Raw genomic sequence first — 115,343 nt, forward strand, 5'->3', positions numbered from 1 at the left:
GGCGGTCCACGCACTGGCAGCCGTGGTCGCCCCGGGGCTGGTACGCCGCTTCGGCCGCCGGGCGCTCTACGCCGTCGCGCTCGCCCCGGCCGCCACGCTGGTCTGGGCGCTGACCCGCACCGGTGGGGTCCGGGCCGGCGAGCCGGTGGTGGAGACCTGGCCGTGGGTGCCCCGGATCGGCCTGGAACTCGCCCTACGGATGGGCACCCTGTCCTGGCTGATGGTGGTGCTCGTCGGCGGGGTCGGCGCGCTGGTGCTGGCGTACAGCGCCAGGTACTTCCGCTCCGACGACCCCGGGCTGGGCCGATTCGCCTCGGTCTTCGTCGCCTTCGCCGGTTCCATGCTCGGCCTGGTGGTCTCCGACGACCTGCTGCTGCTCTACGTCTTCTGGGAACTCACCACCGTCTTCTCGTACCTGCTGATCGGCTACGACCCGGCCAAGCGGGCCAGCCGGCGGGCCGCCATGCAGGCGTTGCTGGTCACCACCCTGGGCGGGCTCGCGATGCTGGCCGGGTTCGTGATGCTCGGCCAGCACGCCGGCAGCTACCGCTGGTCGGTCGTCGCCACCGACCTGCCCGGCGGCGGCTACCTGGTCACCGCGCTGATGCTGATCCTGCTCGGTGCGCTCAGCAAGTCGGCGATCGTCCCGTTCAGCTTCTGGCTGCCGGGGGCGATGGCCGCCCCCACCCCGGTCAGCGCCTACCTGCACGCCGCCGCGATGGTCAAGGCCGGGGTGTTCCTGGTCGCGCTGCTCGGCCCGGCCGTCGCCGACGTCACCGCCTGGCGGGTGGTGCTGCTCGTCACCGGTCTGGCCACCCTCTTCCTCGGCGCCTGGGTGGCGCTGCGCCAGACCGACCTGAAGCTCCTCCTCGCCTACGGCACGGTCAGCCAGCTCGGGCTGCTGATGGTGGTCCTGGGTGCCGGCACCCGCGACGCCGCACTGGCCGGCGCGGCGATGGTGTTGGCCCACGCCCTGTTCAAGGCCACCCTGTTCCTCGTCGTCGGGATCGTCGACCACACCACCGGTACCCGTGACCTGCGCGAACTCAGTGGCCTCGGCCGGCGCGCGCCGGTGCTGGCCGGGGTCGCCGTGCTGGCCGCCGCCTCGATGGCCGGGCTGCCGCCGATGGCCGGCTTCGTCGCCAAGGAGGCCGCCTTCGAGGCGTTCCAGCACGGGGGTACGGCCGACCTGCTGGTGCTGGCCGGGGTGGTGGCCGGGTCGGCGCTGACCGTGGCGTACACGCTGCGGTTCCTGTGGGGCGCGTTCGCCGGCAAGCCCGGGGTCGCGCCGACCGAGCCGCACCCGGCGGGCCGGTCGTTCCTCGCCGCTCCGGCGCTGCTCGCCGTGGCCGGGCTGGCCGTCGGCGTCGCCGCCCCGGCCCTCGACGGGCTGCTCGCCCCGTACGCCGACGGGTTCGCCTCCGCCGAGCCGGGTTACCACCTGGCGCTGTGGCACGGCCTGACCCCGGCGCTCGGGCTGTCCGCCCTGGCGGTGGCGGTCGGCGGCGGTCTGTTCCTGCTGCTGCACCGGGGACGGCTGCGGGCGACCCGGTGGACCCCTGTCGACGGCGCGGCCGGCTACGAGCGGCTGGTCGCCGGGGTGGACCGGCTCGCGGTGGAGCTGACCGGCGCCACCCAGCGGGGCTCGCTGCCGTTCTACCTCGGGATCATCCTGGTGGTGCTGGTCGTGCTGCCCGGCGGCGCGCTGCTCACCGGCGGGCCCTGGCCCCGTGAGTTCCGCGCCTGGGACACCCCGTTGCAGGCCGTCGTCGCCGCCCTGGTGATCGTCGCCGCCGTGATGGCCGCCCGCGCGCTGCGCCGGCTCACCGCGATGATCCTGGTCGGCGTCGCCGGCTACGGCACCGCCCTGATGTTCGTCCTGCACGGCGCACCGGACCTGGCGCTGACCCAGTTCCTGGTGGAGACCGTCACCATCGTCATGTTCGTGCTGGTGCTGCGCCGGCTGCCGGTGAAGTTCTCGGCCCGGCCGATCCGGGCCAGCCGGCGCGGCCGGATCGCCCTCGGGGTCGCCGTCGGCGCGGTCGTGTCCGGGATGGCCTGGGTCGCGGGGAGCGGCCGGCTGGCCACCCCGATCTCCGACCGGTTCCCCGACGAGGCGGTCTCCTACGGCGGCGGCAAGAACGTGGTCAACGTGACCCTGGTCGACATCCGCGCCTGGGACACCATGGGCGAGATCGCGGTGCTGGTGGTGGCCGCCACCGGGGTGGCCAGCCTGATCTTCCGCCGTTCCCGGGACCTGGACCGGCGCAGCGCCGTCCCCGGCCCCCGACCGGCGACCACCGGCGGGCCGCGCTGGCTGACCGCCGGCTTCGAGGCGCACCGGCACTCGGTGATCCTCCAGGTGGTCACCCGGCTGCTGTTCCACGCCATCGTGCTGTTCTCGGTCTACCTGCTCTTCTCCGGCCACAACGCCCCCGGTGGCGGGTTCGCCGCCGGGCTGGTCGCCGGACTGGCCCTGGCCGTGCGTTACCTGGCCGGCGGCCGGCGGGAACTCAACGCCGCCGCCCCGGTCGACGCCGGCGCGGTACTCGGCGCGGGACTCTTCCTCGCCGTCGGGACCGGAGTGGTGGCGATGCCGCTGGGTGGGGAGTTCCTGCAGAGCGCGGTGCTCGACCTGCACCTGCCCCTGCTGGGCAAGGTCCATTTCGTCTCGTCGGTCTTCTTCGACGTCGGCGTCTACCTGATCGTGGTCGGCCTGGTGCTGGACATCCTGCGCAGCCTCGGCGCCGAGATGGACCGCCAGCAGGAGGACGCCCACGACGACGTACGGGACAAGGAGCTGGTGTGACCCCCAACCTCACCTACATAGTGGTGGTCGGCGTGCTCTTCGCCGCCGGGGTGACCCTGCTGCTGGAACGCAGCCTGACCCGGGTGCTGATGGGCATCATCCTGCTCGGCAACGGCGCCAACCTGCTGCTGCTCACCGGCGGCCGGGCCGGTGGCCCGCCGATCGTCGGCACCACCGACGGGGCGGAGATGAGCGACCCGCTGCCCCAGGCGATGGTGCTCACCGCCATCGTCATCACCCTCGGCATGACCGCGTTCCTGCTGGCGCTGTCATACCGCAGCTGGCACCTCAACGGCCACGACGAGGTGCAGGACGACGTGGAGGACCGCCGGATCATGGACCTGGCCGACCGGGACGAGGGGCCGGGCACCGACGACGCCGACCAGCCCGACTCCGACGACCAGCTCGACGGCGACGGGCGGCCCGATCCGGACAGCCGGCGGCCCTCGGCGGCGTCGGTGGCGGCCGGCGAGCGGGGGAGGAAAGCGTGAACTACCTCGTCCCACTGCCGGTGGTGATGCCGCTGCTCGGCGCGGCCCTGACCCTGCTGCTGGCCAGCCGCCCCCGTGCGCAGCGGTGGGTCAGCCTCACCGTGCTCACCGCGACCGTGGCGGTGGCCGCCACCCTGCTGGTCCGCTCCTCGATCGACGGTCCGCTCGTCGTCGAGGTCGGCGGCTGGGTCGCGCCGCTGGGCATCGTGCTCGTCGCCGACCAGCTCGCCGCGCTGATGCTGGTGGTGTCCGCCGCCGTGACCCTCTGCGTGCTGGTGTACTCCATCGGGCAGGGCATGGCCGACGGGCACGAGGACACCCCGCTGTCGGTCTACCACCCCACCTACCTGGTGCTGACCGCCGGAGTGTGCAACGCCTTCCTCTCCGGTGACCTGTTCAACCTCTACGTCGGTTTCGAGATCCTGCTGGTCGCCAGCTACGTGCTGCTCACCCTGGGCAGCACCGAGACCCGCATCCGGGCCGGCACCACGTACGTCGTGGTCAGCCTGCTGTCGTCGCTGATCTTCCTGGTGGCGATCGGGCTGGTCTACTCGGCCACCGGCACCCTCAACCTGGCCCAGCTCGTCGACCGGCTCGACGCGCTCCCCGACGACCTGCGGTTGGTGCTGCAGGGGATGCTGCTGCTCGCCTTCGGCATCAAGGCGGCGGTCTTCCCGCTGTCGGCGTGGCTGCCCGACAGTTATCCCACCGCGCCCGCACCGGTCACCGCCGTCTTCGCCGGCCTGCTCACCAAGGTCGGCGTGTACGCCATCATCCGCACCGAGACGCTGCTGTTCCCCGGTGGCCGGACGGCCGACCTGCTGCTGGTGGTGGCGGCGTTGACCATGCTGGTCGGCATCCTCGGCGCGGTCGCCCAGTCCGACATCAAACGACTGCTGTCGTTCACCCTGATCAGCCACATCGGGTACATGCTGTTCGGGGTGGGCCTCAGCTCGTCGCTCGGGTTGGCCGCCGCGATCTTCTACGTGGTGCACCACATCACCATCCAGACCACCCTCTTCCTCTCCGCCGGGCTGGTCGAACGCCGGGGCGGCAGCACCGCGCTGGACCGCCTCGGCGGGCTGGCCCGGTTGTCGCCGCTGCTCGCCGTGCTGTTCTTCGTGCCCGCGCTGAACCTGGCCGGGATTCCACCGTTCTCCGGTTTCCTCGGCAAGCTCGGCCTGGTCCAGGCCGGGGTGGACGACGGTGGCGTGCTGGCCTGGGTGCTGGTCGCCGGTGGGCTGCTGACCAGCCTGCTCACCCTCTACGCCATCGCCCGCGTGTGGAACCTGGCGTTCTGGCGTCGCCCGCACCCGGAGATGCCCGAACCGCAGGACAGCGTGCACACCGTGCGTACCGACGGGGTGGAGCAGCCCTACCGGGGGCCGGACCGCGACGCCCACCCGGGCGCGATGCTGCCCCGCCTGATGATCGCGCCGACGGTCGCCCTGGTGGTGCTGGGGCTGGGGCTGACCGTGGTGGCCGGGCCACTGTTCGACCTCAGCTCCGACGCCGCGGACGACCTGCTGCGGCGCACCCCGTACGTCGAGGCCGTCTACCCCGGGGGTACCCCGTGAGCCACGATCCACCGCCGCAGCGGTCCGAGGAACTCTCGCCACCACCGGAGGACCTGTCGCCGCAGCGTGCCGGTGAACCGTCGCCGCCGGTGCATCCCGAGGATCTGCCGTTGACCCCGGCGGCCCACCGCCGCAACCAGGCCGTCGCGATGATCGTCCTGGTCACCGTCTGGGTGTTGTTGTGGGGGACGCTGAGCTGGGCCAACGTGCTCGGTGGGCTGGTGGTGGGGCTGGTGGTGCTGACCGTCTTCCCGCTGCCCCCGGTGACCTTCGCCGGCCGGGTGCACCCGGTGCCGCTGCTGCGGTTCGCCCTGCGCTTCCTGCGGGACCTGGTGGTGGCCAGCGTCCAGATCGCGGTGCTGGCACTGCGGTTCGGGCACCCCCCGCTGGGCGCGATCATCGCGGTGCCGCTGCGGGTCCGCTCCGACCTCAACCTCACCCTGACCGCCGAGGCGCTGTCCCTGGTGCCCGGCAGCCTCATCGTCGAGGTGGACCGGGACGCCGGCATCCTCTATGTCCACGTCCTCGGGGTGCGCGACCGCGCCGAGGTCGAACGCTTCCGCGACGGCGTGCTGGAGTTGGAGGCCCGGTTGATCGCGGCGATCGGTTCGGCGCAGGAGCAGCGGCTGATCCGGGAGCACACACCGTCCACCCTGGAAGGAAGTTCGAGATGACCGCTGTCGCCGTGATCGTCACCGTGCTGCTGGCGGTGGCCGGTGCGCTCACCCTCACCCGGATCGTCCGGGGGCCGTCGGTGCTCGACCGGGCGGTCGCCACCGACGTGCTGCTGGCGATCGTGGTGGCCGCCGTGGCGACCGAGGCCGCCTACAGCCGGGACGCGACCGCGCTGCCGATCCTGGTGGTGCTGGCCATCCTCGGCTTCGTCGGGTCGGTAAGCGTCGCCCGCTTCGCCACCCGCCGGGACGACCGGTGAGCGTCGACGCGGTGCTGGACGTGGTGGCCGCGGTCTGCCTGCTGGGCGGTGCGCTGCTCAGTCTCGCCGCCGGGGTCGCCCTGGTCCGTTTCCCCGACCTGCTGTCGCGGATGCACGCCGCGGCCAAGCCACAGGTGCTCGGCCTGCTGCTGGTGCTGCTCGGCTGCGCGCTGCGGCTGCGGACCGGGGTGGACGTCACCACGCTGGTGCTGGTCGGCGCGTTCCAGTTGGCCACCGCGCCGGTCGCCGCCCACATGATCGGCCGGGCCGGCTACCCGCACGACCGGATCCGCACCGATCTCCTGATCACCGACGAACTCGCCGCCCACCTCGACCGCCTGCACGCCGACCGCCGGCCCTGACCGGGGTGTTCCCCGGCCTTCGGGCCCCGGCCGCCGGGTCGTCGCGGCCGGGTCGTCGCTGCCCTGACCGGGGTGTCCCCGGGCGGGTCAGGGGGCCTCGACGACCTCCCGGCCGAGCGGCCAGAACGCCGCCGGGACGAGCTTGAAGTTGGCGATGCCGAACGGGATGCCGATGATCGTGACGCAGAGCGCGATCCCGGCGAGCAGGTGGGACAGCGCCAGCCACCAGCCGGCGAGCAGCACCCACAGCACGTTCGCCAGCCCGGACGGGACGCCGGCCCCGGGCTTCGCGACCAGGGTCCGGCCGAACGGCCACAGCGAGTACGACGCCAACCGCAGCGAGGCGACCCCGAACGGGATCGTGATGATGAGCACGAAGCAGACCACCGCCGCGACGAAGTAGCCGAGCGCCAGCACGATTCCGCCACCGAGGATGAGCCACAACAGGTTCAGGATGAAGCGAATCATTACTCCATAGTGACGGGTGCGTGCCACCGCGTCACCGTTCCATGATCTTATGTTCCCATGATCACTCCCACTCCTCTCATGCATCTCGTCGCCGGTGTCTGGGGCTTCAAGACCCTCGCCGTCGGGGTCGAGTTCGGGCTGTTCACCAAGCTGGCCGGCGGCCGGACCGTCACCGTGGCCGAGGCCGCCGCCGAGTTCGGGCTCGACGAACGCCCCGCCGACCTGCTGCTGTCGGCCAGCGCGTCGCTGGGGCTGCTGGAGCGGGCCGGTGACGGCTATCGCAACTCCGAGCTGGCCGAGCAGTTCCTGGTCGAGGGGCGGCCCTACTACTTCGGTGCCCAGGTGCGCTACTCCGACCTGCGCACCTACCTGCCCTGGCACCGGGTGGGCGAGGCGCTGCGCGGTAACCGGCCGCTCACCTGGGACCCGCAGCAGCAGGACTCCCTGTTCGACACCACCGACCAGGAGCTGGTGGCCCAGTTCTGGGACGCCATGTTCGCCACCTCCCGGTTCACCGCCCGCGCCCTGGCCGACGCGTACGACTTCGGCGCGCACCGCCGGCTGCTCGACGTCGGCGGCGGCGCGGGGGCGTTCCCGATCGAGTTCTGTCTGCGTCTGCCGCACCTGCGGGCGACGATCCTGGACCTGCCGCACGTGTGCGTGCGGGCCGGGGAGCGGATCGCGGAGGCGGGCCTGACCGACCGGATCAGCGCCGTCCCCGGGGACTTCCTCGCCGACCCGGCCCTGCCGGACGGGCACGACGTGATCCTGCTCAGCATGATCCTGCACGACTGGGACGAGCCGACCAACCGGGCGCTGCTGGCCCGGTGTTTCGCCGCGCTGCCGCCCGGCGGGGTGGTCGTCATCTCTGAGCTGCTGCTCAACGACGAGCGCACCGGCCCGCCGGAGGCCGCCCTGATGGGCATGAACATGCTCGTCGAGACCGAGGGCGGCAAGAACTACTCCGGTGCGGAGTACCGGGCCTGGCTGACCGACGCCGGCTTCGTCGACGTGCGTACGGTGCCGTTCGAGGCCCCCGGCGCGAACGGCGCGGTGCTGGCCCGCCGCCCCTGACCGGCCCGGCCGGCGGGCCACCACGGTCCGCCGGCCCGCCCGCTCACCCCGGCTTGTACGCGGTGACCAGCTCCCACCCGCCGGGCAGCACCGCCACCCGGGTGAAGCCGACCTCGGCGAGCAGCCCGGTGTAGAACTCGACCTCCCGCAGCCGGCTGACGCAGCTGTCCACCCCGATCAGGAAGTAGCTCCAGAAGAACTGCAAGGCCAGCCGGTCCGGGGTGCGGAACTCCTCGGCGATCAGCAGCAGCCCACCCGGCTCCAGCGCCGCGTACGCCTGCTCCACCAGGCGGCGGGCGACGTCGTTGGGCCAGTCGTGCAGCACCCGGACGAACGCCATCGCGTCGTAGCCGGTCGGCAGCGGCCCGGCGAGGAAGTCGCCGCCGACGAAGCCCAGCCGGTCGGGGTGCCCCCGGGCGACCCGGGTGGCCGCCACCAGCGGTGCCACCGGCGGCAGGTTGAACACGTCGGCCCGCAGGGCGGTGGCGGTGTCGAGGATGTGCGCGGCGAGCGTGCCGTCGCCGCCGCCGACGTCCAGCAGGCGTCGCCGGTCCGGCCACAACCGGTCGGCGTGCCGGCGCAGCGTCTCGATCACCGGGCCGAGCCCGGCGGCCATGCTGCGTTCGAAGTCGGCGGTCTGCGCGTCGGTCCTGGGTGGCCAGGCGAAGTCGTCGTCGGTCATGCCGACCTCGCCGCGCAGGCTCTCGGCGAGCCGGCCGTGCAGCAGACGCCACGGGTAGCGGTCCCGGTCCCGTTCGATCGCGTCCGGGCCGACCACCGCCAGCACGGCGTCGCGCAACCCGGGCACCGCCCGGTAGCTGGCCGCGGCGATGTCGTCGCCGGGTTCGTGGCGGGTGACGCAGCCGAGGCTCTCCAGGCAGTCGAGGAACTTGTAGAGCCGCAGCGGGCGCACCCCGAACCGGTCGGCCAGCGCGTCGAGGCGTACCGGGCCGGGTTCCAGCGCGTCGAGCAGGCCGAGGGCCAGCGCGGTCTCCAGCACGTCGACGGCCTTGGGGCCGTTGACGAGCAGGCTCATCAGCGCCCGGGGGGACAGGGTGACGGTCACCGGTCCAGCTCCTCGGCCAGCGCGTCCATGAACGCGTCGACCTCGTCGAGGGTGTTGTAGACGTGCGGCCCGACCCGCAGCCAGCCCCGCCAGGTGCAGATCATGTTGCGTCCGGCCAGCCGCCGCTTGACCGCCTCGCCGTCGGGGACGTCCAGGCAGACCACCCCGCCCCGGCGCTGCGGGTCGGTGGGGCTGACCACCGCGATGCCGGCCGCCGCCGCCCGGTCCAGGACCCGCTGGGTCAGCGCCAGCGAGTGCGCCCGGATCGCCCCGATCCCGACGCCCGCGAGCAGGTCCAGGCCGACCTGGGAGATCAGCGAGGTCAACGGGTACGGCGTGCCGCCGGCGAAGCGTTGCGCCCCCGCCGCCCACCCGGTCGACACCCGGAAGGTCAACGCCCGGTCGCCGGCCTGCCACCCGGTCGCCGCCGGTTCCAGCCGCTCGGCCAGGTCGGGGCGGACGTAGAGGAAGGCGGTGCCGGCCCCGCACAGCCACTTGTGCGCACCGCCGAGGACGACGTCGACGCCGAGCGCGGTCACGTCCAGCGGGACCGCCCCGACGGTCTGGAAGGCGTCCACCACCACCAGGGCGCCGACGGCGTGGGCGCGGGCGACCAGCCGGGCCAGGTCGATGGTGGCCCCGGAGGAGAAACTCGCATGGGGTACGCAGACCAGCAGCGTCCGCTCGTCGATGCGGGCTTCGAGGGCGTCCTCGTCGAACCGGGGGCCGCCGGTGCCGACCACGTCGAGCCGCGCGCCGTAGCGGCCGAACGCGGTGCCGATGAACGGCACCGTCGGGTACTCCAGGTCGGTGGTGACGATCCGGTCGCGCGGCGGGCGGTAGTCGAAGCAGGACAGCACCCGGACCAGCAGCGTGCTCAGGTTGGCGTCGGTGACCACGCTGCCCGGCGGTGCGCCGAGCAGCGCGGCGACCGAGTCGGCGTACCGGTCGAGGCCGACGTGCCAGCCCTGCCACACGTCGTCGCGCCAGTCGCGCAGGGTGGCCCAGTAGTCGGCGAGCACCCGTTCGACGCCCCGGGGCGACGCGCCGGTGGAGTTGTTGCCCAGGTAGACGCAGGTTTCCAGCAGCGGGAACTCGGCGCGCAGGGTGGTGTGCGCGGCGGTGTCCAGGCAGCCTGCCGGGAGGGTGTCGGGTCCGCTCACTCGGAGCAGCCTCCAATCGGGTCGACCCGGGTGGTGCCCGGGTCTGCGGATACGGTGGTGAAGACCGGATCGGCGCGGACGGCCGCCAGGTAGGGGGTGCCCTCGGTGTAACCGGTGCCGGAACGGCTGCCGAGCATCCGGGTCGCCAGCCGGTGATGGGTGCGTCGCCAGGTCAGCACGGCCTCGGCGAAGGCCGCCATCCGCTGGCGTACCAGCGCCTGGTCGGGCCCCGCAGCAGCCCGTCGCGGACCGCCGCCCGGTAGGCCTGGTCGATCGACGGCTGGCCGGACCGCACCAGGTCACGCACCTCCGGCACCGACCGGTACGCGGTGGAGTCCAACCGGTCCGGCGTCGGCGGACGGCACAGCGACTCCATCAGTTTGTAGGAGCGGGACTGGATCGCGCTGGCCCCCTCGGTGTAATCGCGGAACGTCCGGAACGCCGCCGGTTGCATGGTGGCCAGCAGCGAGAAGAGCGGACCGGCGTCGCTGATCAGTTCCCGGGCGTACGCCAGCGAAGCGGCGGCCCGGTGGGGACGACCGGTGGCCAGCGCGGTGATCGTGTCCCGCAACTCCTCGGCGACCCCGGCGAACACACACTCGTACGCCTGTAGGACCCGGATGAACAGGTATTCGTCGTGGGAGACGTAGACCGGCAACATGCTCAGCCGCAGGACCCGCTCCCGGGCGGGATCACGGCCGGCGACGGCGAGCCGGTGCAGCGCCGTCGCCGCCGCCACCGGGTCCCGGGTCGCTGTCACCGGGTGCGGGTCGGTGACCGCCCCGACACGGCCGAGCCGGGTCAGCGCGGAGATCCCGGCCCGCACCCCGAGTCGGTACCGTTTGGCCACCACCGTCGGCTCCGGCCGCTGCTCGGGGAGCAGATCGGTGGCATCGGTCGCGACGGCCAACTCGAACGCGAGGGCGTCGGCGACGAGGTCGACCAGCAGCCGGTCGCGTTCCCGCCGCCCGCCGGCCCGCCCGGCCCGCACCGCCTGCTGGCTCTGCCCGGCCCGCGTCGCCGGCCCGGTCGGCCCGGTCTGGTCGGTCTGGCCGGTCGACGGGCCGGCCCGGCCGGGCGGGTGTCCATGGGCCCGGCGGCGGGCAGGGGGAGCAGGGGCAGGGCCAGGTAGCTGCGGTAGTCGTACCGGTCGTCCCACTTGTCGAGCGCCACGTCGAGGAAGGTGGACAGCTGGCGGGCGGGGGGCGTCCGGGTGCCCACCCGGGCGCGGACCTGATCCAGCAGGGCCAGCAGTTCCTTTTTGACGAAGTGTTTGCCGACGCGTTGAAATTCGGTGACAACCGCATCGTAGGGAAATCTCTCGGGATCGGCCGTACCGGACGACCAGCTGGTCAGCTCAAGCACGATCCGCACCTCGGGTGGGGGTATGTCAAGGGAGGCGCCGACGATTCTTCGAGTGGCGCTGGTCGTCATGCTTCTGCGGAGCGGGAATGGGCCGACACCGGCGTGTCGGTGTTCGGCCGGGCCGGTCGCAGCTCGGGGAAGAACCGGTGCTCGACGAGCTTGGCGAGCATCGTGGCCGGGCTGGACGGGCTGCCGTCGGCGGGGTGCCCACCGACGGCCAGGGCGACCTGGTAGTGACGTGCCCGCCACCGGGAGACCTGTTCGTCCCATCCGGCCATCGCCTCGGCGAGCCGACGTGTCGGGTCGGTCGGCGGCAGGGTGTGCAGCGTCGCGCCCCGGTCGGCGAGCTGCCCGGCGAAGGCCCGGCCGAGCTGCCGGCTCACCGACGCGACCTGACGCCAGCCGGGTGACTCGGCACCGGATCCGTTGCCCAGCGCCGGTTGCATCGTCTGAAAGTCGATCGGTGCCAGATGGTCGAACATCGCCAACTGGTCGGTGACCAGTCGCACCGCGAGCGTCGCACGGGCCAGCAGCTCCGCCGCCGCTGCCGGGTCGGCGGCCTCGGTCCGCGCCACGGCGGCGCTCAGCTCGGCCCCGGCCAGCTTCAGCCACAACTCGGTGGACTGGTGTACGACCTGGAAGAGCAACTCGTCGCGGTGCAGCACCTCCTCCGGGCGGCGTTGCAGATCGAGCAGTTCACCGGTGCGCATGTAGCGGGCGTAGTCCGTAGGACCGTCGCCGGGCAGCACGGGTGACTGGTCACGTTTCACGACTGTCCCTCCGGTAAATGCCGGCGCGGCACGGATGTCGGCGCTCAACGGTGCAATTATCCAACGAAGAACGGCAATGTGTCACCCCCCTCCCGAAGTGGAGGGTGGTCGGCTCCGGGGGAGGAAACGCACTTTTTCTCTCAGCATGTGAGCGCTAACATGAATAATTCCTTTCGTCAATGCCGAACGGTGCCTGACGTGTCACATCCGCCCGGCCCGGGCGAGGTCCGGGGTGGGTGACCCACTCCGCGCTCGCCCGACGGGGGCTGCGTGGGCAGGGCGGTCCGGCCGGGAATTCGGGCGTACTCGGAGTGTTCGATTGCTTACTGTGCGGATGCGTGGTTGGGTCGTCCTTACCCATCGGCTGCGGCGGTCGGCAGCGGCGGTGGCGGTTCGTGGGTCGACGGCTCGTGGGTCGACGGCTCGTGAGTCGACGGTTCGGTCCCGGAAGGAGTGCCATGGCGACGGTGTCGACCTCCGCCTCGCGTCTGATCGACGGATTCGGTGAGGTGACCATCCGGCCGGTGCGGCCCGACCGGGACGTCGAGGTGATCCACGACTGGGTCACCCGGGAGCGGTCCCGGTTCTGGGGCATGCGGGACGCCGACCGCGAGCGGGTGCACGAGATATACGCGTACCTCGACTCGTTGAGCACCCATCACGCGTACCTGGTCCACCGGGACGGCCGCCCGGTGGCCCTGTTCCAGACCTACGAGCCGGCCGCCGACCCGGTCGGGCGGTGCTACGAGGTGCGCCCCGGTGACTTCGGTGTCCACCTGCTCATCGGCCCCCCGGACGGCGGTACGGAGCCCGGCTTCACCGGTGTGCTCCTCGACGCGTTCCTCGCGTTCGTGCTGGCTGATCCGACCCGGCTGCGGATCGTGGCCGAGCCGGACGCCCGCAACACCCGTGCCGTCGACCGGCTGGCCCGCGCCGGCTTCGTACCCGGCCCGCAGATCGACCTGCCGGACAAGCGCGCCCAACTGATGTTCCTCGACCGGGTCGCGCCGGGTCGCTGACCGCCGCCCGCCGGTCGTGCCCGCCGCCGGTGCCCGCCGGTCGTACCCGCCGGTCGTGCCCGCCGACGGTGCCGCAGGGTCGGGTGCGCCCCGTGGTCCTGACCGGGTCGCCACGTCGAGACCCGCGTGGTCCTGGCCGCGACGTGGCGTGGCCGCGACGGCGGTTCACCCGAACGGGGACGGGGTAGGCCACCTCGCCATTCATCTTCTTGGTTAGGTTAGCCTCACCTACGTGCTTAGTGATCGAGTTCGCCCGGCGGGGGAGCCCCACCACGCCACCGGCACCACGACCCTGCCCGCGGCCCCCTGGCGGCTGTTCGACGTACAGGTACGCGCGGTGCGTCGACTCAGCCCGTCCTTCCTGCGGGTCACCTTCACCGGCCCGGACCTCGACCGGTTCGCCGACAACGGCTACGACCAGCGGATCAAGCTGGTGCTGCCGCTGCCCGGCCGGCCCGGCGTCCACCTGCCCGGCGGCGTCGACTGGTACTCCCACTGGCGGGCGCTGCCCGAGGACGAGCGCTGCCCGATCCGCACCTACACCGTCCGGGCGGTCCGGCCGTATCTGGCCGAGGTCGACATCGACCTCGTGCTGCACGGCGACAGCGGTCCGGCCGGTCGGTGGGCGTTGCGGGCCCGCCCTGGCGACGAGGCCGGCCTCCTCGGACCCGACGCCGGCTACCACGGTGACCACGGCGGCATCGAGTTCCGCCCCCCGGCCGCCGGTCAGCTGCTGCTGGCCGGTGACGAGACCGCCGTACCGGCGATCAGCGCCATCCTGGAGCGGCTGCCCCTCGACGCCCGGGGCCGGGTGCTGTTGGAGGTGCCGGACCGGGCCGACGTGCTGCCGCTCGTCGCGCCGCCCGGGGTCACGGTCGACTGGCTGCCCCGCGACGGCGGCGACCACGGCAGTCGGCTGCTACCCGCCGTCGCCGCCGCGGCACACCACCTGCTCTGCGACGTCGGCGTGCACCCCACCGGCCCGATCGTCGACGTCGACGTCGACCAGGCTCTGCTCTGGGAGGTGCCGACCCCGACCTCGCCGGTGCCGGTCTACGCCTGGCTGGCGGGGGAGGCCGGCGTCATCCGCGCATTGCGCCGGCACCTCGTCGCCGACCGGGGCATGGACCGGCGCGCGGTCGCCTTCATGGGGTACTGGCGGCACGGCCGGACGGACCCGGCCTGAGCGTGACCAGCGGTTGTGACCCGCGTTACCTCTCGGTGGAGCGGGAATCAGAACAGCGGATCCGGATTTGAAGCCAGGTGTGATCTTCGCACCCGTTACCGTCCGGCCGCGCCCCGACCGGGCGGAGCCTTCCCGATGACCGATGTCGTCCACGACCAGTCGCCGAAGGTCGCGTCGACGCCGGGCGACCTGATGACCCGCCGGCAGCGCGTGCGACTCGTTCTCGTCCTCGGCTCGCTGATCGCCATCGGCCCGCTGACCATCGACATGTACCTGCCGGCGCTGCCGGCCATCGCCACCTACTTCGCGACCACTTCGGCGGCCGTCCAGTTGACCCTCACCGGCACGCTCGCCGGGCTGGCCCTCGGTCAACTGCTGATCGGGCCGCTCTCCGACGCGGTCGGCCGCCGCCGCCCGCTGATCGTCGGGCTCGCGGTGCACGTCGTGGCCTCGGCGCTCTGCGTCGTCGCCCCCAACATCGCCGTCCTCGGCGCACTGCGGGTGGTGCAGGGCCTCGGCGTCGCCGCCGCCACGGTGGTCGCCATGGCGGTGCTGCGTGACCTGTTCGACGGCACCGCCTTCGCCACCCTGCTCTCCCGGCTGCTGCTGGTGATGGGCGCGGCGCCGATCCTCGCCCCCACCCTCGGCGGCGGAGTGCTGCGCTGGACCGACTGGCGGGGTGTCTTCGTGACGCTTGCCGTCTTCGGCGTGCTGCTCGCTGTGCTCGCCGTGATCGGCCTGCCCGAGACCCTGCCGGCCGCCCGTCGTCAACGGGGCGGCGTGTGGACGACCGTCGGCCTGTACGGCTCACTGCTGCGCGACCGCACCTTCGTGGGGCTCGTCCTGGTCGCCGGCCTGGCCATGGCGGCGCTGTTCGCGTACGTGGCCGGTTCGTCCTTCGTCCTCCAGGAGGGGTACGGGCTCGACGAGCAGCAGTTCGCGCTGGCGTTCGGGGCGGGCGCGGTGGGCCTGATCGGGGCGGCCCAGTACAACGTACGGCTGCTGCGTCGTTTCTCCCCGCAGCGCATCCTGGTCACCTCGTTGAGCGTCGGCACGCTGGCCGGGCTGGCGCTGCTGGCCTTCGCCGTGACCGGATTCGGCGGGCTGCCCGCCCTGCTGGTGACGTTATGGGTGGTGCTGGCGACGGCCGGCCTGGCGATGCCGAACGCCCCGGCGCTGGCGCTGTCCCGCCACGGCGAGGCGGCCGGCACCGCGTCGGCCCTGCTCGGTGCCGTGCAGTTCGGCGTCGGTGCGGTGGCCGCGCCGATGGTGGGGGTGCTGGGCAACGGTGCGGTGGCGATGGCGCTGGTGGTGGCGGGTGGGATGGTGGCGGCGCTGGCGGTGCTGTTCCTGGTGGTCCGCCCGTCCCGGCTCGCCGACCTGGAACCGCCCTCGGCAGTGGTCGTCGTGCACTGACGGGACCGGCCGGACACGTCGACTCGGGTTACTCCGGCCGCGAACGGTGTGAACAGCGGCGGAGAGGGTGAGGCCCGTGACCGGCGCGGTCGCCCGCACCGGCGGCCCCGGCGGCGCGGGCACCGGCGCGCACGAGGCGAACAGGGCGGGCCCGAGGGCCCGCCCTGCCGTTTGTTGGCGACTACCAGAGGATTTGAACCCCTAGACCACATCTGCAATCCGCAACCGTGCTAAGTGGCAGTCACCATGAGCGTAGTCCCGCCCGCCGGGCCGACGCAGTCGTGCTTGTGACAGCTCAACTGACGTTGCCCGAGCTGCGCGCACCCCCGGCCACCTGGATGGATCCGTTCGACGAGACGTTGTCGGTGACCGACCACAGCCGCTTCGCCGGCGCCCCCGACCAGGACGGGTTGCACAGGATCGCCGGCTCGCAGTTCTGCACCAGGTTGTCGCGGATCGCCATGATCGGACCCCCGGCGGCGAAGGCCCAGATGCCGACGCCCGCCCCGGCGGCCACCGAGATCCGGTTGTCGGAGACGAACACGTGCCGGATGCTGCCGATCTTGATGCCCCGGATGGTGCCCGAACCACGCCACCACGCCTGGTAGAGGTGGATGTCGTTGCCGGTCACCCGGATGGTGCGGCCCTGGATCGGCGGTCCCTTGTGGTAGGAGACCCCGATGTGGATCCCCTCGGCGACCTGATCGATGCGGCAGTCGGAGACCTCGACGTCGCCGACCGCCGTACCGCCGCCGATCACCACCGCGCAGGCCCCGACGGAGACCTCCGCCGCAGCGGTCAGGTCCCGCCGGTAACCACCGGCGTACTTCTCGCCGAAGGCCGGCTCCAGCAGGATCCGGTCGGCGACGCTGCGCAGGTGCTTCGCCGCCGCCGACGGGGTCTGCACCGGGCGCGACGGCGGCGACGCGGCCACCGCCGCCTCCCAGGCACCCTGGCTCAACGCCGAGTCGAAGCGCAGGCTCGCCCCCGGCGCCGGCAGTGCCACCTCCCGGCGGTCGCGGGCGATGTCGTCGGCCTCCCGCACGTCGATCCCCTCACCGACCAGGTAGTCGCGCAGCGTCTTGCGGCCCTCGTCGGTGTCGAAGATCCGCCCGGCGCTCTCCCCGAGCCGCCCCTTGAGCGAGGTGAGCTGCCGCTTGTACGAGGGCAGCTGGGCCGGGTCCTCGGTGGCCAGGTCCGCCAGCCGCAGCACGTACGCCTCGGCGGCCCCGGCGGTGCGCTGGTCCTCGGCGGTGGGCGGGCGCAGGGTGGTCAGGGTCTTCCACTCGCTCTGCGGGACCATCGAGTTCATCCGTACGCCCCACCGGCCGACCCGGACCACGGTGTTCCACTCGCCCGTCTCCAACCGGTCGTCGCGGTCCAGGGCGAGCCGCCCCACCAACTGGGTGGCGAGCTGGCTGCGGAACTTCTCGTCCTTGACCAGCTCGGCCAGGGTCAGCGAGGCCGGCCGGGGCGGGCAGGAGAACCGGCACCGGGTGATCACCGCGTGGTCCGGGTTCACCAGCAACACACCCTGCTGGCCGTGGCCGATGAGGAAGTCCGAGTCGAGCACCCGGACCTTCCCGGGGGCCGCGCCCTGGTCGTTGCGGACGGTCAGGCAGGTGCTCTGCGGGGACGCGCCGGCCACCCCGGTGAGCTGGCAGTGCTCGATCGTCACCTCGGCACAGTTGACCGCCGACACCGGGCCGAGCCGCCCCTCGGCGGCAGCCGGGCCGGGAGTCTCCACCGCCAGGTGCGACACCGACACGGTGCCGCAGTTGACGAACATCAGCGCGAACTCCTGACCCTGCACCCGGATCCGGCTGGCCGGCCCGCTGCCCAGCACCCGGATGTTGGCCCGGCCGGTGAAGGTGACCGGCACGGTGCTGGTGTAGAGGCCGGGGGCGAAGCAGATCAGCACGTCCCCGGCAGGCAGCGTGGTGAGCGCCTGCACCCAGTCGATGCCCGGCCGGATGGTGATGGTCGCCCACCCACCGGTGGCGGACGCGGCGAGCTGGTTGATGGCGGCCTGGACGGTGGTCGCCCCGGCCAGCGACGGCCGCCCGGTCGGGTCGTACGACACCCGGTCGGCGCGCGACAGCGCGGCGGTGAAGGTCACCGGCAGGTGGGACGGCTGCCCGGCCTCGTCGAGGAGTTGGGCGGTGACCTCCTGGGTGGCGGCGGCCGAGTCGAGTTGCCAGGCGCAGCGGGCCCGGCCGTCGGCACCGGTCTCCACGGTGACGGTGGTGGCGGTGACCGCCCCGGCGGTGAGCCGGCCAGCCCCGCCGGTGACGGTGAACCGGACCCGGGCCTTGGCGACCGGCTGACCGCCCATCGCCACCCCGGTGACCAGGTCGTGCCCCAGCGGCACCAGGGTCGCCGGGCTGCCCGGTACCGGCACCGCCTCCTGGCCGTCCCCGCCGAGCAGGCTCAGGGTGGCCTGCCCGGTCAACGGGGCGAACACCGGCCGGCAGTCGCGCAGCACGCTCCACTGGCTGCCGTCCCAGCTCACGACGCCGATCCGGCCGTGCGCCCGACGCGGCCCGTGCGGGGTCTGCGCCACCGGCGTGGTGCCGACCCGGGGCCACTGGACGTCGTGCAGCGCCGAGCGGGCTGGAAACGACCACCAGTCGCCGGTGCGGAAGCTGCCCGCCGCCGAGAACCGGATCTTGATGCCGAGTTCCAGGTCCAACTCGACGCCGCCGGCCGGCACGGTGCCCCGGCCGTCCCAGCGGCGGACCCGGGGCCGCGACGGGAAGTCCGCCCGGTCGAGGCTGCCGGTGGCGGTGCCCGGCCGGATCACGATCCGGTCCCCCTCCACCCGGTCGACCTGCACCAACGTGCCCGGCAGGCCGTTCTGCTCCCGGCCGTCGTCGGTCAGCTCCACCCAGGAGCCGTTGGTGAAGCCGGCACTGCCGTCGCGGCCGGGGACCTTCACCGTCAGCACGTCGACGTCGATGCTCTCCCAGGTCGCCACCGTGGCGGCGTTGTCCCGGGACCAGACGAAACCGGCCACCCCGGGCGCCCCACCGGTCAGGATCTCCACCCGGTAGAACTGGTTGTCCAACCCGGTGTACGGCGACCCGGTCGGGATCACGCAGTCACCCCCGGAACTGCCCGTCGGGTCGGCACGGACCGCGAGGGTGCCGGTGGAGGCGGCGGTCAGCTCCGCCCAGCCGGGTGGGGTGTCCGCACAGCCGACCGGGGTGTTGGGCGGCCCGGCCTGCAACAACCGCACCTGCCACACGGTCCGCAGCCGGGTGGTGGTGTCCGGCCCGCCGAGGGCGACCTCCCGCAGCGCCGGGTCCTCGATCGCGGTCACGTGCTGCGACCACACCTGCAACCAGGCGGCGTGAACCCCCGGCGGCACGGGGGCGCCACCGGCCAGCCAGGAGCCGTCGAGCTTACGGACGAACGGGCCGGCCGCCGGCAGGTCCGGCTGGGCGAACACGGAGACCGGGGTGTCGTTCTCGCAGAGCACCCCGTCGAGGTAGTAGCGGCCGGCCGACAGCTTCAGGTCGGCCCCGCCGGTCAACCCGAACGCCCCACCGACCAGCGGCGCACCGGCGGCGCCGACCACGTCGGTCAGCGCGGTGGCCCGCAGGTGCGCCTGGATGTCCTGCTGTTCGTTCCAGTCCGCGTCCAGGTCGACCCGGCCCTGCTGCTTGCGGACGCTCGTCGCGTGCCGCCGCTGGTCGAACGTGACGCGGCTGATGTCGCCCTTCATGGTGTGGTTCCTCCGGTCGGCAGGACGGGCAGGGCAGCGGCCACCCGCCCCAGCGGCAGGTACTCCGCCAGCGCGAGGGTGAGGTTGTGCAGGCGTTGCGGGGTCAGGGCACGACGGAACGCCCCCAGCTCCGCCCCGGACTCCGCCCCCGTACGCAACTCGGTGGCGGCGGTGGCGGCGAGCCGGCCGTAGGTGGCGTCGCCGTAGCGGGTGCTCGCCCAGGCCGGCCCGACCCGGGTGGCCACGTCCGGGTCGTCGGGTTGAGCCTGCTGGGCCAGGTCCGGTTGGCAGCGGTAGCGGCGCGGGGTGACCGAGCCGGGCCGCAGGTAGCTGAACCGGACGTACCCCTGTTGCCGGCGGGCCACCGTCACCTGCTGGTCGAACAGGCAGTCGGTGGCGGTCAGCACCCGCGCCGTGGTGGTGCCCAGCACCGTCACCCCAGCCAGTTCCGCCGCCGCGTCCCCGGCGGCGACCGGGCCGTGCACCAGCGTGTCCGTCACGGTCAACGGGCCGTCGGTGGTGGTCAGCGCACCCGTCACGCAGCGGTGCACCACCACCCGGGTCCGGTCGTTGCCGGCGGTGACGGTGAGCCCGGTCGCCGCCGGGCCGACGGTGCAGTGCCGCAACTCCACCAGGCCCAGGCCCGGTCCGCCGTCACCGGGCGCGGCGACGGTCACCGTCCCGGCGACCAGCAGCCCGTCGACGACCAGCTCACCCGGGCGGTCCCCGACACCGACGCCGGTGACGGCCAGCGTGCCCAGCAGGCAGGGACGCACCCCGACCGGGTCGAGGTCGGTCTGCCGCCGGGGCCGGTCCGGCGGCCGGGGCCACTGCGCGGCCAGCACACTCAACCGGCTGCCCTGCCCCACCCGCACCGACAGGTTCTCCCGGTAACGGTGGCTGTCCAGCACCACGATCCGGCCGGTGCTGCCCGGGTGCGTGGCCTGGAAGTCGTGCCAGGCGGTCACCGCCTCACCCAGCGAGGCGACCACCTCCCCGGCCCGTGCCGGCTCGGTCACGCTCACCGCGAGTTGCCAGTCCACCGGCCCGTCCGCCGCCCCCAGGTCACCGCGGCGGGGGTACGGCCCGGCGCCGACGTCGGCGCTGAACGCGTACCACCAGGAGACCGCGAGGCGGTGCACGGGCCGGCCGGCGGCGACGGTGATCCGGCCGCGCACCGGGTCGACCCGCACCACACTGCCGGTCGGCAGCTCCCAGCCGGCCAGGTCGCAGATCCGTAGCAGGTCCAGCGGGACCGGCCGCAGCTCGTCGGCCGGGGTGGGCTGGATCCACACCACGAACGACGGGTCGTCGTCGCGGAACCAGCGCCGCTGCTCGGGTGGGGGCGGGGTGCCGCTGGCGAGCGCCGCCAACTCGTCGCGCAACGGCCGGCGGCGCAGCGGACCGGGCACGTTCGCCTCGTCGGCCCGGTGGTCGATGTCCGGCTCGGTCACCGTCGGCCCGGTCAGCTGCCGGCCCACCCCCACCGGGTCGATCCACCACCGGCCGTCCGCCGGCACCACGGCCGGTGCGGCGGTGGCCCGGTCCAGCCGGTACGACGGCAGCGGCCACACGTACAGGCCGATGTGCCCGATGTTGGGGCGGCCCTGACCGGCGTCCATCGCCCGTACGTCCACCGTCCGGCAGACCGTCTCGAAGGGCCCACCGACCAGCTCCAACGGCGCGGCGGCCCGGATCGACGCGGTGGCCGGCGCGTCGCGGACGTGGTTGACGTGCTGGGTCGCGACCAGCCGTTCGAAGAACTCGACGACGGCGGCGCTCCAGCCGGTGTTGGCCCGGGTCAGCTCCTCCAACGCGGCGGCGGTGCCCTTGCGCCGGCGGAACCGGATGGTGTCGGCGACGCGGGCCCGGTCGGACAGGCCGGTGCCGTCGGCCAGCGGATGCAACTGACCCGCCCCCACCAGCTCACCCAGGTAGGGCACCACCCACTCGGCGCAGGTCTCCACGAACCAGTCGTCGGTGAGTTGGTCCACGTCGGCACCCAACGCGACGGCCTGCTCGGCCATCACCTCCACCAGCGCGTGCAGCACCCCGCCGGCCGCCTCGTCCTGGCTGCGCAGCGCGGCCGGCAGCAGGCCCCAGATATCCTCGGCCCTCACGATGCCTCCAGCAGGGTGACGTCACCGGCGTCCACGGTGAGCAGATCGGCGGGCAGCAGCACGTCACCGACCCGACGGGCCGGCGCGGCGGTGATCACGTCGAGGCGGGCCGGCGACTGCCCGGCGTCGTGCAGCAGCTCCAGCACCACCGCCGTGACCCCGGGCACCCGGTGCAGCAGCGCCTGCACCTCGCTGGCGCGTACCGGCTGGGCGTAGTCGCGGGCGTCGAAGCTCAACCCGGCGACCAGCGACGCGCGGGCTGCGGTCGAGACCGCCGCGAACCGGTGCCCGGCGGCCAACAACAGCCGGGCGGTCACCGCCACCCGGCGCCGGTGGTGGCCGAGGATCCGCACCGGCACGGTCGCCTGGCGGGCGGCGTCCAGGGCCCGCAGCAGGTCGGCGCGGACCGCCGCGTCCGGCGGGATCTCCGCCCCGTCCGGGCCGGCGACGGTGAGCAGGACCAGCTGCCGGGCGTCGTCCCAGACCAGGTCCGCGCGGGCCTTGCCGATCCCGGCGAAGGCGCGGGCGAAGTCGGCGTGGTCGTCAAGCGAGACGACCCGCCCCAGGGTGCGGACCGCCAGCGGCGCGTTGCGACGGGCCCGGTCCACCCCCTCCGGGTCGTCGGCCCCCGCGGCGGGCACCGGGTTGCCGACCTCCATCAGGCCCAGCGGCCGGGACAGCGGGATCGTCAACCGGCCGGGTGCCAGATCGGCCAGCCGCCCGATGCCGCTGCGGTAGGTGGCCACCACGTTGTCCTGCCCGGTGGGCAGCCGGGCCCCGGTCAGGCCGTCGCCGAAGGTGACCGTGACGGTGCCGTCGTCGGCCCGGCGCACGGTGTAGACCCGGGCGGAGGGGGCCTGCCCGAGCAGCGCCGGAACCTCCTGCCAGCGCACCCCGTCCACCCAGACCGCCAGGGTGGTGCGGGAGCCGCTCGCGGTCGCGGCGGGCACATAGGTCAGCGGCACGTGCCGCAGGCTGAACCGTTGGAACGCCCGCCGTGCATCGCCTCCCCCGAGCACCTCCGCCCGGCTCTCCCCGTGGGTCGCCGCCGTCACGTTGCCCAGCACCCGGACGCTGTCGCGCCGGTAACGCCGCGTCACGTTGGCCGTCAGGTCCACCGTGCTCTCGTCCCGTACCCGCAGCACGGTCACCACCTCGCCGACCGGCCCGCCGTCCGGGTCGACACCGGTGAGCACCAGCGGCCGGCCCGGCTCCAGCCCCGGCGTCGGCCGGGCCAGCTCCAGGGTCGCCGTCGCAGTCAGCGGGGCGGTCAGCGGTGCAGCGGCCGGTGGCAGCAACCGGCTGTCGCCGAGCACGGTGGTGGTGCGCCGGGAGAACATGTTCGAGTCGCCGCCGGCCACGGTGACCCGGGTGGTGCGGGCGGCGATGCCGAAGTCGGCCACCGGCACCTCCGCCACCGCGTCGACCCGGCGCAGCTGCGGCACCCCGGCGGTCTCCAGGACCAGCCACGACCCGGCCACGATCGACGGGTACGACTGGTCCAGGTGCAGCGTCCGCTCCTGGCTGCCCAGCGGGGCGTCCACCCAGCTGTCCTTGCGGGTGGCGTACGCGCCCGGCAGCACCTGGTTGGTGCCCGGGTTCAACTCACCGACCCGCAGCGCCACCGGCAGCGCCGACCACGGCTGCGCCTGGTGCCCGAAGAGCGCGGCCCGCTGCGCCAGCAGGTGCACCTGCACGTCCCGTCCCGGCTGACGCAGATCCGTGCCGAGCGGCTGGGCGGTCACCGCCGCGTCCAACCCGACCACCGTGTACGCCGGCACCACCGCACCGCCGTCCAGCGCGGTGGCCGCCGCCGGCAGCACCGCGGTGGCCGCGCGCACCCGACGGACGTCGAACCAGTCGGGGCCGAGCACCAGCAGCGCACCGCCCGGGGTGAGCACGGTGTCGGTGCCGGCCAGGTACAGGGTGGCGTCGCCGGGGCGGGGCGCGCGGGGCGCGGTGACCCGCAGCCCCACCGCGTTGAGTTCCGGCCGGGCCAGCAGCGGCGTCACCGTCTCGAAGACCTGCGGCAGCTCGCCGGGGCCGGGCACGCTCTGCGCCTGACTGCCCGCCGGGATCGGCACCCCGTCCGGGGCGCCGGGGGTGGCGGTGACGGTGAACGACAGCCACGTCGTCGCGGCCACGCCGGGACGCAGCTCGTAGCCGATCGCGCGGGCCAGCATCAGCACCGAACCGCGTTCGGTGGCGGTGCCGAGGAAACCCTCGTTGGCGATCCGCTCCTGGTAGAAGGCGAGCACGTCCAGGGTCGTCGCCCAGGCGTGCAGCAGCGCCACCGCCGGGTCGTCGACCTCCCGGGTGGTCAGCCCGGCCAGCTCCGGCCGCCCACCGAGCCGGGCCACCAGGTCGGCGGCGAAGTCGGCCTGCCGGCCCAGCCGGTAGGCGATGCCACTGCGGCCGGGCGGGTTGGGCCCCCGGCCCACTCGTGAGGTCACAGTCCACCCACCAGGTCGAGGTGCAGGATGCCGTGCTCCGGCACGCTGGGATCGTTGTCGAGGCGGATCACCTCGGTGTCGCCGGCCCGCAGCACCCGGGCGGCCAGTTCGCCGCCGGCCACCACGCCCACCGGGTGCAGCTCGGTCACCCGCACGTCGGTGACCCCGGGGACACCGACCGCGGCGGCCAGCAGTTGGCTGACGTAGAGCGGGGTGCCGAAGCTGAACCGGTCGGGGTGGAAGAAGCCCCGCACCCCACCGGGCAGGTCGCGGGCGGAGAAGAGGTCCAGCAGGGCCCGGCGTACGTCGGACCGGAACGCGCCCGGGGTGACGCACACCCACAGCCGTAGCTCCACCGGCAGGTCGACCGGGTCGCGCAGTTGCAGGTCGTACCCGGCGACGCGGAACCGGTCGAGCCGCCCGGCCAGCCGTCGGGCCAGCGCCGGCTCGTCGGTGAGCCGCTGCCCGCCGGTCAGGTCGAGGGTGAGGAAGACCGTCCACCACGACCCCGTCCAGCGGACCCGGGCGGTGGCGTTGGCCACCTCGGGTAGCCGCAGGGCCGCCGCCACCCAGTCGGCGGTGGTGACCGCTCGTTCCTGGACGGCGAAGGCGACCGGGGCGTGCTGCCGGGCGTGCTCGATGTCCTCCGGGTCGGTGCCACCGACGGCGGGCAGGGGGTTGGTCGCGGCGAGCAGCCCGACCCGGTCGGTGACCAGGGTGGTCAGCGCGTCGTGGCCGAGGTTGCCGGCCGCCCCGCCGCCGCGCCACCAGGTGACCTGGAAGACCGTGCCGGCCGGTGGTCGCCGCCCCGACACGTCGTCGCCGAACCGCAGGCTCACCCGGCCGTCGCGTTCGCGTTCCGGGACGAAACCCTGGTCGAAGCGGTCGGCGTTGAGCAGGTCCCGGCGGGGCCGCCAACTGCCCTCGGTGGTTTCCAACCGGATCAGCGGCACCGCGGCACGCGGGTCCTGGTCGAGGGCCTGACTGGCCGGGGTGTCGGTCGGGAACGGCACCGCCGAGGCGACCGGCTCGCCGGTCAGCACCGGCCGCCACCGGTGTTCGGCGGCGGCCGGGAGCTGCCCGGACACCGCGCTGGCGTGCTGGACGGCGACCAGGTTGGCCCGGGCCACCGCACAGGTCACCAGCTGGCCGGTGCCCGTGCCGGCGACGGAGGCGGTGACGGTCAGCGGGAAGGCCAACCGGTCGGCGGCGCTCCACTCGACCTCCAGCACGGCCACCCCGGTGACCGGGTCGGTGGTGGGGTTCGCCGACACCAGCCGGACCACCTGCCGGTGGGTGGGGTCGGCGTCGGCGCGTCTGCCGGTCTGCGGGGAGAGCACCTCCTCCAGCAGCAGCAGGTCACCGGCGGCCAGGCCGGTGGCCGGCAGGTCGACCAGGGTGGCCCGGGTCGCGCCGACGGGCAGCCCGCAGTCCCGGCCGCCCCACACGTACAGGGCGATCTCGTTGCGGGCGGCCCTCGGGGCGAGCGGGGTCAGCGTCTCGAAGCCGGTCGCGCCGTCGGCCAGCAGCGCCGCCGCGTCGGTGGGCCGTACCGCCGGGGTGGCCCGGTCGGCGGCCAGCACCGGGGTCCCGGCGGGCACACCCCGGCTCTCCACGTCCGACCCGGCGGCCACCCGCACACTGAGCCAGGCGCGGGCCGCGCAACCGTCGTGCACCGCGTAGTCCAGCAGCCGGGCGTGCCGGCGCACGGAGATCCGGCTGCGGGCGGTGCCCAGGTACGCCTCGGTGCCGGCGGCGTCCTGCCGGTAGGACAACCGGTCGGCGACGTGCGCCAGCGCCTCCACCACCGTGATCAGCGGGTCGGCCGGGTGCCGTTCGGCCCCACCGGGCAGGGCGGCGAGCCGGTCGAGCATCAGCCGCCGGAACCCGGCGTAGTCCTTGGCCAGGTAGTCGGCCGGCGCGGTGGTCGGCGGCGGCGGCGTCACGGTGGGGGCGGCCGGTGCCGGGTCCAGGTCGCTGGGGCAGTTGGCCTTGAAGGAGAAGGTCTGCACCGACAGCACCGGGTCGAAACCGGGCGGCACCCGGTCGTCCACCGCCGAGCGCACCAACCTCAGGGTGTACGGGGAGAAGTCACCGGCCCGGTCCACCCGGACGGTCAACTCCAGGCCGGTGGCGGCGACGCTGAGCACCCGCACGCCGGTGATCCGGACCCCGCCGTCGACAAGTACGTTCCCCACCGCCAGCGCGGCCCCGGCGGGCACCCCGCCGGTCTGGCCGGGCAACGGGTGCAGGAAACCGACGTGCAGCAGCCGCTGGTCGGTGGCGTCCACCTCGACCCAGTCGATGCCGTTGAAGGCGCTGCCCGGCCGGCCCACCTCGGCCCGCCGCTCGTCGTCGTCGCAGCGCACGCTCATCCCGCACCCCTTTCCACCGACACCTGCGCCGGCCGGCCGGTGGCCCGCAGCCGGTACCCGACGTGCACCCGCACCGCCGCTTCGGCCAGGTCGACGCGGACGTCGTCGACCTCGATCAGTTCGCCGAGCCAGCGTTGCAACGCGCTGCGGGCCTGCAACTCGGCGGTGCCCACCACCGCGTCGTCGACCGGGGCGAACAGCAACTGGCCGAGACCCGCGCCGAAGTCCGGCCGGTTGACCCGTTCGCCGGGCGCGGTGAACAGCACCGCCTCCACCAGGTCGGCGACGTGCCGGTCCGGGCCGGCCAGGCCGGAGCGGCCCCGGTTGTCCGGTCGCCACGGAAACGCCGGGTACGTCATGACGCCACCGCCCGGACCTGCACGCCGGCCACCGTCGGCGGCCCCTGCGGGATGCCCTCCGCGCTGACCCCGAGCCCGACGCTGGTGGCGAGCACGGCCGGCTGCCCGTTGACCAGCACCCGGGCCGCCGGGGTGGTCCACCGGAGCTGGACGCAGGGCTGCGGTTTGGTGCCCGCGCCCACCGGCACCTGGAAGGGGCACCCGGTGACCGGGTACGCGTCGGTGGCGGTGACCACCGGCAGGCCGCCGACCAGCACCCGCGCGTTGCCGGTCTGCGGGGTGACCGGGCCGGTGTGCGGGCAGGTGAGCACGGCACCGACGTGCAGCAGCGGGCCGGGCATCAGGTCACCGTCAACGCGGTCTGGTTGACCGCCACGGTCGGGCCGACCAGGGTGATCGAGGCACCCTTGCCGTTGGAGATGATGATCCCGGTGTCGTTGATCGAGATCATCGCCCCGGTCAGCGTCTTGAGCAGGATGCCGCCGGTCGGGCCGGGAGCGTCGGAGATCATCAGGGTGGCCTGGCCGGGGGTCTGCAACACGATCGGCGGGGTGGGCGGCGGGGCCGACGACACCAGCGCCGGGATCTCCGCCTTGGAGCCGTACCAGCAGCCCGTCCAGATCGGATGGTCGGCGTCGCCCTGCTCGAACTCCACCCACACCCCGGTGCCCGGCAACGGCACGGCGAACATGCCGGCCTGGATGCCGGCCAGCGGGAAACAGGGCATCGCCCAGCTCGACGGGGGGAGCGTGACGTCCGGAACGGTCACCTGGATGCGGCCCTGCTGCAACGGATCGAGGTGGTTGACCACCGTGCCGCGATACTTGCCGTAGTACCTCGTCGTCATGGCTGTGCCCTTCCCGAGGTGGAGACCTGGGCGTTGCGGCCCAGGGTGAACCGCTGCTTGACCTCGCCCGCCTTGACCGTGGTGGTCACGCTGCGCACCACGTACTCGCCGTCGTAGGCGCGGCCGGCGCCGCGCACCCCGACCAGCCGCCGGCAGCGCAGCAGCCGGCCGTAGCGCAGCACGTCCAACGAGCCGGATCCGGTGATCACGTTCGCCGACTGGGCGGCCCGGGCCAGGCCCCGGGCGAGGGTCTGCACGACGTCCATCCGGGCGGTGGCGTCGTCGGTGCCGCTCGGGTTCGACCGCCCGATGTTCATCCGCCGGTACGACAACGGAATCGGGATCTTGCGGCCCAGCGGCGGGTTGAGCGGGCTGACGTCCGGCACCGGCAGCGGAATCGGCACCCGCACCTGCTCCGGGAACGCGGTGAGCAGGTAGACGGTCTTCTGCACCCCGTCGAAGGAGAACGACAACGACTCCACGTTGGCACCCGCGTCGGCGTTGACCGTCAACGCCGGCTGCGGCTGACCGGCCCGCACCTCCGGCCCCCAGTAGGCGGTGTTCATCCCCGGGGTCGGCCCCGGCTCCACATAGAACGTGTAGCCCACCTCGTCGGCGAGCTGCGACACGTACGCGAAGGTGGTGCCGCGTACCGCCGGGATCCGCTGCACCGGGTTCGGCGCGAACACCAGCACGCTGGGCACCACCATCGGCACCACCCCGTACGCGGCGAACGGGGCGAGCAGGGTCAGCACCCGGGCCTCCGCCGGCATCGGCATCGGCAGGTCCGACAGGTCGATCAGGTCCATCATCTGGCTCACGTCCACCCCGGTGAGGGTGAGCGTCGACGCGCCCGCGTCGTTGCTGCGGGCCACGTCGTGCCGGGTCACCACCCCGTCGGAGAGCACCTGCGGCCGGCCGTCGACGTGCAGCACCAGCAGCAGCCGGGTCGGCGGGTCGAGGCTGCCGTCGGCGAGCATCCGCTCCACCAGCGACCCCCGGCCCAGCGCCAGGCGCAGCTGGAAGCCCGAGCGCTGCCCGGCGTTCTGGGTGACCTGCGCCTCCTGCACCGCCGCCACCAGCTCCATCGGGGCCGGCCGGAAGGTCAACGGCCCGATCAGCACCTGCAACCGCACCCCGCTAGGCATCGAGGCCCCCCGGGAAGCCCTCGGGCAGGGCGACCCGGACCACCTGGCCCGGCTGCTCCAGCTCCGCCGGGTCGAAGACGCCGTTGGCGTCGCAGAGCTGCCAGAACGCGGTGGGGTCGCCGACGGTCCGCCCGGCCAGCAGGTCCACCCGGTCCCCGTCGGCGACCGGTTCCCAGCCGGCGGTGGCGAGCCGGTCCGCGGGCGGCACGAACCGGCGACGCAGGTGCACGACCTCCCGACCGGTGTCCGGGTCGACGGTGACGGTGGTGCCCACGGTGGCGTACCGGCTGTCGGGGGAGACCGCGCCGGGTGCCGGCGTGTCGACGCCACCCGCGCCGGTCGCGGCGAAGAGGGTCTGCGCGACCCGGCTCTGCGCGGCCACCAGGGCCGGATCGGTGTCCGTCGGGTCGCTCATGGCAGCCGGTCGATGCCGAGGTCGGCCAGCCGCCCGCCGCGTGCCCGGCCGGCGAGCTGTTCGAGCTGCTGGTGGGCGGCCATGGCCAGGCCACCGGCCCGGCCGTCGGTGCCCACGTCGTTGACGGTCAACACCCGCAGACCCAGTCGGATCTTGGCGCGGATCGGGTTCAGCATCGGGTCGAACGCCTCCTCGGTGATGGTCAGCTCGGTGATCCGTACCGGCCAGAGCCGGCGTCGTCCGAAGGCCAGCAGCACCAGCGGCGCCGGCGGCGGCACCACCTCCAGGGTGCCGGCGGCCAACAGCGCCGCGGCGTCCTGCACCGCGGCCAGGCTGGGATAGGTCAGCGACTCCAGGGCGGCCAGCTGGGCGGTCAACCCCAGCTCCACCGCCTCGGGGTCGGTGAGCTGGTCGGCGGCGTCGAGGTCGGCCTCCAGGGTGAGCGTCTGCACCGGCGGGCCGGTGATCCGCAACGCCTCGCCCCGCGCCCCGCCCTCGGCCCCGGCCGTCTTGAGCTGGAAGCCCCGGGTCAACGAGTCCGGGTTGTACTGCAGGGTGATCACCCGCCGGCTGCGCCCGCTGTCCGGGTCGAGCACGACCAGGCCGGCGCGCAGCAACCGGGGGCTGAGGGGACTGGTCACGGGGTGCCTCCAGAGGTGGGACGCCGCCAGCGGATCCGCTCCGCCACGGCCCGGGTGATCCGGCCCTGCATCAGCAGCGGGTCCAACCCGCTGAAGTCGACGGTGCAGTCGGCCAGGTCGGTGATCCGGATCTGCCCGGTCGACAGGCCGAGCCCGTCGAAGAGCAGGTTCACCCGGGCCACCGTGGCGCTCTGCAACGACACCGGCCGCAGCCGGCCCGGCAGGCCGCCCCCACCGGCGGCCCGGCGTACCCCACCGCCGACGGCGAGGTGCACCAGCGCGTCGGGGGCCAGCACGATCTCGTTGCTGCCGCCCAGCGGCAGGGTGATCTCCCGGGGGTTGTTGATCGACAGGTCCACGTCGACGTTGCCGATCGCCAACATGCCCGGCGGGCCGGTCGACGGTTCGTCGCTCTGCACGTCGGCGATGGTGTGCAGCAGGTCGTCACGGGAGGCGGCGGTCGGCCGCAGCAGCCGGTTGAGGCGTACCAGGTGCTCGGTGCGGGCCTGGCTGACCTCGCCGGTGTCGAGCTGCCACCGTAGGAGGTCGACGTCGCTGTCCGGCGGGGGAGCGCCCTCCGCCCCGAAGCTGGGCAGGTGCACCCGGTAGACCAGGTCGTCGCCCTCGACGATGAACCGGCCCGGGGTCCACCACGGTAGCGCGCCGGTGAGCCGGCGGTAGTCGACCGCCCCGTCGCGCAACGCCAGCCGCACCTCCCAGCTGCGCTCACCCCACAGGAACCCGTCGTGGGTGACGTCGAAGTCGATGTGCCCGTTGAGGCTGTCCAGCACCTCACCGATGCGGTAGGCGTCCAACACCCGCACCAGCGCGTCCCATTTCCCGGCCAGGGCGGCCCGCCGCTGCGCGCTGGTGGTCCGGGCGGGCGGCGGGGCCGGGATCGGGGAGCCGCCGCCGAGCATGGTGGCCAGGTCCAGCACGAACCGGGCGTTGCGGATGTCCAGCGACGGCAGCTCGCCCGACCCGCTGGTCAGGTCGTGGGTGAGGTCGCCGAGCAGCCCCTGCTCGACGAAGATGTACAACCCGAGCCCGCTGTCGGTGAAACTCAGCCCGGTCACCTCACCACCGCGTACGGCGATCCGCCGGCCGGGGGCCGCCGAGCCGTCCGGCCCGGCCGGGTCCTGCTCGTAGCCGATCGAGGTGAACCGCAGCCCGTACTCGGGGCGGCCGGTCGGTGCGCCGAGGAACAGCAGTTGGCGACGCGGGTCGGCGGTGACCTGGGCGCTGATCGCGGTCAGCGTGGGCTGCGCCAGGTTGAGCCGCAGCCCACCGTGGTCGAGGAAGTCGACGCTGAGCCCACCGGCGGTGAAGTCGGCCGTGCCGCCGGACAGGAACGTGCCGATGTCGAAGCCGACCCGGGCCGCCTCGATCGCCCCGATCCGCAGTCCACCGAGGATCCGCATCCCCTCCGCCGTGCGGGTCGCCTCCACCAGGAAGCCGTCCTGCCCGGCCGCCGGCACCAGCCGCAACTCCCCGAGCACCGCCTCGATGTCCGGGTTGAGCCGGATGGTGACGCCGTCGTGCAGATCCACCAGCAGCCCGCTGGCCCGGGTCTGCTGCACCACCAGCTCCCGCAGCAGCAACCGGCGGAACCGGCCGCCAGGCGTGCCCGCCGGCCACAGGTCGACCCGGGCCCGCGCGCTGATGCCGAGCAGGGTGATCGCCCCCGCGCCCGACGGGATCCGCAGGCCGAGCGCCGCACCCTGCCAGTTCAGCGCGTCCACCGAGATGGTGGCCAGGCTCAGCCCCGGCTGCCCGTCCGGGCCGATCTCGATGTGGTCCGGGCCGACGCTGACCACGCCGGTGTCCAGCCCCTGGATGCTGACGTGCTGGTCGTGTTCGCCCGGCCGGGGCCCGACGCCGAGCTGCGCCTCACCGCCGACCACCCGGGCCTGGATCCGGCCGCCCCGACCGAAGGCGAGGGTGAGCTGGGCGGCCCACAACGCGCCGTCGACGTGCAGCGCGGCGTCGATCCGGCCGGCGATCTCCACCCGGGTCGCCCCGGTGGTGAGCCGTCCGGCGGTCACCCCCGCCGCCGCCGACCAGCGCAGGCCGCGCAGGTCCACGTCGAGGATCTCCAGCGGCGGCCGGTCCGGCTCCCCGGCCGGGAGCGGTTCGGGCCGGCCGAGGCCGACGTCGAGCACCCCGTCGCGGTAGCGCAGGTCCCGTCCGGTGATCCGGGCGATGTGCAGCCGCTCCAGGTGCAGCGCGGCGGTGGCCGGGACGACCCGACCGGCGGCGTCGCGCTGCTCCGGCGTGCTGTCCCAGCGACCGCTGGCGGTCAGCCCGTCCAGCACGGTCGCCCCCCGGGAGACGATCCGCCCGTCGCCGGCCCGCCAGTCGATCGCGCCCAGCTCGATGCGGGCCGGGCCGACGTCCTCGAAGCGCAGCCCGCCGGCCCGCTCGGTGACCAGCCGGCCGCCGAGCCCGGCCCGGCGTACGGTGACCGCGCCGTCCGGGGTCCGCAGGGTGGTGTCGGTGAGGGTGAGCCCGTCGAGCTGGATGCGTTGGCTGTCGGTGGTGTCGCTGAGGATCCGGCCGGTCACCGGGTCGACCTGGTGCGGCCCGGCCCGGATCAGGTCCACGGTCACCGTGGCGGCGTTCGGGCGGGTCGCCCGGCCACCCACGGTGCCGGTGATCGTGGTCGGGCCGCCCTGCACCGCGCGGGACACCACGGCGAACCGGAGCCGGTCGAGCTGACCGACGGTCAACCGCCCGGAATAGGTCAGCTCCTCGCCGGTGAGGTCCACGTCGAGGTCACGCAGCCGCACCCCGATCAGCGCGCCGGAGACCACCTCGACGCTCATCCCCGGCGCCGGGTCGGTGACGTCCATGCCGATCCGGTCGGCGTCGATCCGGTCGATGACCAGGTTGCGGACCAGCGCGCCACGGACCTGCCGGCCGGTGGCGGTCGCGCCGGTGCGGACCTGCACGTCGAGGCTCATCCGACCGATCCGGGTGCTGCCCCGGGAGTAGAGGCTGCGGCCGGGCGAGTGCATGGACAGCCCGGTCAGCTCGGTCTGCTCCACCACCAGGTCGGGTAGGCGCAGATCGTCACCGACGGGCAGCACCCGGCCGTGGATCGCCTCGCCGGGCGTGCCGTCGGCCCGGGCGGGCGCGGTGAAGGCGATCCGCCGGGCCTCGACGCCCGGCCCGGAGAACCCGGTCACCGCCAGCTCACCGACCCCGAAACGGACGGCGGTCCGACCGATCGGCAACCCCTGGGCCGCGGCCGGGCCGGCCAGCTCGGCGGGGAGCCGGCCGCCGCCGACGGTGTCGAGGTCGGCGCGCAACCGCAGCCGGGCCGCCGCCAACCGTTCCACGGTGGTGGCCCCGGCCCGGACGTCGGTGGCGGTCAGCTCGGCCAACCGCAGCTCCACCCCGAGGGTGGCCGGGTCCAGGGTGACGTCGAGCCCGCCGACGGTCAGCCCGCCGACGGTGATGCCGAAGTACCGCCGGGCCCGTTCCCGCAGCAGCTGAAGCTCCTGCTCCTGGGCGCGGGTGCGGTGTCGCGGCAGGGGGCGGCCGGCCGGGTCGACCGGTTCGGCGGCCAGCGACTCCAACTCATGCAACCGGTCCAGGTCGGTCAGCCAGCGGGTCAGCTCCGCCCGCCGGTCCGCCCAGCGGGGCTCGGCGGGCAGCGCGGCGAGTTGGGCGGCGACGTCGGCCCGGGTGGGCAGGTCCCCGGCGGTGATCCGCAGCGCCGGTGCGCCGGCCGGGCCGGGCAGCAGCCGTACCCCGGCGAGGGTGGCCGACCCGGTGCTGCCCCGGGCCGTCGTCGCCGCGTCGACCGGGACCCGGTCGCGGCGAAACCTGGTGATCAGCTCGTCGTCGGGCAGGTACTCGCCGATGCGCGACGGCAGGGACGCCTCGGCGTGGATCGGGTCGACCTCCACCCCGGCGGCCTCGACCCGGCCGGTCAGCCCGGTGACCCGGATACCGCCGATGTCGATCGCGCCGCCGACGGACTGGCGCAACTGGTCGGAGAGTTCCACCAGCCGGCGGCGTTCGGCCTCGGACAGCGACTCGGCGTGCCAGCGGTGCCGGGCCTCCAACCGGTCCAGTTCCCGCTCGGCCGGCTCCAGCGTGGTGAGCTGGCTGTCGACGGCGCGCAGCCGCTCCTCCAGGATGGCACGTTGCGCCCCGGTGGCGGTCTCGCGGCGCAGCCGCAGCGACTCCTGCTCGGCACGCAACCGGGCCGGCAGGCTGGTGGCCACCCCGATCAGCGTGCGACCCACCTCGATCCGGCCGACCTGTTGCAGGCCGGCGAAGGAGAGCCCCTCGGCGGTGGCGCTGGAGAAGCTGACCCGCAGCGAGTGCATCATCTCCACCGCGTCGGTGACCCGTTCGCCGACCCCACGGGGCGGGCGGAACACCCCGTCGGTGAGCAGCCCGATCGTCGCGTTGGCCAGCGGAGTGAAGATCTCCCCGGCGGTCAGCGAGGTGAACTGCTGGGCCAGGAACGGCGCTCCGGCCGTGTACGGGGCCAGCAACGCGTCGCTGATCTTGGACAGGAACGGCAGCCCACCGTAGAACGAGATGACGTTGTGCAGCAGGTGGATCAGCGGATCGATGATGGGGATGCCGACCCAGCCGTGCCGGCCCGGCTCGGTCACGTTCTCCTGCCCGGTCGCCCCGGCCCGGAACGCCAGCGTGGACAGCCCGAACCGGGTCAGGCCGAGCAGCCCGCCGGGCAGCCCGTCGCTGGCGTACACCACGTCGGAGACGCTCAACGCACCCATCCCGGCCTGCGCGCCGACCGGCCGCTCGTAGCCCCGGTCGGAGAACGAGGCGACGATGTCCAGGTCGGTCAGGGTGACCCGGCCGGTCCGCAGCGAACTGCCGGTGAAGGTGCGGTTCACCCCGTCGAGTTCCAACCGGGGCAGCCGGACCCGCAGCACCCCCTGCCGGGCGTCCACCGACAGCGACAGCCGGTTGGTGCGTTCCCGGTCGGTGTCGCGCAGCCGGGCGCCACCCAGGTCGCCGCTGATCCACTGGGCGTCGTGCAGGTCGAACTCGTCGACGGTGACCTCGTCGGTGAACAGGCTCAACCCGGTGCGGCTGAGAAACAGCAGCTTCAGCCCCACCGCCACCAGCCGGGCCAGGTCACCCACCACGGTCGGCAGGCCGTCGGTGCGCAACGACTCCGGGTCGAACGAGGGCCGGCGGGTCGCGTGGTAGAGCCGCAGCTCCGCCACCAGCGTCGCCAGGTCGGGCAGCAGGTCCGCGCGCACCTCCCGGGAGCGCAGGAACACCCACCGCCGGTCGTCCAGCGCGTACGCCTGGATGATCAACGACCGCAGTTCGGTGGCCCGCCCGGCCCGCCAGAGCCGGTCGTCGCGCAACCGGTCGCGCAGCTGGTCGCGGGCCTCCACACGGCGCGGACCGGAAATCGCGGTGACGGCGAGGGAAGCGCGCATCTGCGGGGTCATCCCGGACTGCATCCGGGCCCACCGGTCCGGATCGTCGGCGGCCAGCCGGGTCTGGTCGGCCACCGGCAGGCTGCGCACCAGCTGGAAGGCCAGCCACGCCTCCCGGGGGTTCACCGCCCAGTCGGTCAGCCCGATCGCCAGCAGGCCGCGGACCTGCCGTTCCAGGTGCGCCGGGTCGCGCAGGGCCAGCAGGTCGAGCAACTCGGCCCGCCACATCTCGTGGGTCAGGTACGCATCCGGTAGGGCGGCGAGGATGCGGTCCAGGTCACGCAGCGCGTCCAGCCGGTGCACGGCGGTCCGCAACGCCTCCCGGCCCCGGGCATCCGGCCCGGCGGTCGCCCCGGTCGGCCGGTCGTAGCCGATCAACCGGCGGACCAGCTCGACGGCCTTCACCCCGTCCAGGCCGTCCTGCACGATCCGGTGGATGTCGGCGACGAGCCGCTCGGCGTCGACCTGCCCGGCGCTGCGCCGGCGGCGGTCCCACGGCTCGGCGAGGGCGCCCACGCCGGTGTAGCCGCCACCGAGCACATCCTCGGCCGGGATGTTCTCCTCCAACCGGTCGAACCAGCTGCCCTGGTCCAACCGCCGCCACCGGTCCTGCGCGGCCAGCGGGAGACTACGCAGCAGCAGGTACGCGAAACGGGCCTCATGGTCGCGGATCGCCCAGTCGAACACCCCGTACGACAGCAGTCCCTCCACCCGGGACAGGTTGCGGTGCTCCGGGCGGGCGGCGAGCACGACCAGCAGCCGGGGGCCGAGCGGCGCGTCGACCCGCTTCTCCTCCCACGGCAACTGGTCGAGCAGGGTGTCGAGGTGACCGCTGTCGTCGAGCTGGCGGACCGCGTACCGCAGCCTCGGACCCGGCTCGGGCGGCCCGGCGGCGGCCGACGCGGCCGTGGCCGGGGCACCGGCGGTGGGTGCGGCGGGGGCCAGGTCGGCGAGCTGGCGCAGCGCCTCGTCGGCCCGACGGTCACCGATCGACCGTTGCACCCGCCGCAGCAGGGCGGCCAGATCGGCGTCCCGGTCGAGGCGGGCGTCGTCGGCCGACGCCCCACCCAGGATGGTGACCTGCTCGCGCAGGGCGTCGGCGTCGTTGCCCGCCGGGGGCCGCTCGGCCAGCAACGCCCGGAACTGCGCCTTGCGGTCACCGCCCAGCAGCTCCCGCAACACACTGGTCCGCAGGGCCCGCAGCACGTTCAGCGCGGTGCGCCGCTGCACCGGGTCGAGCCCCTCGGCGCTCAACCCGTGCACGTTGTCGGCTTCCAGCACCCGCAGCAGGTAGGGGGTCTGCCCACCGAGGGCGGCCAGCGCGGCACGCGGGTACGCCCGGTGGTGGTCGTCGTCGAGGTTGCCGGCCAGGTCGGTGCGCCGGGGCGCGGGCAGGCTGTGCACCAGGCTGCGGGCGACCACGAACGGCAGGGTGTCCAGGATCCGCAGGCAGCCCCGCACGTCGTCGCCGGAGACCCAGAGGCCGTCGAGCAGGTCGACCATGCGGGCCCGTTCCGCCCGGTACCGGCGCTCCACCAGCGCGCCCAGCTCCGCCTCCAACGGGCCGGTCCCGGCCTCGTCGGCCGGCGCCCGGTCGGGGGCCGGCGGGCTGGCCGGGCGCGGCGGGGTGGCGACCGCACCGGTGTCGGCGGCGACCACACCTGCCGGCAACCGGGCCACCGGCGTCCACAGTGCCCGCCCGGCCGAGGCGGCGTCGGCCAACGCCCGCGCCTCGCCCTCCGGGTCGGTCGCCCGCTGCCCCGGGTACGCCGTGCCGGCTGTCGCCTGCGCCAGGTGCCCCAACTCGTGCACCAGCAGGGCCCGCCCGGCCGCCCGGGACGGGTCGAAGCCCGGGGCCAGGTGCACCGCGCCGTCGGCGAGCAGCCCGCGCGCGCCGTGGTTGGCGGCCCGTCGACCCGCCGCACCGAGGTGCACCCGTACGGCGTCCGGCCGCAGCCCCAACGACGGGGCGTACCGGTCGACCAGTTCACGGGTCAGCGTGGCGAGGGCGTCGTCGCGGCCCGGTGCGGGTTGCGTCGTCGGTGGGGGAGCCCGGTGGGCGGCAGTCTCCCGGGCGGCTCCCGCGCCGGTGGCCGGGTCGGGGCTGGTCATCGGCCCACCCCCGGCAGACCCAGCCGGGCCCAGATCGTCTCGGCCAGCGCGGTCGGCAGGTCGTCGCCGGCGGACGGGGCGCTGGCCTGGGCACCGGCCGACGGCAGGCCACGGTCGGCGATCAGCCGGCTCAACCGGGCGCCCACCTCGGCTGCGAGGGTGGCGTCGACCGGCCCGTCGACGCCGGTGAGGACCAGCCGGCGGATGTCGACCTCGACGGTCGTGACCTCGATGTTCATGACCACAACCCGGGGTCGGCGGGCCGGTCGTGCTTGGCGTACTCGGCGGCGACCGCGTCGAGCACGTGCCGCATCCCGACCGGGTCACCCTCCCCGGCGGCGACCAGCGCGGCACGCAGCGCCACGGTGTGGATGTCCCCACCGGTGAGGTCCAGCGCGGCGAGGCGGGGCAGGTCCAGATCGGCGGTGGCGACCGCGGCCGGGAAGGCCCGCCGCCACAGGCCGGCCCGCTCGGCGGGACCGGGGTGTCCGAACGGGACCACCACCCGCAGCCGACGCAGGAACGCCGGATCGATGGCGGTGCGCATGTTGGTGGTCAGCACCGCCACGCCCCGGTACTGCTCCATCCGTTGCAGCAGGTACGACACCTCGATGTTGGCGTACCGGTCGTGGCTGTCGCGTACCTCGGAACGGCGGCCGAACAGGGCGTCGGCCTCGTCGAACAGCAGTACGGTGCCGCCCCGCTCGGCGGCGTCGAAGATCCGCCGCAGCTGCTTCTCGGTCTCACCGATCCACTTGCTCACCACGGTCGCCAGGTCGACCCGGTGCAGGTCCAGCCCGAGTGCGCCGGCCACCACCTCGGCGGCGAGGGTCTTGCCGGTGCCGCTGGGCCCGGCGAACAGCGCGGCCACCCCGAGACCCCGGCCGGTCCGACCGGCGAAGCCCTGCTCCGCCAGGAGGGCCCGGCCAGCCGCCGCGGCGGTCAACTGACGTAGCTGGGTCAGGGCGGGGGCGGGCAGCACCAGGTCGTCCCACCCGGCCCGTACGTCGATCCGTTCGGCCAACCCGTCCAGGTCCCGCCGGACCCGTTCACGGACCAGCCCTCGCGCCACCGCCACCGGGTCGACGGTCGGACCGGGGACGGCGGGGGCGGCGGAGTCGAGGATCTCCCGGTGTCCCAGGTCGAACTCCCGGGCCAGGACGGCGGCGGCTGCCGCGGCGCGACCGGGCAGCGACTCCCGCCACAGCGCCCGCTGTTCGGCCCGGGACGGCCGGTCCACCGTCGGCCCGGGGGCCACCCCGTCGAGGGCGACGGCGCGGGGGACGCTGACCACCACGTCACCGACGAGCCGGGCCAGCAACTGCGCCACGGCGGCGCCCACCTCGGGTGGCTCGTCGCCGGTCAGCTCGACGACCAGCACCGGATCGGCGAGCACCACCTCCCGGTTCCACAGCCGGGCGAACGCGTCCCGGTCGGTCACCGCGCGGGGCAGGTCGGCTGCGGCCACCCGGTGCCCGACCCGGCCCACCGTCGCGCACGCCGCCGCCAGCACGTCGACCCGGTCGGCGGGGTCGGGCCCGCAGACCCGCAGCGGGCGACGGCCGCCCTGCCAGGCGGCGCAGAGCTGCTGCGCGGCCCGGCGACGGCTGGCCGGCAGGACGGCCGGCGGCGGGGGCAACGGCACCAGGTAGGGCCGCAACCGTTCGTCGAGCCGCCCGACGCCGCGCAGCTCGTGCAGGACCCGCTCGTCGACCCGCAGCGGGGCGTGCGGCAGTGGCCCCTCACCCAACTCCACCAGCCGCGCCGCGCGCAGCGGACGGTCGGCGGCGAGGGCGTCCCAGTGCCCGCCGGGCAGGGCGTCCAGGCACCAGGCGAAGGTCGGCGGTCGGTCGAGCAGACCCAACTCCCCGGCGACCGAGGCGACCAGCACGTCACGTTCGAATGCGGTCAGCCCGAATCCGGTGGCGATCCGGTGCGGGGTCGACCCGTCGGCCGGGCCGTCCGGGGCCGGTTCGCCCTTGAGGAGCAGGTGGATCCGCTCCACCTCGGCGGCCAGCCCGCCGTCGTGTCCGGCGGCCGGCGGTGGGCCGGGCCAGCGGGCGGCCGGGCGTGGGGCGGGCATCACAGCACCACGGCGGGGCCGTCGTACCGGCCGGTCGGGTCGGCGTGCAGCGGACTGTCCACCCCGTCCACCCGCAACCGGGCCAGGTAGGTGCCGGCAGGCAGGTCCTGGAAGGCGAAGCTGATCCGCCCGGTGTGCTGCCCACCGGACGGCACCCCGTTGTCGGCCGGCGCGGCGAGCACCGTGCCACCCGCCCCGGTCAGCCCGAGGGTGACCTGCTGGCCGGCCTCGACCTCCGGCACGACGTCGACGGTGACCGTGCCGGTACGCAGCACCACCCCGTCGACCGTCCGGCTGGACCCGACCACCACGTCGCCGGGGGCGACGGTGATCGTCGGCCGGTAGCTGACCGGTACCGCGTCGGAGCTGATCGCCGGCCGGGGCGTGGGTGGGTCGCCCAACGCCACCGAGTGGGTGACGACCAGGCCACGGACCCCGGCCGCGACGGGCCGGTCGAAGGCGGACATTGGCAGCCGCAACTCACCGGCCGAGGCGGTGGCCGGGCTGGCCGAGGCCGTCCCGATCCGGACCCGGACGTCCGGCCCGGCCAGGTTACGGCCGGTCACCACCAGCGTCGCACCGGCCGTGACCGGGGTACCGGTCGGCCCGTCGGCGCGGACCAGGTCCACCTCGGGGCCGTTGACGTCGACGGTGCCGGCGGTGACCGCGCGGACCGGCAGGGGCTCCCGGGCACCGCGCAGCGGGTCGATCAGCACCACCGACACGTCGAAGAAGACACTGCTGCGGTACGGCGCGCTGAACGCCGACCAGAGCCGGAAGCTCTCCTCCCCGCCCGGGCTGTTGGTGACGCTGACCCGGAGCAGCTCGACCTGCTCGGCGAGGCGGGAGTCGGCCACCGCGGCGGGCAGCGTCGGGTCGGGCGGGTCGGGGGCGAGTGACCGGCGGATCGTCGCCCGGGTCAGCACCGGCGTCTCGTGCAGCATCGCCAGCAGGTGGCCGAGCAGGATCTCCCCGGTCAACGGGTCGTGGCCGTAGACGCTGGCCACGTAGTGCAGGTCGACGCCGAGCGGCGGCGCGGCGACGTCGTCCCCGCCGGTGCTGCGCGGGGGCGGGCCGAGGTTGGCCCAGGTCGGGTTCCGGGTCACCCGGCTGAGGAACAGGTTGACCTGGTTGCCCTCCTGGTTGCCGACGGTCACCCGGTCCGGTGGGCCCGCCGAGACGGAGACCCCGCCGACCGCCGACGAGGCGCCGGTGGCCCGTAGGTAGGCCATCAGCTGCCCGCGCAGCACGGCGGTGACGGCGGCCAGGGCGTACCCGGTGCTCATCGCGGCACCCCCGCCCCGCGCAGGTACGACTCCAACTCCGGTGCCGGCCCCGCAGCGACGGCTGGGGCGGCGGTGGCCGGTGTGGTGGCCGCCGGTGCGGTCGCGGGCCGCCGGTTGCCGGCGAGGCGTACCTCGATCCGGTCGATGTGCACGTGCACGGTGACCGGCTCCGGGCTCCGGGCGGTGGCCCGGGTGACCGGAGGGCGGTGCCCGGGAGCGGCGGGCGGTGCGGGAGGCGGCACGGTGCCGGCGCGCACCGGCGCGACGGCCGGGGCGGGACGACGGGGTGCGGGGCGGGGGTATGGGCCGGCGGCCGGTCCGGGTGGTGGTCCCGGCGGGATGGCTGCGGGGACCGCTCCGCGGCGGCGGGGGTGGCCGGCGGCCGGGGCGGCGTGGCCCGGCCCGTCGGCACGCCGACAGGCGGGGTGGAGCCGGAACCTGTCGCCGGAGCGGGCAGGGGTGCGGGTGCGGGTGGGCGGGTCGCCGCCGCCGGGGTCGGCCCGGCCACCTGGCGTTGCTGCCCTGCGGCGTTGCTGCCCTGCGGTGGCACCGGGTGCGGTGGTTCGGGGGCCGGCATCCGTGCGGCCGGTGGGGCGGGTGTCCCCACCGGGCCGGGCGGTGCCACCGCGACGTGGGGGTGGGGCGTCGGCGACGGGTCCGGCACCGGCGGGGTGACCGGCCGGCTGGCCGGCGGGGGTGCCGTCGACTCCTGCTCGTCGGCCAGGAACCCGCCCACCTGCGGGGTGTCCGGTTCGAAACGCCCGTGGCCGCGCGGGCGCAGCCGGGGGGCGGTGCCGACGGCCAGCGCCGCCAGCGCGGCCAGGTAGCCGGTCACGGGACCCGCTCCAGGTACGCGGCCCGCCGGTGCGGGCCCAGCCCCAGCACCTGCGCCTCCGACCAGCCGTAGGCCCGGGCGAGTCGGTGCACCTCGTCGAGCAGCCGGCGGACCCGGGTGTCGGCGGCCTGCCACGCCCAGGCCGGCACGTCCAGCAGTGCCTCGGTGCTGCCGCCACAGCCGGGACAGGTAAGCGTGACCGCGACGACGCCGAGCGGGTCGCGTTCGGCCATCGCCTCGGACACCGCCGGCAGCGCGGCGGACGGGTCGGCCAGCGGCGGGGTGGCGTCGAGCAGGCAGGCGTCGAACAACCACCGTTCGGCCGCCGCCGCGTCGCCGGCCCGGGCCGCCCCGGCCAGGTCGACGGTGGTGGGCAGCCGCAGGCTCAGCAGGTGCCCCCGCCAGGTGAGGGTGAACGGCCCGGCGGCCCGGTCCGCGTCGGTGCGGTCCGGCGCGGCGGCCAGCAGGTCGGCGACGCTGAGGGCCACCTCCAGGTGCTCCGGGCAGGCCCGGCAGTCCACCGTGGCCGCCACCCGGCCGCCCGTCCAGTCACCGGCGGCGGCCAGCAGCAGCGCCGTCACCTCGCCCACCGGCAGCCGGTCGGCGTCGGCCCGGCCGAGCAGCAGCAACCCCCGGACCGGCGCGGGCCGACCGAGCGCGCTGTCCCAGGCGTCGACCAGCGCCACCTCGGTCAGCGGCGGCCCCCCGGTCACGACCCGAGCCGGGGTTCGGCCGGTTCGGGCACCGCCTCGTCGCGTTCCCAGCCCTCGTTCTCCAGTTTGATGTGCTCGATCGCCACCGCGTTGGCGTTGGCGTCCAGCTCCGGCAGCGCCTGGTATTCCGAGACCCAGCAGCGGAACAGCCGGTACGACTGGGCGACCTGGCCGGCCTCGTTGAGCAGCTCGATGGTGATGTCCCGGCGGAAGTCGGCCAGGGACACCTCCGAGCCGAGCCCGGCGTGCAGCGCCCAGATCCGTCCGGCCCACTGGGCGAATTCGGCGTCGTGGGTCAGCCCCCGCTCCAGGGTGACCGCCTCGAACTCGGTACGCCCCGGCGACTTGTGGCTGGTCGAGGCGTTGCCGCCGTCGCGGTGCTTGACCACCTCGGTGGTCCGTTTCAGCGCGCTGACCTTGCTGACCCCGGCCACGTAGCGGCCGTCCCACTTCACCCGGAACTTGAAGTTCTTGTACGGGTCGAAGCGCGTCGGGTTGACCGCGAACTGCACCATGACTCACACCTCTCAGGACGGGCTCTGGCCGGCGAGCTGCTGGATCCGCACGATCACGAACTCGGCGGGTTTGAGCGGGGCGAACCCGACGACCACGTTGACCACGCCGCGGTCCCGGTCGTCGCTGGTGGTGGTCTCCGCGTCGCACCGCACCAGGTACGCCTCGCGCGGCGTGCGCCCGGCGAACGCGCCCTTGCGGAACAGGTCCTGCATGAACGACGTCAGGTTCAGCCGCAGCTGGGACCACAACGGCTCGTCGTTGGGCTCGAAGACGGCCCACTGGGTGCCCCGGAAGACGCTCTCCTCGACGTAGAGCGCGAGCCGTCGGACCGGGGTGTACTTCCACTGGCTGGCCAGCACGTCCGCGCCGGCGGTGGTGCGGGCGCCCCAGTTGACGGTGCCGGTCACCGGGAAGGTGCGCAGGCAGTTGAGCCCCAACGGGTTGAGCACACCGTTCTCGGCGTCGGTCAGCGGATAGACCAGGCTGGTCACCCCCCGCAGCTGTGCCTCGGTGCCGGCCGGTGCCTTCCACACGCCCCGTTCGGTGTCCTGGCGGGCGTACAGGCCGGCGAGGGTGCCGCCGGGGGCGACGGTGCGGGGTCGGAAGCCGTCGGTGGGGTCGGGGATGCGCAGCCGGGGGAAGTGGGCCACCGCGTTGGGGCCCTTGACCCCGAGTTGGTTGATCCAGTCCAGGGCGCGGTCCGGGTCGTCCACTCCCGGCGGCGGGTCGACCAGCAGGACCGCCCGCCGCCGTTCGCAGACGTCGTAGGCGGCCGACCAGACCGCCTCCGGGTCCAGCCCGCTGTCGACGACGCCGGGGTCGCCGTGCTTGGCGCGGGTGGCGTCGGGGATGCAGAGCAGGTTGAACAGGTCGGTCTTGAGCAGCGCGTAGATGCCCGTGTAGGCGGCTTCGCTGCCGATCAGCGCGCCGGTGCCGGGCAGGGTGGTGCCGTCGGAACCGGTGACCAGGTCGCCCTGCCCGAGCCGCTTGACGCCGACCGGGCTGATCCGGCCGACGTTGGTGGCAGCACCTGACAGGCCCAGCAGGGCCGCGCCGTCGGCCACGTCACCGGCGGGGGTGACCCCCGCGACGGTGAAGGCGGCGTCCACGGCCGCCGGGGCGACCAACGCGTCCACGTCGCCGAGGACGCGCAGCCCACCGGCGGCGGTGGGTACCACCCGGACCCGCAGGCCGGCCGCGCCGTCGGCGGCGCCGAGCGCCGTGTTGACCTTCCGCTGCAGCAGCGCGGCCACCCCGGCCGGGGAGGACGGCAGCCGCTCGCCCTTGGTCAGCACGGTGACGGTCACCGGGGCGACCGCCGGCACGGTCTTGGCGGGGTCGTTCGGGTCCGGTTTGGTGGGCCGGTCGGGCTGCACGGTGAGCCGGTAGTTCTTGGCGGCGTCCACCGTGGGCGTGCCGAGCGCCGCGCCGACCGTGCCGCTGGGCACCGGTCGTCCCGCCCCGGCGGCCCCGGCCCGTGCCCGGACCAGCGCCGAACCCCGGTCCGGGTCGTTGAGCAGGGCCACCGCGTACGCGGCGCTGGTCGGGTCGGCGGACAGACCGGTGAACCGTTCGGTGTCGCCGGTGGCGGTGTCGGTGACGGTCAGGTTGAACGACGTGGCGTCGGCGGCCCCGTCGTGGTCGACGTCGACGAGTAGTCCGCTGCCCCACGCTCCGGTGCTCGTCGCGTCCAGCAGCAGCGCGGACTTCGCCCCGGCGCCGACCTTGTCCAGCAGGGTCACCGAGGCGGCCCGGGCGTCGACGCGGGGCACCCGCACGACCAGGGCGGCGGCCCCGCCGTTGCGGAAGAACTGCTGCACGGCCAGGCTGAGTTCGGAGTCCCGGTCGGCCCCGCCGAACCGGCGTTCGAACTCGCCGAAGGTGTTCACCCGGACGGCCCGGTGCTCCGGTCCGGTCCGGACGTATCCCACGAAGGCGGTCACCCCGGTCGCCACGCCGATGACGGGGCGGACGGAACTCGCGACTTCCTCGATGTACACGCCGGGATAGCTCGGAGTGACGGGCATGACTACCTCGTCTCGCAGTGGCGGGTCGGCTGTTGTCACCCTCCGCTCATGCCGTACCCACCTCTAGCGGGCACCCGACTACGTCGCGTCAGCTACCCGACACCCGGTGCCGTCACCGGTTCACGGAGACGAGTTGTCGGTGCGCCGGCCTCCGGTCCCCTCCGGCACGTGTCCCGCCGGTCACCGGTAGAGCTGAAAGTTGTCGAATTCGAAGACGCCGGTGCTCGTCGCGATGACGCCGCTCTGCCCGTCGGTCAGTTCCTCCGCCGGCACCGTCTTGACCCGGGTGTCGTCGAGGTAGAGGTCGAGCCGGTCGCCGTGGCCGACGATCCCGATCCGGTTCCAGCCGCCGGGCCGGATCCGGTCCGAGGCCTCGGTGAACCGGTAGGACAGTCCGCCGCCGCTCGGCCGACGGACGGCGAACGAGTAGGTGCCGTCGGGCGAGACCAGGAAGGCGTAGTACGCCCGGGGTTGCTCGGTGGTCCGGTAGAGCAGGCCCGCCGAGCTTGCCGGGGTGCCGTGCTCGGGAATCCGGACGTCGACGGTGACCGGTCGGTCGGCGGCGTCGAGCGCCGTGCCGGTGCGGTGGTCCCGGACGCTGACCCAGTGGTAGCGCACGGCGTTGCGGTCGGCCCGGTTGGTGAGCCGGAACAGGCCGTTGCCGGTGTCCACCTGAGTGGTCCAGGCGTCGTCCGGATCGCGGTCGCCGTCGGGGTCGGTCCAACTCGCGTAGTACCGGTCGGCTTCCTGCGGGTCGGCCAGCGGCGAGTTGAACGACTCGGAGAAGGCCGACTCGGCGAAAGGCGAGGACGGGGGCCGGTGCGGGATCAACGTCACGACACCGCCCACCACCCCCACCGCCCCGGCGAGGACGGCGACGACGGTCGGAATGGACCGGACCAGTCGTTGTCGGCGCGTCGGTCGGGCGTCGACCGGCGGCTCGTCCGCGCTGCTGCCAGGGGGACCGGAGTTGCCGTCCCGGTCGTCGGGGCGGGCGGGTTCGGCGTCGACTGCCCGTTGCTGTTGCGCGCTGCGCTCCTGTCCGGCGGGGCGCTCCTGTCCGGCGGGGTGCTCTTGGTCGGCGGGGCGCTTCTGGTCGGCGGGGCGGTCCTGCGTGCGACGCGCCGGGTCGACGGCGGCGTCTTCGGTGTGGTCAGACGCTGACATGGAGTAATCATGTCAGGCGTGCGCAGCCGTTCACCCCGGGCGACCGTCGGCTACTCGACACCGGCCGTCGGGAGTGGATGAGCATGCGGCGAGATGACCGGCGGGGCTGGCCGCTGCCAGGATGCAGTGAAAGACGTCAATCCCGTGGGGCAGGGTGGTGGGTCATGGGTTCCGGGTTGTCGCTCGCCCTCTTTCCGGTCGCCCTCGGCATCGTCATGCTGGGCATCGGTCTCAGCCTGACCGTCGAGGACTTCCGCCTGGTGGCCCGCCAGCCCCGGGTGGTGCTGATCTGCCTGGGTTGCCAGATGCTGGTCCTGCCGGCGATCTGCCTGGGCCTGGTGGCCGCCTTCGGTCTGCGCCCGGAGCTGGCGGTGGGGATGATGCTGCTCGCCGCCTCGCCGGGCGGCAGCACCGCCGGTCTCTACAGCCACCTGTTCCGGGGCAACGTCGCGCTCAACGTGTCGTTGACCGCGATCAACTCGGTGCTGGCCCTGTTCACCCTCCCGTTGATCGTCAACCTGTCGGTGGCCGGTTTCGTCGGTGCGGACAGCACGATCGGCCTCCAGTTCGGCAAGGTGGTGCAGGTCTTCGCGCTGGTCCTGATCCCGATCGCCATCGGGATGTTACTGCGGCGTCGGTTCACCGCCTTCGCCCTGCGGATGGAGCGCCCGGTGAAGATCATTTCCGTGCTCGTCCTGGCGGTGATCATCGTGGGGGCGGTGGCCGGCATCAAGGACGACGTGCTGGCCACCCTCGGGGAGCTCATCGGGGTCGTGGTGCTGTTCAACCTGACCAGCCTCGCCGTCGGCTACCTCGCGCCCCGGCTGCTGCGGGCCGGGCACCGGGACTCGGTCGCCTCATCCTTCGAGATCGGCCTGCACAACGCCACCCTGGCCATCACCATCGGGATGAGTCCGACCCTGCTCGACAACGCCACGATGGCCATGCCGTCGGTGGTCTACGGCAGCCTCATGTTCTTCACCGCCGCCGCCTTCGGGCTCGTCGTCGCCCGTCGCTCCGCCGCCCCCTCGTCCACCGTCGCCGGGCAGACGGGCCGACGGACCCTCCGCTGACCCGTCCCACCGGCCGGGGCGGTGGAGCAGGATGGGTGCGTGCAGATCGAACCGGTCGTCCCCGCACCCGTCCAGACGTTCCCCCGTACGCTGCTGCGCCAGCGGTGGGCGGACCTGACCTTCCTGCACTGGGCGGTCGCCCCGGAACTCGTCGCGCCGCTGCTGCCGGCCGGTACCCGTCCGGACACCGTCGACGGAACCACCCACGTCGGACTGATCGGCTTCCGAATGGTCGGCCTGGGTTTCGGCCGGGGGCCCGCCGTGCCGTACCTGGGGACCTTCCGGGAGACCAACGTGCGGCTCTACTCGGTGGACCAGGCCGGTCGGCGGGCCGTGGTGTTCCGGTCCCTCGACGCGTCCCGGCTGATCCCGGTGCTGGTCGCCCGGGTCACCCTGGGGCTGCCGTACCTGTGGTCGGCGATGCGCCTGGACCACGACGGTGACCTGCGCAGCTACCGGTGTCGTCGGCGCTGGCCAGGGCCGGCCGGGACGACCAGCCGGATGGTGGTCCGGGTGGGTGCGCCGATCCACCGGCCGACCCCGCTGGAGCACTTCCTCACCGCCCGGTGGGGCCTGCACACCCGGGCGTACGGGCGCACCCTGCACCTGCCGAACTGGCATCCGCAGTGGCCGTTGCACCGGGCCGAGCTGCTGCACCTGGACGACGAACTGGTCACCGCCGCCGGACTGCCGGCGCCGACCGGACCGCCGGTCAGCATGCTGTACTCACCCGGCGTGCCGGTCCGGTTCGGTCCACCGGTCGTCCTGCGCCGGCCCCGGTGACCCGGCGGACACCCGTCGGATCGGGCGGACGCAGCGGGACTCCGGTTGACCCTGACACGGTGTCAGGGTCGACACTGCGTCGGGGAGGTGGTCCGGATGACCAGATCGGAAGTGGACCCGACGCGGGCGCTGCGGGGGCTGGCGAGTGGTGACCCGTCGGTGCGGCTGCGGGCCGCGCTGGCGGTCGGCACCACCCCCGACCCGGCTTTCGTCGACCCGCTCGTCGCCCGCTGCGGGACCGAACCGGACTTCTCCGTCCGCGAGATGTTGACCTGGGCGCTCACCCGTCACCCGCCGGAGGCGACGGTGCCCCGGCTCGTCGCCGCCCTGGGGTCGACCCGGGCGCAGACCCGCAGTCAGGCGTTGCACACGCTGTCCAAGATCGGGGACCGGCGGGCCTGGCCGGCGATCACCCGGGCCCTGCTGACCGACCCCGACGACGAGGTGGCACGCAGCGCCTGGCGGGCGGCGGTCGCCCTGGTGCCCGACGGCGCGGGGTCCGGACTGGCCGAGGTGCTGGCCACCCAGCTCGGGCGGGGCGACCGGGCGACGTGGCTGAGCCTCAGCCGGGCGTTGTCCGCGCTCGGCGAGGTCGTCCCGCCGGTCCTGCACGCCGCCGGGACGCATCCGGATCCCCGGGTACGCGCGCACGCGGCCGCCACGCAGCGGCTGTTGCGCGACCCGGACGCCGGATTCGAGTTCTCCCTCGGGGAGGCGACGCGCATCGTGGCGCTCGGCGGGACCGGCGGGCCGGGGTGAGGCGGTGCTGATCGGTGACGTGTCGCGACGCTGCGGGGTCAGCGCCCGGATGCTCAGGCACTACGAGTCGCTCGGACTGCTGCGACCGACCGGTCGTAGCGGCGTCGGTTACCGCGAGTACTCCGGCGCGGACCTTCGCCGGATCTTCCACATCGAGAGCCTGCGCTCGCTGGGGTTGTCACTGCGGGCGGTGGGACGGGCGCTCGACGACCCCGCCTTCACCCCTGCGGAACTCGTCGACGACCTCATCCGGCAGACCCGGGCGCGCATCACCGCGGAGCGGGAGCTGCTCACCCGCCTCCGGCGGATCGACGCCGCCGGGCCCGCCGACTGGCAGGACGTCCTGCAGGTCGTCGCGCTCCTGCGCGACCTGGGCTCACCGCGCGCGGAGCAGCGTCAACGCGCGGCGCTGGCCTCGGTCGGTGAGGTACCGGTGCCGGTGGAGGCACTGGTCACGGCGGTGCTGGACGAGTCCGACCCGAACGTCGCCGGGGCGCTGCGCTGGGCGCTCGCCCACCTGGGCGTCGACGGGTTGCCCCTGCTGGCGGAGGGGCTCGACGCACCCGAGGCCGGGGTGCGGGAACGTGCCGTCCGGGCCATCGTCGAGATCCCGGGTGGGGACGCCACCGCGTTGCTCCGCGACGCCCTGCGCCACCCGGACCCCGTGGTCGGCAGGTACGCGGCGCTGGCGCTCGGCGTCCGTGGCGAGCCCGACGCCGTGCCGACGCTCGTCGACATGGTCGTCGCCGAGGTGAACGACGTCGACGCCGCCGACGCGCTGAGCGCGCTGGCGACCGATCCCGCCACGGCGGAGCGGATCGCCGCGCGCCTGATCGGCCTGCTCACCCAGGCAGATCTCGGGGCGTCGGCACGGCGTCGGCTGATCCAGGCGCTCGCGGACATCCCGGGGGACACGACGTCGGGGGCCCTGGCCGGGCTGACCGGGGACGACGACCGGGTCGTCGCGCTCACCGCGAGCTACGTGCTCACCCTCCGCGCCGCCCCCGACGGCCGCTGAGCGCCGGCCGGCGGAGGCGGCCGGCCCATCCCCTGCCCCGTGGCCGGGGAGGGGCGGGCCCGCGTCCCGTGCGCCGGTCACCGGGCGCGGCGGTGCCGGGCGAGCAGCGTCCCGGCGCAGAGCACCGCCAGCAGGCCGCAGGCGGAGCCGGCCCACTGGTTGTCGAACACGGTCGTCAGCGCCGCGTTGGCGGCGAGGCTGACGACCAGCACCAGCCACAGCAGCGGGCGGAGCAGGTCGGCTTCCGGCTTGGTCGGGGCGTCGGCGATGCGGTACGGATCGGTCATGGCTGCCTCCTCGGGCGGCGGGTGTTCGACCAGGTTGACGCTAGGCGTGGCGGTGGGTCGGGCACGATCCCGCCAGCGCGACCGGCGGCGGTACAGCAGGCGCTACTTTCCGCGCCGACGGTGCCGGGCCGCCCGCCCGGTGGCCTATGTTGGCGCGGGAGGTCTTCCGATGACACACCTGCGGGACCGGGCTCGTGCCTCGGTCGACGCCCTCGAACACCTCGTCGGCGGGTTGGCCACCGCACTGCTGGCGTTGGCTGCGCTGCTGTGGGTGTTGCTCGTCGCGACGGCCTGCCTGGTCTGGGTGGGGCTGCCGGCGGCACCCGGCGCGCTGCGGGCGGTACGCTCGGTGGCCGACCGCGAGCGTGTCCGGCTGTCCCGCTGGGGCACGCAGCTCCCCGCCCCGGGCCCGGTGCCGGCCGAGCTGCGGGTGGCGGTGCGCGACCCGTTCGTCCGGCGGGAACTCGGCTGGGTCGCGCTGCACGCGGTCACCGGCCTGGCCAGCGGGCTGCTCGGCCTCGCTCTGCCGCTCTACGCCGTGCAGGACCTCACGTTCCCGCTGTGGTACCGGCTGCTGCCGCCCGGGGCGGGGGCGCCGGGGATCGTCTGGTGGCGCATCGACGGGCCGGCCGAGGCACTCCTGGTCGGGTTGCTCGGGTTGGGCTGGCTGGTCGCCGTGGTCGCGCTCGGTCCGCCGTTGGCCCGCCTCCAGGCCCGGCCGGGACGGTGGTTGCTGCCTCCGCCGCCGGGCATCGACCTGTCGTTGCGGGTCGCCGAGTTGACCGCCACCCGGGCTGCGGCGCTGGACGCCCACGCGGTGGAACTGCGTCGCATCGAACGTGCCCTGCACGACGGCACCCAGAACCGGCTGGTCGCGGTCAACGTGCTGCTGGGGGCGGCCCGCCGGGCGGTGCGGCGGGACCCGGACCGGGCCGACGAGATCCTCGGGCGGGCGCAGGACGCGGCGGAACAGGCGCTCGGCGAGTTGCGTACCGTGGTGCGGGGCATCCTGCCGCCCGTGCTGGACGACCGGGGCCTCGCCGGTGCCCTGGCCGGGCTGGCCGGCAGTTGCGCGGTGCCCTGCCGGCTCACGGTCGACGTGCCGGTACGCTGCGCCGTCTCGGTGGAGGCCACCGCCTACTTCGTGGTGGCCGAGGCGTTGACCAACGTGGTCCGGCACAGCGGCGCGGGTCGGGTCGACGTGACCGTACGCCGCGAGCAGGGCCGGTTGTCGGTGACCGTCGAGGACGACGGGCGCGGCGACGTCGACGAGACGCGCGGCTCGGGGTTGACCGGCATCCGTCGGCGGGTCGGGGCGTACGACGGCCGGATGACCCTGACCAGCACCAAGGGTGGGCCGACGAGACTGGAGGTGGAGTTGCCGTGCGGATCGTGATCGCCGAGGACGACCCGCTGCTGCGGGAGGGGCTGGCGCTGCTGCTGCGGGCGGAGGACCTGGACGTGGTCGCCACGGCGGGCAACCCGGGTGAGTTCCTGGCCGCGGTCGACGCGTACGCGCCGGACGTGGCGATCGTGGACGTGCGGATGCCGCCGACGCACACCAACGAGGGCATCGTGGCTGCGGTGGAGGCCCGTCGCCGGCAGCCCGGCCTCGCGGTGCTGGTCCTTTCGGCGTACGTGGAGCAGGCGTTCGCCACCGACCTGTTCTCGGTCGGTGCGGTCGGGCTCGGCTACCTGTTGAAGGAGCGGGTGGGTCGGGTCGAGGAGTTCCTCGCCGCGCTGCACCGGGTCGCCGACGGCGGCAGTGTGATCGACCCGGAGGTGGTGGGGCAGTTTCTGGCCCGCCACCGCAGGCCGGACGCGGCACTGGGAGAGCTGTCGCCGCGTGAGCGCGAGGTGCTGGGGCTGATGGCCGAGGGGCTCGGCAACACGGCGATCGCCGAGCGGTTGTACGTCACCGAGGGCGCGGTGCACAAGCACATCCGCAGCATCTTCGCCAAGCTCCAGCTGCCCCCCGACGACCGGGCCGACCGCCGGGTCACCGCGGTGCTGCGCTACCTCGACGGCGGCCGACGGTAGCGCCTGCGGTGCCCCGGCCCCGGCCGGCACCGAACTGGCGCTGGGCGCCCGGCTGAACCGACTGCTGATCGGCGTGCCGGTGGGCTACGGTGCCGAGTTCTGTCGGGGGTGCCGCCTAGGCTGACCGGATGATCGACCGGCGGCAGGTGCTGCATTTCCGCGCCCGCGCACAGCAACTCGACCGGGCCGAGGGCACGCTGGCGGACACCGCCGTGCTCGACCTCGGGGTGCAGGACACCGGCCCGGACGGCGGCCGGTGGGCCCTCGCGCTGCGCGGGGTCGAGGTGACGGCCCCGGTCGCGGACGACCTGATCCTGCTCTGGACCGCGCGCGGTGCGCCGCACCTCTACCGTCGCGCCGACGTGGCCGAGGTGGCGGGGGCGGTCGCGCCGTACTCCGAAGCGGACGCGGCCAAACGCATCTACGACGCCGCCCGGCCGCTGAAGGCCGCCGGCATCGGCATCCTGGCCGCCCTCGACGAGGTGGCGGCGCGGATGCGGGACGTGGTCACCACCCCGACGGTCAAGGGCGACGTCTCCGGGCGGCTGGCTGCGCTGCTGCCCGAGCCCTACCTGCGGTTCTGCCGCCCCTGCGCCGCCACCCACCTCTACGAGATGCCGTTCCGGCTGGCGGCCGTGCGGGCCGGGCTGGAGCTGCGCCCCGGCACCTCGCCACCGGTCCTGCACCACATCCCCGGGTTCACCCGCCCCGCCCCGCCCGGCGACCGGTTCGACCTGGTCCGCGCCTACCTGCGGCTGCTCGGCCCGGCCACCCCCAAGCAGGTCGCCGACTACCTCGACGCCCCGGTCAGGGACGTGCGGGCCCGCTGGCCGCAGGACGTGGTCGAGGTACGGGTCGACGGGGAGGCCCGCTCGCTGCTCGCCGCCGACGAGCCGGCGCTCGCCGGTGCCGCCGACACCACGGCCGTGCGCCTGCTCGGCCCGTTCGACCTGTTCCTGCAGGCGCGGGACCGGGCGACCCTGGTGCCGGACGCGGCCCACGCCAAGCAGTTGTGGCCGGTGCTGGGCCGCCCCGGCGCCGTCCTGGCCGGTGGTGAGATCGTCGGCACCTGGCGGCCCCGTAAGACCGGCCGGGCGCTGACACTCGCCGTCCAGCCATGGCGGAAGCTGTCCGCCGCCGTCCACGACGCCATCGTCGCGCAGGCGCAACGCCTCGCCGCCCACCGGGACCTCGCCCGCGTCGACGTCGACGTCGACGTGCCGGGCGGAGTTTGACACCGGCCCACGGCAGCGGGGGAGGATGAGGCGTGCGGGTCCCTCTTTCCACACCACCGGCCATCCCCGCCGGGGCCGTCGCCGCCGGTGTGCAGCCGACCCTCACCGCGCCGGGTGGCCTGGTCCTGCGTCCCTGGGAGCCGTCCGACGCCCCGGTGTTCCTGGCCGCCTACCGGGATCCGGAGATCCGGCACTGGCACACCCGTCATCCGGCCTCCGAGAGTCAGGTCCGGCAGTGGTTCGTGGAATACCAGCAGGCCTGGGCGCGGGAGACCGGTGCCAGTTGGGCGGTGACCCGCGACGGCGTCGAGGTGCTCGGCCGGATCGCCCTGACCAGTATGGATCTCGATGACGGTGTCGCCGGGTGCGCGTACTGGGTGCTTCCCGCCGCCCGCCGGGCGGGGGTGGCCTCCCGGGCGTTGACGGCGCTTGGCGACTGGGCGCTGGACGGGGCGGGCTTCCACCGGCTGCACCTGGACCACTCGACCCGTAACGTCGCCTCCTGCCGGACCGCGCTGCGCGCCGGGTTCCTGCTGGAGGGCACCAAGCGCAGCGACGCCGTGCACGCCGACGGTCGGCACGACATGCACCTGCACGCCCGCATCCGGGGCGATCGACCAGCCGGCTGACACCGGCACCCCGGGCCAGGGGCGGTCAGAGCCAGCCGTTGGCGCGGGCGGTGTGGGCCGCCTCGATCCGGTTGCGGGTGCCCGTCTTGCCGATCGCAGCCGACAGGTAGTTGCGGACCGTGCTCTCCGACAGGTGCAGTCGGGCGGCGACGTCAGCCACCGTGGCACCGTCAACGGCGGCGACGAGCACCTCCCGTTCCCGTTCGGTGAGCGGGTTCGGGCCGGTCGCCAGGGCCGCCGCCGCCAGCGCCGGATCGATCACCCGCTCACCGGCGAGCACCCGGCGGACCGCCACCGCCAACTCCTCCACCGGCCCGTCCTTGACCAGGAATCCCCGCGCCCCGGCCTCCATCGCCCGGCGCAGGTAGCCGGGCCGCCCGAACGTGGTGAGGATCAGGACCCGGCAGGAGGGCAGCTGCTGCCGCAACGCCGCCGCGGTGTCCAGCCCGCTGCCGGCGGGCATCTCGATGTCCAACAGGGCCACGTCGGGGCGGACCCGCAGGGCCGCCGCCAACGCGGCGGTGCCGGTGCCGGCCTCGGCCACCACCTCCATGTCGGGTTCGAGGTTGAGCAGCAGGGCCAGTGCGCCGCGCATCATGCCCTGGTCCTCGGCGAGCAGCAGCCGGATCATCCGCGCGCCGCCCCGTGCGTGCCGGTGGGAATCCGGGCGGTGAGCCGCACACCGCCGCCACGGACGGAGGTGACGTGCAGTTCCCCGCCCGCCCGTGCGAGCCGTTCGGTGAGACCCCGCAGGCCGTTGCCCGGCTCGGGCCGGCCGCCGACACCGTCGTCGCCGATGGTCAGCACCGACTCCTCGGCGTCGGCGCGCACCTCGATCTCGCAACGCGACGCACGGCTGTGCCGCAGCACGTTCGTCACTCCTTCCCGCAGCACCCAGCCGAACGCGTCGTCCGCCTCCACCGGCAGCGGCCCGCCGGGTTGCCGCACGGTGACGGTGATTCCGCCGTCGGCGAGGGCGGTCCGGGCACCGTCCAGTTCCCGATCGAAGCTGCGGTCCCGGTAGCCGGTGACCGCCTCGCGTACCTCGGCGAGCGCGGTACGGCCGATGCGCTCGATGTCCCGGGCCTCTGCCGCTGCCCGCCCCGGATCGGTCGGGACGAGCCGGCGCACCACCTCCGCCTTCACCACCACGAGTGACAGTGTGTGGCCGAGGAGATCGTGCAGGTCCCGGGCGAACCGTAGCCGCTCCTGCTCGACCGCCGTCCGGGCCAGCTCCTGCTGGGTGCGGCGCAGCTCCGCCACCAGTCGGGCCGTCCGGGTGAAGGCCAGGGTCATGGTGCCTGCCAGCACCGTGATCAGTGCCGAGGCGGCGATGTCACCGACCGGCACCCGGTGCGCCACCCCGATCATCAGGACGGCAGCGGCACTGCCGCCGACCCAGGCGAACCCCCGGCTCGGCCGGACCAGCCCGACCGCACCGGCCGTCGCGACGTACGTCAGCAGGATCAGCCAGCCCTGCGGGCCACCGGCGTACGCGCCCGCGAGGCCCACCCCGAGCGCCGCGAACACCAGCAGGCCGAGGTGGAACAGCACGGGCGGCAGCACCAGGTCGGCCACCGGCACCGCCACCAGCGCGAGGTAGAGCAGCGCGAAGGTGACCAGCCCGACCGCCGCGACCGCCGTCGGGCGTACCTGCCCCTGGACGATCGCGGTGGACGGTGGCAGCAGCAGCCAGAACCAGAGCGTATGCGACGCCACCAGCAGGAGTCCCCGCCGCCGGCGGCGGCCGGTGGCGGGGGCCGCGATCGTGGCACCGGGCATGGTCGACACCGTAGCGGGAGCTCAGCGACGCGCGGTCGACCGGCGGTACGCCACCGCGGCGAGCACCCCGAAGGCCACCGTCCACCCGGCGAGCACCGCCAGTCCGGTCGGATCGGGGGTCAGGCCGGCCGCCGTACGCCAACCGAGTTCGGCGAACCGGTACGTCGGCAGCGTGTGTGCCAGGTGCCGCAGCAGGTCGGGAAAGTACGCCGCCGGCACCAGCAGTCCGCCGAGCACCGACAGGCTGAGGAAGGCGAGGAAGTTGACCGGCTGGGCGAGCTGCGGGGTGAGGCCGTACCCAATGGCGAGCCCGAGCAGCGCGAACGGCACCGTGCCGACCCACATCAGCACCAGCAGGGCCGCCCACCTGCCGGCGGGTAGCTCGACGTGGTGCTGGAGGCGTCCGGCGATACCCACCGCGACCAGCGACGGCACCCCGCTCACGGTGCTGACCAGGGCCTTCACCGCGACCACCCGGCGGGGGGACAGCGGGGTGACCCGCAGTTGGTGCAGCCAGCGCACCGCGCGTTCCTGGGCCACCGACGAGCCCACCGAGAGCACCCCGGCCATCGCGCCGTAGCCGGCCAGGCCGACCATGAGCGCGGCGGCGGCGGTGACGCCCTCCAGCCGGTCGCCCGCCGGAAGCAGGCCCGAGAAGATCACGTAGGTGACGACCGGGCCCAGCACGGTGAACAGCGCCAGCCGCGGGTCCCGGGCCAGGCGACGTAGCTCGAAGCGCAGATAGGCGCGCATGTCAGTGGTTCCCTTCCGCGCCGGTGAGGGTGAGGAAGGCCGCCTCCAGCCCGACGCCGGTGACCTCCAGGCCCCGGAAGCCCCGGTCGGCGGCCAGGGCCAGCACGGTGGCGTCGGCGTCGTCGGTGGTGAGCGCCACCCGACCGCCCCGGACCTGCACCGACCGGACGCCGGGCAGCAGGTCGAGGCCCGCCACCGACCCGTCGGCGAGGTCGAAGGCCACCGTTCGGCCGCCGGTCACCGCCCGGATCTCGGCGGGCGGGCCGTCGGCCACCACCCGACCGCCGGCCAGCAGCACCACCCGGTCGGCGTACTCGTCGGCCTCGTGCAGGTGGTGGGTGCTGAACAGGACGGTGTGACCGTCGGCGGCGTACCGGCGGATCGCCGTCCAGAACGCCTGCCGGGCGGCGACGTCCAGCGCCGCGCTGGGCTCGTCCAGGACCAGCAGGTCCGGGTCACCGGCCAACGCGAAGGCGAACCGGGCACGCTGCGTCTCACCGCCGGAGAGCCGGTCCAGCCGGCGGTCGGCCAGGTCGGTCAGCCCGGCCAGCGCGAGCACCCGGGCGGTGTCCAGCGGCCGGGGATACAGCCCCCGGGCGAGTGCGACCAGGTCCCGCACCGTGGCACCGGGGACGAAACCGGCGTCCTGCACCATCGCCCCGACCTGGCCGGCCCGGACCGCCTCGCCCGGTGACCGGCCGAACAGCGTCACCGTTCCGGCGTCGGGTGGGGCGAGTCCGAGCAGGAGCGAGATGGTGGTCGTCTTGCCGGCGCCGTTGGGGCCGAGCAGGGCGACCGTGCTGCCCGACGCGATGGTCAGGTCGATCCCGTCGACGGCCCGGACGGGGCCGAACCGCCGGGTGAGCCCGGTCAGGCGTACCGCGGTGTCATCCATGCCCGTCACGCTAGGCAGCCGGGGCCGCCGGGGGCAGAGCCGGCGATACCCGTCCGGCCAGGACAAATGTCCCGGCCGCGCCCGCGTCGGCGGGCCGGTGTCGCCCCGCCACGGTCAGCGGGCGTCCGACCACGACGCACCGGTCCCTGGTCACCTGCCCACCGCGCCGGGCTCCATCAAGGACCGCTTACACCGCCGTGCTTCGCCGTCGCGTCGACTTTACGGATGATGTCTGTCGACAGGGGACCCGTCATAGCGTGTGCTTCTCCGGGACAGCCCGGCGTGGCCCACGAACGCCACGCCATCCGGCCCGTTCCTCTTACCTGGTGAAGTGAGGCCCACTCGATGACGGTTCCACCCCCCGATCCCGCTGGTCGCGGCCGCCGCCGACTGGCCGGGCTGCTCGCCGCGGTGCTGGTCGCCACTGCGCTGCCGCTGACCGGCGGCACCGCGGCGGTCGCCGCGCCGGCCAGCTCCGGCCCCTGGCGGCAGCTGCCGAGCGAGCCGTCGGCCAACGCCCGGGACGGGCGTACCCCCGACATCCGCGCGGAGCGGTTCACCGCGTACACCCTGGACCGGGCCGCGTTGGCCGACACCCTGGCCGACGTGCCGGCCGAGCGGGCCGGTACGGCCCGACGGTCGCAGTCGGCGCTGACCGTCGCGTTGCCCACCCCCACCGGGGGCTTCCAGCGGTTCGCCCTGGTCGACTCGCCGGTGATGGAGCCGGGGCTCGCCGCCCGGCATCCCGAGATCAGCACGTACGTCGGCCGGGGCCTGGACGACCCGACGGCGACCATCCGCGCCGACCTGACCCCGCTGGGCTTCCACGCCTCGGTCCGGTCGACCGGCGGCAGCTGGTACCTCGACCCGTACTACCACGGCGACCAGAGCGTCTACGCCAGCTACTACGCCCGCGACCTGCTCGACACCGACCCGGCCATGGTGGAGCGGGAGGACGTCGCGGCGGCGGCCGGGGCGCTGACGCCGGAGGTTACCGCGGACGAGCCGGCAGGTCCGCCGGTCACCCTGCGCACCTACCGGCTGGCCCTGGTCACCGACCCGTCGTACGCCACCTTCTTCGGCGCGGAGAACGTCACCGCGGCGAAGGTGACCCTGATCAACCGGGTCACCCAGATCTACGAGGACGAGACGGCGATCCGGTTGGTGCTGGTCAACGACACCGACAAGACCAACCTGAACACCGCAGCCCTGGCCACCGAGGCGAACGGGCCCTGTGGCACGGCGGCCTGCTACACCCCCACGCAGATCTCGTCGTGCACCAGCTCGCTGCTCAACCGCAACCGGATCGTGCTGGGCCAGCTCGTCGGCGCGGGCAACTACGACGTCGGGCACATCGGCCTGGGCCTGCCCGGTGGCGGCGTCGCCGGCCTCGGCGTGGTCGGCCTGGACGGCAAGGCGCGCGGCTGCACGGGCCTGCCCACCCCGGTCGGTGACTTCTACGCCGTCGACTACGTGGCACACGAGATCGGCCACCAGTTCGCCGGCAACCACACCTTCAACGGCACCCAGTACAACTGCTCCGGCGGCAACCGTAGCGCCGCCAACTCCTACGAGCCGGGCAGCGGTTCGTCGATCATGGCGTACGCGGGCATCTGCCAGCAGGACAACCTCCAGCCGCACAGCGACCCGTACTGGTCGCAGCGCAGCTACACCGAGATCAGCACGTTCGTCTCCGGCACCCGGGCGGCGCTCAACGAGGTGCAGACCGTCTCGCTGTCCGGCTTCGACACCGACGGTGACGCGTTCAGCATCAGCTACGCGGGGCAGTCGTCGGTGCCGGTGGTGCGCGGCGGCAACTACACCGCGGCCGGGATCAAGGCCGCCATCGAGGCGATCACCGGTTGGCCGGCCGGGGCCACCGTCAGCGTGACGGCCTTCGGTGGGCTGGGCGCGCCGAACGACACCGGCTTCCAGGTCACCTTCGGTGCGGGCCCGCTGGCCGGGGTCGACGTGTCGTCGCTCGGTCTCACCGACACCGTCGGGATGACCGGCTTCGTCGGTGAGACCGCCCGGGGCGGTGCGGCCGGCAACAACGGTTTCCAGACCGCGCAGACCGGCAACCGGGCCCCCGTGGTCACCGTGCCGGCGGCGGCGCACACCATTCCGGCGCGGACCCCGTTCGCGCTGACCGGTAGCGCCACCGACGTCGACGGGGACACCGTCAGCTACCTGTGGGAGCAGAACGACCGGGGTGGCAGCACCGGCACCGCGCTGGTCAACAACACCAAGACCAACGGGCCGCTGTTCCGCCAGTTCGGCGTGGCGGCGGCGGTCAGCCCGACCGACACCCTGGAGTACCACTCGCCGGGGGAGAACGCGGTGAGCACCGACCCGACCCGGCACTTCCCCGACCTGACCCAGATCGCCGCGAACAACACCAACGCCGCCACCGGGGCCTGCCCGGCCGCGCCGGCCCCACCGGCCACCGGCGGGGCGAGCAACGTGCCCGCCGCGACGGTGGACTGCTACTCGGAGTTCCTGCCCACCGCCGACTGGGTCGGCGTGACCAACGACCGGACCCTGCACTTCCGGCTCACCGGCCGGGACCACCACCCCGGTGGCGGTGGCATCGGCAGCGCCGACGTGGCGTTGACCCTCGCCCCGGCGGCCGGCCCGTTCCTGGTCACCTCGCAGGCCACGCCGGCGGCCCACCTGGGCGGCGGCACCATGCCCGTCACCTGGGACGTGGCCGGCACGGACACCGCCCCGATCAACGTGAGCGAGGTGCGGATCTCGCTGTCCACCGACGGCGGGGCGACCTTCCCGCACGTGCTGGCGGAGAGCGTGCCGAACACCGGCGCCGCGACGGTGACCCTGCCGAACGTGGACACCGCCCGGGGCCGGCTGAAGATCGAGGCGGTCGGCAACGTCTTCTTCGACCTGAGCGACGCCGACCTCGCCATCACCCAGGTCCGCGCGGCCACCGTCACCTACACCGGTGACGCCCTGGCCGCCCCGGTGGACGACGCCGACACCACCGGCGTGCTGCTGCGGGCCACCGTGCGGGGTGGCGGCGGTGACGTCCGCAACGCCACGGTGACCTTCACCGAGGGCGACGAGACCCTCTGCACGGCGGTCGCGACGCCGTTCGGCGCGGCGGCGGACGACGGCTCGGCCAGTTGCCGCGCCGTGCTGCCGCACGGCGCGCACCCGGTCACCGCCACGGTGTCGGGGGCGTACACCGGCAGCGCGACGGCCACCGTCACGGTGGCCGGCGGGTACGGCCGGTCGGTCGCCGGTTCGGGCTACCTGAAGGGCGGGGCCACCGCCGGTGGTTACCCGCTCGACGACGACCGGCGCATCGAGGTGACCCTGGACGGCCGGATCAACAACGGCAAGAAGTTGGTCGGCAGCGCGAAGGTCGGCTACAAGTCGGGCGGCAAGCGGTACAAGTTCCAGAGCACCGCGCTGGAGTCGTTCGGTGTCACGGTGGCCGGGGAACCGGTCGCCGACCTGCGCTACCAGGTCACCCTGTACGACATCTCCACCGCGCAGGACCCGGTGGCGGTGGCGACCGGGCTGACCATGCGGGTGACCGCCACCGACCGGGGCGAGCCGGGCCGCCGCGACGGGATCGGCATCACCGTCTGGGACGGTGACCGGTTGCTCTTCTCCTCGGACTGGACCGGCGCGTCGACCCGGGAGGGCACCCTGACCGCCTCCGGTGGCAACCTCACCATCGGCTGACCAGGCGCACCGCGACACCCGGCGTCCTTCCCCGCCCACCCGGCGTCCTTCCCCGCCCACCCGGCGGGGGAGGACGCCGGTGTTCGTCCGGGCGGTGGGTGGGGCTCGTCGGGCACCCGGCACGATGAGGGGGTGACCGCCCCCGCCCGCGCACCGCTCGCCACCCTGGACGCGGTCCTCGAACGGCTTACCTACGTCAACGAGGAGACCGGCTACACCGTCGCCCGGGTCGCCACCGACCGGGGCTCCGACCTGCTGACCGTGGTCGGCGCGTTGCTGGGTGCGCAGCCCGGGGAGAGCCTGCGGCTGTCGGGACGTTGGTCGTCGCACCCGAAGTACGGCCGGCAGTTCGAGGTCGACTCCTACACCACCGTGCTGCCGGCGACCGTCCAGGGCATCCAGCGTTACCTGGGTTCCGGCCTGGTCAAGGGGATCGGGCCGGTGTTCGCCGAGCGGATCGTGGCGCACTTCGGCCTGGACACCCTGCGGATCATCGAGGAGGAACCGGCCCGGCTGGTCGAGGTCGCCGGCCTGGGGCCGAAACGCACCGCGAAGATCACCGCCGCGTGGGAGGAGCAGAAGGCCATCAAGGAGGTGATGGTCTTCCTCCAGGGCGTCGGGGTGTCCACGTCGCTGGCGGTACGCATCTTCAAGCAGTACGGCGACGCGTCGATCGAGGTGGTGACGAAGGAGCCGTACCGGCTGGCGGCCGACGTGTGGGGCATCGGCTTCAAGACCGCCGACACCATCGCCCAGGCGGTCGGCATCCCGCACGACAGCCCGCAGCGGGTGATGGCGGGCCTGCGGTTCACCCTGTCCGAGGCCACCGACTCGGGCCACTGCTACCTGCCCGCCCCGGCGCTCGTCGCCGACGCCACGACGATCCTCGACGTCCCCGGCGACCTCGTCACCCGCTGCCTGGACGACCTGATCGCCGAGGAGGGTGTGGTCCGGGAGCTGTTGCCCGGCGACGACGGCGAGCCGGTGCCGGCGGTCTACCTGGTGCCGTTCCACCGCGCCGAGCAGTCGCTGGCCACCTCGTTGCTGCGGCTGCTGCACGACCGGGCCGACCGGCTGCCCCACTTCACCGACGTCGACTGGCCCCGGGCGCTGGCCTGGCTGCGGGCGGTCACCGGCAACGATCTCGCCCCCGAACAGGAGCACGCGGTCCGGCTGGCGCTCACCTCGAAGGTCGCGGTGCTCACCGGCGGGCCGGGCTGCGGCAAGAGCTTCACCGTGCGGTCCATCGTCGCGCTTGCCGCCGCGAAGAAGGCCCGGATCACCCTGGTCGCGCCGACCGGGCGGGCCGCGAAGCGGTTGTCGGAGCTGACCGGGCACCCCGCCGCCACCGTGCACCGGCTGCTGCAGCTGCGTCCCGGCGGGGAGGCCGTCCACGACCGGGACAATCCCCTCGACGTCGACCTGCTCGTCGTCGACGAGGCGTCCATGCTCGACCTGATCCTGGCCAACAAGCTCGTCAAGGCGGTGCCACCGGGGGCGCACCTGCTCCTGGTCGGCGACGTCGACCAGTTGCCCAGCGTCGGTGCCGGGGAGGTGCTGCGGGACCTGCTCACCGCGTCGGCCGTCCCCCGGGTGCGGCTGACCCGGGTGTTCCGCCAGGCCGCCCAGTCGGGTGTGATCACCAACGCGCACCGGATCAACGCCGGTCGGCCACCCCTGCTCGACGGGCTGCCGGACTTCTTCCTGTTCGCCTGCGACGACACCGAGGCCACCGCCGCGTTGACCGTCGACGTCGCCTGCACCCGGATCCCCACCCGGTTCGGTCTCGACCCGCGCCGCGACGTGCAGGTCCTCGCCCCCATGCACCGGGGGCCGGCCGGTGCCGCCGCCCTCAACACCCTGCTGCAACAGCGGCTCACCCCGCACCGCGAGGGGCAACCGGAGCGGCGGATGGGCGGGCGGGTCTTCCGTGTCGGCGACAAGGTCACCCAGATCCGCAACAACTACGACAAGGGCCAGTCGGGCGTCTTCAACGGCACCCTCGGCATCGTCACCGCGATCACCCCCGAGGAGCAGACCCTCACCGTACGCACCGACGAGGACGAGAACCTCGACTACGAGTTCGACGAGCTCGACGAGTTGGCCCACGCGTACGCGATGACCATCCACCGCTCGCAGGGCTCGGAGTATCCCGCCGTGGTGGTGCCCCTGACCACCAGCGCCTGGATGATGCTGCAACGCAACCTGCTCTACACCGCCGTCACCCGGGCCCGGCAACTCGTCGTCCTGGTCGGTTCCCGTCGTGCGCTGGCCGCCGCCGTGCGTACCGTCGGCGCGGGTCGCCGCCACACCGCGCTGGACCACCGCCTCGGCGGATCGGCCGGATAGCGGGTGTGGCGCGCCGGGGTGTGGGGCACCCCTTCGACGGCCGCGCGCTCACCGCCAGCCGACAGCCGGCTGTCGCGCCGGCCACCGCCCGATGGCGGTGACCGGCGCGACGATCCGGTCAGGTGGTCGGCACCGGGGTCAGCGGTAGCCGGCGGCGGTGATGTTGGCCTGTACCGCGTTCTCGGTGGCGTCCGACGGGTAGCCGGCGACCATCGCGCCCTCGTAGAACGTGCCGGCGCTGAGGTTCGCGCCGCCGTCGGGCTTGCAGCAGTCGCCGCCGCTGCCCAGGATGATCGCGCCCTGCTTCTTCATCGGGCTGTAGCCGGGCGGCAGCGACCCGTCGTAGAGGGTGTAGAGGCTGCCGGACTGGGCGTTGCTGCCCTTGATGGCGAAGCGGGAGGTGCCGTTGTTCTTCAGGGTGGCGGTGACGAACTTGTGCGGGAACGCCCGCTGGTTGGGGTTCCACGAGCTGCTGCCGCCGGGGAACAGTCCCCACTCCAGGTCGGCCTGCACCCACGGGCCGGAGCCGGAGCAGCCGCCGAACCAGCACTGGGTGCTGAAGTTGATCGCGTCCATCGCCCCGGCGGCGTCGGCCTTGCGGGTGGTTTCGCTGTTGCCGTAGTCGAAGCAGCAGCCGTTGTTGACGTGGGTGCCGCTGGTGACCATGTACATGCCCTCGGGGGCCGCGCCGGTCGGGATGCCCGTCAGGTGACCGTCACGCCAGTAGCTGTTGCCCGGGTTGATGTAGAGCGAGTACGCCTTGGCGCCGCCCACCGTCAGCGACTCCGAGGTCGCGACCGCCGGCCGGCTCTGCGGCGACCCGGGAACCACGCTGGAGCCCTGGTACCACAGGTCGTTGCCGCGACCGGACTGGTCGAACACGACGGTCACCACGCAGGTGGTGCCGGTGCAGAACGCGTCCTGGGTCGCGGCGTTGGCGGTGCCGCCGGTGCCGGTCAGCCCGATGTTGCGGGTGGTGTTGTCCGAGGAGCGGCGTACCTGGTAAAGGTTGCCGGTGTACGCGGCGTAGAGCGCCCGGGTGGTGCTGTGCGCGGCCACGCACGGGGTGCCACCGGCGGCGTAGATGTCACACGGCTGGGCGCCTGCGGGCGGGGGAGTGGTCGGCGGCGGCGTGGTCGGCGGGGTGGTGGGCGGGGTGTTCGGCGAGGTCCACTGCTGGTTGGCCTGACCGTTGCAGGTCCACAGCAGGATCTTGGTGCCGTTGGCGGTGCCGTTGCCGTTCGCGTCCAGGCACAGGCCGGACTGCACGCCGACGATGGTGCCGTTGGCGTTGACGTTCCACTGCTGGTTGGTCTGACCGTTGCAGTCCCAGATGATCGCCGCCGTGCCGGCGGTGGTGCCCCGGCCGGAGGCGTCCAGGCACTTGTTGCCGTACACGGTGAGCTGGCGGTTGGTCGTCCAGGTCCAGGTCTGTCCGGCGCCACCCTGGCAGTCCCACAGCTGGGTCTGGGTGCCGTTGGTGGTGCTGGCGTTGGGGACCTCGAGGCAGCGCCCGGAGGCGGTGCCGACGATCCGGGTACTCTGCCCCGGCTCGATGGCGGCCAGCGCGGGCGCGGCGGCGGCCTCGGCGACCGGCGAGGTGACGCCGGGCACGGCCCCGGCGACGACGAGGACGCCGGCCAGCGCACCGACCAGCATGGTCAGCCGGTGCCGGCGGCGGTGGGGGAGGGGATCGCGGACCGGTCCTGATCCGCTCGGGGACGGGGTACGCACGAGGCGGCTCCTTGGTTCGTCGGCGGCGCGGCCCTGGCGGACCCGCCCTCGGGTGGTGGTGGCGAATCGGTTCGGGACCCCCTCAGGATCACCAAAAGAACGATAGAAATCAATTCGTAGGGTCGTCTGTGGTGGGGTGGGGTCGACGTCCGCGCGACCGGGTGCCGGTCGACCGGTCTCCGACCGTCGCTCTACCGGCCCCAGAGCCGCCAGGTCTGGTTGAGCGGGCTGCTCTGGCCCACCGGCTTGCAGGTCCACTGCAGGATCCGCGCCTGGGCGGCGGTGGAGACCCCGTTGACGTCGACGCACTTGTTGCTGTGCCGGGCGACGAGCTGGTAGTCGTGGGAGTCGTTGCCCCCGTAGGTCACCCGGCGCAGGGTGAACTGCTGGCTGGTGCCGTTCTGGCACGTCCACTGCTGGACGGCTGCGCCGTCGGCGGTGGACGCCCCGCTGACGTCCAGGCACTTGCCGCTCTGCTGGTTGACCACGGTGTACGTGTCGGCCACCCCGGCGACCGGGCGGAAGTTCCACAGCTGCTGGTCGCCGCCCTCGCAGGGGAACTGCTGCTGGGGGTTGCCGTCGGCGGTGCCCAGGCCGGTGTTGTCCAGGCACTGCTGGGAGTGCTGGGCCACCGCGACCGAGGTGAAGCCGGTCTCGGCGGGCGGCAGCACGGTGACGGTGTACGTGTCGTTCTGGTTGCCGTACGGCAGGGTCACCGAGACGGCGTTGTTGGTCAGCGTGAGCACGGTGTTCGACACCGTGACCGGCCCCTGCACCGCGCCACCGTTGTTGTACGGGATGCGCTGGGTGAGCACCCGCACCTGGTTGTTCTGCACGATGCCGCTGGTGGCGTCCAGCCGTTGCAGGTTGACGGTCAGGTTGCCGGTGGTCCGGCCGCCGCCGACCAGGACCCTCGCCACCCCGGTCGCCCGGGTGGCGAAGGCGTCGTAGGACTGGCTGGGGGTCACCGCGGCGATCTGCCCGGTCTGCGCGGCGTAGTAGCGGTAGACCCACCACTCGCCCTTGGGCTGGTGCTGGCCGGCCGAGTTGCGGATCAGCAGGTTGCCCAGGTCGTTGTGCAGGTTGCCGGCGCTGGCCCAGTTCGCCCGCAGGCCGTCCGCGCGGGCCCGCTCCAGCCGGGCGACGTACCAGGCGCCGTCCGCCGGGTTCTGCTCGTTGGACGCGCCGTACTCGTTGATCTGGTAGGGCCGGGGGTGGGCGATGCCACGCGCGTCGAGGGTGGCGTTGGCGGCGGCGACGTTGGCGACCGGGTCGCCGGGCAGCGAGTGCCAGCTGACGATGTCCGGCACCGTGTTGGTGGAGCGGACGAAGTCGAGGTACTGGTTCCAGAAGGCGTGGTTGGTCGACGGCACGCAGGCGCAGCTCGGCCCGACGATGAGCTGGGTGGGGAACTCCGCCCGCAGCCGCTGGTAGGTGCGTCGCCACAGTTCGAGGTACTGGGAGATCGGGCGGTTCCAGAAGATGGTGATATTGGGTTCGTTCCAGATGTCCCACTGCACGGTCAGCCCGGCCGCCCGGACGTCGCCGATGAGCCGGGTCAGGAAGTTGTCGTAGTCGGTCCAGTTGCCGTTGTCGCCGGGGAAGCGGGAGATCCCCGCGCCGTCGGCGCCCCACAGGTCGTGCGGCAGGATGATGAACTGACCGCCCAGGGCGGCGGTCCGGCGGGCCTGGGCGAGGGTGGAGTTCCACCGGCGGTCGTAGTTGCCGCCGACCCAACCGCTGCCGGGCAGCTGCGCGCCGCCGGCCCGCATGTACTGGAACTTGACGTCGCGGTAGAAGTGGTCGGCCGGGCCGCTGGCGTTCTCGGTCATACCGTAGATCCAGCCGGAGGCGCGGTAGGTCGGCGTGCCGTCGGTGGCGGAGAAGTTGACGCTGATCGACTCGTCGGCGGCCTGGGCCGGGGTGGCGGCGACGGCGGTGGCGGCGACGGCGAGCAGGCAGACGGTGAGTCGGGTGACGATCACGCGGATTCGTCCGGGCCGGCTGCGCAGCGGGGTTTTCACAGGGCGGCTCCTTGGTGGGGCGCGGGGACGCTCTCCGGAGGGCTTCGCATGCGAATCGATTCGCAGGGATCGTAGGGTGAGCCAGTGAAGGATGTCAATAAGATGACAGGGCGGTGAAGTCGACGTTTCCGATGTCGATCACGGCTGTGGTGCCCCCTCTTGACCGTGTCGCCTCGCCAGACCTATGTTCGTCCGAAGGAGGAGCCGAACCGATTCGCCTGACGGTCGGGTCGCGCCCCCACCCGCGCGGCGCTCGTCCCCCTCGCCACCGGACGTCGCCCGCGAATCGAGGCAGCAGGCGACGGCAACCAGCCGTCGGCGGTGACCGACCGCTGCCAACCTCGTGGCGATCGCCGAGGGGCCGGTTCGCGTCGCCCGGGCCCGGCCGGGACGTCGGATGCGCAAGGACCGACCACCGTACGACAGAGAGGGCGTCACCTGCCATGACCGTCGCACCGTCCGGTCCGGAGTTCTCCCTCCAGGACATCCCGTTCAGCTACCGAGGTTCCTGGCTCAACATCTCCCCGGTGGTGGCCGAGAAGACGTACGCCGACGATCTGCACCTGGTCTCCCACCAGACCGGGCTGCACCCGGTGCTCCGACTCGCCCCGACCGCCGCCAGCACGGTCGTGGCCACGCCCACACTGCTCACCTGGCGCAGCGGCACGGGCCTGGTCGAGGCCGGCTACGAGGGGCCGGACACCCTACGGCTGCGGGGCCGAGGGCTCGGACTGCGGATCGCCGCCGCAGCCGGGACCCTCACCCCGTTCAGCGGCACCTACCTCTACCGCGACCCGGTCGACGGGTCGGCCGTGTTCACCTCGTACGAGACGGGCCGCCGCTACCGGGTCACCGTGTTGTCCGGCCCACCGGGCGGGCTCGGGGGAGCGGAGGCGCTCGGCACCGCCGACCGCTGGCTGCACCTGCCCGCCGACCAGCCCTGGGAGATCGCGATCGAGGAGTACCGCACGGCCCGCCGCCCCTATGCCCGGTCCGGCACGTTCGACCAGCTGTGCCGCGACCGCGGCGTCGAGTTCACCGCGTTCGTCGACGCGGTCGCGCCCTGGCGCGGTGTCGACACCCCCGCCGCCGAGCTGGCCGCGTACGTGCTGTGGTCGGCCACCGTCGAGCCGGCGGGTTTCGTCACCCGGCCGGCCGTGCTGATGTCCAAGCACTGGATGGACAAGGTGTGGAGCTGGGACCACTGCTTCAACGCGATCGCCCTGGCGTCCGGCGAGCCGGAGCTTGCCTGGCACCAGTTCCAGCTGCCCTTCGACCACCAGGACGCCGCCGGTGCCCTGCCGGACTCGGTCACCCACTCGGAGGTGCTGCACAACTACGTCAAGCCACCCGTGCACGGGTGGGCCCTGCGGCAGCTGCGCCGCCGGCTGCCCACGCCGCCGGACCGGGTGGAACTGGCCCGGACGTACGACCGGTTGGGTCGGTGGACCCGGTTCTGGCTGGACGCCCGCCGCGCCCCCGGCCACGACCTGCCGCACTACCAGCACGGTAACGACAGCGGCTGGGACAACGCCACCACCTTCGACCACGACCGGGTGCTGGAGACCGCCGACCTCGCCGCCTTCCTGGTCAGCCAACTGCGCTGCCTGGCCGACCTCGCCACCGAGCTGGGTGAGCCCGCCGACCGGTGGTCCGCCGAGGCCGACCGGGTGCGCGCCGCCCTGCTGCGGGACCTGTGGGACGGCGAGCGTTTCACCGCCCGCAGCCCGCACACCGGTCGGCGGCGGGCCAGCCGCAGCCTGCTCGACCTGTTGCCCGTCACCCTCGGCGACGACCTCCCCGAGCCGGTCACCCGGGTGCTGGCCCGGCGGGTCGAGGCCCACCTGACCACCCATGGGCTGGCCACCGAACCGACGGACTCGGCCCACTACCTCGCCGACGGCTACTGGCGTGGCCCGATCTGGGCCCCCTCCACGGTGCTGGTGGAGGACGGCCTGCGCCGGGCCGGGCACACCGTGCTCGCCGACGAGATCGGCCGGCGATTCCTGGTGCTGTGCGAGAAGTCCGGCTTCGCGGAGAACTTCGACGCCGAGACCGGCGCGGGGCTGCGCGACCGGGCGTACACCTGGACGGCCAGCAGCTACCTCATCCTCGCCGCCGCCCAGCAGGGGCGCACCGGGTCACCGGCGGGGCCGACCCGGTGAACGTCGTGCCGCCGCCCACCCGGTGGTGGCACGTCGCCGCCCCGGGCCGGGGCGGGTCAGCGGGTCCGGGCCGGGCCGGGTCAGCGGGGCCGGGCCGGGCCGGTGCTCTCGCGCAACGAGATGGGCGGCGCGTAGAGCCGGTGGCGGGGGGTGCCGCCGGGTGCGGCGATCAGCTCCAGCAGCAGCGACACCGCCTCGGCGCCCATGTCCCGGGTCGGCACGTCGGCGGCGGTCAACGGGGGGCGGAAATCCTCCGCCCAGTGCTGGGCGGCCACGCCGGTGACGGAGAAGTCACCCGGCACCGACAGGCCGGCGGCGTGCAACGCGCGCTGCATGCCGGGCAGTGCCGCCTCGTTGATGGTGGCCACCGCCGTGACCTGCGGATGCGTCGCCAGCAGCTGCGTCATGCCCGCCTCGCCCGAGGCGGTGTCGTCGCCGCAGCAGACGTCGATGCCGGTCAGGCCCCGCTCGGCGGCGGCCGCCCGGAAGCCGGCCAGGGCACGGTGGCTCGGGCCGTAACCCGCCGCGACCAGCTCGGCGGAGCGGTTCACCAGAGCCACCTGCCGGTGCCCCAGGTCGGCCAGGTGGTGCACGCAACGGGAGATCAGGGCCGCGTAGTCGACGTCGATCCAGCTCATCCCGTGCGGCTCGGCCGTCCGACCGATCGTCACGAACGGCACACCGGCCGTCGCCAGCCGGGTCACCCGGTCGTCGGTCAGCCGGATCTCCATCAGTACCACCCCGTCCACCCGCCGCCCGGTGACGATCCGCTCGAACGACCGGTCGTGGTCGCCGCCGGACGGGGACAGCAGCACGTCCAGGTCGTGTCGGGCCGCCGCCTCGACGACGCTGGCGACGAAGCCCAGCTGCATGTCGGTCAGACGCTGGTTGGCCGGGGGGATCACCAGCCCGAGGGTGCGGGTGCGCCCCTCCTTCAACGCGCGGGCGCTGGCGTTCGGCCGGTAGCCCAGCTCGTCGATGACCGCCTGGATCCGTTGTCGGGTCGTCGCCGACACGGCCCGCTTCCCGCTCAACACATAGGACACGGTGCTGCGGGACACTCCGGCCCGCCGGGCGATCTCCCCGATGTTCATGCCCGCCCTCAAGCCGAATTCCGCCACCGGCGCGGGAATGCGCCGTGTTTGCCGTGGAGCATAACCGCCCCGCAATTCCCCATCGGGGCAGGAACAGTTCCGCCGCCGTCCTCCGGGGGCAATCCGCCGATGTCCGGCGTTGCGTGGTGCGCAGGGCGGGGCGGACAGGGATCGCAGGGTGGCGCAATATATCGACAGGGGTTAATGTTAAAGATCTGACGTCTTATGTCAGGAGTGGGCGCGGCTGACGGATCGGTCCCGCAACCCCGTCGTTCGGACATGAGGCACAGCCGCGCCAGAGGCAGCCAGCACCGCACCCGTACCGTTCCGGAGAGGTTTCGATGAATGTGTTGAGAAGGCCCAGTCGTATGACGATCGCCGTGGCGACGATGGCGACCCTGGCCGTCGTCAGCGGCGGCTCCGTGCTGGCGGACGCGCCGGGCGCGCGGGCCGCGACCACCGGCCCGTGTGACATCTACGCCGCGGGCGGTACGCCGTGCGTGGCCGCGCACAGCACCACCCGCGCCCTGTACGGTGCGTATAACGGGCCGTTGTACCAGGTGCGCCGGACGTCGGACAACACCACCCGGGACGTCGGGGTGCTGAGCGTGGGTGGTGTCGTCGACGCCGCGACCCAGGACTCCTTCTGCGCGAACACGAGCTGCGTGATCACGATCATCTACGACCAGTCGGGCCGCAACAACCGCCTCACCCAGGCGCCCGGCGGTTACTGGCCCGGCCCGGCGCCGGGCGGCTGGGACAACCTGGCCGACGCGAAGGCCGCACCGGTCACGATCGGCGGCCGGAAGGCGTACGGCGTCTACGTCTCGCCCGGCACCGGCTACCGCAACAACAACACCAACGGTGTCGCCACCGGCGACCAGCCCGAGGGCATCTACGCCGTCGTCGACGGCACGCACTACAACCAGTGGTGCTGTTTCGACTACGGCAATGCGCAGACCGACGGTCAGGCCGACGCGCCGGCCATCATGGAGACGGTCTACTTCGGTGCCAACAAGCAGTGGGGATACGGTGCCGGCGCCGGCCCGTGGGTCATGGCCGATCTGGAGTGGGGGCTGTTCTCCGGGGTGAACGCGGGGTACAACAACATCGCGTCCATCAACCACCGTTTCGTGACGGCCATGGTCAAAGGTGAGCCGAACCACTGGGCGATCCGCGGTGGCAACGCCCAGTCGGGGGGCCTGACGACCTATTTCGACGGGCGGCGTCCCAACGGATACCACCCGATGAAGAAGGAGGGTGCGATTCTGCTCGGCATCGGCGGCGACAACAGCGTCTCCGGCCGGGGCACCTTCTTCGAGGGCGTGCTGACCTCGGGTTACCCGTCGCCGGCCACCGAGGACGCGGTGCAGGCGAACATCGCCGCGGCGGGATACGCGCCGGCCGGTGGCGGCACCCCCACGCAGAGCGTCCAACTCGTGGGCACCCAGTCCGGTCGCTGCGTCGACGTGCCGAACGGCAGCACCACCAACGGCACGCAGGTCCAGCTGTGGGACTGTACGGGCGGCAGCGCGCAGCGCTTCACCCGGACGGCGGGCCGGCAACTCCAGGTGTCGGGCGGCAAGTGTCTCGACGCCTCCGGGCAGGGCACCGGCAACGGCACCCAGGTGATCATCTGGGACTGTCACGACGGGGCCAACCAGCAGTGGAACGTCAATGCCGACGGCACCATCACCGGCGTGCAGTCGGGTCGCTGCCTGGACGCCACCAACGCGGCCACGGCCAACGGCACCAAACTCGTTCTCTGGGCCTGCAACGGGCAACAGAACCAGCAGTGGAGCCTGCGCAGCTGACCGCCACGTCGTAACCGGCCGGTCGGCCGCCTCGTGTCCTGCGCGGGGCGGCCCGACCGTTCGGTCGTGTCGCGCTGCCCGGCCCGGTCTGCGTCGTCGTCTTTCCTGCCTGTCGTTCCGCGTGTCACCCGGGGTTCCCGCAGCAGCAGATCGAAGGCTACGGTCCGAACTGGAACCAGGTGTCGTTGCGGCCCAACGACGTCGACACCCGCCACGGCTGCGTCGACACCCACGGCAGCGCAGACGCGTACGCCCGGGCGTGCAACTACGGCGGCTACCAGACCTGACGGGTGAACGGTGGGTGATCCGACCATGCGCTACGTCACTCGTCGATGCCTGGAATCTCGGGCGGTGATCTGTGAGGGTGTGCTCGGTGAAGCCGATACCGAGCGTACCCGAACCGCCGACGCTGGGTGCCGTCCTGCGTGGGTGCCGCGTGGCGGCGGGCCTGTCGATCGAGGCGCTCGCCGAGCGCTGCGAAGTCAGCGCCCGGGCGATCAGCGACATCGAACGCGACCGGGTCCGTCGCCCGCAACGGCGCACCCTGACCGTCCTGTTCGACGTTCTCGCCGTGCCGCACGACGAGCGTCGTCGCCTGGTCGAGGCCACCTCCGTGCGGCCGGCCGGCGCGGAACTGCCCGATCCGCCTCGCTACTTCAGCGGCCGGGCAGCGGAGTTGCGGACCCTGGGCGGCATCGCCCGTCGCCCGTCAGGTGACCGGCAGCAGGCCACCGTGCTCGTCGTCACCGGACCGGCCGGGGTGGGCAAGACCAGCCTCGTCCTGCGGGCCTCGGCCGACCTGGCCACGGACTTCCCCGACGGCCGGTTCCTCGTCGACCTGCGCGGCATGGACGACGTCCCGACCACCCCGGGCGAGGCGCTGCACCGGTTGCTGCGGGCGCTCGGCGTGCCGGAACAGCGGATCCCCGCCGGCCGCGACGAGCGGGCGACGGCGTACCGGTCGGTGCTGTGTGAGCGCCGGGCCCTGGTGGCGTGGGACAACGCCGCCGACGAGGCGCAGGTCCGGCCGTTGCTGCCCGGGGCCGGACGCAGTCTCGTGCTGTTCACCAGCCGGCGGCGACTCAGCGGTCTCGACACCGCACAGTGGCTGTCGCTGGAGCCGCTGCCGGCCGAGGACTCCACCGCGATGCTGCGGGCCATCGCCCGGCCGGTCGCCGTCGATCCGACCGAACTCACCGAGCTGGCCCGGCACTGCGGTCACATGCCCCTGGCGTTGCGCCTCACCGGGCAACGCCTGTCGGCCGAGCCGGGGCTGTCCGTCGCGGAGCTGAACCGTCGGTTCACCGGCGAGCAGGCCCGCCTGCGGGTCATCGACGCCGACACCGCCGGCATCCACACCGCGCTGAGCCTGTCGTACCGGCGGCTCGGGGACGACCTGCGGCGGACCTTCCGGCGGTTGTCGCTGATGCCGGGTCCGGACTTCGGCCCGGACCCGGTCGCCGTGGTCACCGACGGCTCCGACGCCGACGCCGAGAAACGGCTGGAAGCCCTGGTGGAGAGCGGCCTGGTGGCTGCCGTGCCGGCGGACCGCTACGGGCTGCACGACCTGGTACGTGACTTCGCCGTCGACCGGCTGACGGCCGAGGAGCCGGACTCGGCCGGCCCGTTGCGGGCGTCCTCGCTGCGTTGGTGGCTGGCGCGGACCACGGCGGCGGGGCGGCACTTCGAGCCGGACGGACCGCCGTCGCTGGCGGAGTTCGGGGATCGCGATGCGGCGACGGCGTGGCTCGACGCCGAACGGGGCAACTGGTTCGCGGCGTTGCGGTCGGCCGCCGCCGAGGGGCTGCACGAGCAGGTGCTCGACACCGTCGACGCGCTGCACTGGTTCTCCGACAGCCGGGTGCACCTCGACCTGTGGCCGGAGGTCTTCCGGTTGTCCGCCGAGTCCGCCGCCCGGCTGGACGACCCCCGCACCGAGGCGGTCCACCTCAACTACCTGTCCTGGGCGCAGGCGATCTGCCAGCGTGAGTACGCCGCCAGCGTGGCCACCGCCACCCGGGCGCTGGACCGGGCGGTCCGTGCGGGCGACCCGGCCCAGCAGGGCTGGGCGCTGCTCTACGCCGCCAGCGGCCACACCGGGTTGGGCGAGCACGCGGCGGCGCTGCGGCAGCGGCAACGGGCCTGGGTGCTGCTGCGACGTGCCGCCGATCCGGAGGGCCTGCCGCAGGCGATGGCCTCGCTCGGCTCATCGCTGCTGGCCCTCGGTAGACCCGTCGAGGCGCTGCGGGTGCACCAGCGGACGAGATGCCTGCTCCGCGATCCGCGCTATCCCATCGCGGCTTTCGCCCGGGCCGCCACCGACGCGTTGAACTGCCGGCGGATCGCCGACGATCTCGCCGTCCTCGGCCGGTGGCCGGACCGTGTCACCGCCCTGCGGGAGGCGGTCGCGCGGTTGCGGGCCAGCGCGATGCCGGCGTTCGAGGCCCTGGTGTCGGTGGAACTGGCCGAGGCGCTGCGCCGCACGGGGGAGACCCGGGACGCCCCGGCGTACCTGCGGCGGGCGATCGAACTGGCCGAGGATTGTGATGATCCGGACCTGGCCGCCCGGGCCGCGACGCTGCTGGCCGAGCTCTCCCGCGACGGCGTGGACCCGGGGTGAGGGTCAGGTGCCGGTGGCGACGCGGGCGAAGGCGCGTACCAGCGGGTGGGGCTCGTAGCGGTGCTCCCGGCCGGCCGTGACCCAGCCCCGTTCGGCCAGGTCGAGGAAGCCCGCCTCGGCGGGGACCGGACCGGCCGGCCGGGTCAGCAGCCGGACGGCCCGGCGGGCCCGGGCCGGCAGCCCCGCGTACGTGCGCTCGAACGCGTCGCGCACCGACAGGTCACCGGCGACCAGCGCGTCCAGGACCCGCTCCGGCCTGGCCAACCGGTCGATCAGCCACTGCGCGCTCCACTGCGGCCGGGTCAGCAGCCGGTTCGCGGTCACCCGCAGGGCAAGGGGCAGTCCGCCGCAGCCGGCGGCGAGCGCTGCGACCGCGGGTGCGGGCGCGGTGCCGTCCACCATCGTGTCGAGGGCGGCCCGGGCGTCGGCCGCCGGCAGGGGCGGCACCAGCCACCGGTCGGTCGCCGGGAGGTCCGCCAGCGGGTGCCGGCCGGTGATCAGGGTGACGCCGAGGGCGTCGGGCGGCAGCAACGGCCCGACCTGGCGGTCGTCGCGCACGTCGTCCAGTACGACCAGGATCCGCCGGCTGCGCAGCAGCTCCCGGTACGCCCCGATGACCACCGGGTCGGGCCCGTGCGTGGACAGGGCGGACGGTGGCAGCAACCGGCGGGCGATCGTCGCGGCGGTGGCGTCCGCGACCGGTCCGAGGAACCGCACCCCGTCGGGGAACCGCCCGGCGAGGTCGGTGGCGGCCTGCACCGCCAACGCCGTCTTGCCCGCCCCGGGCAGGCCGATCAGCTGCACCGCGTGGCGGTGTTCCAGCCGGGTGGCCAGCCAGGAGAGGTCGTCGTGGCGGCCGGTGAAGTGGGCGGTCACCCCGGGCAGACCGGTGAGCCCGGCGACCTGTCCGGCGGCCGGGCGCAGTTGGCCGGCATCCACCCCGTCCAGGCCCAGGGCCGCGCCGAGCGCCTGCAGGGTGCCGTGGTGCGGGCGGCGGATCCGGTGCCGTTCGATCCCGCCGATGGTCCGGGCGCTCACCCCGGAGCGGGCGGCGAGTTCGTCGATGGTCAGTCCGGCGGCCATCCGCAGTGACCTGAGCCGGTGGAGCTGTTCCTGCGTGTTGTCCCGCACCCCGTACCCCCGCCAGGACGACTGCTGTCCGGTCCAGTAGACGTCGCCGGGGCGGCACGTGGGGTGAGGTCATCGTCACACCGCGTTCCGGGGCTGGTGGGACGCGCGGTGGTGGCCGTCCGCCGTCCCGGCCTGCGGGAGGCGGGACGGCGGACGGGGCCGGTCAGGAGGTGCCGACCCGCTGCCACTGCTGGTTGGCGGCGCTGCCGCAGGCGTACTGGATCACCCGCGCGCCGTCGGCGGTGGAGTAGCCGGTGACGTCCAGGCACCTGCCGCTGTGCCGGGCGACGAGCTGGGTGTAGCCGGAGCCCGCGTCGCGCAGCTGCCACTGCTGGTCGGTGCGCCCCGACTGGCAGCCGAACTGCTGCACCGGTGCGTTGTCGGCGGTGGAGCCGCCGGCCACGGTGAGGCACTTGTCGCTGTGCCGGGCGACGATCTGCACGTACCCCGAGCCCGCGTCGCGCAGCTGCCACTGCTGGTTGGTGCCGTTGTTGCAGGCGTACTGGGCCACGGCGGCGGCGTCGGCGGTGGACCGGTCGAGCACGTCCAGGCACTTGCCGCTGTGCCGGGCGCGCAGCGTGTCGAAGGTGTAGCCGCCGTTGACCCCGGAGACCACGCCGGTGGCGGTGTCGATGGTCAGCTGCGGATACCAGCTCATGGTCAACGAGGTGGCGGTGGGGAAGTTCAGCGGCAACCAGACGTAGCGGGACTGGTTGACCGGGCCGCCCGTCGCGCCGGCCCACCGGTCGCCGAGATAGAGGTACGAGGTGGCGGCGCTGCCCTGCACCGGCAGCACGTACGCCGACTGGGAGTCGTAGGTGGTGCCGTCGGCGAAGTTCGTCGGGTTGGTCCAGGTGCCGCCGATGCTGCTGGCGGTGGCGTACCGGGCCTGGTTGGGCGACCAGCCGGTGGCGCCCGAGGTGACCAGGAAGTAGACCCCGTTGCGTTTGAACATCGCCGGGGCTTCCCGGTAGTTGTCCGGCCACAGCGTCCGCACCAGCGACGCGACCCCGGTGTAGTCGGCGGTGAGGCGGTAGATGTTCAGGTCCGCGTTGTTGCGGGTGGCGGAGATCAGGTACGCGGTGCCGTCGTCGTCGCGGAACACCGTCTGGTCCCGGGAGTCGTGGCCGAGCGGCCGGAAGCTGCCCAGGTAGCGGTAGTTGCCGTCGACCGTGCTGGAGGTGGCCACCGCGACCCGGGCCTGGTTGTAGTCGACGCCGTTCTCCCAGTGCATCCAGAGCACGTACTGGCCGGTGCCGGCGTTGTAGATCACCTTGGGGCGTTCGATGTTGGCCGTCGCCAGCTCACCGGCGGAGGACTGGGTGAGCACGTTGTTGCGGAACTCCCAGGTGCGCAGGTCGGTGGAGCGGTAGACCGACACGTACCGGAAGGTGTTGTTGGCGTTGCGGTTCTCGCCGAACCAGTAGTAGTAGTCGCCCACCTTGATCATGCCGCCGCCGTGGGCGTGTACGCCGGCGCCGCTGGTGTCGGTGAACTGGGTGCCGTTGGCCACGGTGACGGGTGCGGCCCGCGCGGCCGGGGTGGTGAGGGTGAGCGGGGCGAGCAGGACCGCGCAGGCGGCGAGGGTGAGGGCGGTGACGATCCGGCGGAGGGTGGTGGGGTGGGGCGCGGCAGGCATGGCCGCCTCCTCTTGCGGTGGGGGCGAGGTGCCCGCGGGGACGCGCGGGACCTTTTCTCGACCCTCACGATAAGCCGATCCACCGCTACATGCCCATACCTCGATGCGATTGCCGTCGATGTGTTGCAACCCGGGGTGGGGCGCGGCCCGGATGGTCGATGGGTCCGGTCGTCGCAGTTGTCGAGATCGTAAAGAATGATCTACGTCACATTGTGAAGTCTTTTCGCAGTGTCGGGCACGGAAGGCGCGTTCCGGGCCGAATCCCTTTCCCGCACCGCACATTTCGCCGCCGAACGCACTCACGGCGGGCTGGTGGGGCCGTCATTGGACTCCGATTCGCCACTCAGCGTAGTCGCGGCTCACCCGCGCGTGGTCGGGTGGCGTTGCTTGCCGTCCGACAATCAGCGCCTCGGTTTGTGCCGCTCACTACCCTGACCGATGATCCAGTGCCTGGGTACCGTCGACAGCGATAAGGGCTTCAGATGAGCAACAGTCACCCTCCGTACGGAGAACAGCCGGATCCGAACGTCACCCCGTGGAGCGGGCCACCGGCCCCGCCCGCCGGTTACCCGGCGTACGGCCAGCCCGGTCAGGCCCCGCAGTACGGCCAGGCCCCGCAGTACGGGCAGGCCCCGCAGTTCGGTGTTCCCGTGCCGCCGCAGAAGTCGAACCGGGGCCTGGTCATCGGCCTCATCGTCGGCGCGGTGGTCCTCATCCTCGCGCTCTGCGGTGCCGGGATCGGGCTCGCCCTGGTCGGTGACGACGAGGCCGACCCGACGCCGGGCCCGGTCGCGACCACCGCTCCCGGGCCCGGGACCGGCAGCGGCACGGACACCCCGCCGACCGCGCAGCCGTCCGAGTCGTCGCCGGAGCAGCCGAACAACAACAACGCGGTGACCGCGCGCTACTCCAGCGACCTGTCGTCGGTCTGCGACGGTAGCCCGATCCTCAACGCCGCCACCTACAGCGGCCCGACCACCGCCAAGGCGTACGTCTTCTCGAACAACCCGGAGCGGCCGACGTTCTGGTCGTCGAAGCTGGTCGGCTCCGACAAGCGGTACTACGCCAAGTCGGCCGACTTCACCACCGTGTCGGTGGTCGGCTGCATGTCGATGGTCCCGGGCAGCGAGGGCGCGCCCAAGAAGTGCGACTACAAGGCGAGCGACGGCAAGAACGTCAGCGTCTCCTACATCTCCTCGCGCTACCAGCTGACCTTCTTCGCCGCGAAGACGGCCGAGAAGATCGGCGACGGCGGGGTCGTCAACGCCCCGGCCACCCGGTGCCCGAGCTTCATCTCGTACAACAAGACGACGATGAAGGCGTACGCGGCCCCGGACAGCGGCACCATCGAGGCCGCCCTGGACAAGTTCCTGTCCTGACCGGCTCCTGACGGCGGTGCCGGGGGCGGGGGGATTCCCCCCGCCCCCGGCCTTCCGTCTCCCGCCGGATCAGGTGTTGACCGGCCGGCGGGCGACCAGCAACACGTGCGTCACCGGCCAGTCCAGCGGGCTGCCGTCCAGCGCGGACAGCTCGGCGGTCGGCGCGAGCCGGTGGGTGACGATCCAGTCGTTGCGGTACGGGCCGCTGGCGGGGTCGACCTCGAAGCCCACGTCGGCCAGCAGCGCCTTCCAGTCGGCCCACTCCAGCCCGCAGAACTCCTCCTGCGTCTCCGACAGCCAGTTGTCGGTGTAGTCCTTGCGGGTGAGGAAGTCCATCGCCGAGCCGAGCGGCAGCTCGACCACCGCCCCGGTGCCGTCGTCGACCGGGCGGAACCCGAACGGGAACCGGTAGTCGACGGCGAACTGGTCCAACCGGGCCCGCGTCGACAGCCCGGCGAGCCGCTCGGCCACCTGGTCGGCCGGCAGCGCCGCGAGGTCGGGGTGGGGCCGGGCCGGGTTCGCCCCGTCGGTCGTCGACAGCCGCAGCCGTACCGTTCGGTCCCGGCCGTCCGGTCCGCACACGTCACTGTTGATCCACACCCCGCCGGGCACCGTGTGGTCGTAGATGGCCTGCACGAACCGGCGCAGCGACGTCATCTGATCGCCGTACGACCAGATCTCGTGGGTCAGCGCGAAGGTCATCGTGGTGTCCACCGAGCGTGGTGCGAACACCGCCCCGCCGAGCACGTTGCGGCGGTAGAAGAACACGTTCGGGTTGGTGAAGAAGCCCTGCGCCTTCTTGTGCACGCACTCCTCGTAGAGGTGCCGGGCCACCTCGACCCCGATCAGGTCGCTCTCGCGCAGCGTCGGCTCCCGGTCGGCCAGCTCCAGCACCGCGCCCGCGCCGCAGCCGACGTCGACGATCCGGCCGGGCCGTACGTGCTCGCGCACCGCCGCCCACTTACGCTGCGCCGCGTCGGCGAACGCCTCGGCGTACGTGCGGTAGTCGCGGGTGGCGGTCAACCCACCCTCGTCCCCGACCACCGGATCGTTGACCACCGAGCGGACCAGGTCGTCGAGCCGGTAGCGGGCGTAGACGTCGAGGGTCGCCGGGTGGGCCAGCTCCCGCCACGACGGGTCGTCGGCGGCCAGCCCCAGCAGTACGTCCCAGGGCCGGGCGGGGGTCGGGTCGACGTCGGCCTCCACCCCGGCGATCGGGAACCCCAGCCCGGCGTACATCGCGGCGACCTGCGGGGTCGAGCAGGCGACGACGGTGTTCGCCGGGGTCAGCTCCAGGCCGGCGGTCGCCGCGACGTTCTTCAGGGTCACCTCGGCGAACCGGTCGGTCTCGGCGGTGTCGAAGACCGGCACCACCACCGACCGTAGCCCGGCCAGCACGCTGAACCGCTCGATCGCCGCCTCCCGCCGGTGGTAGGGGACCGGGTTGCGGCGGGTGTTCTCGTGGTTGGCGGAGGTGACCGCCCAGACCACGGTGACGCCGTCGTCGGTCAGCTGAGCGTCGCCGTCGGTGGCGGACGGTGCACCGCCGTCCCCGGCGTGGTCGCCGTCGGCAGCGTCGTGGTGACCACCGGTGGCGAGCCGGTGCAGATAGTCGGCCTGGAACCGGGTCAGCAGGTGATGTCGGCCGGGAAACAGCAGGTAGCGGGGCATGCACCGTTCCTAGCCGACGTCGGATCACCGGCTCCGCGCGGGGTGCCCGGGGGCGAGTGACCGGCCGGGCATCCCGCGGAGTGCCCCGGGGCGAGTGGCCGGCCCGCCACCGGGCCGGATCGCCCGGGATGCCCGTCCGGGTGGTGGCGACGCCGTGCGGCGTCGCCCCCACCCGGACGGGTGCTAACCCACCACGGAACGCAGCGGGACCTGTTCGGCCCGCAGGGTCCGCACCAGGTCACCCAGGAACGGGTGCTCGTCGACCTGCAGACCCGCCGGGTTGGGGATCACCAGGTACGCCGAGCCGCCCGCCACCGTGACCCGGGCGGTGTCGGTGTACCGCTCGACGACCGCCTCGGCGCGGGTCAGGTCACCGGCGGCCACCTGGAGGGTGAACGGCCGCCACTCGCCGCCCAGGTTCTCCGCCACCGGCGCCGCCGCCGCGGCGGCGCGGGCCGGGTCGACCGGGACCGGCGACGCGGTCCGGGCCGCCGGGCCGCCGCCCGGGTAGAGCAGCGCGTTGGCCACCAGGTGCAGACCACTCTCGTTGTACGCCCGGAACAACGGGTTGAACGCGAACAGCACCGCCCGACCGGCGCCGGTCGGCTCGTCCACCACCGCGACGGTGCCCTTGAGCGCGTCACCCTGCACGGTGTAGCCGTTGGCCCAGAAGGTGTCCCCGCTGGGGTAACGCAGCACGTTGCGGCCGGTGCTGCTCGGGGTGAGGATCGGGTCGTTGTTGTTGAACTCGAAGTCCTCCGCCGGCCGGCCCAGCCCGACCGGGCTGTCCGGGTCCACGTCGACCCGCAGGTGCGAGCCGATCACCGTGTAGCCGGTCGGCTTTGGCTTCTCGGTGGTGGAGGTGAGACCGGCGGCACGGGCCAGCCGGGTGCCCTCGTTGCGCAGGCCCAGGTAGGTGTGACCCTGGGCGATCCAGGCGCGCAGGTTGGCCTGCCCGGTCGCGGTCAGCCCACCTGTCGCGTTGCTGCCGTCCGGCACCAGCAGCACCGTGCGGCCGGTGAAGGCGGGGGTGTTGTCGTTGATGTCGGCGGTGGTGACCGGGGTCAGGTCGAGGCCCCACCGCTTGCCCAGCACGTACCGGGCCTCGCCGTGCGAGCCGGAGGTGGTGGAGATGCCGGTTCCCTGGAACAGGCCGACGTCCGGCCGGCTGATCGGGGTGCCGACCGCCGCCGTGGTGTACGGGGTGAGCGTGACGCCCAGCTTCTTGGCCGTGGTGTTCAGCTCCGGCGTCAACGCGCCGGCCGGCATCCCCACCTCGCCGCTGTCCAGGTCCCGGACCAGCTGCACGTCCTGACCCAGCAGGGTGAAGGTGAACTCGGCCGCGGCGGCGGAGTCCAGCGCGTAGGTGTAGGAGCCCTTCAACGGCGGCGCGGCGAGGATCTTGCCGCCACCGGTGTTCTGGATCTTGTCGATCAGCTCCGCGTTGGGCTTGACGTCCGCGCCGGTGTAGACGGCGTTGAGACCCATCAGCAGCGGGTTGCTCCACGACGACACGTCATAGAAGTACGGGAACGGCGTGTACGGGTCCTCACCCATGATCGCTTGGATCCAGTGCTTCTGCGGCTGGTTCATCGGGATCCAGTACGACCCGACCGGCACGGTCAGGTTGGTCGCCGAACGGCCACCGAAGAGTTTCGCGGTGGGCAGCTTGACGGCCTTCTTCACCTGGTAGACCTCGACGTCCATCCGGCGCAGCCGCTCGACGAGCTGGCGGGCGTCGGCGAGCTGCCGGTCGGGCAGCAGGAAGTACGACCGGATGGTCTGCGCCGGCACCGGGAACTGCACGGTGTTGGTCGGCTGGACCACCTCGTTGGGCTCCAACGCGCCGGCCCGGCCCTGGGCGAGGGCGTCCTTCCAGACCTTGAACCAGCCGGTGAGCACCTCGACCTTGTGTGCCGCCGCCCAGCCCAGCGTCGACCACTGGGTGTGGAACTGCTGCTGCACCCGGTCGGCCACCGCCGACGAGCTGCCCTTCTCGAAGGTCATGCCGGCGGCCCCGAAGCCGGCGGCCGGCACCGTGTCGCCGTACCCCATGAAGAACAGGTCGTAGGTGGAGTAGTTGAAGTAGCACTCGGTGGTCACCGTGGCGTCACACGCGCCGTTGTAGCCGAAGCCGGCCTTGTTGGCCTCGCCGATCCGGTTGATCCAGTCGACCGCCTCGCCGGAGATCTCGTGGTGGATCGGGTCGGCGTTGGGCGGGAAGAAGTACTGCCGGCCACCCATCTCGTGCGCGTCGATGAAGACCTGCGGCGGGTACCTGCGCATCAGTTCGAGCTTGCCGTCGGTCTCCTGCTGGGTGCGGGCGAACCAGTCCCGGTTCATGTCGAAGCCGTACTCGTTCTGCCGGCGGCTGGCGTCGCGGCCGTCCGGGTTCTGCGTCGGCACGATGATCGTGACCAGGTTGTCGTTGCGCTGCTGGACCTCGCAGGACAGGCCGGCGGCCAGCTCGTACAGTGTCTTGAGGGCGGCGTCGGTGCCGCTCTTCTCACCGCCGTGCACGTTGGCCGTCACCCAGACGATGGCCGGCGCCGCCTCGGCGATCTCACCGGCCTGCTGCTGGTCGAGTACCCGGGGGTCGCGCAGCGAGCGGACGTCCTCGGCGATGCCCTTGAGCACGGCCGGCCGCACGTTGCGCTCGTTGGACACGATCGCGTACGGCAGCGGCTGGCCGAGCACACTGGTGCCCATCACGCCGGTGACGACCCGCTTCGACGCGGTGTCCACGGCGGTGAGGTAACCCCGCACCTCCTCGTTGGTGACCACCCGTTCCTGGCCGGTGCCGAGCGGGAAGCCGAGGAAGCTCTCCGGGCTGGGCACCGAGGCCAGCCGGTCGGTGGGATCGGTACTACAGGTCGTCGGGGTGCCGCCGCGGCGGGCGGGCCGACCACCAGGGGGGTGATGCCGGCCAGCATGACGATGGCGGCGGCGCTGGCCAACCGTGGGGAGGAGAGCAATGTGGAGCGGATGAGCGGAGTTCGCATGAGGCGTCCCGATTCCCTTCCCGGGAAATGAATCAAGGGCGCCCGGAGCGTATGACCTGCGCTTTCGGGTGGTCAAGATTCACAACCGGGCGGCGGTACGCGATCTGCCAATTGCGGCACGGCCGGCGCGACCCGGGCGATCGGCGATCCACACTGGATCAGCCCTGGGCCGGCCGGCGGGCGGGCGTGGTCATCCCGGCGGGGGGACCGGCTGCCGGGCCCGTCGACACCGCGACGGTGTCGACGGGCCCGGTGGGTCAGCGCACCCGGACGAACACCGGGTTGGAGTAGAACCACAGGTCGCTCCACGGGCTCTCCAGCCCGTCGGCGAGCGGCTCGGCCTCGTCGGTGCTGGTGCCGCGTACCCGCAGGTAGCTGTCGGTCCCGACGTCGCGCAGGGTGTGCCGGATGACGTACTGCGCGCCCTGCTGCTGCCAGTCGCGCGGGCCGAACCGGGCTACCACGGCGGTGGTGGGGTTGGTGTCGGCGTCCCGGTCGACGCTCGGTCCGGTGACCTGCCCGACGATCAGGTCCACCCGCCGGACCTGCGGGCGGTCCCCGTTGCCGTTCGTCCCGGCCGGCGGCCGGAACCGGATCACGACGTCCACGTCGGTACGGTTGCGCCGGCTGACGGTGATGGTCTCGCCCGTTGCGGCCGAGTGCCCCTGGCTGCTGGCGGTGACGTCGAGCCGGTTGATCAGGTCGCCGGTGGTGACGAAGATCCGCCCGTGCCGCAGGCCGTCCATGATGTCGTGGTACTCCTGCCGGGCCAGCACGTAGGTCTTGCTGTACTCACCCGGCCAGAAGTCGGTGCCGCCCCGGGTCCAGTGCACGTGCGAGTCGGAGGTCGCGGTGATCCACCAGTGCCGCCCCTCCCCGAGCAGCGCGTCCCACAGCCCACCGACCCGGGCGGTCGCCTGGTCGTAGCCGCCGTAGGTGGGGTGGTTGCCGTAGCCGCCGCGCGCGCTGCCGTTGAGCGGGCCCGCCTGGTGGCCCGGGGCGCCCTCGAAGCCGACGTACACGTCCGGGGCCGCGTCGTTGCCGTTGCGGAACTCGTGCGGCAGGTCCTGGCCGTAGACCCCGAGCCCGGTCGCCGAACGGGAGGTGTGGTGGGCGATCACCAGTGGCTTGTGCGGCATGTTCCGCGCCACCTTGAGGAACTCCACCATCTTGGCCTCGGTGTCCCGGCCCGGGTCGGCCGGGAACGGGTCCCGCTTGGCGAACCGGCTCTCCAGCTCGAAGAGCTGCTTCGCCTCGTCGGCGTGCCGCGGGATCATCAGGGTGTGGTGGTCCATCGCCGGGGCGTCGAACTCCATCCCCCAGAACTGCAACACCTCGGGCACCAGGCGGCGCGACCGCAGCAGATCGGGGTACGCCTGCTCCAGGTTCACCTTGGAGTGTGTCGGTCCGCCGTGGTCGGTGCACATCGCCCAGGTCAGCCCGAAGTTCTTCGCCATGATCGCGTTGGTGACGATCGGGTAGACCGCGTCGGCGCCCTTGCGGAACGTCGGCGGGTTCGTCGAGGTGTCGAAGTCCCCGCTGTACTCGGAGTGGATGTGGTGGTCGCCGGCCCGCCAGACCCGGTTGTCGGGCCGGCCCGGGTCGGCCTGCGCCTGATCCTGCCGGTCCGGGTCGGCGTGGGCCGCCTCGACCCCCACGAACGGGCCGGCGGCGGCGAGCGTCGCGCCGACGCCCGCGTACTTCACCAGTTGGCGGCGCGACAGCTGACCGCCTGTGGCGTCCTCGGATTCCCTGTGCTGCACTGCGGAGCCTTCCGCTCGATCCGGTGGTAACCGTGTCGATCACGAAGCCTGAGAGAGGGCGGTGAACGGCCGTTGCACGGCGGTCGGGGGCGGCGTGAACGCCGCCCGGCCAGCCGAGGGCCGGGCGGCCGGTCCGCGCCCGAAGGTGGGCGTCCCGTCGCGTAGCGCGATGGGGGCATCCGATCACCGTCCGACCTGCGGCGACGTACCGACGGATCGGCAGCGACCGCGAGGGTCTCGGGTGGGCGTCGGCCGGCCCGTGGGTGCCGGGGCCGTTCGCCGTGGGATCACCAACCCCGCCGGCTGTACAAAGATCGACCGACGCGCGACGGCATCGCTCCGAGCGTCGAGCTGGTAGCCGTCGAGCCAGATCCAGCCGTCGTACGTGGGCCAGTCGAGCACCCGGATCACCCGGAACATGATCGGTTTGATGAACTGCACGCTGGCCGCCCGGGTCACCTGGAGCAGGTCACCGGAGCGGGGTGTGGTCACCGGGCCCACCCGATGAACCGCCGATACCACACGCCCGCCTGCACCCAGGTCAGATCCTCGGCAGCCCAGGTGAGATACGACGCCAGGTAGATCGTGAGGGAGACCGGAGCGCCGTCGAACTCCGCCCGCAGCTCCTGCCGTCGAGTGGCGCAGGGCCACGGGAGCGAGCAGCCCGCGCAACTCCAGATGGGCGGCACCGGGCTGTGGGCGGTCATCGTTCCTCCCTCGGCCAGTGGCCCCGATTGATCGGCACGCGGTGCCGGACCTGACAGGGCAGGTCGTTGCCGCAGCGGCAGACGATCTGCCTGCGGTCGGCGGACCACACCGGCCGATGCCTGCGCCGCAGTGTCAGCGCCACGGCGGTCAGGTACTCGACGTAGGTGACGCGTCCGCCCATCTGCCCCTCCTCATATGTGAGGGGCGTGGTAGCCGGGCCACGCACGGTCATCCGACCACCACACCCAGCGCCATCGTTCACCGCCGAGGATAGGAAATGCAATATTACATATTGGATGAAACGCTAGAGATGGTTTCAGCTTGATAGGTTCTATTGCTAAGCGTGATGAGCAGGTGTTACATGCCGAGTGCAGATGTCGCCCGGTATGTAGTCAGGGAGGGGAGTGGTCAGTGACGATGGACACCGGCTCGACGGTCCCGAGGCGGCAGCTCGGGCGGTATCTTCGGCAACTCCGCGAGGAAGCTCGCATGACGGTGAAGGCGTCAGCCGATGCGCTGGAGTGGTCGACGCCGAAGATCTGGCGCATCGAGACCGGTGCAACGTCGATGCGGTCGCTCGACGTGGAGGCGATGTGCAAGGTCTACGGAGCGTCACCGCAGATCACCGAGGCGTTGATGGGCCTCGCCAAGGAGACGAAGGGACGCGGCTGGTGGCACTCCTACGGTGACGCCATCCCCGAGTGGTTCGAGTTGTACGTGGGACTGGAAGCCGCAGCCGCACGGCTCCGCAGCTACGAAACGCAGCTCGTTCCCGGCCTCTTGCAGACCGAGGCGTATGCGACCCGCGTCTTCGAGGTGGCCCGCCCGGATATGACCCGTGCGGAGATCGAGCGCGGTGTTGCAGTACGCCTCGGAAGGCAGGCGCTGTTGACCCGGACCACACCGCGCGCTCCGCAATTCGACGTCCTGCTCGACGAGGCTGTTCTGCGGCGAGGGGTGGACGCGGAACAGCTACAGCACCTGATCACGGTGAGCAGACAACCAAACATCGCCCTCCGGGTGATCCCGTTCACTGCGGGCCTGCATCGAGGCAACATGACCAGCGGCACGTTCACGGTTCTCGACTTCGCAAAGGGAGCTGAGCCGTCGATCGTCTACTCCGACAGCCTCACGGGTGCGCTCTACCTCGACAAGCCTGGTGAGGTCGCCGTGTACGGAGAGGCGTGGGCCATCATGGAGAAGCCGGCGCTGACCGAGGCGCAATCCCGCAAGCTGATGGCATCGATCGCAGAGGAACAGACATGACCCCGCTCACCTGGAAAAAGTCCACGCGTAGCAACGGAGGTGGAAACTGCGTCGAGGTGGCTACCCCGCCCCAGGTCGTTCTGGTCCGGGACAGCAAGGACCGGCAGGGGTCGGCGCTGACGTTCGGCGCGGATCAGTGGGGCGGCTTCATCGAGGGCGTCAAGACCGGCAGGTTCGACGCCTGAGCGATGGCCCCGGGTGTGGTCGTCGCCCGTACCCGGGGCCATCGCCTGCCGACCGCCGTGCGTCCCGGTCGCTCCCCGCCGCGCGGCGGCGACCACCGCGCCGCCGAATGTGCATACAGGTCGGAGATCGCCGATAGAGTAGCCAATCCGACAGTCTGCGGCAAAGTTCGCCATATAGGGTCTGAGCAGGGAAAACGCATCCAAGCGTCTCCCTTTGGGGTGGTCCGGGCCGCCGCCCCTGCCGAGCAACTCGCTCGCCTCCTACCCGAAAGGTTCTCCCATGCGCCATCTCCTCCATCGAGGGCTGCTGACCGGAGTGGCCGTCGTCGTCGGACTGTCGGCCATCCCGGCCCCGGCCGCCGCCGTGCCGGCCGGCCCGTCGTCAGGTGCTGCATCCGCCGGCCGTCCGTCGCTGGCCGCCGGCACCTGCTCGATCCTGTGGGACCTGCTCAACCTGGGTGGCCGCAACGGCCTCGTCGGGGTCGGCCTGACCGGGGACCAGCAACTCGTCAAGTTTGCGGCCAACCGGCCGAACCTGACCTGCACCATCGGCACGGTCGATCTACCCGGTGCCGAGACCCTGGTCGGCATCGACTACCGGGTCCAGGACGGCCGGCTCTACGGCGTCGGCGACGCCGGCGGCATCTACACCCTGTCCACCCGCGACGCCACCGCGACGCAGGTCAGCCAGTTGACCGTCGCCCTCAGCGGAACGTACTTCGGCGTCGACTTCAACCCGGCCGCCGACCGGCTGCGGATCATCAGCGACACGGGCCAGAACCTGCGGCACAACGTCAACTTCGGCGGGACCACCCTCGTCGACGGAACGCTCACCTTCCCGCCCGCAGTCGGCACCGCCCTCGGGGTGACCGGTGCGGCCTACACCAACAACGACCTCAACCCGAACACCGCCACCACCCTGTTCGACATCGACACCACCGGTGACCAGGTCGCCGTCCAGTCCCCGGCCAACTCCGGCCAGCTCGCCGCCACCGGCAAACTCGGAGTCGACGCCGATCAGCGGGCCGGCTTCGACATCTACAGCACGATCCGCGGCGGCCGGGCCGTCGGCAACACCGGCTACGCCGTGCTCAACGGCACCGGCCCCAGCCGGCTGTACGCGATCGACCCGCTCACCGGCGAGGCCAGCACCACGGGCGCATTCGCCCAGGTGGTCGTAGACCTCGCCCTGCAACTCAAGCAGCCGTAACCACCCGCCCCGGCGGGCACCCGCACAGCGGACGGCGACGGCGGTGAGCCTCCGGCGTCGCCGTCCGCCCGGATCGGCCATGCGCTGCCGTGTCCCGTCCCACACCCGGCAGCGCATGGCAGGCCGTCACAACCGGACCAGCACCACCCCGCCGGTACGGTAGCCCACGGCGACCCGGTCACCCGCCGCCGAGCAGTGCCGCGACCGCCTCGACGGTGTCCGGATGTGCGGCCATCAGCGCCGACCCCGGCGACCCGGCCGGCGTCGCCTGCGGCTCCGACCATCCGCCGTCGCAGCCGAGCAGCCCGGCGACCGCGTCCACCGCCGCCGGATGTGCGCCGAGCAGGGTGTGCACCTGCCCCACCGGTCCGGCCCGCACCGCCGTCGGCGCGGGCGTCGGGGCCGGGGCCAGCCACGGCGGCACCCAGGCGTCCAGCGCGGGCAGCGTCCCCGGGAAGGTACTCGCCGCTTCCCGGACCAGCATCGGCACCAGCTCCGGCCCGTGCTGGCGCAGGGTGGTGATCAGGGTGGGCAGCCAGGGCAGGAGCACCGGGTCGGGCAACCGGGCGAACGCGGTGGACATCGTCTCCACCACGAACGGCGCGAGCCCCGGCACCGGTTCCAGCGCGTGCACGAAACCGGAGAGGTACTGCGGGAAGGCCGGCACCACCAGCGGGTTGGCCAGCAACTCGGCGCAGCGGCCCCGCAACTCGGCCAGCGGCAGCAGACCGAGCTGGTGGCGGGCCGCCCAGAGCAGGGCGACCTTGGCCGGGCTCTGCGGGTGTGACTGGGCCACCGCGAGTTCGAGCTGGGACCGGTCGCAGCCCAGGGACAGCGCCAGGCTCTCCATGCTGAACAGGAAGCCCAACATCGCCCCAACCTGCCGGACCCCGGTCTCCTCTTCGACGAACGCGGTGGGCAGCAGGGTGCAGTAGTGCGCGTAACCAGTCGTCACGAACGCCGCGCACCAGGCCGGCAGGGTCGGCGCGGTGGCCCGGTGGTGGGCCAACAACCGGCGGATCCGCCGCAGCACCTCCGGGGCGTCGTCCACGGTGCGTTCGGTGGCCAGCAGCTCCACCGCCCGGGTGCCCAGCTCGTCGACCAACCGGGGGCTGTTCAGCAACCGGATGGCGTCCTCCACGGCGGCGAGGGCACCGGCGGCGGTCGCGTCGGTGCCCCGGACCGCCCGGCGCAGCCGCTGCTCCAGCACCTGCTCGACGGTCACCCCCTCGTAGCCCAGCTCGATCAGCGCCCGCTGATGGCGGCCCAGCGCCAGGTCCCAGCTCTCCTGGATCGACCGGTGTCCCAACCGGCGCTCACCCATGATCGGGCGGACGGCGTCGGTGGGGAGCAGGTGCCGCAGCATCCACAGCAGATCCGAGCAGCCGGCCAGGGCGGGGGTGGCGTGCAGGTCCAGCAGGGCCCGCTGAATGGTGCGTTTTTCCAGGTCCAGGCCGAGTGGCTGGAGCCGGTCGAGCACGTCGCGGGCCAGCGGCGGCAGGGCGTCGTAGCCGACCTGCCCGATCCGGTCCCCGCCGAGCAGGATCTCGCAGAGCCGCCGGACGTCCCGCCGGCCCGGCACCACGTCCTTCTCGATGCAGGTCACCGCCGCGTCGGCGAAGTCGTACGGGGTGGGTCGGGCCCGGTTACGCAACCCGGCCAGCAGGATCGAGGTCTCGAACACCGCGATCGCGTCGGCGGTGCTGGCCAGGTAGCCGTTGCGGCGGGCCAGCCGGACGATGTCGACGCACCAGCCGCGCAGCTCCGCCTCGTCGAGCCCGTCCAGGGGCGGCGGCGCGGCGAGGAACCCGGTGAGCCGGTCGGCGACCGGCCCGGCCGGCGTGGTCACCGCCGCGACAGCCTTGCGCCGGCCCCGGGTCTTCCCACCCCGTTGGCCGTCGAGCCGGTACGGGGTCAGGCCCGAGCCGCTCACCGCCTTGGTCCAGGTGGCGGCGGCGATCGACACCGAGCCCGGTGCCAGGCCGAACTGCGCCTCGATGGCCGAGTGGCTCGACGGGATCAGCCCGTACCGCCAGCGGGTGCCGGTCCGGGGGCTGATCTCGAAGTCCGGGGCGGGGGAGTCCATGCCGAACTGAGCGACCCGGCTGGCGGCGTGGAACGCCCCGCACACGTAGAGGCAGTCCGCCGGGTCGACCCCGGACGCGGCGAGGTGCTCCCGCATCCGGGTCCACATGTAGCGCTCCCGGTCCTCGTCGCGCTCGGTACGGTCCGACCCGGCCGGACGCAACCGGCGGAACAGGCTGCCGATCAACACCATCACCTGTCGGTAGGTGTCGTGGTCGGCGCCGGTGAGGGGCCGCTCGACGTACTGGTCCCACCACTCCGACCAGTGCCGCACCTTGCCGTGGTGCAACAGGTACGCCTCCAACTCGGCGAACCGGGGCCGCAGGTCACCGATCTCCACGCCGACCGCGTCGCCGTGCAGCGCCGTCTGCTCACCCGCGCCGCCGGTCGACGCGGTGGCTGCCGTCGGCCCGGTGTCGTCCGTCGGCCCGGTGGCTGCCGCCGACTCGGCGTCGTCGCGCGGCGACCACTGGAAGACGTGGTCGGTGGAGCGGTCCACCAGCACCAGCTCCACACCCGGCGTCTCCAACGCGTACGCGATCGCCTGGTATTCGGCGGACGCCTCGGTGACCGGCGCGACGACGCTGAGCGGGCCCCACTCGGCGGGGAAGCCGTCCAACTCGGAGGCGAACGCCTGCACCGCCACCGGCAGCCGACAGTTGCGCAGCTCGCCCAGGAGCGGCTGGAGATCCTCGCACAGCTCCAGGTAGATCACCTTGGGCTGCCTGTGCCGCAGCCGACGTACCATCGCCAGCGCCGAGGCCGGCGAGTGGTGACAGACCGGGAAGATCTCCAACCGCTCGCCCAGCGCCCGGTCGACGTCGTCGACGATGCCGGCGAGGATGCCGGCCAGCGCGTCGGCGGAGCCGGCGAACGTGGCCGCCGCATCGGTGAGCTGCTCCCGCAACGCCCCGAACGGCCCGGCGGTCACCCCGCCGGTGCCGGCGACGGCGGTCGCGGGCGGCGTGGCGGTGCCGGCGTCGGCGGTGGTCACGACAGCGAGGCGATCGCCTGGCGACCGCCGTCGAGGAAGCCGGCCCAGCCCTCGCCGTCCTTCTTGGCCCGGGGCTCCACCACACCGTGCAGGTACTTGTTGAGGATCGCCAGGTCCTCCGGGCTGCGTCGGGCCAACGACCCCACCAGCGAGGAGGCCAGCGTCTCCACCCGCAGGGACCGGTCGCCGAAGAACTGGCTGTGCAGGATGGCGTCCTCCAGCACGCCGATCTGCTCGGCGGTGGACAGCGCCGACTCCAGCTTCTCGTCGTCGCTGGTCGCCGCAGCGGCGGCGGCCCGCAGGTCGGCGAAGCTCTGCAACAGGATGTCCAGCAGGGTGGGCGGCACGTCCAGTTCGATGCGGTGCCGGCGCAGCAGCTCCTCGGTGCGGAACCGGACGATCTCCGCCTCGCTGCGCTTGTTGGTGACCACCGGGATGCGGACGAAGTTGAACCGGCGCTTCAACGCCGACGACAGGTCGTTGACGCCCCGGTCCCGGCTGTTCGCGGTGGCGATGATCGAGAAACCGGGCTGGGCGAAGACGATGTTGTCGTCGTTCAGCTCGGGGATGGAGACGTACTTCTCCGACAGGATGGAGATCAACGCGTCCTGCACGTCGCTGGTGGAGCGGGTCAGCTCCTCGAAGCGGCCCACCACGCCCTGCTCCATCGCCGTCATGATCGGCGACGGGATCATCGACTCCCGGGACTGCCCCTTGGCGATGACCATCGAGACGTTCCACGAGTACTTGATGTGATCCTCGGTGGTGCCGGCGGTGCCCTGCACCACCAGCGTCGAGTTGCGGCAGATCGCGGCGGACAGCAGCTCGGCAAGCCAGCTCTTGCCGGTGCCGGGGTCGCCGATGAGCAGCAGGCCCCGGTCCGACGCCAGGGTCACGATGCTGCGTTCGACGAAGCTGCGGTCACCGAACCACTTCTGCGGGATCTCCCGCTCCAGACCGTCGGCCCGTTCCGAGCCGAGGACGAACAGCCGCACCATGCGCGGGCTCAACCGCCACGAGAACGGCTTCGGGCCGGTGTCGACCGACTCCAGGTAGTCGAGTTCGTCGGCGTACTTGACCTCGGCGGGGGCACGCAACATCTCGGACATGAGGGGTGATTCTCCTAGGTGAGGAAGCTCTTGAGCTCGAAGACGAGTTTGCGGATGTGACCGGAGAGCACCGGGGTGCCCAGGTCCTTGAGGCGCTGCCGGAACCACGGGTTGACGCTCTGCTGGCCGGAGCTGCTGACCGAGCCGACCGGGATGAACCGCACCCCGGAGCGGTGCACCGCCTCGATGCCGTCGAACAGCGGCTGGGAGCGGTTGAACTCGTAGAAGTCCGAGATCCACACCATGACCGTGTTGCGCGGCTCGACGATCTTCGGACGGGCCATCGCCATCGCCACCGGCCCGTCGTTGCCACCGCCGAGCTTGGTGCGCAGCAGCACCTCGAACGGGTCGTGCACCCACGGGGTCAGGTCCAGCGCCCGGGTGTCGTACGCGATCAGGTGCACGTCCACCTTGGGCAGCCCGGCGAAGATCGAGGCGAGGATGGTGCAGTTGACCATCGAATCGACCATCGACCCGGACTGGTCCACCACCACGATCAGCCGCGACGGGGTGGTCTTGCGGGCGGTCTGCCGGTAATAGAGCCGGTCGACGTAGAGGCGCTCGTCCTCCGGGCTCCAGTTGGTGAGGTTCTGCCAGATGGTGCGGTCGAGGTCGAGGTTGCGGTAGACCCGCTTCGGCGGCACCGACCGGTCGATGGTGCCGACGCTGGTCTGTTCGACCTGGGTACGTAGCACCTCGGCGACCTCGTCGACGTACCGCCGGATCAGCGACTTGGCGTTGGCCAGCGCCACCCCGGACAGGTTGGACTTGTCCCGCAGCAGTTGCTCGATCAGCGACATGCTGGGGGTGAGCTGGGCGGCCAGCTTCGGGTCGGCCAGCACCTCCCGCAGGTGCATCCGGCGGACCAGGTCGCCCTCCAGCCCGGCGAGGGTGCCGCCCAGCCCGGTGCCGCCCTGCCGACGCAGCTCACCCGGGGGCAGCCGAGCGCCTGCTCGAACCAACCGGCGTCGGCCTGCCAGCGGGCCAACTGGCCGGCGCTGACCGGCCCGGACCCGGTGCCGAAGACGTTGAGCAGCAGCTTCGACACCAGCGCGGCCCGGCGTACCTCGGCCGTGCCGGGCCGGTGTGCGCCGAGGTCGCCGGCCGCCGGGTGACCGCCGTCGGTCGTGGCGTCCCCCTCGGCGGTGACACCGGCTGCCGCCGTCGCCCCGTCAGGCTCCGTCGCCCCGTCGGCCGGCGGGCCCTCGCCGTCGCCACCGGTGGCACGGCCGTCGGCGTCGTCGGCGCCCGCGGCGGGCTCGGCAACGAGCAGGCCGCGCAGTTCGTCGGCGAGCACGGGGAAGCGCTGCAGGACGGTGTCCACCGAGACTGTCGGGTCCAGCAGCGCGGCGGGCAGGCCGAGGTCGTCGACCACGGCCACGCTCGCCGACTCCAGCGTGGGCTGCTCGTCGGGGTCGAAGAGCCGACCCAGCAGCCGCCAGTAGAGCACCTGCCGACGGTTGGCGGCGGCGAGGTCGCCCGGCTGCACGGCGTCACCCGCCGGTACGGTGTCGCTCATCGCTGTGGGCTCGCTCATCGGCGCAGCAACCGTCCCGCGCGTTCGCGCAGTACGGCCACGGCGTCGCCCGCCCGGGACTCGGCCTTGGCCACCTTGGGATCGGTCACCCCGTCGGCCCAGTCACCGTTGTGCGCCTCGACCGGCCGGCGTTTGACGGTGGCCTGCACCGCCAGCGGCTGTAGCAGCCACCGGCCGTCGTCCCAGCGGATCAGGCCCAGGCAGGTCGACGACGCGGCGACCAGTGCGGGAGTGAGTGGCCCGCCGGCCGGCAGCCGGTCGAGGGCGACCGCGAGGCGGTGCCCGTCGAGGTCGATCGCTGCTGCGTCGTCGTGCACGGTGTAGCCCTCCAGCAGCACCGGTTCGGCGATCGCCACCGGGTGCCGGTCCAGCGGCGGGAGCGCCGTCGCCGTCGCCGTGCCCAGCAGGACCCGGGCGGTGGCGAACGGGTCGGCGGGCTCGCCCACCTGCGCCTGCCCGTCGACCCAGTGCAGGTCGCCGTCCTGCGCCGGCAGGTCGGTGACGGTCAGCGCCCGGCGCTGCGCGATCGCGGTGAGCAGCACCGGGTACGCCGACAGCAGCCGCCACACCGCCGGCCCACCGATCGTGGCGACCTTGGCCGCGCCCACCGTCACCCGGACCAGCCGGGGCGGCGTGTCGTCGGCCGGTTCGAGGATCGCGTGCAGTTGCACCTGGACGGCGGTCTCGTGCTCGTGGACGTCGACCCCGAACGGCAGCAGCCGACCGGTGACCCGTTCGATGGCGGTCACCGGGGCGGGCCCGTCCTGGGCGAGCAGCACGGCCCGGGACCACAGGTCCGCCCAGCGGCGTACCGGCACCTGCGCCATGGTCGCCACCGGCAGCCCGGCCCGCAGCTCGGCGGCGAACCCGTCGAGCAGCACCGCCAGCCGGCGCGACTGCGGTTCGGCCAGCGCCGCCTCGACAGGCGTGCCGACGGCGGAGAGCACCTCGTGGTCGATGCCCCGCCAGCCGGCCAGGGCGGTCTCGTGCAGCCAGGACCGGGCTGCGGCGCGGGCGGGGGAGGGGTCACCCGCTGCGCCGGTCGGGGTCCACGGGGCCCGGTGCCGCCCCAGGGCGGTGTCGAGCTGGTCGAGCAGGGCGTCGTGGGCCGCGCCGAGCAGGGCCGACCGCGCCCCGGCCAGCGCGGCCAGGTGTCCCTGCCCGACCGACCCGGCGGTCACCTTGCCGACCGCCTCGGCCACCCGTTCGCCCAGCGGGGTGCCCGCCACCGCGTCGGCCAGGGCGGTCAACGCGGCGGCGTCCTGCTCGCCGACCCGGGCGAAGCCCCGCAGCAGGGCGTCGTCGAATCCGGCGACCACGTCGTCGGCATCGGTCAGCCCGGTGGGGGTGCCGTCGCGCAGCTGCGCCAGTTGCGTGCCGAGCATCAGCGACCCGCCCCGGTAGACGGGAACCAGTGCAGCTCGGGCAGCACGGTCGTGCTGGCCGGGAGCTCCAGGTAGGCCAGGTGGCGCAGGAAGCGGCTGAACACCACCGCGGCCGAGGTCGGCTCGTGCCGGGCGTCGAGCCGCGACAGCAGCTCGACGCCGGTCTGCGTGCCCTCACCGGCGTCGACCCGCAGGTAGCGGGCCACCCGGTCGACGCCGTACTGGAGCACGGCCTCGTCGGCGAGGGACTCCAGGTGCTTGCAGGGTGCGCCGCGCAGCCCGCCGCAGGGCCGGTTGTTGTTGGTGCTGCAGTGGTAGGCGTGGCTGCCGGCGGTCACCGAGGAGACGTAGACCCGCTCGATGTCGGACCCGCTGGACACCACTCCCTGCAACCGCCCGTCGGCCAGCTCGACGAAGGGCACCTTGGCCAGCTTGCGGGGCCGGGCCGGCGGCACCACCGCCAGCACGCTCCGCCGCCGCGCGGCCCCGTCAGTGTCCGTCACCGCACGTCCTCCCACCCGCCGCAACACGGCGTCGACCATGGTTGATGGCGTGCGCCGGCCGGGGCCGGCGTCGCCGTGACCACAAGATCATGGGTCACGGGTACGACAGTTCCCGGGGTTCCGACCACCCGGCGCGAAGCGGCATCCGGCGCTCCCGGACGAGCCCGGGCCGGTGGCCGGCATCCGGGCCGGACGCGGTGCCACCGGCGTGCACCCGCGTCGCGCACCCCCATCGCCGCGGGCGTATCTGGAATGCTGCTCCCATGCCTGCCTTCCCGCCCACCTTCGCCGACCAGGTGGTCGCCCAGCCGCTCCGGGCCCAGTTCGAGGCGTTCCTCGACGAGCATCGCGGTGCGCTCGACAGGTGCCTGGACGGGCTGACCGAGGAACAGGCACGGCGGTCGTTGGTGGCCTCCCCGACCACGCTGCTGGGTCTGGTGAAGCACGCGACCTTCGTGGAGAAGGTCTGGTTCGACGAGGCCGTCACGGGTCGCTCGCGCGCCGAGATCGGTCTCCCCGCGACGTCGGACGAGTCGTTCGTCCTCGCCGACGACGACACGATCACCACCGTGCGGCAGGCCCACCGGGAGGCCTGTGCCGCGTCGCGGCGGGCGACGGCCACGCTGGGTCTGGACGACATCCTGTCCGGGCACCGGCGGGGCCCGTTACCCCTACGGTGGGTGTACCTGCACGTGCTGCGGGAGTTGGCCCAGCACTGCGGGCACGCGGACATCCTGCGCGAGCAGCTCCTCGACGGCTAGCCCACGGGGTCGGTCCGCCCTCGGGGCACCCGCGCCGACCGGAGCGGGATGCGATGCCACCTGACCGTGGGGCGGTGCTAGCGGTCCCGGTTGCGGGGGTGCCGCTTGGCCGTGCGCTCGTTGCCGTGCTTGTAGTTGCCGGTGAGGCGGGCCATCAGCTCCTGCGGATCGTCGCTGTCCACGTCGACCAGGAACCGGGCTGCGGCGGCGCCGCGGAGCACCGAGGCGGGGCGGCCGTGGTGCAGCACTTCCACGTCCCCGTTCTTGCGGAGACGGTAGGTGAATCCCTCAGGGGTGCCGGACATCGCCTCATCGTCCTCGCGGACCGGTCCGTACGCGACCGGATTAGTCGTTCCGACGAGTCGTCGTGCCGCTCACCGGTCTACCTGCCACCGGGGTCGACGGCCGGACCCGGTGCGGCACCCCGAAAACTCCGGCGTGGCGCTAGACCTCCAGTCGCAGCCTGGCCCACCGGCCGCACCATCCCTTGGCCGTCACGCGCTCGCGCACCTTCGCGCGGCCTGCGGCGTGGTCGAAGGCCGGCGAGGGCCGGACGACCATGCCGACCAGGTCGGCCGCGCCGTGGCAGCACACCAGGTGAACCGAGTCGCCACGCAGGGTGACCGCGATGCAGGTTGCCGTCTCGGGCCAGCGCGAGATCGCGTCCAGGGTGTCGAGGTAGGGACCGTCGCGGTTGCGCAGGTGCATCCGTGCCTGGTTGCGGATCTCCCACGGCACCCCGGGCAGCACCGTCGCGGCCCAGGCCTCGGTGCGGACGTCCACACCGGGGTCCCGCTCCTGCGGGTCGAAGTAGGCGACGTCCACGTCGCGCGGCGGCAGGGCCGGCAGCTCGCTGATCGCGTCCCAGACCAGGTTGCGGACGAAGCCGGCACCGATCCACCAGTCCGGCAGGCCGAGGCCGGCCGTGGCCCGGAGGACTCTCATCGCCGCCGGGTCGGACTCGATGAGCCCCACCACGTCCTGTGCGCTCATGACCATCCGGGGAGCCTAGGGCAGCGCCCACCCGGCCGGGGTCACCGCGGTCGGGACGGGTCGTCGCCGAAGGCCGCCGCGAGCGCCGCCGCGATCAGGTCGGCCAGGTCGGTGCGTCCGTCGTCCTGGGCCCACCGCACCAGCGCGGTGTGCATGACGGCCAGGCAGGCGCTGGCCGCCGCCGAGGCGCGGAAGGCCGCCTCCGGGTCGTCGGCCTCGTCGCCGAGTCCCGCCACGATGGCCTGTTGCAGCAGGTGGTGGTTGTCCAGGTGGCGGGCCCGCAGGGCGGGCGTGGAGATCATCAGCCGCAGGCGGGCCAGCAGGAACCGGTCGTCACCGGCGGTGAGCGTACGTGCCGCATCGACGAGCGCGACGCCGATGCGGTGGACGAGGGGCTGGCCGGCCGGTGTCGCGGCGATGCGTTCGGCGACCAGTGGCCCGTTCTGGTCGGCCAGCACGAGGTCCTCCTTGGTCGGGAAGTGCCGGTAGACAGTCATCGGGGACACCCCCGCCGCCGCCGCGACGTCGTTCACCGTCGTGCCGTCGTAGCCGCGCCTGGTGAACAACCGCACCGCGTGCGCCTGGATCAGGCGCTGCGTCTCGGCCCGTCGCTGGTCCCGCAGGGTTGAGTGCCGCTCGTCCATCTGATAGACACTACCGTAGTGATAGTTACTACCAAGTTGGGAGCAACTCACGTCATGGGGGATCTGAGTGGCAGGACCGCACTGGTGACCGGCGCGTCGCGGGGCATCGGACAGGCGATCGCGATCCGGCTGGCCGGGCAGGGAGCGGCAGTCATCGCGCACTACGGTGCCGACGAGCACGGCGCGCGGGAGACGGTCGACCGGATCGGGCGCGACGGCGCGACGGCGTACGCCGTCCGCGCGGAACTCGGCGTCGACGGAGATGTCGAGACGCTGTTCGCCGGGGTGACGGCGAGCCTGGCCGGGCGGCCACTGGACATCCTCGTCAACAACGCGGCGGCGCCGCCCGCCGGCCCGCTCGGCGGCACCACCCGGGCCGCCTTCGACCGGCTGTTCGCGGTCAACGTGCGCGCGCCGTACTTCATCATCGAACGGGCGTTGCCGCTGCTGCGCGACGGCGGTCGGATCATCACGATCTCGTCGGTGGCGACCCGGATGGCCAACCCCGGCCAGACGTCGTTCGCCATGACCAAGGGTGCGGTGGAGACGATGACCCTGGCCCTGGCCAACCAGCTCGGGCCCCGGGGCGTCACGGTGAACGCGGTCGCGCCGGGCGCCACCCGGACCGCGACCAACGCACCGGCCTTCGCCACACCGGGCCTGGCCGACCTGATCACCTCGATGACGGCCCTCGACCGGCTGGGCGCTCCCGGTGACGTCGCCGACGTGGTCGCGTTCCTCGCCTCCGACGCCGCACGCTGGGTCACCGGGCAGGTCCTCGACGCCAGCGGCGGCCTCTTCCTGGGCCCGCGCAGCTGACCACCGCGTGGTCCCGGTGCGCCCGCATCCCTGACCCACCGCGCGACCACGGTGCGCCCGCGTTCCTGACCACGGTGGCGGTCGCGGCATTGCCCGCGTGCCTCACCACCGCGCGGTCGTGGCCCGTCCGCCAGCCGGTTCAGGCCGGGACGGGATGGTCCGCCTCGAACCGCTCCCGGGTGAGGAACGCCAGTTGGGCCCGCTTGTCGGGCATGTCGATCTCGTCGGCGAAGGTGAACCCCTCCCGTTGCAGCCGCAGCAGCGCGAACCGGTTGCGCACGTCGGGCTCGACCACGATCCGCAGTAGGCCCGGGTCGCGGAACAGGAACCGGGCCAGCGCCGGGCCGATCGCGGTGGTGAGCCCGCGCGGCGGTCGGCGTCCCGGGGCGAGCAGCAGGTGCATCCCGATGTCGCCGGGGCGGACCCGGTAGCGCTCCCCGACCGGGTCGGCCTCCGGCTGGTAGGTCTGGAACAGGCCCACCGGCGTGCCGTCCAATCCGATCAGGTACGCGTGGTGGGTGCTCAGCCCGTCGACGTACGTGTAGACCTCGCGTACCTCCTCGACGGTGTACGACCCCATCCCCCAGAACGTCGCGCGGGGCTCGGTCACCCAGCCGTGCAGCAGCGTGGCGTGGGCGGCCGGGTCGACCACGGTGAGGCTCAACTCACCGAAGCCGGGGATCTGCTCCTGGTAGGTCACGGGGTCCTCGTCTCGGGGTGCGGGGGTGAGGGTGTGCCAGTCGGTGCCGACGGGGATCAGCCCACCGGCGGCCCACAGCGGCAACTGGTCGGCGAAGTGCGGGTCGTCGGGGCGGCCCGAGACACCGAAGGGGACGATCCAGCGGCTCGCCGCCCGGTCGGTGAGGTCCCACACGTACCGGGCGACCGGCCCGCGCCAGCACGCGTCGGAGACCCCCGGCACGCTGGAGGTGGACAGCACGCAGTTGGTGTCGCCACCGAGCGCGGTGCCGTCACGCATCGCGGCCACCCGGTCGGCGACCACCTCGGACACCCCGAGGTGCAGCGGGTGCAGCAGGTGCCGCCGCCCCCAGGGGCCGGGTGGGTCGCCGGCCGCGACCTCCTCCAGCGCGGCGACGGCGAGCGGTTCGACCGCACCGCCGAGGCGGGGCAGCCCGGCGACGACCCCTTCCACGGCGTGCCCGATCCGGGCCAGCGGGTCGGTCCACGGGGCGAAGAGCGGGTCGTAGCCGCCGGGGGAGTGCAACGGGGCCAGGGCGGGGTGCGCGGACAGGCCCCGGACCAGCGCGGCCCGCCAGGCGGCGAACGCCCCGGCGTCGGTGCTGTCGGCGGCCATCCGACCGTCCCAGCCGGTCAGCCGGTCGCGCAGCCGTCGGGCCGGCCCGCTGAGTGACCCCGGGTCGAGCCGGGCGAGCAGGCCCCGCAGCACCGTCGACCCCAGCAGCGTGTCGGTGTGGACGGTGGGCACGTCGACGCCGTCGGCGAGCAGTTCACCGATCCGGTGGGCCCGGTGCGGCGGGGCGAAGTCGACGCCGAGGTGGGCGGTGTCGTCGCGGCGGTCGTTGGCGCAGACCGTCGGCCCGCCGACCTCGACGGGCTTGGCCGTGGCGTGGTCGCCGCGCCACCGGTAGCGGGGCTCCCAGCCGGGCACCGGTTCCCGTCGGCACCGGTCGTCGCGCTGCGGCACCAGGCCGGCGACGAGTTGGAGCACCGTGCCGTGCCGGTCGGCGACGAGCACGCTGTTGACCGGTTCGACCCAGCCACGCAGCGCGTCGGCGACGTCGTCGGCGGTGCGGGCCCGCAGCAGCGGCAGCAGCGCCTCGAAGCCGAGGCTCTCCGTCACCCGGGCCGGGGTGCGCAGGCTGAGCGCCTCCCCGGTGTGCCGGTCGTGGTCGACCACCGGCCCGCGCGGGGTCTCGATCACCTCGACGGTCTCGGTCGCGCCGCCGCGTACCTCGATCCGCTCGACGTGCCGGTGGGCCGGCACCCAACCGTCGGCGTCGCGGACCAGCACCCGGTCGCCGTCGCGGCGCAACTGTTCGCGGTAGAGGTCCTGGTAGTCGGCCATCGCGTTGGTGACCGCCCAGGCGACGTCACCGGCGTGGCCGAAGTGCGGCAGCCCCGGCACGCCGGGGAAGGCCAGCCCGACCACGTCGAACTCGGGGCAGGCCAGCCGGATCTGCTGGTAGATGCCGGGCAGTTCGAGCAGCCGGTGCGGGTCACCGGCGATGACCGGCCCGCGACCGGTCGTCGGGTCGGCGGGCAGCGCCCAGGCGTTGCTGCCGGAGCCGCCGGGCCCCTCGACGGCGAACAGCTCGCGGGCGTGCGGGCCGAGGGTGGCGGCGACGTGGGCGTGCCACAGCTTCTGCGGGAAGGTGCCGAACAGGATGTGCTGGACCAGGAAGACGCCCAGCGGCGTCCAGGGTCGCCACCGGCCGGGGGTGCTGCCGGTGGCGGCGAACTCCGGGGCCGCCACCGCGCCGGCCGGCAACGCGTCGTTGACCCCGTCGGCGTACGCGGTGACCCAGCGCCGGGTGGCCGGGGTGAGCCGGTCGAAGCAGCGTCGGGCGGTGTCGTCGAGGCGGGCCCGCCGGGCGAACCGGTCCCAGTCGAGTTCGGTGGGGCCGACGTGGGCGGCGAGTCGGCCCTCGGCCCGCCAGCGTTCGACCTCGAGCTGCCAGGCCCGGTCGGTGGCGGCCACCCGGCCCTGCCATCGGGCCAGCTCGTCGGCGGTGTCGGCCCACAGGTGCGGTACGCCCCACCGGTCGCGGTGCACGCCGCTGGTCGGACGGTCGCCCGGCGGCATGCCGGTCCCACTCTCCACAGGACTCCTCGTTTAAGTTACCCTCGCCTAACTTAGGCGGACCTTACCTGGAGGACCTGTGAAACGGAACTGGGAGGCCCTGGTGCTCAAGGCCATGGGCGGCCGGGACTTCCGGCTGACCGTGCGGGGCACCGAGTCGGTCGGCGGGCACTACCAGCGTCTGCTGATGGACGACGGCGGTCTGCTGGCGGCGGGCAAGGTGCACCCCACCATGTGGATCCGGCTCTGGTTCGACGATGCCGGCCGTGCCCACCAGCGGGCGTACACGCTTGTCGACCCGGAGCCGGAGGCCGGCCGGTTCACCCTGGAGTTCGCCCTGCACGACGGGTGCGCGGCCCGCTGGGCGAGCAACGCGCAGATCGGTGACACCATCGTCGCCACCCTCCAGGGCAGCGCCTTCGCCCTGCCCGACCCGGCACCCGCCCACCTCTACCTGGTCGGTGACGCCGCTTCGCTGCCGGCGGTGAACAGCCTGCTCGACGCCGCGCCCGACACCCCCGCCACGATCTGGTTGGAGTACGCCCACGACGGGGAGCGGGCGCTGGCCCTGCGTACCCGCGAACAGCACCGGGTCACCTGGGTGCCGCGCGGCGACGACGGGCAGCAACTCGTCGACACCGTCCGCGACGCGCTCCCGGCCGCGCCGGACGCCCACTACTGGGTGGCCTGCGAGGCGGCCACCACCCGTGCCCTCACCCGGCACGTGCGGCGCACCCTCGGGGTGGGCAAGCAGCAGCTGACCTCGCTGGGCTACTGGAGCGCCCGGTGAAGGGACGGCTCGGCACGCTCACCGCGCTCTACGTCACGCAGTACCTCGGCATCGGGTTCATCACCGTCGGACTGACCGCCATCCTGCGCGACGGCGGCACCTCGCTGGACACCCTGGCGTTGCTGCAGTTCGTCGGCCTGGTCTGGCCGTTGAAGTTCCTCTGGGCCCCGCTGCTCGACAGGTACGGCTCCCGCCGGCACGGGCACTACCGGTCCTGGCTGCTGCCGTTGCAGGCGGGTCTGGTGCTGAGCCTGCTGGCGCTGCTGCCGTTCGCCGATCCGACCCGGCAGCTGGGCCCGGTGGTGGCGATCTGCGCGGCCTACGTCTTCCTCTCCGCCACCCAGGACATCGCCGTCGACGCGGTCGCCGTCCGGGTGCTGTCCGAGGGGACCCGGGGGGCCGGCAACGGCATCCAGGTCGCCGCGAGCTACCTGGGCAACCTGCTCGGCGGAGGCGCGTGCGTGCTGGTCTACGACCGGTACGGCTGGGTGCCGGCGATCGGGCTGCTGGCCGCGCTGACCGCCGTCGGGCTGGTGGTGGTGTGGCGGCTGCGGGAACCGGAGCGGGTCGCCCGGGTGGCCGGCGCCGGGCAGGCGTACCGGGCGTTGCTGTCGGTGTTCGGGCAGCCCGGCTGCCGCTGGTGGACCTTCGGCGTGGTGCCGCTGGTCTACACCGGAGCCGGCGCGGCCTATGCCCTGGTCACCCCGGCGCTGGTCGACTCGGGCTGGTCGCTGGCCCGCATCGGCGTGGTCACCGGCGTGGTGATCAGCGCCCCGGCGATCGTGGCGGGCCTGCTCGCCGGGGTCGGCGTCGACCGGTTCGGCCGGGGTCGGCTGCTCGTCGTCGGGGGAGCGGCCCTCGCGGTCTCCACGGCGCTGCTGCTGCCCCTGATGAACGGGCGGGCCCCGCTGGGGACGACGGTCGCCGCGCTGTGCTGCTTCATGGCGGCGTACACCGTGGCCAACGTGGTGCTCTACGTGGTCAACATGGACTACTCGCGGCCGGAGACCGGGGGGACCGACTTCACCGTGCTGTCGTCGTTCGGGTTGATCTGTTCGTTCGTCGCGGCCTCGATCGGCCTCGCCGCGGCCGACCGGGTCGGCTATCCCGCCGTGGCGGTCGCCTCGGTCGTGCTGGTCGCCCTCGGCGTGGTGGTGGGGTTGGGTCACCAGCGTCGGTTCCGGGTCGCGCCGACCCGGACGGCCGAGCCGGCGGCGCAGTCGGTCGGGGTGCCCGGCTGACCCTCCACCCGGCTGCCCCCGTCGCCTGCCGGCCGATCCGCCCTCCGCCCTCCGGCGGGTGTCGGCGTTGACAAGAGGTTAGGTTAGGGTAGCCTAACTCGCGAGATCAACTGGGCCGCCGGGACGACCTGCCCCCGCCCCACCGTCCCTGCCAGTGCGCCCGTCACCGACCGTCGAGGACTGCCCATGAGCCTGCCCGGATCCACCGTCGAGGCCCCCGTGACCGGGACGCACCCCCTTCCGCCCCGCGCCCACCTGCTCAACGCCGGCACCGTCGCGGACTACCGACGGGCCGTCGCCCAGGGCATCGAACGGGTGGCCGCCCGGGTGACCGAGGTGGACCGACCCGCCACCGGCGTCACCCCCGACGAGTTGGCCCCCCGGATCGCCGGCATCGACCTGGACCGGCCGCTCGGCGACACCACCGCCGCCCTCGACGAACTGCACGACGTCTACCTGCGTGACGCCGTCTACTTCCACCACCCCCGCTACCTGGCCCACCTCAACTGCCCGGTGGTCATCCCCGCCCTGCTCGGCGAGGCGGTGCTCAGCGCGGTCAACTCCTCCCTGGACACCTGGGACCAGAGCGCCGGCGGCACCCTGATCGAACGCCGGCTGATCGACTGGACCGCCGAGCGGATCGGCCTCGGCCCGGCCGCCGACGGCGTCTTCACCAGCGGCGGCACCCAGTCCAACCTGCACGCGTTGCTGCTCGCCCGGGAGGAGGCGTACGCCCGGATCGTCGGCGGCGGCACCGACCGGCCCAGCCGGCCCGAGGTGCTGTCCCGGCTGCGGATCATCACCTCCACCGCCGGGCACTTCAGCGTCCAGAAAGCCGCCAAGCTGCTCGGGCTCGGCGCCGACGCGGTGCTCACCGTCGCCACCGACGCCGGCCGGCGGATGCGCACCGACGAACTCGCCGAGACCCTCGACCGGTGCCGCCGCGACGGCCAGACCGTGCTGGCCGTGGTCGCCACCGCCGGCACCACCGACTTCGGCACCATCGACCCGCTGGACCGGATCGCCGAGATCTGCACCGCCGCCGGGGTCTGGCTGCACGTCGACGCGGCGTACGGCTGCGGGCTGCTGGTCTCGCCCACCCGGCGGCACCTGCTCGCCGGCATCGAACGGGCCGACTCGGTCACCGTGGACTACCACAAGTCGTTCTTCCAGCCGGTCAGCTCCAGCGCCCTGCTCGTGCGCGACCGGCGGGTGCTGCGCCACGCCACCTGGCACGCCGACTACCTCAACCCGGCCCGGATGGCCGAGCGGCGCATCCCCAACCAGGTCGACAAGAGCCTGCAGACCACCCGCCGCTTCGACGCCCTCAAGCTCTGGCTCACCCTGCGGATCATGGGCGCGGACGCGGTCGGCGCGCTCTTCGACGAGGTGGTCGACCTCGCCGCCGCCGCCTGGCGGCTGCTCGCCGACGACCCCCGCTTCGAGGTGGTCACCCGCTCACAACTGAGCACGGTGGTGTTCCGCTACCTGCCGCCGGGCGCCGGCCGCGACGTCGTCGACGACGCCAACCTGTACGCCCGCGAGGCGCTGGCCGCCTCCGGCACGGCCCTCGTCGCCGGCACCAAGGTCGACGGCGCCCACCACCTCAAAATCACCCTGCTCAACCCCGAGACCACCCTCGACGACATCGCCCACGTGCTCGACCTGATCGCCGAACACGCCGGCTGGTACGCCCGCACCCGGGCCACCGCCGAGCTGTCCAGCCCCGTCGGCTGACCACCCGCCCTGGAGAAAACCCCTGTGTCGACCCACGACTTCATCGCCATCGGGCTGGGCCCGTACAACCTCGGGCTGGCCTGCCTGACCGCGCCGCTCGACGACCTCGACGGCCTGTTCCTCGAAGCCCGCGACGAGTTCGACTGGCACCCCGGCATGCTGCTGGACGCCACCCGGTTGCAGACGCCGTTCATCGCCGACCTGGTCACCCTGGCCGACCCGACCTCCCCGTACTCCTTCCTCAACTACCTGAAGGAATCCGGACGGCTCTACCCGTTCTACATCCGGGAGAGTTTCTTCCCGCTGCGCCACGAGTACAACGACTACTGCCGGTGGGCCGCCGCGAAACTGCCCTCGGTCCGTTTCGGTCACCGGGTCACCTCGGTGGAGTACAACCCCGCCGACGAGCGGTACGTGGTGCACGCCGTGGTCGACGGCGAACGCGTCACCCACCGGGCCCGGCACCTGGTGCTCGGCACCGGCACCCCGCCGCACGTCCCGGACGCCTGCCGGGGCCTCGGCGGCGACGTCATCCACAACTCCCGCTACCGCGAACACCGGGCGGCGCTGCGCACCAAGCGCAGCATCACCGTCGTCGGCAGCGGCCAGAGCGCCGCCGAGATCTACCACGACCTGCTCACCGACCTCGGCACCCACGGCTACCAACTCAACTGGGTCACCCGGTCGCCGCGCTTCTTCCCCCTCGAATACACCAAGCTCACCCTGGAGATGACCTCACCGGACTACGTGGACTACTTCCACGCCCTGCCCGAGGAGACCCGCTACCGGCTGGAGGGCACCCAGAAGAACCTCTTCAAGGGGATCAACGCCGACCTGATCAACGACATCTTCGACCTGCTCTACGCCCACCGGGTGCACGGGCCGGTGCCGACCCGGCTGCTGACCAACACCGAACTCACCAGCGCCCGGTACGACGAGAGCACCGGCCGCTACACCCTCGGGCTGCGCAACATCGAACAGGAGCACGACCTGACCCTCGACACCGAGGGGTTGGTGCTGGCCACCGGCTACCACTACCGGCTGCCGGAGTTCCTCGCCCCGATCCACGACCGGCTGCGCTGGGACTCCCACGGCCGGTTCGACGTGGCCCGCAACTACAGCATCGACCACACCGGCCGGAGGGTGTTCCTCCAGAACGCCGGCACCCACACCCACAGCATCACCTCACCCGACCTGGGCATGGGCCCGTACCGCAACTCCTGGATCATCCGGGAGTTGACCGGGCGCGAGCACTACCCGATCGAGCAGCGGATCGCCTTCCAGGAGTTCGGCGTCCCGGCGGGCGGCGCCTCGTGACCCACGTCGTCCACCACCGGCACGACCCCGCGCTCGGCGAGTTCGCGCTGCGCACCCTCGACCCGGAGGGCGACGCCGGGCTGCTGCACCGCTGGGTGACCCACCCGAAGTCGGCGTTCTGGCTGATGCAGGACGCCGACGTCGACCGGGTCGCCCGGGAGTACCGGGGCATCGCCGACCACCCGCACCACGACGCGTACCTCGGGCTGTGGCGCGGCGAACCGGCGTTCCTCGCCGAACGCTACGACCCGGCCCGGGTCGACCTGGTCGGCCTCTACCCCGCGCAGCGCGGCGACGTCGGCATGCACTTCCTCTGCGCCCCCACCGACCAGCCGGTGCACGGCTTCACCCGGGCCGTCATCACCACCGTCCTGGACTGGCTCTTCACCGACCCGGCCACCCGACGGGTCGTCGTCGAACCCGACGTGCGCAACACCGCCGTGCACGCCCTCAACGCCGCCGTCGGGTTCACCGTCGTCGGCCCGATCCGCAAACCGGAGAAGGACGCCCTGCTCAGCGTCTGCACCCGCGACCAGTTCCTGGCCGCCACCCGAGGAGACCTGCCCGCGTGAACCCCGCCGCCGCCGTGGCCCACCTGACCCCCGCCACCTGGGCCCGCGCCAACCGGCTGCTGGTCGCCAAAGCGCTTGCCGAGTTCACCCACGAACGCCTGGTCGAGCCCGCCGCCACCGGAGACGGCCGGTGGGCCGTCCGCACCGACGACGGCACGGTCGAGTACCGCTTCACCGCCCGCCGCTTCGCCCTCGACCACTGGCAGGTCGACCCGGACAGCATCACCCGGCGACGCGGCGACGAGGACCTGCCGCCCGACGCCGTCGACCTCTGCCTCGAACTGCGCGGCGCGCTCGGCCTCACCGACCAGGTGCTCCCCGTCTACCTGGAGGAGATCACCTCCACCCTGGCCGGCACCGCGTTCAAGCTGGACCGGCCGGCGGTGGGCGCGGCCGAACTGGCCCGCGCCGACTTCCAGGCCATCGAGACCGGGATGACCGAGGGCCACCCGTGCTTCGTGGCCAACAACGGCCGGATCGGCTTCGGCGTGCACGAATACCACGCGTACGCCCCGGAGACCGGCCGGCCGGTGCGGTTGGTCTGGGTCGCCGCGCACCGCGACCACGCCACCTTCAGCAGCGCCGCCGACCTCGACTACCCGACCCTGCTGCGCACCGAACTCGGCCCGGACACCCTGGCCCGGTTCACCACCACCCTGACCGACGCCGGTCTCGACCCGGACGACTACCTGCTCATCCCGGTGCACCCCTGGCAGTGGTGGAACCGGCTCGCCGTCACCTTCGCCGGTGAGGTCGCCCGGCAGCGCCTGGTCTGCCTCGGCGAAGCCCCCGACGAGTACCTGCCGCAGCAGTCCATCCGGACCTTCTTCAACGTCACCGACCCGCACCGGCACTACGTCAAGACCGCGCTGTCCGTGCTGAACATGGGCTTCCTGCGGGGCCTGTCGGCCGCCTACATGGAGGCCACCCCGGCGATCAACGACTGGCTCGTCGAGCTGGTCGCCGCCGACCCGGTGCTCGCCGGCACCGGACTGACGATCATCCGGGAGCGGGCCGCCGTCGGCTACCGCCACCCGCAGTACGAGGCGGCCACCGACCGCTACTCGCCGTACCGCAAGATGCTGGCGGCGCTGTGGCGGGAGAGCCCGGTGCCCGGCCTGGCCCCCGGCCGGCGGCTGTCCACCATGGCCGCCCTGCTGCACACCGACCGCGACGGAGGGTCGCTGGCCGCCGCCCTGATCGCCGAGTCCGGCCTGCCCCCACGGGAGTGGCTGCGTCGCTACCTCGACGCCTACCTGGTGCCGCTGCTGCACAGCTTCTACGCGCACCGGCTGGCCTTCATGCCGCACGGCGAGAACGTGATCCTGGTGCTGCACGACGGCGCGGTCGAGCGGGTGATCTTCAAGGACATCGCCGAGGAGATCGTGGTGATGGACCCCGACGTCGACCTGCCACCGCTGGTGCAGCGGGTCCGTGCCGCCATCCCCGACGACGAGCAGCTGCTGACCATCTTCACCGACGTCTTCGACTGCTTCTTCCGCCACCTCAACGCCGTGCTGGCCGGGGCCGGGGTCCTCGACGAGGACGACTTCTGGCGCACCGTCGCCGACTGCGTGACCGACTACGCCGCCCGGGTGCCGCACCTGGCCGACCGGCTGCGCCGGCACGACCTGTTCGCCCCGGAGTTCACCCTGTCCTGCCTCAACCGGCTGCAACTGCGCAACAACCAGCAGATGGTCGACCTCGCCGACCCGTCGGCGGCGCTCCAGTTCGCCGGCACCCTGACCAACCCGCTCGCCCGCTACGCCCCGCCCCGATGACCACCGCGTTGTCCGCCGCGCGGCCCGGCCCGGCGACCCCGTTGCGGTCGCGTTGGCTGATCCTGGCGGTGCTCTGCCTCGCCCAGTTGACCGTGGTGCTGGACAACACGGTGCTCACCGTGGCGGTGCCGGTGCTCACCACCGAACTGGACGCCAGCACCACCGACATCCAGTGGATGATCAACGCGTACGCGCTGGTGCAGTGCGGGCTGCTGCTCACCGCCGGCAGCGCCGCCGACCGCTACGGCCGTCGCCGGATGCTCGTCGCCGGCCTGGTGCTGTTCGGCGTCGGTTCGCTGGCCGCCGGGTTGGCCCGCTCCGGCGACCAGCTGATCGCCGCCCGCGCCGGCATGGGCGTCGGCGGGGCACTGCTGGTCACCGCCACCCTCGCCGTCGCCATGCAGGTCTTCGACGGGGCCGAACGCTCCCGGGCGATCGGCCTCTGGGCGGCCACCAGTGCCCTCGGGTACGCCGCCGGACCGCCCATCGGCGGCATCATCCTCGCCCACCTGCCGTGGGGGGCGATCTTCCTGGTCAACGTGCCCATCGTGCTGCTCTGCCTGGTGGCCGGCCTCGCGCTGGTGCCGGAGTCCCGCGACCCGGTGGCTGGGCGGCCCGACGTCGGTGGGGTGCTGCTGTCCACCGCCGGCCTCACCGGCGTGGTCTGGGCGATCATCGACGGTCCCGAGCGTGGCTGGACGGCACCGGCGGTGCTCGGCGCGGCCGGCGGCGGTGTGCTGCTGCTGGCCACGTTCGTCTGGTGGGAACGACGGATCACCGCACCCATGCTGGACATGCACTTCTTCACCGACCGCCGGTTCGTCGGCGCGGTCACCGGGGTCGTCCTGATCACCTTCGGCTCCACCGGCGCGCTGTTCCTGCTCACCCAGGACCTCCAGTTCGTCCGCGGCTACCCGGCCTGGGAGGCGGGGCTGCGAATGGTGCCGTTCGCGCTGTCCATCGTGCTGCTCAACCTCGGTGGGGTCGCCACCCGGCTGATCCGCCGGCTCGGGGTGCCCGGGGCCATCGCGCTGGGCATGGTGCTGCTCTCCGCCGGCCTGACGCTGATCACCCACGTGCGCACCGACGGCTACGGCGTGCTGCTGACCGGGTTGCTGGTGATGGGCTTCGGCTGCGCCCTGGCCAACCCCGCGATCGTCGAGGCGGTGATGAGCGCCATCCCGCCGTCGAAGGCCGGCGTCGGCGCGGGGATCGACGGCACCATGGCCGAGGTGGGGGGCAGTCTCGGCATCGCCGTGCTCGGGGCGGTGCTCAACGCCCGGTTCGCCGCGTTGGTGCCGGTCGCGGTGGCCGGCGTCGGGTCGTACCCGGCCGCGCTGGCCGCCGCCGCAGACGACACCGAACGCGGTCGGGTCACCGACGCCTTCTCGTCGGCGCTGGTCACCGGGCAGACCGCCGGGGCGGTGGCGGTGCTGGCCGGCGGGCTGCTCGCCGCCGGGCTGCTGCGCCGCGCCGAACGCACCCGCTGAGCGTGTCCGCCGTCGGGCGCACCCGCCGAGCACGCCTGCCGGGTGTCGGCAGCTCAGCGGGCCGCCCGGCTGCCGGTTTTCGCCCCGCTCAGCGGGCCGCCCCGCTGCCTACCGGCCAGGCGGCCGGGATCCGTTCCAGCACCCCACCGGCGAACACGTCGCGTAACCCGAGCGGCTTGAGGTGGACGTACCCGATGTGGCAGTCGCAGAGCGCGGCGTCGCAGGCCCGGGGCTTCAGGGCGGCCCGCCACGACCCGTCGTAGAGGTTGCCGATCGGCGTGGGCCGGAAGTGGCAGCGGCGCACGGTGCCGTCACCCGCGACGGAGATCGCCGTCTCCCCGGCGTGGCAGGGCCGGTCGAGCGACCGGTGCGGACGCACACTCCAGCCGAACAGCGGGTCCAGCGCCGTCCAGGCCGCCTCCTGTTCGGCGGGGTAGTGGTGCCCGTCGGCGGCGTTCACCCACAGGTACACCTCCGGGGGCAGGACGGCCCGTAGCGCCCGCGCCTCGGCCAGGTGCTCGGGCAGGCCGACCACCCCCACCGAGTAGCGCACGCCCAGCTCGGACAGCCGGGCGCAGCGGGCGAGGAACCGGTCCCGGGTGACCTGCCCCGGGTGGTACGTCGTCCACAGTGCCGCCGTGGCCCGGTCGGCGTCGGCCAGCCAGTCCACCCGGGCGGCCAGGTTGGTCTGGATGACCACCCGGTCGACGTGCGGCAGGTGCGACAGCGTCACCATGGCCTCGCGGTACCAGCTGCGGGTCAGCCCCTCGCCCCACGGGGTGAACAGCACCGACAGCCGCCGGTCGGTGGTGGCCGCCACCCAGCCGGTGAACCGGTCCAGCGCAGCCCGGTCGGCGCGCAGCAGCTCCGGCGGGTCGACCCGCTTGGCGAACGGGCAGTACGGGCAGTCGTAGTTGCAGCTCGCCAACGGCCCTCGGTAGAGCACCGCCAGCTCCGCCCCGACGTCGGCCGCCCCGGCCCCGGAACACCCCGGCTGCGCCGCCCGGGACGTGACAGTGTGCAACGGCAGCGCCGCCCGGGGCGTGACGGGGTGTGGCAACGACGGCGGCCGGCCGGTCACCGGGGCACGTACCCGGTCATCGCCTGCCTCACCCGGGCGGAGGTCAGCCACGGGCCGATCGCGTCGGAGCGGGCCAACCCGGCCGGGGTGAGCCGCAGCCCGTCGGCGCTGGCCCACCCCCGGGCGACCAGTTGCCCCAGCTCAGGGAAGTCCTCGCCCGGCGGCCGGCCGAACCGGGCGGTGTAGGCCGCCGCATCGACCCCCTCGGCGCGCAGCAGCGACTTGAGCAGCCAGCGGCGGCGCTGCTCGGCGCCGTCGAGGGCGAAACCGAACTCGGCGTGGCGGAAGTCGTCGGCGGGGCGGGCCAGGTAGTCGTCCAACACCATCCGGACCTGCGACACGGAGACCGCGTAGTCGAACGAGTAGTGCAGCGCGGTGGTGTAGGAGCGCGCCCCGCACCCGAGGCCCACCATGCCGTCGTCCTGGCAGCAGTAGTCCGGCCCGTCCGGGGCGGACACGTCGGCGCGGCGGAACTGCCGCATCGACTCCTGCCGGTAGCCGGCCGCGCCGAGGACCTGCACCGCCTGCTCGTAGAGGGCCAGCCGGTGGGCGTCCCAGTCGGCCCGGCCGTGCGCCCGCCGACCCAGCCCGGTCAACGGCCGCACGTAGAGCGGGTAGAGGTACAGCTCCTCCGGCCGCCAGGCCAGCGCCGCGTCCAGGCTCTCCTGCCAGGTCGCCGCCGTCTGCCCGTCGATGCCGTAGATCAGGTCGATGTTGAGCACCGGGACCGCCTCGGCCCGGATCGCGCCGAGCGCCGTCTCCACCTCCGCGCGCCGCTGCGGCCGGCCGGCGGCCCGCGCCTCGACGTCGAGGAAGCTCTGCACGCCGATGCTCACCCGGTGCACCCCGTGCGCCGCCAGCACCGCCAGCCGCTCCGGCGTCGCGGTGGCCGGCGAGGTCTCCACCGCCAGCGGTACGCCCGGCAGCCGCGCCCCGGACGTGCCGGTGACGATGTCGAACAGGTCGGTCAGCTCGTCGGCGGTCAGGTAGGTGGGGGTGCCCCCGCCGAACGCCACCCGGGCGTACCCGGCGTCGTCGCCGAGCGCGTCGGCGACCCGTTCCGCCTGCCGGCGCAGTTGCCGCAGGTAGGCCGTCACCTGCTCCTGGGGGGCGTTGGCCCGGGTGAACAGGTTGCAGAAGCCGCAGCGCATCTCGCAGAACGGCAGGTGCACGTAGAGGAACAACGCGTCGCGGGCCTCGGCCCGCCACACGTCGGCCAGCAGCGGCCGGGGCCGCAACGCCCGGTAGGAGGTCTTGTGCGGGTACGCGTAGAGGTACTGCTGGTACGGCGAGCCGTCGAGGCCCGTGTCGGTGCTGGTCACCATTCCCCCGGTCGCAGAGTGAAGTGGGCGTACGGCACGGTCCACACCACGTCGTGGCCGACCCGGTGGCCGGTGTGCCCGTCCTCGCCGTACGCCGTGCCGTGGTCGGAGCAGATGATCGTGAACACCGGCCGCCCCCGCCCGGTGAGCAGGGCGAACAACCGGTCGACCCGGGAGTCGACGTACTCCAGGGCGGCGGCGTGACTGTCCCGGCTGTCCTGCGCCGCGCCGGGCAGGTGGTGCCGGTTGGGTTGGTGCAGGGCGGCGACGTTGAGGAAGGTGAACACCGGCCGGTCGGCGGGCTGGCCGGGCAGCACCTCGGCCAGCCGGTCGAGCTGCGCGTCGAGGCAGGTGGGGGAGGTGACCCCGAACGCCGGCTCCCAGTGCGCCTCGGCGAACAGGCCCGGCAGCACCGACCCGAGCGGGCTGCGCCGGTTGAAGAAGCCCACCCCGCCCAGGCAGAGCGTGTGGTAACCCGCCCCGGTCAGCGCGGTCGGCAGGTCGGGGGCGTCGAAGACCCAGGTGTCGGCCCCGGCGGTCTCGCTGCCCGGGAACGCCGCCGCGTACAGCCGCTCGTGCCGACCCGGCCCCACCGGGGTGGGCAGGAAGCCGGCGAAGAAGGCGTGGTGTGCGGCGTAGGTGAAGCTCGCGGGGGAGTGCCGTCGCTCCCACCGCCCGCCCGGCAACACCCGGGTCAGCCGGGGTGTCCGACCGGCTTCGGCCAGCTCGTCGGCCACGTCGAAACGCAGCGTGTCCAGGGTGACCAGGCAGATGTCGTGACTGCCGATCAGCGCGCGCATCCCGCCTCCTCCCGTCGCGTCGTCGCCGGCCCGCCGACCGCCGGGTCGGGCCCGGCCGTTGCCGGGCCGTCGCCGGCCACCGTCGCGGTCGCCCGCCACCGGTCCCACCGGCCGCTGGTCAGCGCGTGCACCTGCTCGGCGTAGGTGTCCCGCCCGCCGGCCAGCACCCCGGGCAGCAGGTCGCCGAACGCGTTGACCTCGGCGACCGCGTGCCGCCGCCAGCCCACCAGGAACATCAGGTCGACCCCGACATGCAGTGACCGGGGGAAACACGCCGCCGCCCGCTCGCAGGTCCGCATCGCCGCCGTCCAGGACTGCGCGCCGGCCGCGGCCCGCAGCGCGGCCAGGTCGCCACGGGCGTTGCCCAGGTGCAGGTTGGTCAGCGGTCCCCGGGCGGCCCGGACCACGGCGTGGGTGGCCCGGCCGGCGACCACCACCACCCGCAGGTCGACCACCCGGTCGGCCAGCCCTGCCTTGGGTAGCCACTGCTCCACGTGCAGGCCCTCCGGGGCGAGCCGGTCGACCAGCGCCGCGACGGTCGCCTCGTCGTCGTAGCGGCGCAGCCGCAGCGAGTTGAACAGCCCGTCCGGGGTGATCTCGATCGGGGTGACCGCCTGGATCCGACGCGGGCCGACCGCGAGCGCGATCACCCCGGCCGCCGACGAGCCGTGCGCCGGCTTGACGAACACCCGGTGCCAGCCGGCCGCCGTCATCGCCGCCCGCAACTGCGGGTAGCCGCCGACCGGCGGGAGCGCCGCCGGCACCGGCACCCCGGCGGCCGACAGCAGCGCGTGGCAGCGGCGCTTGTCGCACAGCGCCGCCACGTCGTCGGGGTGGTTGAGCAGCGTCGCGCCCCCGGCGGCCACCCGGCCCATTGCGGCCACCAGCCCGGCGTACGTGTCGGCGAGGCCGATCAACTCCC

General features: G+C 73.4%; 90 protein-coding genes and 3 pseudogenes (2 of these 93 only partly in view). 37 read left to right on the forward strand and 56 right to left on the reverse strand.

The features are described from left to right. The 6 genes in view from J7462_RS03380 to mnhG are tightly spaced (each overlapping or abutting the next) and all read left to right on the forward strand, a layout consistent with a single transcriptional unit that may run on beyond the window. Positions 1-2,809: the 3' portion of a Na+/H+ antiporter subunit A gene (locus tag J7462_RS03380; RefSeq protein WP_219461670.1), read on the forward strand. It extends 14 nt beyond the left edge of the window; only the last 2,809 of its 2,823 coding nucleotides appear in the window; the start codon falls outside the window, past its left edge; its stop codon occupies positions 2,807-2,809. Then, a complete protein-coding gene (locus tag J7462_RS03385; RefSeq protein WP_219461674.1) occupies positions 2,806-3,300 on the forward strand; it encodes a Na(+)/H(+) antiporter subunit C in 495 nt (164 codons plus the stop codon). Before J7462_RS03380 ends, J7462_RS03385 begins: the two co-directional genes overlap by 4 nt. Continuing rightward, positions 3,297-4,877, forward strand: a complete 1,581-nt coding sequence (locus tag J7462_RS03390) for a Na+/H+ antiporter subunit D (RefSeq protein WP_219461678.1) — start codon at positions 3,297-3,299, stop codon at positions 4,875-4,877. Before J7462_RS03385 ends, J7462_RS03390 begins: the two co-directional genes overlap by 4 nt. Continuing rightward, positions 4,874-5,551 carry a Na+/H+ antiporter subunit E gene (locus J7462_RS03395; RefSeq protein ID WP_308290721.1) on the forward strand — a complete coding sequence of 226 codons (678 nt, stop codon included), beginning with the start codon at positions 4,874-4,876 and terminating at the stop codon, positions 5,549-5,551. The genes J7462_RS03390 and J7462_RS03395 overlap by 4 nt, the downstream gene beginning before the upstream one ends. Then, positions 5,548-5,811 carry a monovalent cation/H+ antiporter complex subunit F gene (locus J7462_RS03400; RefSeq protein ID WP_088645903.1) on the forward strand — a complete coding sequence of 88 codons (264 nt, stop codon included), beginning with the start codon at positions 5,548-5,550 and terminating at the stop codon, positions 5,809-5,811. Before J7462_RS03395 ends, J7462_RS03400 begins: the two co-directional genes overlap by 4 nt. Next, a complete protein-coding gene (gene mnhG / locus J7462_RS03405) occupies positions 5,808-6,173 on the forward strand; it encodes a monovalent cation/H(+) antiporter subunit G (protein WP_208566100.1) in 366 nt (121 codons plus the stop codon). The genes J7462_RS03400 and mnhG overlap by 4 nt, the downstream gene beginning before the upstream one ends. 87 nt (positions 6,174-6,260) lie before the next feature. On the opposite strand, the gene J7462_RS03410 is transcribed toward mnhG, so the two are convergent. Continuing rightward, positions 6,261-6,641, reverse strand: a complete 381-nt coding sequence (locus J7462_RS03410; protein WP_219461681.1) for a YccF domain-containing protein — start codon at positions 6,639-6,641, stop codon at positions 6,261-6,263. Between the two features lie 57 nt (positions 6,642-6,698). Here J7462_RS03410 and J7462_RS03415 point away from each other — a divergent pair, with 57 nt between their 5' ends. After that, a complete protein-coding gene (locus J7462_RS03415) occupies positions 6,699-7,715 on the forward strand; it encodes a methyltransferase (RefSeq protein WP_219461684.1) in 1,017 nt (338 codons plus the stop codon). Positions 7,716-7,758: 43 nt separating this feature from the next. On the opposite strand, the gene J7462_RS03420 is transcribed toward J7462_RS03415, so the two are convergent. The 5 genes from J7462_RS03420 to J7462_RS03435 form a co-directional block, all read right to left on the reverse strand. Further along, complete coding sequence (locus tag J7462_RS03420) at positions 7,759-8,781, reverse strand: methyltransferase (protein ID WP_219461689.1); 1,023 nt, start codon at positions 8,779-8,781, stop codon at positions 7,759-7,761. Then, positions 8,778-9,944, reverse strand: a complete 1,167-nt coding sequence (locus tag J7462_RS03425) for an aminotransferase class V-fold PLP-dependent enzyme (RefSeq protein WP_308290722.1) — start codon at positions 9,942-9,944, stop codon at positions 8,778-8,780. The genes J7462_RS03420 and J7462_RS03425 overlap by 4 nt, the downstream gene beginning before the upstream one ends. Continuing rightward, positions 9,941-10,144, reverse strand: coding sequence for a hypothetical protein (locus J7462_RS31760; RefSeq protein ID WP_255599269.1), 204 nt, complete (start codon positions 10,142-10,144; stop codon positions 9,941-9,943). The genes J7462_RS03425 and J7462_RS31760 overlap by 4 nt, the downstream gene beginning before the upstream one ends. After that, complete coding sequence (locus J7462_RS33155) at positions 10,117-10,935, reverse strand: tryptophan 2,3-dioxygenase family protein (RefSeq protein WP_308290723.1); 819 nt, start codon at positions 10,933-10,935, stop codon at positions 10,117-10,119. Before J7462_RS33155 ends, J7462_RS31760 begins: the two co-directional genes overlap by 28 nt. Positions 10,936-11,374: 439 nt before the next feature. After that, a complete protein-coding gene (locus tag J7462_RS03435; RefSeq protein ID WP_219461693.1) occupies positions 11,375-12,079 on the reverse strand; it encodes a tryptophan 2,3-dioxygenase family protein in 705 nt (234 codons plus the stop codon). A 458-nt stretch (positions 12,080-12,537) separates the two neighbouring features. Here J7462_RS03435 and J7462_RS03440 point away from each other — a divergent pair, with 458 nt between their 5' ends. The 3 genes from J7462_RS03440 to J7462_RS03450 all read left to right on the forward strand — a co-directional run bounded on the left by J7462_RS03440 (position 12,538) and on the right by J7462_RS03450 (position 15,700). Continuing rightward, positions 12,538-13,098 (forward strand): GNAT family N-acetyltransferase, encoded by a 561-nt coding sequence (locus J7462_RS03440; RefSeq protein ID WP_219461695.1) that lies wholly within the window; start codon positions 12,538-12,540, stop codon positions 13,096-13,098. 232 nt (positions 13,099-13,330) lie between these two features. Next, the gene (locus tag J7462_RS03445) at positions 13,331-14,284 is read left to right on the forward strand and encodes a siderophore-interacting protein (protein WP_219461696.1); all 954 of its coding nucleotides are present in this window, start codon (positions 13,331-13,333) and stop codon (positions 14,282-14,284) included. A gap of 135 nt (positions 14,285-14,419) precedes the next feature. Next, on the forward strand, positions 14,420-15,700 hold the full coding sequence (locus tag J7462_RS03450) for a multidrug effflux MFS transporter (RefSeq protein WP_255597567.1): 1,281 nt from the start codon (positions 14,420-14,422) through the stop codon (positions 15,698-15,700). Between the two features lie 295 nt (positions 15,701-15,995). On the opposite strand, the gene J7462_RS03455 is transcribed toward J7462_RS03450, so the two are convergent. Genes J7462_RS03455 through J7462_RS03525 form a run of 15 tightly spaced genes read right to left on the reverse strand, consistent with a single transcriptional unit; the run spans position 15,996 to position 40,961 of the window. Further along, positions 15,996-19,427 carry a DUF6519 domain-containing protein gene (locus J7462_RS03455; RefSeq protein WP_219461699.1) on the reverse strand — a complete coding sequence of 1,144 codons (3,432 nt, stop codon included), beginning with the start codon at positions 19,425-19,427 and terminating at the stop codon, positions 15,996-15,998. After that, positions 19,424-21,547 (reverse strand): phage tail protein, encoded by a 2,124-nt coding sequence (locus tag J7462_RS03460; RefSeq protein ID WP_219461704.1) that lies wholly within the window; start codon positions 21,545-21,547, stop codon positions 19,424-19,426. Before J7462_RS03460 ends, J7462_RS03455 begins: the two co-directional genes overlap by 4 nt. Continuing rightward, entirely contained in the window at positions 21,544-24,000 is a 2,457-nt protein-coding gene (locus tag J7462_RS03465; protein WP_219461707.1) for a hypothetical protein, read from the reverse strand. Before J7462_RS03465 ends, J7462_RS03460 begins: the two co-directional genes overlap by 4 nt. Continuing rightward, complete coding sequence (locus J7462_RS03470) at positions 23,997-26,375, reverse strand: baseplate J/gp47 family protein (RefSeq protein WP_219461710.1); 2,379 nt, start codon at positions 26,373-26,375, stop codon at positions 23,997-23,999. The genes J7462_RS03465 and J7462_RS03470 overlap by 4 nt, the downstream gene beginning before the upstream one ends. Further along, positions 26,372-26,734 (reverse strand): GPW/gp25 family protein, encoded by a 363-nt coding sequence (locus J7462_RS03475; protein WP_219461715.1) that lies wholly within the window; start codon positions 26,732-26,734, stop codon positions 26,372-26,374. The genes J7462_RS03470 and J7462_RS03475 overlap by 4 nt, the downstream gene beginning before the upstream one ends. Then, complete coding sequence (locus tag J7462_RS03480) at positions 26,731-27,075, reverse strand: hypothetical protein (RefSeq protein ID WP_219461717.1); 345 nt, start codon at positions 27,073-27,075, stop codon at positions 26,731-26,733. The genes J7462_RS03475 and J7462_RS03480 overlap by 4 nt, the downstream gene beginning before the upstream one ends. After that, entirely contained in the window at positions 27,075-27,581 is a 507-nt protein-coding gene (locus tag J7462_RS03485; protein ID WP_067303923.1) for a phage baseplate assembly protein V, read from the reverse strand. The genes J7462_RS03480 and J7462_RS03485 overlap by 1 nt, the downstream gene beginning before the upstream one ends. Further along, positions 27,578-28,729 (reverse strand): hypothetical protein, encoded by a 1,152-nt coding sequence (locus tag J7462_RS03490; protein ID WP_219461720.1) that lies wholly within the window; start codon positions 28,727-28,729, stop codon positions 27,578-27,580. Before J7462_RS03490 ends, J7462_RS03485 begins: the two co-directional genes overlap by 4 nt. After that, complete coding sequence (locus J7462_RS03495; RefSeq protein ID WP_219461722.1) at positions 28,722-29,144, reverse strand: hypothetical protein; 423 nt, start codon at positions 29,142-29,144, stop codon at positions 28,722-28,724. The genes J7462_RS03490 and J7462_RS03495 overlap by 8 nt, the downstream gene beginning before the upstream one ends. Continuing rightward, complete coding sequence (locus tag J7462_RS03500) at positions 29,141-29,785, reverse strand: hypothetical protein (protein ID WP_219461724.1); 645 nt, start codon at positions 29,783-29,785, stop codon at positions 29,141-29,143. The genes J7462_RS03495 and J7462_RS03500 overlap by 4 nt, the downstream gene beginning before the upstream one ends. After that, positions 29,782-37,335, reverse strand: a complete 7,554-nt coding sequence (locus J7462_RS03505; protein WP_219461728.1) for a DUF4157 domain-containing protein — start codon at positions 37,333-37,335, stop codon at positions 29,782-29,784. Before J7462_RS03505 ends, J7462_RS03500 begins: the two co-directional genes overlap by 4 nt. Then, positions 37,332-37,574, reverse strand: a complete 243-nt coding sequence (locus J7462_RS03510; protein ID WP_219461731.1) for a hypothetical protein — start codon at positions 37,572-37,574, stop codon at positions 37,332-37,334. The genes J7462_RS03505 and J7462_RS03510 overlap by 4 nt, the downstream gene beginning before the upstream one ends. Then, complete coding sequence (locus tag J7462_RS03515; RefSeq protein ID WP_219461735.1) at positions 37,571-39,418, reverse strand: ATP-binding protein; 1,848 nt, start codon at positions 39,416-39,418, stop codon at positions 37,571-37,573. Before J7462_RS03515 ends, J7462_RS03510 begins: the two co-directional genes overlap by 4 nt. Further along, positions 39,418-40,704, reverse strand: a complete 1,287-nt coding sequence (locus J7462_RS03520; protein ID WP_219461737.1) for a DUF4255 domain-containing protein — start codon at positions 40,702-40,704, stop codon at positions 39,418-39,420. The genes J7462_RS03515 and J7462_RS03520 overlap by 1 nt, the downstream gene beginning before the upstream one ends. Next, positions 40,701-40,961: a hypothetical protein gene (locus J7462_RS03525; RefSeq protein WP_219461739.1), complete on the reverse strand. Its 261-nt coding sequence runs from the start codon at positions 40,959-40,961 to the stop codon at positions 40,701-40,703. Before J7462_RS03525 ends, J7462_RS03520 begins: the two co-directional genes overlap by 4 nt. Positions 40,962-41,129: 168 nt before the next feature. Between J7462_RS03525 and J7462_RS03530 the strand changes: the two genes are divergently transcribed. Further along, entirely contained in the window at positions 41,130-41,531 is a 402-nt protein-coding gene (locus tag J7462_RS03530) for a hypothetical protein (protein ID WP_219461741.1), read from the forward strand. Positions 41,532-41,535: 4 nt separating this feature from the next. Here J7462_RS03530 and J7462_RS03535 read toward each other — a convergent pair whose 3' ends face one another. From J7462_RS03535 to J7462_RS03550, 4 genes are all read right to left on the reverse strand, one after another. Continuing rightward, the gene (locus J7462_RS03535; protein WP_219461743.1) at positions 41,536-42,252 is read right to left on the reverse strand and encodes a hypothetical protein; all 717 of its coding nucleotides are present in this window, start codon (positions 42,250-42,252) and stop codon (positions 41,536-41,538) included. Then, positions 42,249-42,767, reverse strand: a complete 519-nt coding sequence (locus J7462_RS03540; RefSeq protein ID WP_208566079.1) for a phage tail protein — start codon at positions 42,765-42,767, stop codon at positions 42,249-42,251. Before J7462_RS03540 ends, J7462_RS03535 begins: the two co-directional genes overlap by 4 nt. A 12-nt stretch (positions 42,768-42,779) precedes the next feature. After that, entirely contained in the window at positions 42,780-44,795 is a 2,016-nt protein-coding gene (locus J7462_RS32895) for a phage tail sheath C-terminal domain-containing protein (protein ID WP_219461759.1), read from the reverse strand. Positions 44,796-44,975: 180 nt separating this feature from the next. After that, entirely contained in the window at positions 44,976-45,962 is a 987-nt protein-coding gene (locus J7462_RS03550) for a hypothetical protein (RefSeq protein ID WP_219461763.1), read from the reverse strand. Positions 45,963-46,126: 164 nt separating this feature from the next. Here J7462_RS03550 and J7462_RS03555 point away from each other — a divergent pair, with 164 nt between their 5' ends. The 4 genes from J7462_RS03555 (at position 46,127) to J7462_RS03570 (ending at position 49,595) form a co-directional block, all read left to right on the forward strand. Continuing rightward, the gene (locus tag J7462_RS03555; RefSeq protein ID WP_219461766.1) at positions 46,127-47,035 is read left to right on the forward strand and encodes a bile acid:sodium symporter family protein; all 909 of its coding nucleotides are present in this window, start codon (positions 46,127-46,129) and stop codon (positions 47,033-47,035) included. A gap of 39 nt (positions 47,036-47,074) precedes the next feature. Continuing rightward, positions 47,075-47,818: a YqjF family protein gene (locus tag J7462_RS03560; protein ID WP_219461768.1), complete on the forward strand. Its 744-nt coding sequence runs from the start codon at positions 47,075-47,077 to the stop codon at positions 47,816-47,818. A 96-nt stretch (positions 47,819-47,914) separates the two neighbouring features. Further along, positions 47,915-48,577: a HEAT repeat domain-containing protein gene (locus J7462_RS03565; protein ID WP_219461772.1), complete on the forward strand. Its 663-nt coding sequence runs from the start codon at positions 47,915-47,917 to the stop codon at positions 48,575-48,577. A gap of 4 nt (positions 48,578-48,581) precedes the next feature. Further along, positions 48,582-49,595 carry a HEAT repeat domain-containing protein gene (locus tag J7462_RS03570; RefSeq protein ID WP_219461775.1) on the forward strand — a complete coding sequence of 338 codons (1,014 nt, stop codon included), beginning with the start codon at positions 48,582-48,584 and terminating at the stop codon, positions 49,593-49,595. Positions 49,596-49,672: 77 nt separating this feature from the next. Here the strand turns inward: J7462_RS03570 and J7462_RS03575 are convergent, their stop codons facing one another. After that, the gene (locus J7462_RS03575; protein ID WP_219461776.1) at positions 49,673-49,882 is read right to left on the reverse strand and encodes a hypothetical protein; all 210 of its coding nucleotides are present in this window, start codon (positions 49,880-49,882) and stop codon (positions 49,673-49,675) included. Between the two features lie 169 nt (positions 49,883-50,051). Between J7462_RS03575 and J7462_RS03580 the strand changes: the two genes are divergently transcribed. The 4 genes from J7462_RS03580 to J7462_RS03595 all read left to right on the forward strand — a co-directional run bounded on the left by J7462_RS03580 (position 50,052) and on the right by J7462_RS03595 (position 53,786). After that, the gene (locus tag J7462_RS03580) at positions 50,052-51,278 is read left to right on the forward strand and encodes a sensor histidine kinase (RefSeq protein WP_219461778.1); all 1,227 of its coding nucleotides are present in this window, start codon (positions 50,052-50,054) and stop codon (positions 51,276-51,278) included. After that, positions 51,266-51,922, forward strand: coding sequence for a response regulator transcription factor (locus J7462_RS03585; RefSeq protein ID WP_208566070.1), 657 nt, complete (start codon positions 51,266-51,268; stop codon positions 51,920-51,922). Before J7462_RS03580 ends, J7462_RS03585 begins: the two co-directional genes overlap by 13 nt. Positions 51,923-52,050: 128 nt before the next feature. Continuing rightward, the gene (locus J7462_RS03590; RefSeq protein WP_219461780.1) at positions 52,051-53,157 is read left to right on the forward strand and encodes a winged helix DNA-binding domain-containing protein; all 1,107 of its coding nucleotides are present in this window, start codon (positions 52,051-52,053) and stop codon (positions 53,155-53,157) included. Between the two features lie 32 nt (positions 53,158-53,189). Further along, entirely contained in the window at positions 53,190-53,786 is a 597-nt protein-coding gene (locus J7462_RS03595; RefSeq protein ID WP_219461782.1) for a GNAT family N-acetyltransferase, read from the forward strand. A gap of 25 nt (positions 53,787-53,811) precedes the next feature. Here the strand turns inward: J7462_RS03595 and J7462_RS03600 are convergent, their stop codons facing one another. Genes J7462_RS03600 through J7462_RS03615 form a run of 4 tightly spaced genes read right to left on the reverse strand, consistent with a single transcriptional unit; the run spans position 53,812 to position 57,216 of the window. Then, on the reverse strand, positions 53,812-54,417 hold the full coding sequence (locus J7462_RS03600) for a response regulator transcription factor (RefSeq protein WP_219461784.1): 606 nt from the start codon (positions 54,415-54,417) through the stop codon (positions 53,812-53,814). Continuing rightward, entirely contained in the window at positions 54,414-55,568 is a 1,155-nt protein-coding gene (locus J7462_RS03605; protein WP_219461786.1) for a sensor histidine kinase, read from the reverse strand. The genes J7462_RS03600 and J7462_RS03605 overlap by 4 nt, the downstream gene beginning before the upstream one ends. Before the next feature lie 21 nt (positions 55,569-55,589). Next, complete coding sequence (locus tag J7462_RS03610; protein ID WP_219461788.1) at positions 55,590-56,321, reverse strand: ABC transporter permease; 732 nt, start codon at positions 56,319-56,321, stop codon at positions 55,590-55,592. 1 nt (position 56,322) lies between these two features. After that, complete coding sequence (locus J7462_RS03615) at positions 56,323-57,216, reverse strand: ABC transporter ATP-binding protein (RefSeq protein WP_219461789.1); 894 nt, start codon at positions 57,214-57,216, stop codon at positions 56,323-56,325. A gap of 345 nt (positions 57,217-57,561) precedes the next feature. On the opposite strand from J7462_RS03615, the gene J7462_RS03620 reads away from it, so the two are divergent. Further along, a complete protein-coding gene (locus J7462_RS03620; RefSeq protein WP_219461791.1) occupies positions 57,562-60,924 on the forward strand; it encodes a M12 family metallo-peptidase in 3,363 nt (1,120 codons plus the stop codon). Between the two features lie 132 nt (positions 60,925-61,056). Beyond that, positions 61,057-63,273 (forward strand): ATP-dependent RecD-like DNA helicase, encoded by a 2,217-nt coding sequence (locus J7462_RS03625; RefSeq protein WP_219461793.1) that lies wholly within the window; start codon positions 61,057-61,059, stop codon positions 63,271-63,273. 138 nt (positions 63,274-63,411) lie between these two features. Here the strand turns inward: J7462_RS03625 and J7462_RS03630 are convergent, their stop codons facing one another. Together J7462_RS03630 and J7462_RS03635 are read right to left on the reverse strand one after the other, a co-directional pair. Next, positions 63,412-65,007 carry an arabinofuranosidase catalytic domain-containing protein gene (locus tag J7462_RS03630; RefSeq protein ID WP_219461796.1) on the reverse strand — a complete coding sequence of 532 codons (1,596 nt, stop codon included), beginning with the start codon at positions 65,005-65,007 and terminating at the stop codon, positions 63,412-63,414. A 191-nt stretch (positions 65,008-65,198) separates the two neighbouring features. Continuing rightward, positions 65,199-67,031 (reverse strand): RICIN domain-containing protein, encoded by a 1,833-nt coding sequence (locus J7462_RS03635; RefSeq protein ID WP_219461798.1) that lies wholly within the window; start codon positions 67,029-67,031, stop codon positions 65,199-65,201. A gap of 443 nt (positions 67,032-67,474) precedes the next feature. Between J7462_RS03635 and J7462_RS03640 the strand changes: the two genes are divergently transcribed. Beyond that, on the forward strand, positions 67,475-69,196 hold the full coding sequence (locus tag J7462_RS03640; protein WP_219461800.1) for an amylo-alpha-1,6-glucosidase: 1,722 nt from the start codon (positions 67,475-67,477) through the stop codon (positions 69,194-69,196). Between the two features lie 80 nt (positions 69,197-69,276). Here J7462_RS03640 and J7462_RS03645 read toward each other — a convergent pair whose 3' ends face one another. Further along, complete coding sequence (locus tag J7462_RS03645) at positions 69,277-70,290, reverse strand: LacI family DNA-binding transcriptional regulator (RefSeq protein WP_219461802.1); 1,014 nt, start codon at positions 70,288-70,290, stop codon at positions 69,277-69,279. 368 nt (positions 70,291-70,658) lie between these two features. On the opposite strand from J7462_RS03645, the gene J7462_RS03650 reads away from it, so the two are divergent. Continuing rightward, entirely contained in the window at positions 70,659-72,104 is a 1,446-nt protein-coding gene (locus J7462_RS03650; protein WP_255597568.1) for an arabinofuranosidase catalytic domain-containing protein, read from the forward strand. 373 nt (positions 72,105-72,477) lie between these two features. Then, the gene (locus J7462_RS03655) at positions 72,478-74,724 is read left to right on the forward strand and encodes a helix-turn-helix domain-containing protein (protein ID WP_219461806.1); all 2,247 of its coding nucleotides are present in this window, start codon (positions 72,478-72,480) and stop codon (positions 74,722-74,724) included. Between the two features lie 3 nt (positions 74,725-74,727). On the opposite strand, the gene J7462_RS03660 is transcribed toward J7462_RS03655, so the two are convergent. Further along, a complete protein-coding gene (locus tag J7462_RS03660) occupies positions 74,728-75,855 on the reverse strand; it encodes a helix-turn-helix domain-containing protein (RefSeq protein WP_308290724.1) in 1,128 nt (375 codons plus the stop codon). Positions 75,856-76,018: 163 nt separating this feature from the next. Next, complete coding sequence (locus J7462_RS03665; protein ID WP_219461816.1) at positions 76,019-77,494, reverse strand: RICIN domain-containing protein; 1,476 nt, start codon at positions 77,492-77,494, stop codon at positions 76,019-76,021. Between the two features lie 482 nt (positions 77,495-77,976). On the opposite strand from J7462_RS03665, the gene J7462_RS03670 reads away from it, so the two are divergent. Further along, positions 77,977-78,873, forward strand: a complete 897-nt coding sequence (locus tag J7462_RS03670; protein ID WP_219461819.1) for a hypothetical protein — start codon at positions 77,977-77,979, stop codon at positions 78,871-78,873. Positions 78,874-78,942: 69 nt separating this feature from the next. Here the strand turns inward: J7462_RS03670 and J7462_RS03675 are convergent, their stop codons facing one another. From J7462_RS03675 to J7462_RS03700, 6 genes are all read right to left on the reverse strand, one after another. Beyond that, positions 78,943-80,544 (reverse strand): class I SAM-dependent methyltransferase, encoded by a 1,602-nt coding sequence (locus J7462_RS03675; protein ID WP_219461821.1) that lies wholly within the window; start codon positions 80,542-80,544, stop codon positions 78,943-78,945. Between the two features lie 183 nt (positions 80,545-80,727). After that, entirely contained in the window at positions 80,728-83,382 is a 2,655-nt protein-coding gene (locus J7462_RS03680) for a M14 family zinc carboxypeptidase (protein ID WP_308290725.1), read from the reverse strand. A gap of 421 nt (positions 83,383-83,803) precedes the next feature. Then, positions 83,804-85,309 (reverse strand): phosphoesterase, encoded by a 1,506-nt coding sequence (locus J7462_RS03685; RefSeq protein WP_219461822.1) that lies wholly within the window; start codon positions 85,307-85,309, stop codon positions 83,804-83,806. Positions 85,310-85,492: 183 nt separating this feature from the next. Then, entirely contained in the window at positions 85,493-85,801 is a 309-nt protein-coding gene (locus J7462_RS31775) for a hypothetical protein (RefSeq protein WP_308290726.1), read from the reverse strand. Beyond that, complete coding sequence (locus J7462_RS03695; protein WP_219461825.1) at positions 85,798-86,016, reverse strand: hypothetical protein; 219 nt, start codon at positions 86,014-86,016, stop codon at positions 85,798-85,800. The genes J7462_RS31775 and J7462_RS03695 overlap by 4 nt, the downstream gene beginning before the upstream one ends. After that, on the reverse strand, positions 86,013-86,198 hold the full coding sequence (locus J7462_RS03700) for a hypothetical protein (RefSeq protein ID WP_219461828.1): 186 nt from the start codon (positions 86,196-86,198) through the stop codon (positions 86,013-86,015). The genes J7462_RS03695 and J7462_RS03700 overlap by 4 nt, the downstream gene beginning before the upstream one ends. Positions 86,199-86,434: 236 nt before the next feature. Between J7462_RS03700 and J7462_RS03705 the strand changes: the two genes are divergently transcribed. The 3 genes from J7462_RS03705 (at position 86,435) to J7462_RS03715 (ending at position 88,678) form a co-directional block, all read left to right on the forward strand. Next, positions 86,435-87,283, forward strand: coding sequence for a helix-turn-helix transcriptional regulator (locus J7462_RS03705; RefSeq protein ID WP_219469953.1), 849 nt, complete (start codon positions 86,435-86,437; stop codon positions 87,281-87,283). After that, positions 87,280-87,468, forward strand: a complete 189-nt coding sequence (locus J7462_RS03710; RefSeq protein ID WP_219461830.1) for a DUF397 domain-containing protein — start codon at positions 87,280-87,282, stop codon at positions 87,466-87,468. The genes J7462_RS03705 and J7462_RS03710 overlap by 4 nt, the downstream gene beginning before the upstream one ends. Before the next feature lie 280 nt (positions 87,469-87,748). Continuing rightward, positions 87,749-88,678, forward strand: a complete 930-nt coding sequence (locus tag J7462_RS03715) for a DUF4394 domain-containing protein (RefSeq protein ID WP_219461832.1) — start codon at positions 87,749-87,751, stop codon at positions 88,676-88,678. A 178-nt stretch (positions 88,679-88,856) separates the two neighbouring features. Here J7462_RS03715 and J7462_RS03720 read toward each other — a convergent pair whose 3' ends face one another. The 6 genes and pseudogenes from J7462_RS03720 to J7462_RS03740 all read right to left on the reverse strand — a co-directional run bounded on the left by J7462_RS03720 (position 88,857) and on the right by J7462_RS03740 (position 96,255). Then, positions 88,857-91,694: a DUF5682 family protein gene (locus tag J7462_RS03720; RefSeq protein ID WP_219469955.1), complete on the reverse strand. Its 2,838-nt coding sequence runs from the start codon at positions 91,692-91,694 to the stop codon at positions 88,857-88,859. 59 nt (positions 91,695-91,753) lie between these two features. Continuing rightward, a complete protein-coding gene (locus tag J7462_RS03725; protein ID WP_208566036.1) occupies positions 91,754-92,866 on the reverse strand; it encodes an AAA family ATPase in 1,113 nt (370 codons plus the stop codon). 14 nt (positions 92,867-92,880) lie between these two features. Continuing rightward, a pseudogene (locus J7462_RS03730) lies at positions 92,881-93,947 on the reverse strand (VWA domain-containing protein); the annotation flags it as partial. 186 nt (positions 93,948-94,133) lie between these two features. Beyond that, a pseudogene (locus J7462_RS33160) lies at positions 94,134-94,385 on the reverse strand (VWA containing CoxE family protein); the annotation flags it as partial. 14 nt (positions 94,386-94,399) lie between these two features. Beyond that, on the reverse strand, positions 94,400-95,788 hold the full coding sequence (locus J7462_RS03735; RefSeq protein WP_219461835.1) for a hypothetical protein: 1,389 nt from the start codon (positions 95,786-95,788) through the stop codon (positions 94,400-94,402). Further along, entirely contained in the window at positions 95,788-96,255 is a 468-nt protein-coding gene (locus tag J7462_RS03740; RefSeq protein WP_208566460.1) for a hypothetical protein, read from the reverse strand. The genes J7462_RS03735 and J7462_RS03740 overlap by 1 nt, the downstream gene beginning before the upstream one ends. A gap of 299 nt (positions 96,256-96,554) precedes the next feature. Here J7462_RS03740 and J7462_RS03745 point away from each other — a divergent pair, with 299 nt between their 5' ends. Beyond that, complete coding sequence (locus J7462_RS03745) at positions 96,555-97,052, forward strand: DinB family protein (protein ID WP_219461838.1); 498 nt, start codon at positions 96,555-96,557, stop codon at positions 97,050-97,052. A 77-nt stretch (positions 97,053-97,129) separates the two neighbouring features. Here J7462_RS03745 and J7462_RS03750 read toward each other — a convergent pair whose 3' ends face one another. From J7462_RS03750 to J7462_RS03760, 3 genes are all read right to left on the reverse strand, one after another. After that, on the reverse strand, positions 97,130-97,357 hold the full coding sequence (locus tag J7462_RS03750; RefSeq protein WP_091240024.1) for a hypothetical protein: 228 nt from the start codon (positions 97,355-97,357) through the stop codon (positions 97,130-97,132). A 139-nt stretch (positions 97,358-97,496) separates the two neighbouring features. Further along, positions 97,497-98,045 carry a nucleotidyltransferase family protein gene (locus J7462_RS03755; RefSeq protein ID WP_255597569.1) on the reverse strand — a complete coding sequence of 183 codons (549 nt, stop codon included), beginning with the start codon at positions 98,043-98,045 and terminating at the stop codon, positions 97,497-97,499. A 41-nt stretch (positions 98,046-98,086) separates the two neighbouring features. Next, positions 98,087-98,689 carry a TetR/AcrR family transcriptional regulator gene (locus J7462_RS03760; protein ID WP_219461842.1) on the reverse strand — a complete coding sequence of 201 codons (603 nt, stop codon included), beginning with the start codon at positions 98,687-98,689 and terminating at the stop codon, positions 98,087-98,089. Between the two features lie 54 nt (positions 98,690-98,743). On the opposite strand from J7462_RS03760, the gene J7462_RS03765 reads away from it, so the two are divergent. After that, positions 98,744-99,508, forward strand: a complete 765-nt coding sequence (locus J7462_RS03765) for an SDR family oxidoreductase (protein WP_219461844.1) — start codon at positions 98,744-98,746, stop codon at positions 99,506-99,508. Positions 99,509-99,647: 139 nt separating this feature from the next. Here J7462_RS03765 and J7462_RS31780 read toward each other — a convergent pair whose 3' ends face one another. Continuing rightward, positions 99,648-100,208: a GNAT family N-acetyltransferase gene (locus J7462_RS31780; protein ID WP_308291093.1), complete on the reverse strand. Its 561-nt coding sequence runs from the start codon at positions 100,206-100,208 to the stop codon at positions 99,648-99,650. A 24-nt stretch (positions 100,209-100,232) separates the two neighbouring features. After that, positions 100,233-102,293, reverse strand: a pseudogene (locus J7462_RS03770) (penicillin acylase family protein); the annotation flags it as partial. A 76-nt stretch (positions 102,294-102,369) separates the two neighbouring features. Here J7462_RS03770 and J7462_RS03775 point away from each other — a divergent pair. The 7 genes from J7462_RS03775 to J7462_RS03805 all read left to right on the forward strand — a co-directional run bounded on the left by J7462_RS03775 (position 102,370) and on the right by J7462_RS03805 (position 111,218). After that, positions 102,370-103,080 (forward strand): siderophore-interacting protein, encoded by a 711-nt coding sequence (locus J7462_RS03775; RefSeq protein WP_219461847.1) that lies wholly within the window; start codon positions 102,370-102,372, stop codon positions 103,078-103,080. Beyond that, the gene (locus J7462_RS03780) at positions 103,077-104,321 is read left to right on the forward strand and encodes an MFS transporter (protein ID WP_219461849.1); all 1,245 of its coding nucleotides are present in this window, start codon (positions 103,077-103,079) and stop codon (positions 104,319-104,321) included. Before J7462_RS03775 ends, J7462_RS03780 begins: the two co-directional genes overlap by 4 nt. 186 nt (positions 104,322-104,507) lie before the next feature. Continuing rightward, positions 104,508-106,058 carry an aspartate aminotransferase family protein gene (locus J7462_RS03785; RefSeq protein WP_219461851.1) on the forward strand — a complete coding sequence of 517 codons (1,551 nt, stop codon included), beginning with the start codon at positions 104,508-104,510 and terminating at the stop codon, positions 106,056-106,058. Between the two features lie 24 nt (positions 106,059-106,082). Continuing rightward, positions 106,083-107,375 (forward strand): lysine N(6)-hydroxylase/L-ornithine N(5)-oxygenase family protein, encoded by a 1,293-nt coding sequence (locus J7462_RS03790; protein ID WP_219461853.1) that lies wholly within the window; start codon positions 106,083-106,085, stop codon positions 107,373-107,375. Then, the gene (locus J7462_RS03795; protein WP_219461854.1) at positions 107,372-107,947 is read left to right on the forward strand and encodes a GNAT family N-acetyltransferase; all 576 of its coding nucleotides are present in this window, start codon (positions 107,372-107,374) and stop codon (positions 107,945-107,947) included. The genes J7462_RS03790 and J7462_RS03795 overlap by 4 nt, the downstream gene beginning before the upstream one ends. Then, on the forward strand, positions 107,944-109,728 hold the full coding sequence (locus J7462_RS03800; protein ID WP_219461856.1) for an IucA/IucC family siderophore biosynthesis protein: 1,785 nt from the start codon (positions 107,944-107,946) through the stop codon (positions 109,726-109,728). The genes J7462_RS03795 and J7462_RS03800 overlap by 4 nt, the downstream gene beginning before the upstream one ends. Further along, the gene (locus J7462_RS03805) at positions 109,725-111,218 is read left to right on the forward strand and encodes an MFS transporter (protein ID WP_219461859.1); all 1,494 of its coding nucleotides are present in this window, start codon (positions 109,725-109,727) and stop codon (positions 111,216-111,218) included. The genes J7462_RS03800 and J7462_RS03805 overlap by 4 nt, the downstream gene beginning before the upstream one ends. Positions 111,219-111,306: 88 nt before the next feature. Here J7462_RS03805 and J7462_RS03810 read toward each other — a convergent pair whose 3' ends face one another. The 4 genes in view from J7462_RS03810 to J7462_RS03825 are tightly spaced (each overlapping or abutting the next) and all read right to left on the reverse strand, a layout consistent with a single transcriptional unit that may run on beyond the window. After that, on the reverse strand, positions 111,307-112,299 hold the full coding sequence (locus tag J7462_RS03810) for an STM4011 family radical SAM protein (RefSeq protein ID WP_308290729.1): 993 nt from the start codon (positions 112,297-112,299) through the stop codon (positions 111,307-111,309). Further along, entirely contained in the window at positions 112,296-113,621 is a 1,326-nt protein-coding gene (locus tag J7462_RS03815) for an STM4012 family radical SAM protein (RefSeq protein ID WP_308290730.1), read from the reverse strand. The genes J7462_RS03810 and J7462_RS03815 overlap by 4 nt, the downstream gene beginning before the upstream one ends. Continuing rightward, positions 113,618-114,421 carry an STM4013/SEN3800 family hydrolase gene (locus J7462_RS03820; RefSeq protein WP_219461863.1) on the reverse strand — a complete coding sequence of 268 codons (804 nt, stop codon included), beginning with the start codon at positions 114,419-114,421 and terminating at the stop codon, positions 113,618-113,620. Before J7462_RS03820 ends, J7462_RS03815 begins: the two co-directional genes overlap by 4 nt. Continuing rightward, positions 114,409-115,343 carry the 3' portion of an STM4014 family protein gene (locus J7462_RS03825; RefSeq protein WP_219461865.1) on the reverse strand. Its footprint extends 223 nt past the window's final position, so the window shows 935 of its 1,158 coding nt (coding positions 224-1,158); its start codon lies off the right edge, out of view; the stop codon is at positions 114,409-114,411. The genes J7462_RS03820 and J7462_RS03825 overlap by 13 nt, the downstream gene beginning before the upstream one ends.

The organism is Micromonospora sp. RL09-050-HVF-A, assembly GCF_019374995.1.
In the GTDB taxonomy this organism is placed as follows: domain Bacteria; phylum Actinomycetota; class Actinomycetes; order Mycobacteriales; family Micromonosporaceae; genus Micromonospora; species Micromonospora antibiotica.

Excerpts from the sequence above, each read along its gene's own strand:
- J7462_RS03400 (WP_088645903.1), top strand. The coding sequence starts at position 5,548 with ATGACCGCTGTCGCCGTGATCGTCACCGTGCTGCTGGCGGTGGCCGGT.
- J7462_RS03410 (WP_219461681.1), bottom strand. The coding sequence starts at position 6,641 with ATGATTCGCTTCATCCTGAACCTGTTGTGGCTCATCCTCGGTGGCGGA.
- J7462_RS03415 (WP_219461684.1), top strand. The coding sequence starts at position 6,699 with ATGATCACTCCCACTCCTCTCATGCATCTCGTCGCCGGTGTCTGGGGC.
- J7462_RS31760 (WP_255599269.1), bottom strand. The coding sequence starts at position 10,144 with ATGGCGGCCTTCGCCGAGGCCGTGCTGACCTGGCGACGCACCCATCAC.
- J7462_RS03440 (WP_219461695.1), top strand. The coding sequence starts at position 12,538 with ATGGCGACGGTGTCGACCTCCGCCTCGCGTCTGATCGACGGATTCGGT.
- J7462_RS03450 (WP_255597567.1), top strand. The coding sequence starts at position 14,420 with ATGACCGATGTCGTCCACGACCAGTCGCCGAAGGTCGCGTCGACGCCG.
- J7462_RS03455 (WP_219461699.1), bottom strand. The coding sequence starts at position 19,427 with ATGAAGGGCGACATCAGCCGCGTCACGTTCGACCAGCGGCGGCACGCG.
- J7462_RS03470 (WP_219461710.1), bottom strand. The coding sequence starts at position 26,375 with ATGAGCGTGCGCTGCGACGACGACGAGCGGCGGGCCGAGGTGGGCCGG.
- J7462_RS03475 (WP_219461715.1), bottom strand. The coding sequence starts at position 26,734 with ATGACGTACCCGGCGTTTCCGTGGCGACCGGACAACCGGGGCCGCTCC.
- J7462_RS03480 (WP_219461717.1), bottom strand. The coding sequence starts at position 27,075 with ATGCCCGGCCCGCTGCTGCACGTCGGTGCCGTGCTCACCTGCCCGCAC.
- J7462_RS03485 (WP_067303923.1), bottom strand. The coding sequence starts at position 27,581 with ATGACGACGAGGTACTACGGCAAGTATCGCGGCACGGTGGTCAACCAC.
- J7462_RS03490 (WP_219461720.1), bottom strand. The coding sequence starts at position 28,729 with ATGCCTAGCGGGGTGCGGTTGCAGGTGCTGATCGGGCCGTTGACCTTC.
- J7462_RS03495 (WP_219461722.1), bottom strand. The coding sequence starts at position 29,144 with ATGAGCGACCCGACGGACACCGATCCGGCCCTGGTGGCCGCGCAGAGC.
- J7462_RS03505 (WP_219461728.1), bottom strand. The coding sequence starts at position 37,335 with ATGACCAGCCCCGACCCGGCCACCGGCGCGGGAGCCGCCCGGGAGACT.
- J7462_RS03510 (WP_219461731.1), bottom strand. The coding sequence starts at position 37,574 with ATGAACATCGAGGTCACGACCGTCGAGGTCGACATCCGCCGGCTGGTC.
- J7462_RS03515 (WP_219461735.1), bottom strand. The coding sequence starts at position 39,418 with ATGCCCGCCCCACGCCCGGCCGCCCGCTGGCCCGGCCCACCGCCGGCC.
- J7462_RS03520 (WP_219461737.1), bottom strand. The coding sequence starts at position 40,704 with ATGAGCACCGGGTACGCCCTGGCCGCCGTCACCGCCGTGCTGCGCGGG.
- J7462_RS03540 (WP_208566079.1), bottom strand. The coding sequence starts at position 42,767 with ATGGTGCAGTTCGCGGTCAACCCGACGCGCTTCGACCCGTACAAGAAC.
- J7462_RS32895 (WP_219461759.1), bottom strand. The coding sequence starts at position 44,795 with ATGCCCGTCACTCCGAGCTATCCCGGCGTGTACATCGAGGAAGTCGCG.
- J7462_RS03550 (WP_219461763.1), bottom strand. The coding sequence starts at position 45,962 with ATGTCAGCGTCTGACCACACCGAAGACGCCGCCGTCGACCCGGCGCGT.
- J7462_RS03555 (WP_219461766.1), top strand. The coding sequence starts at position 46,127 with ATGGGTTCCGGGTTGTCGCTCGCCCTCTTTCCGGTCGCCCTCGGCATC.
- J7462_RS03565 (WP_219461772.1), top strand. The coding sequence starts at position 47,915 with ATGACCAGATCGGAAGTGGACCCGACGCGGGCGCTGCGGGGGCTGGCG.
- J7462_RS03575 (WP_219461776.1), bottom strand. The coding sequence starts at position 49,882 with ATGACCGATCCGTACCGCATCGCCGACGCCCCGACCAAGCCGGAAGCC.
- J7462_RS03580 (WP_219461778.1), top strand. The coding sequence starts at position 50,052 with ATGACACACCTGCGGGACCGGGCTCGTGCCTCGGTCGACGCCCTCGAA.
- J7462_RS03590 (WP_219461780.1), top strand. The coding sequence starts at position 52,051 with ATGATCGACCGGCGGCAGGTGCTGCATTTCCGCGCCCGCGCACAGCAA.
- J7462_RS03600 (WP_219461784.1), bottom strand. The coding sequence starts at position 54,417 with ATGATCCGGCTGCTGCTCGCCGAGGACCAGGGCATGATGCGCGGCGCA.
- J7462_RS03605 (WP_219461786.1), bottom strand. The coding sequence starts at position 55,568 with ATGCCCGGTGCCACGATCGCGGCCCCCGCCACCGGCCGCCGCCGGCGG.
- J7462_RS03610 (WP_219461788.1), bottom strand. The coding sequence starts at position 56,321 with ATGCGCGCCTATCTGCGCTTCGAGCTACGTCGCCTGGCCCGGGACCCG.
- J7462_RS03615 (WP_219461789.1), bottom strand. The coding sequence starts at position 57,216 with ATGGATGACACCGCGGTACGCCTGACCGGGCTCACCCGGCGGTTCGGC.
- J7462_RS03620 (WP_219461791.1), top strand. The coding sequence starts at position 57,562 with ATGACGGTTCCACCCCCCGATCCCGCTGGTCGCGGCCGCCGCCGACTG.
- J7462_RS03640 (WP_219461800.1), top strand. The coding sequence starts at position 67,475 with ATGACCGTCGCACCGTCCGGTCCGGAGTTCTCCCTCCAGGACATCCCG.
- J7462_RS03645 (WP_219461802.1), bottom strand. The coding sequence starts at position 70,290 with ATGAACATCGGGGAGATCGCCCGGCGGGCCGGAGTGTCCCGCAGCACC.
- J7462_RS03650 (WP_255597568.1), top strand. The coding sequence starts at position 70,659 with ATGACGATCGCCGTGGCGACGATGGCGACCCTGGCCGTCGTCAGCGGC.
- J7462_RS03665 (WP_219461816.1), bottom strand. The coding sequence starts at position 77,494 with ATGCCTGCCGCGCCCCACCCCACCACCCTCCGCCGGATCGTCACCGCC.
- J7462_RS03670 (WP_219461819.1), top strand. The coding sequence starts at position 77,977 with ATGAGCAACAGTCACCCTCCGTACGGAGAACAGCCGGATCCGAACGTC.
- J7462_RS03675 (WP_219461821.1), bottom strand. The coding sequence starts at position 80,544 with ATGCCCCGCTACCTGCTGTTTCCCGGCCGACATCACCTGCTGACCCGG.
- J7462_RS03695 (WP_219461825.1), bottom strand. The coding sequence starts at position 86,016 with ATGACCGCCCACAGCCCGGTGCCGCCCATCTGGAGTTGCGCGGGCTGC.
- J7462_RS03700 (WP_219461828.1), bottom strand. The coding sequence starts at position 86,198 with ATGGGCGGACGCGTCACCTACGTCGAGTACCTGACCGCCGTGGCGCTG.
- J7462_RS03705 (WP_219469953.1), top strand. The coding sequence starts at position 86,435 with ATGGACACCGGCTCGACGGTCCCGAGGCGGCAGCTCGGGCGGTATCTT.
- J7462_RS03710 (WP_219461830.1), top strand. The coding sequence starts at position 87,280 with ATGACCCCGCTCACCTGGAAAAAGTCCACGCGTAGCAACGGAGGTGGA.
- J7462_RS03715 (WP_219461832.1), top strand. The coding sequence starts at position 87,749 with ATGCGCCATCTCCTCCATCGAGGGCTGCTGACCGGAGTGGCCGTCGTC.
- J7462_RS03725 (WP_208566036.1), bottom strand. The coding sequence starts at position 92,866 with ATGTCCGAGATGTTGCGTGCCCCCGCCGAGGTCAAGTACGCCGACGAA.
- J7462_RS03735 (WP_219461835.1), bottom strand. The coding sequence starts at position 95,788 with ATGCTCGGCACGCAACTGGCGCAGCTGCGCGACGGCACCCCCACCGGG.
- J7462_RS03745 (WP_219461838.1), top strand. The coding sequence starts at position 96,555 with ATGCCTGCCTTCCCGCCCACCTTCGCCGACCAGGTGGTCGCCCAGCCG.
- J7462_RS03750 (WP_091240024.1), bottom strand. The coding sequence starts at position 97,357 with ATGTCCGGCACCCCTGAGGGATTCACCTACCGTCTCCGCAAGAACGGG.
- J7462_RS03755 (WP_255597569.1), bottom strand. The coding sequence starts at position 98,045 with ATGAGCGCACAGGACGTGGTGGGGCTCATCGAGTCCGACCCGGCGGCG.
- J7462_RS03760 (WP_219461842.1), bottom strand. The coding sequence starts at position 98,689 with ATGGACGAGCGGCACTCAACCCTGCGGGACCAGCGACGGGCCGAGACG.
- J7462_RS03765 (WP_219461844.1), top strand. The coding sequence starts at position 98,744 with ATGGGGGATCTGAGTGGCAGGACCGCACTGGTGACCGGCGCGTCGCGG.
- J7462_RS03785 (WP_219461851.1), top strand. The coding sequence starts at position 104,508 with ATGAGCCTGCCCGGATCCACCGTCGAGGCCCCCGTGACCGGGACGCAC.
- J7462_RS03805 (WP_219461859.1), top strand. The coding sequence starts at position 109,725 with ATGACCACCGCGTTGTCCGCCGCGCGGCCCGGCCCGGCGACCCCGTTG.
- J7462_RS03820 (WP_219461863.1), bottom strand. The coding sequence starts at position 114,421 with ATGCGCGCGCTGATCGGCAGTCACGACATCTGCCTGGTCACCCTGGAC.